The following is a 115,343-nucleotide window of genomic DNA, read 5'->3' as shown; positions in this document are numbered from 1 at the left end:
AAGAAAGGTGTCAGGTAAATGGATCTGTAAAAAATCCCGCGCGATCGCTTTTTGCGTCAGCAGTTGCCGAAATACCGCATCATGCGGCGTGGTTGAAAGTCGTTCCATGAACTGTCCGTCGTCATTGTGTCCCGACGCAGACTCTGACATTGACGGTGGGGACGCACCAGCTCCCTTTTAATCGCTTTGCGAGGCGTCTTCCGCGTTTTTTAGTTTGTTTTCATAATCACGCTTCACAATTTCCAGCGCGCGTAGCACGGTTTGCGCGGGCAGCTGATTCTCTTCAAGCAGGACGATCAGATCGACGGCCAGTTTGACGTCGTCCGGGGCATTCTCAAGCGACATATTTTCTCCAGTGGTTAACGGGTCAGGCGCGCCAGTACGCGCTCTATTTTTTCCAGCGCATGACGACAGCGCGCCAGACGGCCTTCAAACGCCTCGATTTCCCGGTGCAGCGCCTGCTGCTCGGTGAAGCCGGTGACCTGTGCCAGACGGGCCTTACGCTCCTCGGTCATTTCCAGCAGACGACGCTCAAACTCCTGATGTTTTACGCGTTTACGTTGCCAGCGCGCCAGCCCCGGGGAGGCGCTGTCCCACTCCCTGAGCGACCAGGTCGCGGTTTCCCGTGTTATCGCCTCAATCTGTGAAACCAGGCGCTCCGCCAGCCAGGCAATCTGCGGCAGCGTCTGTTGTTCAACCGCATGGCGCAACGCGTCAAGGTTGGTTCCGGCTTCATCCAGATACGCCTTCAATAGCGTGCTGCGGGTGCGAAAAAGATGCCTGTCAAAGCGTGCGCTGAGCGTCGCATGCTGTGCCAGCGGCGCGCTCTGCTGGCGCAGACTGGCGAGCTGGCTTTCCAGCCTGTGTAACAGCATGGCGGTTTTCAATGTAACACTCCGATGAAAATGATAACTGTTATGCTACAGTAGCAGCCTTGTGTGCTACGTACTGTCATTATGAAACGTACTATTTTAATCATCATTGGCTGGCTGGCGGTAGTGTTAGGGACGCTGGGCGTCGTGTTGCCGCTATTGCCTACTACGCCGTTTATTTTACTGGCGGCCTGGTGTTTTGCCCGTTCGTCGCCGCGCTTTCATGACTGGCTGCTTTACCGCTCCTGGTTTGGCGGCTATTTGCGTCACTGGCAAAAGCATCGCGCGATGCCGCCGGGGGCGAAACCGCGCGCTATTGCGTTGATATTGATTACATTCGGTATCTCGCTTTGGCTGGTGCATATGATGTGGGTACGAATACTGCTGCTGGCGATCCTGGCCTGCCTGTTGATTTTTATGTGGCGGATACCGGTGATTGATGAAAAGCAACAAAAGCACTGAAGCGCAATAATCGCTGTTGCAATTGTCTTACGCAGCCAGTAAATTCGACCGTTTTCGAGCACAGGCGCAGACGGTTAAAGGTTAAACAATCGTTACTTTGACCCCCTTAATTCGCGCCGTGAGTAACACCGTAATAGCAGGCATATATCCATGACCGCGACTGCACAGCAGCTTGAGTTTCTCAAAAATAGCATTAAAAGCATTCACGACTACCCGAAACCGGGCATTCTTTTCCGTGATGTCACCAGCTTGCTGGAAGACCCGAAAGCCTATGCGCTCAGCATTGAGTTGCTGGTTGAACGATACAAAAATGCAGGCATCACCAAAGTTGTCGGCACCGAAGCGCGTGGCTTCCTGTTTGGCGCGCCGGTCGCGCTGGGCCTGGGCGTCGGGTTTGTTCCGGTGCGTAAACCGCGCAAACTGCCGCGTGAAACGATCGCTGAAAGCTATGAGCTTGAGTACGGCACCGATCAGCTGGAAATCCACGTTGATGCCATCAAACCGGGCGATAAAGTGCTGGTGGTGGACGATCTCCTGGCGACCGGCGGCACAATCGAAGCGACTGTGAAGCTGATCCGTCGTCTGGGTGGGGAAGTGACCGATGCCGCTTTCATCATCAATCTGTTCGATCTGGGTGGTGAGCAGCGTCTGGCAAAACAGGGGATTACCTGTTATAGCCTGGTTCCCTTCCCGGGGCACTGATTCAGGCTAGCTTATTCGCCACTTTGGTTCCGGCCAGTGCCCGACAAAACGCATTTGCGTTTTGAACGCCGCTTGCGGCGGCTCAAAAGGGTGAGCGTCGCGAATAAAGCCTCACAACCTCGCTGTATTTGCGAGGTTGTGTTAGCATTCCCCCCATGAATCCACCTTCCAGCGTTTCAGAGCCAGCCAATGAGTTATCAGGTCTTAGCCCGAAAATGGCGCCCACAAACCTTTGCTGACGTCGTCGGCCAGGAACATGTGCTGACCGCACTGGCGAACGGCTTGTCGTTAGGGCGTATTCATCACGCATATCTTTTTTCCGGCACCCGTGGCGTCGGTAAAACCTCCATCGCCCGTCTGCTGGCGAAGGGACTGAACTGTGAAACCGGCATCACCGCCACGCCGTGCGGCGTATGTGACAACTGCCGGGAAATCGAGCAGGGGCGTTTCGTCGATCTGATTGAGATCGACGCCGCGTCGCGCACCAAAGTGGAAGATACCCGCGACCTGCTGGACAACGTCCAGTACGCGCCCGCGCGCGGCCGGTTTAAGGTCTATCTGATCGACGAAGTGCATATGCTCTCGCGGCACAGCTTCAACGCGTTGCTTAAAACGCTCGAAGAACCGCCCGCGCACGTCAAGTTTCTGCTGGCGACCACCGATCCGCAGAAGCTGCCGGTGACGATCTTGTCGCGCTGCCTGCAATTCCATCTCAAGGCGCTGGATGTCGAACAAATTCGCCATCAGCTTGAGCATATCCTTAACGAAGAACATATCGCGCATGAGCCGCGCGCGCTGCAACTGCTCTCCCGCGCAGCGGACGGCAGCCTGCGCGATGCGTTAAGCCTGACCGACCAGGCGATCGCCAGCGGTGACGGGCAGGTCTCCACCCAGGCGGTGAGCGTGATGCTCGGCACGCTGGATGATGACCAGGCGCTTTCGCTGGTCGAGGCGGTGGTTGCCGCCAATGGCGAGCGCGTGATGTCGCTGGTGAACGATGCCGCTGCGCGCGGTATTGAGTGGGAAGCGCTGCTGGTCGAAATGCTGGGGCTGTTGCACCGCATTGCGATGGTGCAGCTGTCGCCTGCCGCGCTGGGTAACGATATGGCGGCGATTGAGCAGCGCATGCGTGAACTGGCGCGAACCGTGCCGCCAGCGGACATACAGCTTTATTACCAGACGCTGTTGATTGGCCGCAAAGAGCTGCCTTACGCGCCGGACAGACGGATGGGCGTTGAAATGACGCTATTACGCGCGCTGGCATTCCACCCACGTATGCCGCTGCCGGAACCGGAAAGACCGCAGCAATCTTTTGCGCCGGCCGCGCCAACGGCGGTGATGACGCCGACGCAGGTGCCTTCGCAACAATCCGCTCCGGTACGCCAGGAGGTGCCGTTGCCAGATGCCACCAGCCAGGTGCTGGCGGCGCGCAACCAGCTTCAGCGTGCTCAGGGAGCAACCAAAACAAAAAAGAGTGAACCGGCAGCCGCTTCCCGCGCGCGGCCGGTAAATAACGCTGCGCTGGAAAGATTAGCCTCTGTCTCTGAACGCGTTCAGGCGCGTCCGGCGCCGTCTGCGCTGGAACAGACGCCGACGAAGAAAGAAGCCTACCGCTGGAAGGCGACCAATCCGGTGGTGGAAGTAAAAGAGGTTGTGGCCACGCCGAAAGCGCTGAAAAAGGCGCTGGAGCATGAAAAAACACCGGAACTGGCGACCAAACTGGCCGCGGAAGCGACTGAACGCGATCCGTGGGCGGCACAAATTAGCCAGCTCTCCCTGCCGAAGCTGGTGGAACAGGTGGCGTTAAACGCCTGGAAAGAGGAGAACGGCAATACCATTTGCCTGCATCTGCGCTCCACGCAGCGACACCTTAACTCCACTGGCGCGCAGCAAAAGCTGGCGGAAGCATTGAGCGCCCTGACGGGAACGACGGTTGAACTGACCATCGTTGAAGATGATAATCCGGCGGTGCGAACGCCGCTGGAGTGGCGTCAGGCGATTTATGAAGAGAAACTTGCGCAGGCGCGTGAGTCGATTATCGCGGATAACAACATTCAGACGCTGCGTCGATTCTTTGACGCGGATCTGGATGAAGAGAGTATTCGCCCCATTTGATCGTAAGCCCGGCTTGCGATTGTAAACCATCAAGAGAGAGAGCTTATGTTTGGAAAAGGCGGTCTGGGCAACCTGATGAAGCAAGCCCAGCAGATGCAAGAAAAAATGCAGCAGATGCAGGAAGAAATCGCCAAACTGGAAGTCACCGGCGAGTCTGGCGCAGGTCTGGTGAAAGTGACCATTAACGGTGCGCACAACTGCCGTCGCGTGGAAATCGACCCAAGCCTGCTGGAAGACGATAAAGAGATGCTGGAAGATCTGGTCGCTGCGGCGTTCAACGATGCGGCGCGTCGCATTGAAGAGACCCAGAAAGAGAAGATGGCGTCTGTCTCCTCCGGTATGCAACTGCCGCCTGGCTTTAAGATGCCGTTCTGATGCAAACCAGCCCGCTGTTAACTCAGCTTATGGAAGCACTGCGCTGTCTGCCGGGCGTTGGCCCGAAGTCAGCGCAGCGCATGGCGTTTACGCTGCTTCAGCGTGACCGCAGCGGCGGGATGCGTCTGGCGCAAGCGCTCACCCGGGCGATGTCGGAAATCGGCCACTGTGCCGATTGCCGCACCTTCACTGAGCAGGACGTGTGCAATATCTGTTCGAATCCGCGTCGTCAGGAAAACGGTCAAATCTGCGTGGTGGAGAGTCCGGCGGACATCTACGCCATTGAGCAGACCGGGCAATTCTCTGGCCGCTACTTCGTGCTGATGGGGCATCTGTCGCCGCTCGACGGCATCGGGCCGGACGATATCGGTCTCGATCGTCTGGAGCAGCGTCTGGCGTCAGAACAGCTCAGCGAAGTGATCCTCGCGACCAACCCGACGGTCGAAGGGGAGGCTACCGCGAACTATATTGCCGAACTTTGCGCGCAATATGGCGTTGAAGCCAGCCGTATCGCCCACGGCGTACCGGTGGGCGGCGAACTGGAAATGGTCGACGGCACCACGCTGTCCCACTCGCTTGCCGGGCGTCATAAGATTCGTTTTTAATCAATCGGGAGAACATTCGCGTTCTCCCGCTTGAAAACTCATTTCCCGTCCCCATCTCTCCCTCAACGCATTTTGACCTTGTAAATGGCATTGTTGAGGTATTTATCCAATGAAAGGACAAGAAACTCGTGGTTTTCAGTCAGAAGTAAAACAGCTTCTGCACCTGATGATCCATTCTCTGTACTCCAATAAAGAAATTTTCCTGCGTGAGCTTATCTCTAACGCCTCAGATGCGGCGGACAAGCTGCGTTTTCGCGCGCTGTCGAACCCGGATCTGTATGAAGGCGACGGCGAGCTGCGCGTGCGTGTCTCCTTCGATAAAGATAAGCGTACGCTGACCATCGCCGATAATGGCGTGGGGATGAACCGTGATGACGTTATCGATCATCTGGGGACCATTGCGAAATCCGGCACTAAATCTTTCCTTGAATCCATGGGTTCCGATCAGGCGAAAGACAGCCAGTTGATCGGCCAGTTTGGGGTCGGCTTCTACTCTGCGTTTATCGTCGCGGATAAAGTGACCGTGCGTACCCGCGCGGCGGGCGATAAGCCGGAAAACGGCGTGTTCTGGGAATCAGCGGGTGAAGGTGAGTACACCGTTGCGGATATCACTAAAGACGATCGCGGTACGGAAATCACCCTGCACCTGCGTGAAGGCGAAGATGAGTTCCTTGATGACTGGCGCGTACGCTCCATCATCAGCAAATATTCCGACCATATCGCATTGCCGGTAGAGATTGAAAAACAGGAAGAAAAAGACGGTGAAACGATCGTCTCCTGGGAGAAAATCAACAAGGCGCAGGCGCTGTGGACGCGTAACAAGTCAGAAATCAAAGACGACGAGTATAACGAGTTCTACAAGCACATTGCTCACGACTTCACCGACCCGCTGACCTGGAGCCACAACCGCGTGGAAGGTAAGCAGGAGTACACCAGCCTGCTGTACATCCCGTCTCAGGCGCCGTGGGATATGTGGAACCGCGATCACAAACATGGGCTGAAACTGTACGTACAGCGCGTCTTTATCATGGACGACGCCGAGCAGTTTATGCCGAACTATCTGCGCTTCGTGCGTGGTCTGATTGATTCCAACGATCTGCCGCTGAACGTTTCCCGCGAAATTCTTCAGGACAGCACCGTTACCCGCAACCTGCGCAGCGCGTTGACCAAACGTGTTCTGCAAATGCTGGAAAAACTGGCGAAAGACGATGCGGAAAAATACCAGACCTTCTGGAAACAGTTTGGTCTGGTGCTGAAAGAAGGCCCGGCGGAAGATCATGCCAACCAGGAAGCCATCGCGAAACTGATGCGCTTTGCTTCAACGCATACGGACTCTTCCGCACAAACCGTCTCTCTGGAAGATTATATCTCCCGCATGAAAGAAGGGCAGGAGAAGATCTACTACATCACGGCAGACAGCTACGCGGCGGCGAAGAGCAGCCCGCACCTGGAGCTGCTGCGTAAGAAAGGCATCGAAGTGCTGCTGCTTTCCGATCGCATTGATGAGTGGATGATGAATTACCTGACCGAGTTCGACGGTAAGGCGTTCCAGTCCGTATCTAAAGTTGACGAATCGCTGGAAAAACTGGCGGATGAAGTCGATGAAAGCGCAAAAGAAGCGGAAAAAGCGCTGACGCCGTTCGTTGAGCGCGTGAAAACCCTGCTGGGCGATCGTGTGAAAGAGGTGCGTCTGACGCATCGTCTGACCGATACTCCGGCCATTGTCACCACCGACGCTGACGAGATGAGTACCCAGATGGCGAAGCTGTTTGCCGCTGCTGGTCAGGCTGTGCCGGAAGTGAAATACATCTTTGAACTCAACCCGGATCACGTACTGGTGAAACGCACGGCGGATACCCAGGACGAAGCGCAGTTTAACGAGTGGGTAGAGCTGCTGTTGGATCAGGCGCTGTTTGCCGAACGCGGTACGCTGGAAGATCCGAACCAGTTTATCCGTCGTATGAACCAGTTGCTGGTGTCTTAATCGGCACCGCATCATGCCGGATGGCGCTAATGCTTATCCGGCCTACGAGCAGGTTGCTTATGTAGGCCCGATAAGCGCAGCGCCATCGGGCATTTTTTATTTTATCCTCTCTTTTTCTTCATTTTCCCTCCGTTAACCGTTTCAGCGCAGGGCGCCTTCCTTGAGCGAATTGCGTGATGGTGGTATCGTTTAGCGCTTTTTTAAAAAATATCGACAACCTTTAAGGGGATTTTCGTAATGCGTATCATTCTGCTTGGCGCTCCGGGCGCGGGTAAAGGAACTCAGGCTCAGTTCATCATGGAGAAATATGGTATTGTGCAAATCTCCACTGGCGACATGCTGCGTGCCGCCGTGAAATCTGGCTCCGAGCTGGGTAAACAAGCGAAAGACATCATGGACGCCGGCAAGCTGGTGACCGATGAGCTGGTGATTGCGCTGGTAAAAGAGCGTATCGCGCAGGACGATTGCCGCAACGGTTTCCTGCTGGACGGCTTCCCGCGTACAATTCCGCAGGCCGACGCCATGAAAGAAGCGGGCATTGCGGTTGACTATGTTCTCGAATTCGACGTACCGGACGAGCTGATCGTTGACCGTATCGTGGGCCGTCGCGTGCACGCGGCGTCTGGCCGTGTTTATCACATCAAATTCAATCCGCCGAAAGTGGAAGGCAAGGACGATGTGACCGGCGAAGAGCTGACCACCCGTAAAGACGATCAGGAAGAGACCGTTCGTAAGCGTCTGGTGGAATACCATCAGATGACTGCGCCGCTGATTGGTTACTACCAGAAAGAAGCGGAAGCGGGTAACACTAAATATGCGAAAGTGGACGGTACTCAGGCCGTTGCCGATGTGCGTGCCGACCTTGAAAAAATCCTCGGTTAATCCGTAAATTGCCCGATGGCGCTACGCTTATCGGGCCTACGGCCTACGATTTTCTTGTAGGCCTGATAAGCGCAGCGCCATCAGGCAAATTCTCATCTTACCTCTCACAGCAATTAGTTCTTCTTCCTCGCTTTTCCGCTACAATTATCAACAATTTGAATCAATAAGAGGCGGTAATGCGTCAGACGAAAACCGGTATCCTGCTGGCTAACCTCGGCACTCCCGATGCCCCAACTCCTGAAGCGGTTAAACGCTATCTGAAGCAATTTTTAAGCGATGAGCGCGTGGTGGATACTTCCCGCCTGCTGTGGTGGCCGCTTTTGCGTGGTGTAATTTTGCCGCTGCGCGCGCCGCGTGTCGCAAAACTGTACCAGTCTATCTGGCAGGAAGGCGGATCGCCGTTGCTGGTTTACAGCCGGGAGCAACAGCAGGCGCTGGCAGAGCGTCTCCCGGATACGCCCGTTGCGCTGGGGATGAGCTACGGTTCGCCGTCGCTGGAAAGCGCGGTCGATGAACTGCTGGCGAACCACGTCGATCACATCGTGGTGCTGCCGCTCTACCCACAATACTCCTGTTCGACGGTGGCGGCCGTCTGGGACGAACTGGCGCGTATTCTGGCGCGTAAACGCAGTATTCCAGGCGTCTCGTTTATTCGTGACTACGCTGATGACAATAGCTATATCACCGCCCTGGCAAATAGCGCCCGTGCCTCGTTTGCTCAACATGGCGAGCCGGACTTGCTGCTGCTCTCGTATCACGGCATCCCGCAGCGTTACGCTGACGAAGGCGACGACTACCCGCAACGCTGTCGCGATACTACCCGTGAACTGGTCTCCGCGCTTGGTCTGGCGCCAGAAAAAGTGATGATGACCTTCCAGTCTCGCTTTGGCCGCGAGCCGTGGCTGACGCCGTATACTGACGAAACGCTGAAAATGCTGGGCGAAAAAGGCATCGGGCATATTCAGGTGATGTGTCCTGGTTTTGCGGCGGATTGTCTGGAAACGCTGGAGGAGATCGCGTTGCAAAACCGGGAAATCTTCCTTGAGGCGGGCGGTAAAAAATACGAATACATTCCGGCGCTCAATGCCGCGCCGGAACACATCGATATGATGCTGAAGCTGACCGCGCCGTACCTCTGAGGCTATTTTAACTGCGCCATAAAGAAATGCGCGCCATCCTGTAGCGCATCGTCAGCGGTTTTCATCATGCGTGAATAATGCAGGAAGGCGTGCAGTGTGCCGGGGTACATCCGGTACTCACTGGGCTGATTATGCGCCTGGAGCGTCTGGTGCAGCAGACGGCTGTCATCAAGTAACGGATCGAACTCCGCACCGGCAATAAAGCAGGGCGGCACATTGCGGGTCAGATCGTTATTGAACAGGCAATACCAGGGGGATTCGCGATCCTGCTCGTCACGCAGATAGGCGTTTTCATACCTCTCCAGATCCTGACGGGTTAAGCCGTCCCATTCTCCGCCAAATAAACGGCGGCTGGGCGAATCCTGTAACCCGTAGAGACCATACCACAGCAGCGTGGCGACCACGTTCCCGCATACAATCTGCTTATCGCGCAGCCACAGCGTGCTGGCGAGCGCCAGCATAGCGCCTGCGGAATCCCCGGCAAAACCGATTTGCGCCATGTTCAATGCGTATTCATCGGCACGTTGATGAAAGAACCGACATGCCGCGACGGTCTCCTCAATCGCCTGTGGGAAACGCGCTTCGGGAGAGAGCGTATAGTCGATGCCGACGACTGTACACTGCGTATAGCTCGCCAGCAGCCGCATAATGCGGTCGTGGGTATCCAGATTGCCGAGAATAAATCCGCCGCCGTGCAGATAAAACAGCGTTGCTCTGCTGTTGTGCTGTGGATAATACAGACGCGTGGCGACCTCGCCGTAGGATGTGGGAACCGCCGCTGTCCGCGTTGCCATCTGCGGCGCTCCGGCGTTCCAGAACTGGCGTTCGCGGGTGTAGTGCTGGCGCTGCGCCGCAATGTCATCCGCAGGCCACGGCGGCAGCTCCGCCTGATGAACGTTGATGACGGCCCTCATCTGCGCAGAAATAAGATCGAGAACGGGAATTTTGTTTTCCGGCTTCATAACGCGCTCCTTGTGAAATGCCTCCATTGTAGAAAGCGATCGCCAATAAACTGCGATCTCACCGTCCGATATTGAAACTCCGCGCCTCGTCGCGCGGGCAGGGGGGAATGTGCTACCATGCACCGCTCAGTTATCCACCTGTAAACACAATCATGAAATTTCCCGGTAAACGTAAATCCAAACACTATTTCCCCGTTAATTCCCGTGACCCGCTGTTGCAACAAATTCAGGCTGAAAATGAAACCAGCGCGTCATGGGTGGTTGGTATCGATCAGACGCTGGTGGATATTGAAGCGAAAGTCGATGATGACTTTGTGAAACGTTATGGATTGAGCGCCGGGCATTCTCTGGTGATTGAGGATGATGTCGCAGAAGCGTTGTATCAGGAGCTGGTGCGTGAAAACCTGATCACCCACCAGTTTGCCGGTGGCACCATTGGTAACACCATGCACAACTACTCGGTGCTGGCGGACGATCGCTCCGTTCTGCTGGGCGTGATGTGCAGCAACATTGAGATTGGCAGCTACGCCTATCGCTATTTATGTAACACATCGAGCCGTACCGACCTCAACCACCTGCAAGGGGTTGATGGTCCCATTGGCCGCTGCTTTACGCTGATTGGCGAATCCGGCGAGCGTACCTTCGCCATCAGTCCCGGCCACATGAACCAGCTTCGGGCGGAGAGCATCCCGGAATCGGTGATTGCGGGCGCATCTGCGCTGGTGCTGACCTCCTATCTGGTGCGCTGTAAACCGGGCGAGCCGATGCCGGAAGCGACCATGAAAGCCATTGAGTACGCGAAAAAGCATAATGTGCCGGTGGTGCTGACCCTGGGGACGAAGTTTGTTATCGCCGATAATCCGCAGTGGTGGCAGGCGTTCCTCAAAGAGCATGTCTCCATTCTGGCGATGAATGAAGAAGAGGCGGAAGCGTTAACCGGCGAGAACGATCCGCTGCTGGCGTCTGATAAGGCGCTGGACTGGGTGGATTTGGTGCTGTGTACCGCCGGGCCGATTGGGTTGTATATGGCGGGCTTTACCGAAGATGAAGCGAAACGCAAAACCCAGCACCCGCTGCTGCCGGGGGCGATTGCCGAGTTTAATCAGTATGAGTTCAGCCGTGCGATGCGGCATAAAGATTGTCTCCATCCGCTGCGGGTCTACTCGCACATCGCCCCGTACATGGGCGGGCCGGAAAAAATCATGAACACCAATGGCGCGGGAGACGGCGCGCTGGCGGCGCTGTTACATGATATTACCGCCAATAATTATCACCGCACCAATGTGCCTAACTCCAGCAAGCATAAATTCACCTGGCTGACCTATTCGTCTTTGGCGCAGGTGTGTAAGTATGCGAACCGTGTGAGTTATCAGGTATTGAACCAGCATTCCCCGCGGTTGACGCGCGGTCTGCCGGAACGGGAAGACAGCCTCGAAGAGTCTTACTGGGATCGCTGAGTTATTGCCCGATGGCGCTGCGCTTATCGGGCCTACAAGAAAATCGTAGGCCGGATAAGGTGATTACACCGCCATCCGGCATCACACCGTTTAACCCGTCACCACTTCGCCTGCGGGCGGGGTTTCCAGTAGCTCCAGCATGGTGCGGGCAATTTCACGCTCGCCCATTACCACCTGATTCGCTCCGCGCTCGGTGATGTATTCCACCTCATCGTCATAATGCGCGCGTGCGATAATCTCAATGTGCGGGCATTTCTCGCGGGCGGAGGCCACGATTTCACCGGCTTCGTAGCCGTTCGGAATGGTCAGCAGCAGCCAGCGAGCGCAGTCCAGGTGCGCCAGGTTCATGATCTCTTCGTTAGCGGCATTCCCCAGTACGGCGCGAATACCGCGCTCACGCAGCTCATCCACGCGGGTACGTGAAGTTTCAATGACCACCAGCGGAATGCCTGCCGCCATCAGTTTTTCGCCCAGTAGGCTACCGACGCGGCCAAAACCGACCAGCAGCGCGTGGTTGCAGATATCCACCGGAATCTGCTTCTCTTCTTCGATCGCTTCTTCCAGCGTCTGCTCTTCCAGCGTTTCCGTTTTGGCGAGGTATTTCTCTAACAGCGCAAACAGCACCGGGTTGAGCATAATCGACAGAATCGCGCCCGCCAGCACCAGGTTCTGCCCTGCCTGCGGCAGCAGATCCAACGCCATGCCCAGACCTGCCAGAATAAAGGCAAATTCACCAATCTGCGCCAGGCTGGCGGCGATGGTCAGCGCGGTGCGCGGCGAGTGCCCGAACAGGCGAACCAGGAAGAAAGCGGCAACCGATTTACCGAAGATAATAATGGCCAGCGTAGCCAGTACCGCCATCGGCTGTTGAATCAGGATTAACGGGTCAAACAGCATCCCGACGGAGACAAAGAACAGGACCGCAAAGGCGTCGCGAAGCGGCAGCGTATCGTGCGCGGCGCGGTGGCTCAATTCTGATTCGTTTAACACCATCCCGGCAAAGAAAGCGCCCAGCGCAAAGGAGACATCGAACAGCTCGACGGCGCCAAAGGCGATGCCCAGCGCCAGCGCCAGCACGGAAAGGGTAAACAGTTCACGGGAGCCGGTAGCGGCGCTGCGCGCCATAATCCACGGCACCAGACGGCGCCCAACCAGCATCATAATGGCGATAAACGCCACCACTTTACCAATGGTGATTCCCATATCAACTGCCAGCGACGCGAAGCCGACATCGCCTTTTTCCAGCATTCCCGCCACGGCGGGCAGAAGAACCAGCGTCAGAACCATCACCAGATCTTCCACAATCAGCCAGCCGATGGCGATTTGCCCGCGCTGACTGTCAATAAGCTGTCTCTCTTCAAGCGCGCGCAGCAGCACCACGGTACTGGCGGTTGAAAGACATAACCCGAAGACGATACCGGTCATGAGCGACCAGCCCAACACCGCTGAAAGCGCCATACCCAGCAACGTCGCCACGGCTATCTGGGCGATCGCGCCGGGAATGGCGATGGCCTTTACCGCCATCAGATCCTTCAATGAAAAGTGCAACCCGACGCCGAACATCAGCAGGATTACGCCAAGCTCCGCCAGTTCAGGCGCAAGTTTGGTATCCGCGACAAAACCCGGAGTAAATGGCCCCGCAAGAACGCCCGCTAACAGATATCCCACCAGAGGAGAAATACGCAGTTTATTGGCAAGCATGCCGAGTATAAAAGCGAGCACGAGGCCGCCAACAATGGTGGTAATAAGCGGGGTGGCGTGATGCATTCCGTCTCCTTTGGTCGTTATGTTGATCCATTTTTGGTCGCCCTGGCGTCATCGCTCGCACAGCCTCACAAACGATGGCGCCAGAGAAACCAAAATTCCAGGTAATAGTTTATGACAATTTCGATGTTTATGTTTATGAATAATTGTTGAAATTTGATGAAAAGTGGAATTTAGAATAAAAAAGGCACGGATTGGAAAACTGGCGGGGTGTCTGTGAGCTAAAGGCTTACAGTGACTGGAAGAGAGTGCGACCAAAGTTTACCTTTGGCCGCAGGAAAATCAGGCTTTATGTCGGTTGTCAGGCAAGAATATGGTCAGTATCCCCAGAAGTGGCAGGAAAGCACATATTTTGTAGACCAAATCAATACTGGTGTGGTCGGCGAGCAGGCCTAATACCGCAGCGCCAAGGCCTCCCATACCGAACGCGAAACCGAAAAAGAGCCCAGAAACCATACCGATACGCCCCGGAAGCAGTTCCTGCGCATACACCAGGATGGCAGAAAAGGCCGATGCGAGGATAAAACCAATTATCACGGTTAAAATCCCCGTCCAGTGCAGGGTTGCATAGGGTAAAACGAGAGTAAACGGCGCTACACCCAGAATTGAGCCCCAAATAACATATTTTCGGCCTATTTTATCACCCAGAGGCCCGCCGATTACCGTTCCAGCCGCAACGGCAAACAGGAAGGCAAACAGGTGAAACTGTGCGTTTTGTACCGATAATCCGAATTTTTGCATCAGATAAAAGGTGTAATAGCTGCTGATGCTCGCCATATAGAAGTATTTGGAGAAAATCAGGACTAACAGCACGCTGACGGCAAGTATCACTTTATTGCGCGGCAGCGGATTGACAATGGTCGCCTTCGGTTTTCCTTTACTTATCCGGTGTTGCGCGGCATACCAGCGGCTGATCTGCGCCAGCACAATAATGGCCAGCAACGCGGCCAATACAAACCAGGCCACATTACCTTTGCCATATGGCGCGATGATGACAGCAGCCAGTAGCGGCCCCAGCGAACTGCCGAAGTTGCCGCCAACCTGGAAGATGGATTGCGCCAGCCCGTGGCGCCCGCCGGAGGCCATACGCGCCACGCGGGAAGATTCTGGATGAAATACCGAAGAACCGGTGCCGACCAGCGCCGCCGCCAGCAGCACGGCGCCAAAACTGCCCGCCAGCGCCAGCAGTACCAGACCGCTCAGCGTAAAGCACATCCCAATGGGGAGCGACCACGGCATGGGATATTTATCCGTCCAGTATCCGACGACCGGCTGGAGCAGGGAGGAGGCGAGCTGGAAGGTCAGGGTAATCATCCCTATCTGCATAAAGGTCAGGGAAAACTCTGATTGCAGCAGCGGGTAAATCGCTAAAATTAGCGACTGGATCATATCGTTCAACAAATGAGACAGGCTGATCGCGCCTAAGATGCCAAACGAGGTGCGTGCTTTAGTCGCCGCAGCAGAGGCGCCCGCTAACGGCTGGGTTGGTTCACTCATTGCCATAGAATGTCACTTCTGTTTTGTTTGCGATGTTGGGGATAATCGAATTTGTAATTATTACTCGACTAACATACCTGTGGACGGTGTTTGAAGGAAGTCTCAATTCTGAAAACATTTTCGACTATTATTTCAGATCATTGTAATTTCAGCGGTTGATATTAAGTCAGGGAGAGAAGCATGAAATTTTTGAAACGGGGTGTGGCGCTGGCATTGTTTGCCGCGTTTACGCTGGCAAGCCAGCCTGTTCAGGCTTATGAAAAAGATAAAACCTATAAAATCACCATCCTGCATACTAACGATCACCACGGTCACTTCTGGCGCAGCGAATACGGCGAGTACGGTTTATCGGCGCAAAAAACGCTGGTGGACGGCATTCGCAAAGAGGTTGCGGCTGAAGGCGGCAGCGTGCTGCTGCTTTCCGGCGGCGACATTAACACTGGCGTACCGGAATCCGACTTACAGGACGCGGAACCTGACTTTCGTGGTATGAACCTGATTGGCTACGATGCGATGGCCGTCGGTAATCATGAGTTTGATAATCCGCTCAGCGTGCTGCGTCAGCAGGAAAAGTGGGCCAAATTCCCCTTCCTTTCCGCCAATATCTACCAAAAGAGTACCGGAGAACGCCTGTTCAAGCCCTGGGCTATTTTTAAACGCCAGGATCTGAAAATCGCCGTCCTCGGATTGACGACGGACGACACGGCGAAGATCGGTAACCCGGAATTCTTCACCGATATCGAGTTCCGTAAACCGGCCGAAGAGGCGAAGGTGGTGATTCAGGAACTGCAAGTGAATGAAAAGCCGGACATCATTATCGCCACTACCCACATGGGGCACTATGACAACGGCGATCACGGTTCGAACGCGCCGGGCGATGTTGAAATGGCGCGTAGTCTGCCAAAAGGCTCGCTGGCGATGATTGTGGGTGGTCACTCACAGGACCCGGTGTGCATGGCGTCCGAAAACAAAAAGCAGGTTGATTATGTGCCGGGTACGCCTTGCGCGCCGGATAAGCAGAACGGCATCTGGATTGTGCAGGCGCATGAGTGGGGGAAATACGTTGGCCGCGCGGACTTTGAGTTCCGTAACGGCGAGATGAAAATGGTCAACTATCAGCTCATTCCGGTAAACCTGAAGAAGAAAGTCACCTGGGATAACGGGAAAAGTGAGCGCGTACTTTACACCCCGGAAATTTCAGAAAATCAGCAAATGCTCTCGCTTCTGACGCCATTCCAGAACAAAGGTAAAGCACAGCTGGACGTGAAGATTGGCAGCGTCAATGGTCGTCTTGAAGGGGATCGCAACAAAGTTCGCTTTGTGCAGACTAATATGGGCCATCTGATTCTGGCCGCGCAAATCGCGCGCACCAGCGCCGATTTCGGCGTGATGAGCGGCGGGGGGATTCGCGACTCCATTGAAGGCGGCAACATTACCTATAAAAGCGTGCTTAAGGTGCAGCCGTTTGGCAACGTAGTGGTCTATGTCGACATGAGCGGTAAAGAGGTGATTGATTACCTGACCGCCGTCGCACAGATGAAGCCGGATTCCGGGGCGTATCCGCAGTTTGCGAACGTCAGTTTTGTGGCGAAAGACGGCAAACTTCATGACCTGAAAATTAAAGGCGAGCCTGTTGATCCGGCGAAAACCTACCGTATGGCGACGCTGAGCTTCAATGCGACGGGCGGCGACGGGTATCCGCAAATTGATAATAAACCGGGATATGTGAATACCGGGTTTATTGATGCGGAAGTGCTGAAAGAATACGTGCAGAAGAACTCACCGCTGGATGCCAGCGCGTATGAGCCGAAGGGCGAAGTCAGCTGGCAGTAACAGGGCGTAGTGCCGGTACGGGTCAATGCGGTTTGTAGGCCTGATAAGCGTAGCGCCATCAGGCAATCATGCTAAAATCGCTTAATCCCGGCGAGCGATATCGGCGAATTTCGCATCCAGAATTTTTGCTAAATCGCCCGCCGCCAGCTCGATGTCCAGCCCGCGTTTGCCGCCGGAAACATAAATGGTGGCGAACGTTTGGGCCGGCGCGTCAATCAGCGTCGGCAGCCGTTTTTTCTGCCCCAGCGGGCTGATGCCGCCGACCAGATAACCTGTCGTCCGTTGGGCGACCATCGGATCGGCCATATCGACCTTTTTAGCCCCCAGCGCTTTCGCTACTTTTTTCAAATCCAGCTGTCCGGCAACGGGCGTTACCGCGACCGCCAGGTGCTTCATATCGCCGTTTACGGCAACCAGCAGCGTCTTGTAAACCTGATCAGGATTCAGGCCTAATTTGCGCACCACTTCATCGCCAAAATTGGTTTCTGACGGATCGTGATCGTAGGCGTGGATCTGAAAAGTAATGTTGTTTTTTTCGAGTAATTTTACGGCGGGTGTCATAGCAATTATTCCTGGCCCAGACAAAATACCCTTAAAGCATACGCCTGATGGTGGTCTAAAAAATAGTACCATCTTGCGCAATAGTATTGGCAGGATGGTGACTTTGAGCGACAATCGACATAACCAGGGCGCTACGTCCTGGCATAATAATAACGATGAAATTCCTCTTTGACGGGCCAATAGAAATATTGGCCATTTTTTTAACGCATTAGCGCAGGCAAATTGCCTTCCCCGTAAAGATGAAGCGCGCCGACCGCCACGACGTACCGACCCGGCGGCATGGCATGCAGACGCTCCCGCCAGGCGACATTTCGCTGATGCATCAGCACATCATACAGCGACTGACTGAAGGTATTCGGCAACGAAATAGCATTATTCTGCGGGGGCGATTTCAGCCACCAGCTCATCATCTGTTGCAGCAGTCTGGCGTTGGTATGCCAGTGCGTCAGGGTATCATCCAGTAGCGCCAGTCCGTTATCAGGGAGCTGGCACAGCAGATCGATCTGGCTGGAAGCGCCTTCCAGTTCGATGATCGGTTTTTGCGCCTGTTTTGCCGTTTTCAGCAACTGGTAATCAATACCGTATTCCGGTCGCAGCCCCAGTTGTTGCGCCTGAGTCGCCTGCAATATCATGGCGATTTGCCATAACGGCTGGGTCGAAAAGAGAGAAGGGGAAATGCCCAGTTCATGGGTGATTTTATGCAGGCGCTGACGTAACTCGTCGCTAATTCGCTCATCCAGGTCGGCAAAGGCAGGCAGGTCGGTAAAAGGCGAATCGTTGCCTGAAACATCGGCTTCAACAATCAGCGCGTCCGCCTGCCTGAGCTTTTTAAGCAGTTTTGCCGGAAGGGGGGCCATATCGCGCGTTCCCATGTGAATACTGCCCACAAGATGAAAACAGCGATCGCCGGGTAACATGATGTCGATGGCAGGCCAGGTATAATGGTTGCCGCGCAGTGCAGCCCATAACGCTTTTACCCAGTATAACAGATCCATACGCCCTCCCTTAGTGGAAAACCATGCTAGCGTGTGGCTCTGGAAGGTGCAATGCGTGAAATGCCGGATGGCGACGCAAAAGCGTCTTATCCGGCCTACGATGAGAGTGCTGCGTAGGCCGGATAAGCGTTAGCGCAGGCGCCTTACTCTTTTGGTTTAAAGCGCAACAACCGGTTGGCGTTGCTCACCACGGTAATTGAGGAAAGCGCCATTGCCGCGCCTGCCACAACCGGGTTAAGCAGCGTGCCGGTGAACGGCCACAGAATCCCGGCGGCAACGGGGATGCCGATGCTGTTATAGATAAACGCGCCGAGCAGGTTCTGCTTCATGTTTCGCAGAGTCGCCCGTGAGATGGCCAGAGCGTCCGCTACGCCCATCAGGCTATGGCGCATCAGGGTTATCGCCGCAGTTTCAATCGCCACGTCGCTGCCGCCGCCCATCGCGATGCCGACATCCGCCTGCGCCAGCGCCGGTGCGTCGTTGATGCCATCGCCGACCATTGCGACCTGACGTCCCTGACTTTGCAGACGCTTAATCGCATCGGCTTTACCGTCCGGCAGCACGCCCGCGATCACCTCATCAATCCCGGCTTCTTTGGCAATGGCGTTGGCGGTGGTCGGGTTATCCCCGGTTAACATCACCAGACGATACCCGGCACGGTGCAGGCGCTGAAGCGCTGCGACGCTGTCGTTACGCAGCGGATCGCGGATCGCCAGCAGCGCCGCGGCTTTTCCGTCAATCGCCAGCAATACGGGCGTTGCCCCTTGAGAAGCCTGTGCTGAAATTTCAGCGTCCATTGCGGTCGTGACAACCTGTTGTTCATTCAGCAGCGCCTGATTGCCTAACAGCAACGTATGCCCGTCCGCTTCGCCGCTAACGCCTAAGCCACGTAACGTCCGAAAGTTATTCACCTGAGGCAGGGTGGCGTCGGCGGCTTTTTCCAGGATAGCGTGCGCCAGCGGGTGGCTGGAGCCTTGTTCCAGCGCGGCCGCCAGACGTAAGGCGTTCGCCTCATCGGTATCGCCAAATGTCCTGATGGCGACGACCTGCGGTTTACCTTCCGTCAGCGTACCGGTTTTATCAAATATCACGGTGTCCAGCGTGCTGGCGCGTTGCAGCGCGTCGGCATCGCGTACCAGGACGCCAAATTCAGCGGCGCGTCCGACGCCAGAGATAATCGACATCGGTGTCGCCAGGCCCAGCGCACACGGACAGGCGATAATCAGGACGGTGGTGGCGATCACCAGCGTGTAAACAATTTGCGGCGCTGGCCCAAAGACATACCAGATACCTGCGCTCACCAGGGCAATTACCACCACGACTGGCACGAACACCGAGGAGATTTTATCGGCAAGCTGGCCGATTTCCGGTTTGCTGCTCTGTGCCTGGCGCACCATGCGAATAATGCGCGACAGGGTGGTATGGCTGCCGACTGCGCTTGCGCGAAACAGCACGCTGCCGTCCTGCACCACGGTTCCGGCGTGAACGCTGTCGCCTTCGCCTTTTTGCTGCGGGATCGGTTCGCCAGTGAGCATCGCTTCATCCAGCCAGGCTTCGCCCTGAGTGATTTCACCGTCTACCGGCACACGGTCGCCGGTGGTCAGACGCAGCAGCATGCCCGGCTGTACATCCGCCAGAGGTACGCTTTTTTCACCGTCATCAGTGACCACGCGCGCCGTCGGCGGGGTTAAGTCGAGCAATTTTTCCAGCGCTTTAGAAGAGCGCTGACGCGCGCGGGCTTCCAGCATGTGTCCGAGGTTGATCAGACCGATGATCATCGCACTGGCTTCATAATAGAGATGGCGCGCTTCCATCGGGAACCACTGCGGCCACAGGTTGACGCTCATCGAGTACAGCCAGGCCACCCCGGTGCCGAGCGCCACCAGCGTATCCATCGTGGCGGTGCCGTTCATCAGGCTTTTCCATGCGCTGCGGTAGAAGTGTCCGCCCGCAAAAAACATCACGGCAAGGGTCGCCAGGCCGATTGCCAGCCACAGGCTGCGGTTATCGGCGGTGACCATCATGTTGTCGCCGAGCATCCCCCAGACCATCACCGGCACGCCGACCAGCAGCGCGACAATCGCCTGCCAGCGGAAGCGTTTCATGGTAGCGAGTGCGGTTTCCTGCTGGCGTTCGCGGCGTTTAACGTCATCTTCGATCGCTTCTGCGCCGTAGCCTGCTTTCTCTACCGCCTGCACTAAATCTGCGGCGGACGCGCTGCCCATTACCAGCGCAGTGCGTTCCGCCAGGTTTACCCGTGCCTGTGTGACGCCCGGTACGCTTTGCAATGCGTTTTGCACCCGGGAAACACAGCTGGCGCAGCTCATGCCGCTTAACAGCAGCTGTTGGCTTTCATCATCGACCGTCGCTGCCGGAAGCTCAGGGGGAACCGCTGTCAGTGCTTCCGACGGGATTGATGACTCCGCCAGCGGTTTAGCCTTTGGGTGGCTTAACTCCGCGCCGTAACCGGCTTGTTTAATGGTTTCAATAAGCGCTTCGGCGCTGGCGCTGCCGGTAACGTGCGCTTCGGTTACCGTGACGTCCGCCTGTTCAACGTCAGGACGTTGTTCAAGACTTTCTTTCACGCGTTTGACGCAGTGACCACAGGACAGACCGTCCAGGGTCAGGTCGATAGTTTGAGACATAACACACTCCTTTATGACAGGATTAACTGACTGTGATAAAGGGTAAACCTTCCATCAAGGGGAAGGTCAAGAAGTTTGTTTTATACTCGTGTTTTTCAGTGTTCCAGCGCGATAGCGCAGACGTGTTCGAGCGTAGAAAGGTTGCTGTACAGTTCGGGCAGAGTTATTTTTTTTCTGATCACAACCTTAAGGTTGACCTCTATTTTTCCCTTTTTTACATCGCGGATAGTAATGGTCTCAATAATGCTTTTTTGCTGATTAATACTTTCTACCAGCGTTTGTAGCCCTGATTTTTCGTCAAGAATAATGCGGATTTTTACTTTGCCGGGGAGCTGGTTTTTTGTTTGTAAAAAGATCACAAAATAACTGAGCTTTATAGCCAGCAGAAATAACCCTGTGGCAAGCAGGGCATGAAGATAAAAACCGGCTCCGCTGGTAATTCCTATGCCAGCAGAAGCCCAGACGATGGCTGCGGTTGTTAGCCCGGATATCGCATCATCATGGCGATGGAGGATAACCCCGGCACCGAGAAAACCCACGCCACTGATGATTTGTGCGGCCAGGCGCATAGGATCGCTACGGATATTCATTGAAATCTCAGCGTAATACTCCGCTGATTGAATCGAAACAATGGTCAGGGCACAACTGGCTACTGAAATAATCACACATGTTTTAAACCCGACAGGCTTTCCCTTTGATTCTCTTTCAAGCCCGATGATTCCTCCCAGGAAAAAAGCGACGCAAATTTTGCATAATGTAATTAAAATTGGTTCTCCTTCACCAGAGAGGATGAGTGCTAACGTATTCATTTTTCCTCCAGAAAAACATAACCTTACACACTGCGCGACTATCTTCTTTTTCTGTGCAGCATCGCTATGCGCCGTAGCGATGGATGTAGTGTTCAATCAGCGAAAGAAGTTGATGGTTATCGATAGTCTGTAGAATTTTTATCATCGTGCCTTTGGGCTCGGGTATTCCCACGTCCAGGCGTAATGTGTCACGTCCATAACGACAGGTCATACCACGAGTAAGGCCTTCAAGCGAGACGTCCAGAAAGTCTTCTGTCGTTGCGGCGAGCGAGGGATCAAGCAACCAGGCGATCGTCAGAACATCGTGGATCCAGCAGCCAGGCAGATTGCGGGTCTGCATAGAGTAGGTGATCCACGGGCGAATGGTTTTCTCCAGATAGCGACCAAGAACGTTTTCTGCCGCAGCCAGACGATCCAAATCGGTATGAAGCATTTGGGTTTTTGTCGTGACATCCATCGGAACCAATGTGACCGGCGCACCGCTGGTGAGTACGGCATGAGCTGCTTCTGGATCAAGGCCAAAATTAGTGTCTTTCAGATAGCCAGGAACATTGAATACTCCGCCCATGATCACGATATTCTTCACCGCATGAACGAGCTGCGGATAGAGCTGTAGAGCAATGGCGACGTTGGTGAGTGGGCCTGTTGCAACCAGCGTTATCTCACCGGGGTTGTTGCATATCAGCTCACCTATCGCCTCAGGCGCAAGAGGCTTCGTGGCCTGGTATGCCTGCGGAACGGGGACATCAGCCCAGAGTTGGCGTAAGCCATATTGGTCTACACCATGATCAAGCTTTTCCCGCCAGGGCTGCGGATCTTCTCTGAGCGCGCGTGCGGCGCCACGGTAGACAGAAACGGGTACACCTAATTGTTGAACGAAATCTTTGGCTACTGCATATCCGATTTCTACCGGTGTATTACCAGCCACCGTTGTGATCATCTCCAGAGAGATTTGCGGCGCGGCAATGGCGAGTGCCAGCGCGAGGCCGTCATCGATATTGGCGCCGGGAATGCCATTACCCGGATCGCAGTCGATAATCACGCGCATAGATTTATTTTTATCTGGTTTCAGGTTGTACTTCATGTCCCTGGCAGCCACACGACTCTCCCACTCGTAAAAAAAACTCAAATTCAACGCGGCGAACTTCTCCATCCCAGTTTTTCAACATATCAATTGCCGCACGAGCCATTTTGTCGACAGGCTGTCGGACGGCGGTCAGGGAAGGTACGTTGTAAGCCGATTCTTGTGTTGCGTTAAAGCAGACCAGCGCCACATCCTGTGGAACGCGTAATCCTTGTTCTGCCAGAGCGCGTAAACAGCCAAGCGCCTGCTGTTCGTTGGTTGCGAACAGCGCGCGCGGTGGTTTACCTTGCAACATGCGTTTTGTCGCCTCGTAACCTCCGGCGCGGGTATAGTTAGTCGAAAAGATCCAGGAGGGGTTGATAATTAGCGATGACTCTTCCAGCGCTAGCTGCCATCCCCGGATACGATCCTGGGTGTTCAACATTTCACGCGGACCACAAATAATGCCAATATCGCGGTAACCGTGATCAATCAGATGCTTCGTCACCTGCCAGGCCGCCAGTTGTTCATCTACCTGAATAACACTGACATTCAACCCAGGGTCCACGCGATCCAGCATGACGCAGGGGGTTCCGCTCTCCTGAATCAGCTCAATATAGGGATGCCGGTCAACACTGGTATAGATAAGCCCGTCGACCTGACGGTTTAGCATATTGTTAATCAGTTCACGCTCACGTCCGCTGTTGTCGCCCGCATCGCCCAGCAGGAGCACTTTCCCATCAGAAAATGCTTCACGTTGCAGGGCATGCGCCATTGAGGCGATAAACGGGTTAGAGATGTCTGGCGCAATGAGTCCATAGGTTTGCGTGCTGCCTGAAGCCAGGGCGCGCGCTATACCATTAGGTCGATAACCGGTTTTTTTTATGGCCTGCAATACGCGCTGTCGGGTCGCTTCGGCGACGGGGCGCGGACCGTTATTAATAACGTAACTGACAACAGCGACAGATGTTCCCGCTTCTTTTGCAACATCAGAACGTGTTACGCGTTGTGAATGTGATTGGGTCACAAGGCACCTACCTGATTGAGTTCAGAGTGATCTTTTTTCCAGACAGCATAAGGCGTTATGACCCAAAAATCTTTGGTAAAGAACGCGCAACTCACGTTCTCTGGCCTCAAATTGCATCCTCGGGCAAGTTGAGATCCCGTCCACGAGTCTCTGGCGCGAAGAAAGTCGTCACCAGCCCAATTGCGGCCATCAGGGTGAAATAGACGGCGATAGGCCACCAGTGTCCGTAAAATGAGAGCAGCGCCGAGGCGACAAGTGGCGCCGTACCGCCAGACATAATGGACCCCAGCTCTTTTGCGAAAGCCATTTTAGTATAACGGTTGGTCACACCGAAAAGCTCAACGCCCCATGCAGCCTGAACACCGAAAATGCCCAGTGAAGCGAGCCCCATTCCGGTAATGATCGTCGGGATAACAATCCACGGTTCACGAGAATCCAGCAGCATGAATGCCGGAAATGCGTACAGAATCAGTAGCAGACAGAACCAACGGTAAGTGATACGTCTACCAAATCGGTCAGAAAGCCAACCCGCCAGCGGAATAATGGCAAATCCCAGAATAGAGGCGATAAATACCGCAACAGTGGGGACAGATTTATCAACCATCAGCACTTTGGCAACATAGCCAATGATGAATCCCTGGGCCAGATAGGAGGGGCCATTTTCGCCGATGCGTAATCCGACCATGGTCCAGAACGCTCTGGTGCGTTGCCAGAAGCTACGGGTGTCATACTGTTGCATCTCCTGACCCTGGCGAAGCGCGTTCTCTCGCTCGGCTTGCAGGAGTGCTTTTTGACGCTCAAAGACGGGCGTTTCACGCATATGGCGGCGAATAAACAGTGCGGCGGCGGCGATGAGGAAGCTGCAAAGAAAAGGGATGCGCCATCCCCAGCTAAGCAAGGCGTCTTTATCCATTTGCAGTACGATGAGCCAGACTAAAGAAGCCAGCAATGTTCCGCTATTTGAGCCCAGAGCGATAATCGAGGAAACCAGTCCGCGATGCTTAACTGGGGCATATTCACCGAGCATGACGGTGCCGCCTGAAAGCTCTGCCCCGGCGCCCAGTCCCTGGGAAAATCGTAAGATGACCAGGCATACCGGCGCCCAAACGCCAATCTGGGCGTAGCTGGGAATTAAACCGATCAACATGGTCGACATACCCATTAACCCGATAGTGATAACCATGACAGTCTTCCGGCCATGACGGTCGCCTATCCAGCCGAACAACAGCGCGCCGATGGGGCGTGCTATAAACCCGACGGAATAGGCGGCGAAGCTGGAAAGTAGCGCCATAACTGGTGTGGCTTCAGGAAAAAAGACGTCGCCAAAGATAATGCCTGCGGCGAGGCCATACAGCGCAAAATCGGCATATTCCATTGTCGTGCCTAACCAGCAGGAAAATGTCGCTCGCCAGAATTCGCGGCGCCCCTCGGGGGTTTCCAGTCGTTCCTGAGCTGCCTGTTGGCCGTCCGTCAGGGGAACAGAGGATGAATGCGTGTTCATAAGAACTCCTTGAAGTTAGCTGTCGACATAAGTCGCAGGTTTATACTCTTCGTGTTCTACTCGCGTAGATATTATATTTTTACCGCAGATTAATAAATCTACCCGCGTAGAATGACCAGTTGAAAGAGTCAGAATTGAGAAAGCGATCACTTATAACAGGCAATTGTTACAGAAAATGGAGCATCAGCATTCGATGCTCCGCAAGTTTTACCGATCGAGGACGATCAGCGGTGAGAGATTTGATGGATCGTTTAAAACCGTGATATCCGCGCCGTAAAGCGTTTTCAGCGCCTGTTGTTTCAGCACCTCCTGCGGTCTGCCGTTATCAATAAGGCGGCCGTTTGCCATCAGCACCACCCGGTCGGCATAGCGTGCGGCAAGATTGAGATCGTGCAGCACGCAGCAGACGTTGAACTGTCGTTCACGCACCAGTTGGCGCAGCAGACGGAAAAGATGCTGCTGGTGGTGAATATCCAGCGCGGAGGTGGGTTCATCCAGAAACAGCCATTTGGGCGAGGGCTCGGGTTCCCAGAGCTGAACCAGCAGGCGCGCCAGCTGTACCCGCTGCTGTTCGCCGCCCGACAACTGCCGGTAATCACGCGAGGCCAGCTGGCTGCAATCGCACAACGCCATGATGTGCTCGGTTTCATCGCGTGGATTATGCGTCCGATGAGGATGCCTGCCCATGCGAATGACTTCCCGAACGCTGAACGGGAACGCCATGTGGCTGTTCTGGCGCATTACCGCGCGGGTCTTCGCCAGTTCCGTTAGCGGCCATTCGGTCAGCGGCTTGCCCAGAAGTGTACAGCGACCAGAGTCGGGTTTCAGATACCCGGTAAGCTGGCGCAGCAGCGTGGATTTCCCGGCGCCATTCGGCCCTAAAATAGCGACGATTTCACCACCAGGCAGAGTCAGCGAAACATTGTCCGTTAAACGGCGTCCATGAATGCTGTAAACCAGATTTTGGGCATCAATCATACCACCCTCCGGCTGTTCAGAATGAGCCACAGGAACCAGGGGCCGCCAATCAGGCTGGTCAGAAGGCCGACCGGCATCTCCGCAGGCTGTACCAGCGTGCGTGCCAGCGTGTCGGCAACCAGGAGCAAACATGCCCCTGCAAGTGTAGAGCAGGGAATAAGCCAGCGATGGTCTGCGCCGATGATCATGCGAATTAAATGGGGAACCACCAGACCGATAAAGCCAATCACGCCGCTTACCGAAACGGCAGCGCCCACCAGCAGGGAGCTGAGCAACAACAGCTGCTGACGTTTACGCTTTACGTTTATCCCCAAATAGTGTGCCTCTTCATCCCCTAATTGCAGCAGGTTCAGCGTCCCGGAAAGACAGGCGGTGGCGGCGATGGCGGGCAGCGCGAACGAACTGGCCACCAGTAGCGTCGGCCACTGCGCCTGGCCGAGGCTGCCCATCATCCATAGCGTCAACTGACGTAATTGCTGTTCGTCGCCAACATAGCTCAGTATGCCGATAGCCGCCCCGCACAGCGCATTAATCGCAATCCCGGCCAGCAGCAGTTGCATCATGCCGCCGTGAGCGTGGCGCAGGCTGATCAGAAAAATAACCGCGCAGACCACCACGCTGCCGGCGACGGCAAAGATCATCTGTTCATAGAGCGCCAGAACGACGGGCAACGAAAGAGGGAAAACGATCGCGACGCCGACCATTAACGCAGAGCCGCTGCTGACGCCGAGCAACCCCGGATCGGCCATCGGGTTGCGAAAAAGTCCCTGCATGATCACGCCCGCCGTCGCCAGCGCGCCGCCAACCAGCACGGCCAACAGAACGCGGGGCAAACGGATGTTCAGCCAGATATCCCGGTACTCTTCGTTAAACAGCGCGCTGAAGCTGATGTTCAGCGCGCCCTGGCTGGCGCCGAACAGCACCAGTGCGATCAGCAAGAGTGAAAGCCCCGTCAATACACTGAGGGAAGAGAGTGAATCCTTGAACACTCGAATCTCCATAACGTCATTGCGGCGCGGATGTCCGCGCCGCGAGGGGATCACACCGGCTTTAGTTCAGGCTCAACCAGACTGTAGATCTGATTGTTAAGCGCAGGCGCGCAGGCCAGTTCATGAATATGGGCGGCGACATCCGCACGCATCACAAACCCGTGGCACTCCTGTCCCTGGTAGCGCTGCGCTTTACCTGTTGCATCGCCATTCAGTAAACCGCCAAGCCGCAGGATGGCATAATCCAGTTGACTGGTTTGCAGCCAACTTTCCGCCAGCGTTTTTTCCCGCACGGCCTGGCCGAATGCGGCTTTCGCGCGAGGGGATAAAAATGCCCAACTGTCGCCGCATCCCAGCGACGTCACCAGAATCATGCGTTTGATGCCCACTTTTTCCGCTTCATCAATAACGGTTCTGTGCGCCAGATAATCCTGGTTTCCCCCCATTGATGAAATGACAAGCGCCTCCGGCCCTGCGGCATGGCAGGCGCAGGACACGACGCTTGCGTCGCAGGCATCGCCAATAAATACCTGAACGCCTTTGCTTTGCAAAAGGGCTGCGGTTTCCGGGTGACGAATCACGGCAACGACCGGGCGCTGTTGCGTCAGCGCGAGTTCAAGCGTTCTGGCACCCACGCCCGTACCGCCGGCACCGAAAAGTAACCACGGCGTCATCAGGCGTTTTCCTTCAGAGAGGAGGCCAGGGTGCGGAAGGCGTCAACCTGTTCGCCCAGTAGCTGACGATGCTCGTCGCGACCGAGGAAGACTTTAAACATGGCGCTGCCCGCCTGGTTGAGGAACAGAATAGACGCGGTGTCCATGCCCATAAACTTGCGTTCCACTAAGGCGATGTGCGTGCAGTTTTCCGCTTTGATATGGCCGGTCATGCCTTTTTTACCGCGCAGATTGAAATAACCGTGACGATGGAAGCCGGAGGGCAGTTCACCGGTAAATTCGAGAATGACATCGGCGGTGTGCACCAGGGTTGTGACTTTGCCCCATTCGCTGACGGTGTCCCAGACGGTATCGAATTTATCGCCGCTGACCAGGGTATGAGAGGGCAGGTTTTTGACTACGTCTAAAAGCGTGGTGTTGTACTGTGCGGCGATCGCTTCCAGCGTTCCGTCCGGCTCAGTGCGCAAAAAATCCTGTAAAGAGACATGGCTCATAAGTTACTCCTTTTATGGTTTATCTACCGCGATGCGCGGTGCGTTAAGTTCCTGAATCAGCTCGTCAAGAGACTGCAAAATATTGCTTGCCCAGAAGCGTCCTTCGTTGGTCAGACGCAGGCAGGTTGACGCATCGCGGGTCAGCCCCGCGTTGTGCCATTGGGTCAGTAATGGAATCAGTTGCTCCGCGTGAGGCGTCAGCTCATCAAGCGGTACGCGCGCCGTTTCAATCCCCGCCTGTAACGTATGGCGCCACTGAAAGCCGCGTTCGGCGGTACGCATCATCATCATTAACGGCTTTTTCCCGGCGGCGATAGTTTCATGCCAGGTGGAAAGGTTTCTCTCCACCATCCAGGAGTAGCCGTTGACCGAACCGCCTGCGCCGGAGCCGAAGGCGAGGCAGTCAGCGCCTTGCTTGATCAGCAGATTGTACAGGTTGCGTTCTCGGGTGGTACGCGCCCAGTGGCTGTTGCTGATGCAGCGCCAGCCCGCGCTCTCCATAAAATCGCAGCCCTGAAGGTAGAGGTCGCGACGTGCTGAGGGGGAAGGAACGGTCGTCCGGCCACTTTCAACCGCTTTACCGAGCGGCGTATTGGGAAGCAAATTCAGCGCATACAGATCGATCCCATCCAGCCCGATATCGCGAGCTATCGCCAGATCTTCACCCCACAGGGCGGCATCCTGACCGGGCAGACCGAACAGCAGATCGCACACCACGGCGGCGCGATCCCGCCGCACCAGGCCGTTCATAAAGGCGATGGCGGTTGGGCCGTCCGAGGTGCGCGCCATTTTCTTGCGGATCTTGCTGTTGAAAGACTGAATACCGATAGAAAACCGATTGGCGCCCGCATCAAGACAGGCATCAACGCGGGCATCATCAAAGTTGAGCACCCGACCTTCGATAGTGATTTCGCAATCCGGCGCCAGCGGCAGTTTTTCACGCAGCGTGGTGATGATCCTGGCCAGATCCCTGGCCGACAGCGCAGATGGCGTTCCGCCGCCGAAATACACCGCATGAATGGGCGCTGACTGGTGCAGCGTGCTGTCGGCTTCCATCTCTATTTCACGTAGCAGGGCGTCGGTATAGCGTGCGCAATGATCCTCTTCAAAGCGGTTCTGATAAAAACCGCAGAAAGTACAGTGGGTTGCGCAAAAAGGGATATGTAAATACACCAGTCTTTTGCGCGGTGGAACGGTCTGGCTGATGACGTTCTGCCAGGTTTGCGACAATTGCTCTTTTGCAACAGGAATCGCACCACGCCACGGCATCGTGGCCCGACGATCCTTAAAGGGCTGGTTCCCCTCCAGCGCGAAATGTGGAGTGAGATCCAGCGTGTGTTGAGTATTCATAATTGTAATGCCAAATCCATTTAATGAGGCCAGAGTTGCTGGTGCAGAGTTTCAACGGCGTCAGCGACGCGGGGACCCATCCCCAGAATCAACGCCTGATCAATGGCGACGATCCGCTGATTTTTCCAGGCGGAGGTATGGGTGATACCGGCAATGGCGCGCAGGCGATTGATATCGCCCTCGACCATCTGTGATGTCACAACAATCACCTGCGGGTTTGCCGCAATCAGCGATTCCGCGCTGTAACTTTTATATTGCGCATGCTGGGCGACATTCTGCGCGCCTGCGAGGGTCAGAATCGCGTCAGCGACGCTGCCCTTACCGGCGATCTGGGGGGCGCTGCCCCCCGCAGAAAGAATAAACATCGCCTTAACCGGCGCGCCTTTCGCCTTCACGCTGTCCTGCACACGATCCAGCCGCTGGCGAATGTGGTTAACCAGCGCGTCGCCCTGCTCAGGAACCTGGAGCGTGTTCGCCAGGGCATGAATATTGGCATACATCTGGTCAACGGTGGCCGGAACGCGCGGCAGGGTGACAACGTTGACTTTTTGGGTGCGCAACTGCTCCAGCACAATATGCGGGCCCGCGTCCTGCCAGGTAATAAAGCTGTCCGGGCGCAGCGATAAAATGCCTTCACTGTTCAGTTGCTTCCAGTAGCCAATATGCGGCAGTGCAGCGGTTTCGGGGGGATAAGAGGTGGTTTCATCCACCCCGACAACGCGATCGCCGATGCCCATTGCAAAAATAAGCTCGCTGAGAGAACCGCCCGCCACCACCAGTCGTTCGGCCGCCTGCACGCTGAAGGCGCTAACCAGCGCCAGTAAGCCAATGACAAGTCTCTTCATCGTCAGAAATTCCACGCAAAACCAATCGCCGCGTTAAAGCCCGCCGCTGGAATGGATTCATGAGCGGTCTGGTAACGTTTATCGGTCAGGTTGTTCAGCGCCAGATTGACCTGATACTGATCCTGCGGACCAAACTCAGTATTAAAGGCGAGGTTAAGCGTCGCCCAGCCCGGGTAGCGAATTTCAGTCTCTCCCGTGTTGTCTTTGGCGCTGGATGCCGCACGGATGAAGAGATCGGAAGTGATATTCGCGGCATTGAGCAGCAGCGTGTGTTTCAGACCTGCGCGGCCTGTCAGCATCGGTTCGCCGGTATCCCAGGTTTTCTGCACGTCGCCTTCATACTGACGACGAATCAGGTTGCCGCTCAGATAAGGCGATACGGCCCAGGCGTTGTATTCCGCCGTCAGCTCCATCCCCCAGGTTTTGGCGCGGTCGATATTGTCGTAGTAGTAGGATGAGGTGCTGCTGCCATTACAAATTGCTTGCCCTGAACAGGCGAGACTGGCGATATAGTCTTTGGCTTCGGAGTAGTAAATCGCCCCGTCAATCAGCCACATATTGCCTTTGTAACGCGCACCCAGTTCATAGTTATTGGAGTGCTCAGCCTTCAGGTCAGGATTGCCATAGGTGATTCTGCCGCCCGCAGACGTTTGCATAAACAACTGAACCAGCGTCGGGAAGACATATCCCTGAGCATAGGCTGCGCGTAGCTCAAGATTATCAAAACCGGAGTAACGCAGGCTGGTTGAGGTGACTAACTCATCGTCATGCGCTGACTTTCCACCGGATGACTGCCAGGTTGTGCCGCTCAGACTGTCGCTACGGTTCAGTTTAGAAGAGAGCCAGTACTGACGTGCGCCGACGGTCCAGGTCCAGTCATCGGCAAAACGCCAGTCGTTTTGCGCAAATATTGAGGCGTTACCTTGTTCAGCCTCAATATGTGACAGGGTATTGGTCTGGATATCGAAGACGCCGGTTGCCGCTGTCTGACGCGTGCTGCTATTGGTGTCCTGCTTCACTTTGTCGTGCTGATACTGCGTCCCGATAACCAGTTCGTTGTTCGCTGGCAGTGAGAAGTTGCTCTGTAACGTCACACCCTGCGTGTACTGTTTATCATTGGTGTTGGTCTGATTGCTGACTGTCAGCGCCTGAATCATCGGGCTTGGGATGACCTGGGTGGTTTTTACCCGATTCTCAAATTTACGCTCAATGGTCTGGCTGTAAGCGTCGAGGTGGATTTTTTTCAGGTAATCGCCATCGGCATCATAGTCATAGAAAACGCCGACCTTTTCGCGTTCCAGTTTCGGAATTCGGACGCTGAATTCGTCATACTGGTTATCCGCATCGCTAATCCAGGTTTGGGTAGACGTTTTGTAGCGATCGAGTGATAGTCCAAATTTATGGCGATCGAGATTGTAGCCAAGCCAGACGCCCTGGCTGTTGTTGCGGAAATTGGTGTTGGGCAATCTGCCGTCAGGCGTGTCGCGGTTGCCCTGATCGGAATAACTGCCGTTAATGCGGTAGTCGAAGTTGCCGATGCTACCCCAGGCGGCGGCCGACTCCTCCCAGCCTGCGGTCGCGGAGTTGTAAACGGCTTTGACGCTTCCGCCGAGCGGCTTATCGCCGCCTTTTTTCGTAATAAAGTTCACCACGCCGCCAATGGCCTGCGAGCCATAGAGCACCGAGTAGGGGCCTTTAACGATTTCAATACGCTCAAGCGACGATTCATCAATGAGCAAGCCGGCGCCGTAGTTTTGCCCGGCGCGCTGATAGCTGACGACCTGGCCGTCAATCAAAATTAATACGCGTGAAGAGGCTTCGCCGCGAATGCGGATCTGTTTGCGTCCTGCCAGAGAGTTATCAGTAACCTCAACGCCGGGGATGTCCTGTAGGTCGTCCGCAATCGACACGCTGGTGGAATTCTGTATGGCCTGGCGGTCGATAACCTGAATCGTGGCCGGGCTTTCCCAAAGGCTACTTTCTGAGCGGTTAGCGGTGACGATTAACGTGTCGTCATCCGATACTTTATGATGTTGTGCTGTAGTTGTCGTGGCTGCTGAAACAGCACCTGAAACGCATAATGTCAGGGCCGAAAGAATAAATGGCCGTTGGCTAATCCGTGGCAACATGTGAGAACCTTTATGAGTATGTAAATGATCATCATTATCATTCGCGTTTATATAGAAGATGTATCCACAAGTTCAAGGTTGAAAGGTGTATAATTAATGCACCTTTGATCTGTATCAATATGTTGCAAGCAAGACAACCATAAGTGTGAGCGAGATCGCACATAACAGTAGGATTGCTAAGGATTTATTGCACAGGCGCCAGGGGCATTCCACCCCGTGATAGCATGGGGGCGATGTGGGTTATAATGAGCTTCGGCATCAACATGCTCTGCGGGGGGAGATGTGAATATTAGCGATGTTGCGAAAAAAACAGGCTTAACCAGCAAGGCTATTCGATTTTATGAAGAGAAAGGGCTGGTGACGCCGCCGCTGCGCAGTGAAAACGGATACCGCACTTACAGCCAGCAGCATTTAAACGAGTTAACGCTGTTGCGTCAGGCGCGTCAGGTCGGTTTTAACCTGGAAGAGTGCGGTGAACTGGTGAATTTGTTTAACGATCCGGGGCGCCATAGCGCAGATGTGAAAAAACGTACGCTGGAAAAGGTCGCTGAGATTGAACGCCACATCAGCGAATTGCAGGCTATGCGCACGCAATTACTGACCCTGGCGGAGTCATGCCCGGGTGATGACAGCGCCGATTGCCCGATCATTGATAATCTTTCCGGCTGCTGTCATCACAAAGGTAAAGCCCGCCGTTGATCACACGGCCTTAATGCGCAACGTTATCCCTTCGATGGCAATCACCTCCACCTGCGTTCCGGCGCTCAGATCCGCGTCGGCGCTGACGGGCCAGGAGCTGTCGCCGACGCGCATGTGGCCGCGTCCGTTGACCAGCGCGGTTTCCAGAATAAAGCGGTGGCCTACCAGTTGTTTCCCGCGTTGATTAAGGTGACTGTCAGCCGGTTTTTGCTCACGCACGCGCCGTGCCAGCCACTTCCACCACAGCCAGGCCGCCAGCAGCGTCAATACGGCGAACATAACGCCTTGCCACTCCCAGCCGAGCGGCACCAGCCAGACCACCAGGCCAGTAATCACGGCGGCGACACCGCTCCACAGCAGGTAGCCGTTCCCTCCCAGCATCTCGGCGGCCAGCAGTAGCCCACCAAGACTCAGCCAGAAAATATGCGGGTGAACCAGAATCATCGCTATCATGATTTGTTCCGTTCGCTGGTGCTGTCCTTGATAAGTTCGGTGATCCCGGCAATGGAGCCCATCAGACTGCTGGCGTCCAGCGGCATCATGACAACCTTACTGTTGCCCGACGAACCAATCTGCTGCAACGCTTCGGTGTATTTCTGCGCCACGAAGTAGTTCACCGCCTGAATATCCCCGGCGGCGATCGCTTCAGAGACCATCTGGGTGGCGCGGGCTTCCGCTTCGGCGGAACGTTCACGCGCTTCAGCCTGTAAGAAGGCAGACTGGCGTTCGCCTTCCGCTTTCAGGATCTGCGACTGTTTTTCACCCTCAGCTTTCAGAATTTCAGCCTGGCGCACCCCTTCCGCCTCCAGAATGTAGGCGCGTTTGGTACGTTCCGCTTTCATCTGGGCGTTCATGGATGAAATCAATTCCGCCGGTGGACGAACATCGCGGATCTCGATACGCGTAACCTTGACGCCCCAGGGATTGGTGGCCTCATCGACAATGTGCAGCAGGCGCGTGTTGATGCTGTCGCGCTGGGAAAGCATTTCATCCAGCTCCATTGACCCCAGTACGGTACGGATGTTGGTCATGGTGAGGTTGATAATGGCCAGCTCAAGATTGCTGACTTCATAGGCCGCGCGCGGAGCGTCGATAACCTGAATAAAGCACACTGCGTCAATGGTGACGTTGGCGTTATCTTTTGAGATAACCTCCTGCGACGGGATATCGAGTACCTGTTCCATCATATTGATCTTGCGACCAATTCTGTCCATAAACGGCACCACCAGGCTCAGGCCTGGTTGCAGGGTTTTGGTGTAACGGCCAAAACGCTCCACGGTCCACTGGTATCCCTGTGGGACAATTTTGACGCCTGCGCCGACTATCACCAACGCCACGAAAATGAGAATAGGGATAAAAATAAGCATTGATAAACCTCCTGTCGTGCTGTCCATGTAAAAAAACGGTCTTTGCGGTCTGTTTAATCAAATTATACCCGATTAATCAAAGTGAGTTCCCCTCTTATAAATTACAGGGATACACTGTTTACTTTAAAGATGTGAAAAATGGATGTGAGATGAAAGAGAGCAGCCCTTTGCTCCAGCTAAGAAAGGTGGGATACCAGGCTGGCGCCACGAAAATTCTCAATAACATCAGTTTCATGCTGAATGCCGGGGAATTTAAACTGATTACCGGCCCATCCGGGTGCGGTAAAAGCACATTGCTAAAGATTGTGGCGTCATTAATCAGCCCGGATACGGGGGATATCCTGTTCGAAGGCGAAGAGATTGCCACGCTTAAGCCCGAAACTTACCGCCAGCAGGTCTCTTATTGTGCCCAGACGCCAGTGCTGTTTGGCGATACGGTGTATGACAACCTGATTTTCCCCTGGCAGATCCGCAACAAAACGCCGGAACCGAAGGCTTTTCTCGCCGATCTGGCGCAGTTTGAGCTACCGGAAACCATTTTACAGAAAAACATTACGGCGCTTTCCGGCGGGGAAAAACAACGTATCTCATTGATCCGTAATTTGCAGTTTCTGCCGCAGGTTCTGCTGCTGGATGAGATCACCAGTGCGCTGGATGAGCGCAATAAAGAGAATGTGAATGACATTATTCATCGCTATGTTCGCGATAAAAATATTGCCGTGCTGTGGGTAACGCACGATAAAGATGAAATTAATCATGCGGATAATGTGATTACGCTTCAGCCTCATGCCGGAGAAATGCAGGAAGCTACCTATGAACGAGCATAATATAACGAATGAGTCGCTGGCGTTATCGATGATGCTGGTGGTTGTGGCTATTCTGATTAGCCACAAAGAGAAACTGGCGCTGGAAAAAGATATTCTCTGGAGCGTTGCCCGGGCGGTAATCCAGCTTGTTATCGTCGGCTATGTTCTGAAATACATTTTTGGCGTCAATCACGCCATCCTGACATTATTGATGGTGCTGTTTATCTGTTTTAACGCGGCGTATAACGCGCAAAAACGCAGTAAATATATTGATAAAGCGTTTACCTCGTCGTTTATTGCGATTACGACCGGAGCGGGGCTGACGCTGGCGGTACTGGTATTGTCAGGATCTATCGAGTTTACGCCGATGCAGGTGATCCCGATTTCCGGCATGATTGCGGGTAACGCGATGGTGGCGGTAGGGCTGTGCTACAACAATCTGGGCCAGCGATTCAGCAGCGAGCAGCAGCAAATTCAGGAGAAGCTCAGTCTGGGCGCAACGCCGAAAACGGCGTCTGCGGGGCTTATTCGCGACAGTATTCGCGCGTCGCTGATCCCGACCATTGATTCGGCAAAAACGGTTGGGCTGGTGAGCTTACCGGGGATGATGTCCGGGTTGATTTTTGCCGGTATCGATCCGGTAAAAGCGATTAAGTATCAGATAATGGTGACTTTTATGCTGCTATCCACAGCAAGCCTGTCGACCATTATCGCCTGCTATTTAACCTACCGGAAATTCTATAATTCGCGCCACCAACTGGTGGTTACGCATTTAAAGAAGATGTGATGCCAGGGGGATCGGTATTTTTAGCGTTTGTAGGCCCGATAAGCGTAGCGCCATCGGGCAAAATGCAGCGGATTAGTACAACAGCGCGTACAGCTGGCGGCGGAATTTCGACGCCAGCGCATCGCCGGTGCCTAACGCGGCGAGGATTTCCTGGAACGTTTTTCGTGCCTGACCGTCTGCGGCGGCGAGATCTTTCTTCAAATGGCTGAACAATAACTCCAGCGCCTCTTCGTTACGCCCGACCTGATGCAGTTGCAGCGCCAGTTGCGCCGCCAGCGCCGCATCTTCTGGATTGTCCGCAACCTGCTGTTGCAGTTGCTGGATTTCCGGGGTGTCGGCCGCCTGTTTCAGTAAATCAATCTGCGCGACCAGACCCTGATAGCGGGTGTCCTGATCCTGTAACGGAATGGTTTTCAGCACGGCTTCGGCGTCTTCCGTACGGTTGAGGGCAATCTGGGTTTCCGCCAGCAGCAGGCCGATCTCGCCGTTCTGATGAGAGAGCTGCCAGGCGTCTTTCAGCAGCGGCAGCGCTTCAATGTAGTTGCCCTCCTGCATCAGTTGCATCGCCTGCTGCGCTTTCAGCTCTTCTTCACGCGGCAGCACTTTGTCGAGCAGCGCGCGAATCGCTTCTTCCGGCTGCGGCCCCTGGAAGCCGTCGACCGGCTGACCGTTCTGGAACAGATACACGGTAGGAATAGCGCGCAAGCCAAACTGGGAGGCGATCATCTGCTCGGCGTCGCAGTCGAGTTTCGCGAGGATAAACTGGCCGTTGTACTGTGCGGCAAGGCTTTCCAGCACTGGCGTCAGTTGCAGACAATGCTGGCTGCGTTCAGACCAAAAATAGAACAGAACCGGGGTGGTCATCGACTGTTCGAGGGTCTGTTGCAGGTTAGATTCGTTAATATTGACAATATTTTGTACGGACATGGAGTCACTCTCTTTATGTCTGGTTCTCTTTTACATGGGGGCTGACGCGCACGCTTCAACTCAACCCTGCAAAATTTTGTCCATCGCGCGTCCCGGCAGCACGCGCTTCAGCAGCGTGATCGCCCACGTCACCATCGTAACCGGGTAGCGTAATTTCGGTTTGTCGCTCTCAAAAGCATGGCGGACTTTAGCGACAACGGCTTCTGGCCCGAGCGTAAAACGCGCGGCAATCCCCGGATTTTCTACCGGTTTGTCGCTCTGGGTCTGGTTGACGTTATCGGTAAACCGGGTACGAATCGGGCCGGGTTCGATCAGGCTGACCTTAATACCCGTGTGGCGCAGCTCCATGCGTAGCGCATCAGACCAGGCTTCCAGCGCATATTTGCTGGCGGCATAGGCGCCGCGCCCTGGCGTGGAGATCAGCCCCATCACGGATGAGGTCATCACAATGCGCCCTTCGCCGTACGGCAGCATAGCAGGGAGCAGGCGCATAGTGAGCTGGTGCGCGCCAAAGAAATTGGCGGAAAACTGCTGCTCCATCTGCGCGCGGCTGATAGTGGTAAGCGGGCCATACACGCCGTATCCGGCATTGTTAAAGATCCCATATAAACGATTATCGGTCAGGGCGATCACGTCGTCTGCGGCGCGATCCACGCTTTCCGGCGAGTCGAGGTCGATCAGCACGCCGGTGAATCCCATGCTGTTCATCCGCGTGACGTCATCGGGTTTACGGCAACCTGCCAGAATTTGAAAACCCTGACGTTTCAGTTCAAGAGCGCTTTCCAGACCGATTCCGCTGGAACATCCTGTAATTAAGACCGATTTTTGCATAACTTTACCTGTCAGGATCTCCGTTGATTTACGAGTCGTGGTTAACTAATGGGGTCAGTTGTTGCGCCATCCAGTCGGCAATAAACGGCTGGGCGTCGCGATTAGGATGAATACCGTCGTCCTGCATCCATTGTGGTTTCAGATAAACCTCTTCCATAAAAAAGGGCAGAAGCGGAATATCAAACTCTTTAGCAAGCCGTGGGTAGATGGCGCTAAAGGTTTCATTATAACGGCGACCATAGTTTGCGGGCAGACGAATTTGCATGAGCAACGGCTCGGCGTTTGCGGCCTTCACATCCAGCAGAATTTTACGCAGGGTTTGCTCGGTTTGCTGAGGTTGAAAACCGCGCAGGCCGTCATTGCCGCCAAGCTCGACCAGAACCCAGCGGGGCTGATGCTGCTTCAGCAGCGCAGGCAGACGCGCCAGGCCTTGCTGCGAGGTGTCGCCGCTAATGCTGGCATTGATGACCGGCGTTTTGTCCTGCCATTTGTCGTTAAGCAGCGCAGGCCAGGCCGCGCTGGCGGACATGCGGTATCCGGCGCTCAGGCTGTCACCCAGAATTAATAACGTGTCCGCTGCGGCGGCGCGGAACGTTAACAGGACCAGAAACAGGAAGGGCAAATGCCAGCGGAAAACATTGTTGAAGTTCATCGTCTTAAGAAGTCCGTCGGTCAGGGTGAGCATGAGCTTTCCATCCTTACCGGAGTTGAACTGGTTGTCAAACGCGCCGAGACCATTGCGCTGATCGGCGAGTCGGGATCGGGTAAATCGACGCTGCTGGCGATTCTGGCCGGGCTGGATGATGGCAGCAGCGGCGAGGTGAATCTGGTCAGGCAGTCTCTGCACACGATGGATGAAGAGGCGCGGGCGCAGCTGCGCGCGCAGCATGTCGGCTTTGTTTTCCAGTCTTTTATGTTGATTCCTACGCTGAATGCCCTGGAAAACGTTGAACTGCCCGCCTTGCTGCGGGGAGAGAACAGCGGGAAAAGCCGCGATGGCGCGAAAGCGTTGCTGGAACAGTTAGGTCTGGGGAAACGTCTTGATCATCTTCCGGCCCAGCTTTCCGGCGGCGAGCAGCAGCGTGTGGCGCTGGCGAGAGCGTTCAACGGGCGGCCAGACGTGCTGTTTGCCGATGAACCGACGGGAAACCTTGACCGGCAGACCGGGGATAAAATCGCCGACCTGCTGTTTTCACTTAATCGCGAACATGGCACCACCCTGATTCTGGTGACGCACGACCCGCAGCTGGCGGCGCGTTGCGACCGGCGATTACGCCTGGTGGATGGGCAGTTGCAGGAGGAGGCATGATTGCACGCTGGTTCTGGCGCGAATGGCGCTCACCTTCCTTACTGATTGTCTGGCTGGCGCTGAGTCTGGCGGTGGCCTGCGTGCTGGCGCTGGGCAATATCAGCGATCGCATGGAAAAGGGTTTAAGTCAGCAAAGCCGTGATTTTATGGCCGGAGACCGGGCGCTGCGCAGTTCGCGCGAGGTGCCGCTGGCGTGGATCGATGAGGCGCGCAAACGCGGTCTGAAAGTGGGCGAACAGATGACCTTCGCCACCATGACCTTCGCGGACGATACGCCGCAGTTGGCCAGCGTCAAAGCGGTGGATGACGTTTATCCGATGTACGGTGAGCTGCAAACGAATCCGCCGGGGTTAAAACCGCAGCCGGGTTCCGTGTTGCTGGCGCCAAGACTGATGGCGCTCCTCAACCTGAAAACGGGTGACAGCATTGACGTCGGCGACGCCACGCTGCGTATTGCTGGCGAGGTGGTGCAGGAGCCGGATTCCGGGTTTAACCCTTTCCAGATGGCGCCACGCCTGATGATGCACATTGCGGATGTTGAAAAAACGGGCGCAGTACAGCCGGGAAGTCGCGTGACGTGGCGTTATAAGTTTGGCGGTACGCCGCAGCAGCTGGACGGCTATGAAAAGTGGCTATTGCCGCAGCTTAAGCCTGAACATCGCTGGTACGGGCTGGAACAAGATGAAGGCGCGTTGGGCAAATCGCTTGAACGCTCGCAGCAGTTCCTGCTGCTGTCGGCGCTGTTAACGTTGCTGTTAGCAGTCGCGGCGGTGGCGGTGGCGATGAGCCACTACTGCCGCAGCCGCTACGATCTGATTGCGATCCTCAAAACGCTGGGGGCGGGCAGGGCGCAACTGCGCAAGCTGATCGTCGGGCAGTGGGGGATGCTGCTGGCTCTTTCCGCCGTGACGGGAGGCGCCATTGGGTTACTGTTCGAGAACGTGCTAATGGTGCTGCTTAAACCGGTGTTACCCGCCGTTCTGCCGCCAGCCAGCCTCTGGCCGTGGCTGTGGGCGCTGGGAACGATGATCATCATTTCTTTGCTGGTTGGACTGCGTCCGTATCATTTGCTGCTGGCGACGCAGCCGTTGCGTGTGCTGCGGCGTGATGTGGTTGCGCGTGTCTGGCCGCTGAAGATGTATCTTCCGGTGGTCACGGTTGTCGTCGTCGCACTGCTCGCGGGGTTGATGGGCGGCAGCATGTTGCTGTGGGCGGTGCTGGCCGGCGCGGTGGTGCTGGCGCTACTTTGCGGTGTGCTGGGCTGGATGCTGTTGAACGTGCTGCGCGGTATGACCTTGACATCGCTGCCTCTGCGCCTGGCCGTAAGCCGACTGCTGCGCCAGCCGTGGTCCACGTTAAGCCAGCTCTCGGCTTTTTCGCTCTCCTTTATGCTGCTGGCGCTTCTGCTGGTGCTGCGCGGCGATCTGCTGGATCGCTGGCAACAACAACTGCCGCCGGAAAGTCCGAACTATTTCCTCATCAATATCGCTTCTGAACAGGTGGTGCCGCTGAAAGCCTTCCTGTCTGAGCATCAGGTGATCCCGGAGGCATTCTTCCCGATCGTGCGGGCGCGACTGACGGAGATTAATGGTCTGCCGACCGAAGGAAATCAGGACGAAGCGCTTAACCGTGAGCTGAATCTGACGTGGCAGGATACGCGCCCGGATCATAACCCGATTACCGCCGGAAGCTGGCCGCCAAAAGCGGGAGAGGTCTCGATAGAGGAAGGGCTGGCGAAGCGGCTGAATATACAACTCGGCGATCGCGTGACCTTTATGGGCGATACCCAGGACTTTAGCGCGACGGTCAGCAGCCTGCGCAAAGTAGACTGGGAAAGTCTGCGGCCTAACTTCTTCTTTATCTTCCCCTCCGGCGCGCTGGACGGGCAGCCGCAGAGCTGGCTTACCAGCTTCCGTTGGGAAAATGGCAACGGCATGCTGACGCAGCTTAATCGCGAGTTCCCGACCATCAGCCTGCTGGATATCGGCGCGATCCTGAAACAGGTCGGTCAGGTGCTGGAGCAAGTCAGCCGGGCGCTGGAGGTGATGGTGGTGCTGGTCACGGCCTGCGGCATGCTGTTGTTACTGGCGCAGGTTCAGGTCGGAATGCGTCAACGTCATCAGGAACTGGTGGTCTGGCGCACTTTAGGCGCGGGCAAAAAACTGCTGCGCACCACGCTCTGGTGTGAATTTGCCATGCTGGGTATGGTCTCCGGGCTGGTGGCGGCGATCGGCGCGGAAACTGCGCTGGCGGTGCTGCAAAGCCAGGTGTTCGATTTTCCGTGGGAACCGGACTGGCGCGTGTGGATTATTTTGCCCGTCTGCGGCGCATTATTACTTTCATTATGCGGCGGATGGCTCGGCGCGCGTCTGTTAAAAGGCAAAGCGTTATTTCGCCAATTTAATAATTAATTTATAGATGTGATGATCACACACCGGTTTTTATACCGGTGTGTAGTTTTAATAATATAATTTATATACGTGATGATTACGCACCGGTGTTTATACTGGTGTGTACTCCCTATGTGGCACGAATTGTTAACCCCTCGATTTTTAGTAGCACAAAACATTAAAAACCCGCCAACACGACAGGATTAATACCAGTTAATATTTAATTGCTAAATAGTTAGCGGGCTATGCCCGTTGTTTTTTACGTTGCCGGTATTTTGCCAGCAGTGCGAATAATGACGGGTAAATCTACCAAGGAAAATATAATGACAATAAAAAAAACAGCGCTGGCGGCATCGATCGGCGCGGCAGTGGCATTAACGTCTTTCGCATCTCAGGCGGAAATCACTGTTCTGAAACAAGATCCACAGGCGGGTAATCCGCTGAGCCGTCTTAACTTCACCGTTGGCGGCAGTATTCGTCCTCAGTTCCAGAATATGGCTGGCGACGACGGTAAAAATGGTTACAAACGTAATGGCTTCGATGGCGGCACCCGTTTCCGTTTCGCGGCTGATTACTATCTGTTTGATGACATTAGCTGGGTCAGCTACTACGAGCTGGGCGTTAACTTCCCGGCGATGTTCAACTGGGATAACCACTACGCAGACGGCGCGAACGACACCACTCGTCGTATGCTGTACACCGGTCTGAAAAGCGATACCTGGGGTACGCTGACTTTCGGTCAACAGAACAGCGTTTATTATGATGTGGTTGGCGTGAAAACCGATATCTGGGACTATGACATGATTGGTCAGGCGCCAGGCAACGGTATCAACGGCGACTACGACGGTTCTTACCGTACCCGTAAATCCCTGAAGTATAAGAAAACAGTTGGCGACGTCGATCTCTACGCGTCTTATCTGTTCAGCGATGATTACAACCCGAACAACGGCCTGCGCTACAAGCGTAAAGGCGGCGGTTCTCTGGGTGCGGATTACCACATCACGGACGATCTGACCTGGGGTACGGCGTGGAACTATACGCGTGCGGAAATGCGCCCAGGTAACGGCGGCGACGGTAAAGACTACGATCAAAATATCGTTGGTACTGCGCTTAGCTGGACGCCGGATAACTGGACCTTCGCGCTGGGCGGCGGCTGGTATCAGAACTTCATGACCACCAAACGCGTAGACGCGCATGACTACTTTGCGGGCGACGCATGGGGTGTTGAATACTTTGCCGGTTATAAATTCCCGATCAACCAGTATGCGGTGAAATCTATTCAGCCGTACTTTATGGGTGACCGTATTGAATATGTGAACGGCCGTAACTACCAGCGTATTGATAATGGCGTCGGTATTAGCTTCCAGCTGGATTATGGTTTCCGCGTGGATTACGAACACGTATTCACCTCCAGCACCGACGATCTGGGCGATATGAACCTGGTTCGTCTGCGTTACGACTTCTAATCATTGACGCCTGCCAAACCGAATGCCCGATGGCGCTTGCGCTAATCGGGCCTACGAGTGCAGCGCAATAATAGAGCGTCCAGGCCGGATAAGGCATTTATGCCGCTATCCGGCTTTTTCATTTCTGCCCATCCCCTTCCAACGACATACTCTGCAACATCATGAAATAATTTCAAGGACAACAGGTTGTGAACTGTGTCATGTTAACAAATAGCCTTGTATTCAGGCCCAAATGAACAACGCCGCATCGCACGGCGTACCGCACTGCATCACAACATTTAAAAGGGAGAAGTTATGGGACTGCGTCAGAGTTTACGCGTTGCCGCCGGGGCGCTTTTGCTGGCCTGCGGCCTGCAATTTGCTCATGCTAATAGCGATCCACAGACTATTGTATTCGGCGTCGCGCCGGGTCCGTATGGCGATATGGTTAAACAGGCCATCGCGCCAACGCTGAAGGAGAAAGGCTACAAGGTCGTGGTGCGCGAATTTAGCGACTATGTTCAGCCAAACATGGCGTTATCCAACGGCAGCATTGACGCTAACCTGTTCCAGCATACGCTCTATTTTGAAAAATTCACTGCCGATAAAGGGCTGAAACTGACGAAGCTGATCGTCGTGCCGACGGCCGGAATGGGGTTCTATTCCCGTAAAATCAACAGCCTGGACGAGCTGAAGAAAGGGGACATTATTACCCTGTCGAATGACCCGACCAATCTGGCGCGCGGTCTGCGTTTCCTGCAATCAATCGGTCTTATCACCATTAAAGACAATATCGACCCGACGAAAGCCTCCGAGCGTGATATCGCCAGCAACCCGAAAGGGCTGGTGTTTAAACCGCTGGAAGCGGCGCAGCTGCCGCGCACGCTGGATGGCGTGACCGGCGCGCTGGTTAACGGTAATTTCGCCGTTGCGGCGGGGCTGGATCTTTCCAGCGCGCTAAAACAAGAGCAACTGGATGAAAACCTGAAAAATATCATTGCCGTACGCAGTGAAGATGCCGACAAGCCGTTCGCGAAAGATATTGTCGATGCGGTGAAATCTCCGGCCTACCGTGCGGTTATTGACGATCCGAAGAATATTTACAGCGCCTTCCAGAAACCGGAATGGATGACCGCAGACAAATAATCGCTGCGCAAGGGAATTAACGGGGCAGCGGCGACTGCCCTTTTCGCATTTCTGAGGTGAGCATGATTGAGATTGAAAAGGTCTGCGTGGATTTTACGGCAGGCCGTGGCGCATCGACCCGCGCGGTGGATGACGTCAGCCTGCGGATAGCGGCGGGCGAAATTTTTGGCATTGTCGGCACCAGCGGCGCGGGAAAAAGTACGCTGCTGCGTACCCTTAATGCCTTAACGCGCCCGAGTCAGGGAAGCGTGAAAGTGAACGGTGTGGCGATCTCTGCGCTGGAAGGGGCGAGTCTGCGTAAAGCCCGCCAGCGTATTGGGATGATTTTCCAGCACTTTAATCTGATGCATACCCGCACGGTGGCGCAAAACGTCGCTTTCAGCCTGAAATCCGCCGGATGGGAGCGCAGCAAGATCGCCCCGCGCGTCGCCGAAATTCTGGCGCTGGTCGGGCTGGCGGATAAGGCGAACCGCTTTCCGGTACAGCTTAGCGGCGGTCAAAAGCAGCGAGTGGGGATTGCCCGCGCGATCGCCAATCATCCAGATGTACTGCTCTGCGACGAACCGACTTCCGCGCTGGATCTGGAAACGTCAGCGACCATTCTGGCGCTGCTCAAACAGATTAACGAACAGCTGGGGATCACGATCGTGCTGATCACCCATGAGATGAATGTGATCAAGTCCATCTGCGATCGCGTGGCGGTGATGTCCGGCGGCAAAGTGGTGGAGTCGGGCGACGTGTTTGATGTTTTCGCTCATCCGCAGCACGCCTTCACACAGCAGCTGGTGTCGCACACTCTCAATCTGACGCTACCGGAACGTCTGCGCCAGCATCTGCCCGGTCAGTTACTGAAAATTCTGTTTATCGGTGATTCGGCGGAGCAGCCGGTGTTGTCTGATGTGGCGGTAAAGTTCGGCGTAGCGGTGAACATTCTGCACGGCAAAATTGAATATATCGGCGAACGCGCGCTGGGGATTTTAGTGGTGCAACTGACTGCGCCGCACAACCCGTCAGCGGTGGATGCCGCGGTAGCGCATATTCGGCAACGTACTGCGCAGGTGGAGGTGATTCGTGGATGATTTACTGCCGGATTTAACGCTGGCGTTCAATGAAACCTTTCAAATGCTGAGCATTTCAACGGTGCTGGCGGTTGTCGGCGGGCTGCCGCTCGGCTTCCTTATCTTTGTCACCGACCGGAATCTGTTCTGGCAGAATCGCTTCGTGTATCTGGTGAGTTCGGTTCTGGTGAACATTATTCGCTCGGTGCCGTTCGTGATTTTGCTGGTGCTGCTGCTGCCGCTTACGCAATTTTTGCTCGGCAATACCATCGGGCCGATTGCCGCCTCCGTCCCTCTCTCTGTTGCGGCGATAGCGTTCTATGCGCGTCTGGTTGATAGCGCGCTGCGTGAGGTGGATAAAGGGATTATCGAAGCGGCAGAAGCGTTCGGCGCCAGCCCGATGCGCATTATCTGCACCGTACTGCTGCCAGAGGCCAGCGCTGGTCTGCTACGCGGGCTGACCATCACGCTGGTGAGTCTGATTGGCTATTCCGCGATGGCCGGGATTGTCGGCGGCGGCGGGGTCGGCGACCTGGCGATTCGCTACGGTTATTACCGTTACGAAACCCAGGTGATGATTGTCACCGTGGTCGCGTTGATTATTCTGGTGCAGGTTGTACAGATGCTCGGCGACTGGCTGGCGAAACGCGCCGATAAACGCGACAGACATTAGGGCATAATATTTGTAGGCCGGATAAGGCGTTAGCCGCCATCCGGCAGAATGCCCGGTGGCGCAGTCGCTTACCGGGCCTACAATGTTCAAAATCATTGACTATAATTTAATTGCAAATCAATTGTAACCGCATGATTTACTATTGATTTAACAGTTATGAAATCCCCGGTACATTTAAAACCCACGATGGGTTTAAATTCATCATTCTGGACTGAACCAGTGAATAATTTTTCTCAAAAGCATCTGGAATCTATTTTCTCAATGCGAGATATAAGACGAACATTTAAATCATTATCTGGGATGCTTCATTTTACGGAGAATGAAAAAGATATAGTAAATCAACATGCTAATAAAAGTATCGGAAAGAAACACTATGGCCGATATGATTATATCATTGAGAAACGAGAAACTACATTGAAGTGAGGAAAAGCATTAACGATTCTACTAACAAATGATGATATTAATAAGATTAATCTCATTATTAAGGAAAAGGAATTACTTTAATTCATTTTCAACGAGAATATATAGACCGAAATACATATTCATTCTGGATTTAATTCATTTAAATTCGGGGTTCTTTTGTATTTATGAGAAGTGATGCACAAAAAAATGATACTAAATAATCTGTAATCAGACTTTTAGATATGAAGTGTATTTAAGGAAATGTATTGTTATCAGGAAGATTATGCTTCTAAAAGAATCTAATAAAATAGAAGATTGTATTTATGTAGCGACATGGAAAAATAATTTAAGTTTTTGCAATCCCAAAACTTAAATTTAATAAAGTGAGGTTTATATGGGAGTGGCATATTTTTTAATACTTGGGGATAAAACAACTTGCGGCGGAAGAATTATATCTGGTCGACATGATCATATAATTGATGGACAACCAACCGCATGTGAGGGTGATCAGTATATATGTGGTAAAGATAAACAGGTTTATCGCATAGCGGGAGGGCAACCGGATTATTTTATAGATGGTATACGGGCAGCCGGGACTGCGCACAGCACAGGGACATGTTCCTGCAAGTGTAGATTTATTAATTCAATTCAAAATGTGACGTATGGATATGAAAATGAGAGTCGGTATTCAGGACTGGCCAGGGCTGGCTCACGACAAACAGCCGTCAACAATGAACTATCTATAGCGCCGCAGAACACCTCAAAACCGCTTGTCTTTCCTCGGGGGCCATCTTCTACGACAGAGGAAGAAAAATCGCCCCGTGAACCTGTAGATGCGGGCTTTTGCGTACTGCCCTATGAGGCCACACCATCATCATATGAACCTTATATTTTCATTAATCCACCAGAAGGAACTCGCGAACTATATAAGAATTTAAATCCAGATATGAAGAAAAAACCAGGTTCAATTTTGGTTATTGCTGATCCAGAAAAAAAAGATGCAGAACAAATTAAACACATTGAAAATGCCAGAGATAAAATTGATAGCGCACTGGAACCATTAACTTTGGACGAAGCAAGATTCTTATATCAAAATAGAAATATAATAGATATGTTCACTTCATATGGTTCTGATTATGGTGGTATCCTTAGTGATATGTCAGAAAAATATTTTGGAGAAATTGAGCATACTCTAATGCAAATTCAGGAAGCATATAAAAATCAATATCTGACTCGTGGGACGTTAATCAGTGAGCAATTTTTCGTTGAACGGAGAAATCTATTCAAAAAACTGGACGGGATATTTTTAAAAATATTTAGAGAACGTATTGGCCTTGCTCAATATGATGATATAAAAAAAGCGTTGGGATTATCTTCATCTTCAATTGTCCATAAATGGAATCAAACAGGGGTTAACGACATTGAAGGTTACGCAACTTATATAGAAAAATCGGCAAAACTGGCAAAGTTAATGAAAACTTTCAATAAAGTTAGTATTGGTCTGTCAGCATTGAATGGTGCTAATTCTATTTATGATGCCTGTACAATTGGTAGAGATTGTGAAAAAACGGCTTATACTGAAATTGGTAAATTTTCAGGAGGCTTAATCGTTCCTGCTGCACTTGATTTTGCCGTCAAACCTGCGGCATCTGCAACATGTGCAGTGATATTGGGCATATTAAGTGCCCCAGAGGGAGGTATAGGAAGCATAGCTTGTGGAATTATTGTACAAGCTGGTGCGGCATTTGGTCTAAGTAAAGCTGGAGAAGAAGTAGGTGAAACGTCCGGTGAGATAATTTACAATGCAACAAAGTAAAACATAGCCATTAACAGTAATGATTGTTGTTAACTATGGGGCATAGAGGAAAAAATGATTACTAAATCATCAATTACTTTAAGTTTAATAGGCTTAGTGTTTTTTTGTGGCATAGTAATATACATTCTGATGTTTATTGCCAATAAGAATTTCTATACTATATGTGATTTATACAAAAAGAAATTTGGGAAGTTACCATTAGGTACAGAATTATTTTATACATCTTCACCATTTTTCTTGGTAGGATTTAGTATGAAACTAGATTTCATTTTATGGCCTATATTGTATAATAGAAAATCAAGATATAGTGATAATGTAAATGATGTGGAATTTATAAGATCACTTCCTAAGAAACTCACAAGAATCTACATGATTCACTTTTTTTTTAGTGTAATTACCGCCTTGTTTTTTTGTATGTTGGTGATAATGTTATATATAATAAAATAGACAATTATTTTGAGAAAAGGGACTCCAGTGGAGTCCCTTCTTTAATTTTATTTCAAGGCACTATATATATTGAGCAATAATCATACTATAGAAACCGAAATAACGTTAACATCACTTACCAGAACATTTAAATATTCATCATGAATATTTAGTTTGACATCATCACGGCCTGAAAAATCAGTAACAACAATATGAGTGATTTTTGAGTCTGTTGATCTCAAAACTATGCTTTCCAGATTCGATGTTGATGGATTATTTGGTACTTTTTTATGGAATAGAACACTATTCCCTAATGACATACAATAAACATTCAGTTTATTAAGTGACTGGTAGGTGACTTTAGTTGAACCAACCAAACGAACCCCCGTACCCATTAAAATATCATTATCTGAAACATTACTGTATTTATCATATTCTGTAGGATCAGCTAAATCTGCATCTATCAGATATGTTGTCTCTACAGTTTGATTATGTGGGTTTTCAATTGTTATGATATCAATAAGAATATCCTCTTTAGAGATTATATTCCGACGAAATAAAACATCTTTATATGCTTCATTATCCCATTCAATGCGAATCTTACTATCTGGCAATACAGGGGGATTTTTCCAGTCAGCTTCTGCGATAATTTGCACGCAGCTACTATCATCTTTATAATATTTGATAACTGGATTTACTGGAGGTTGATTTCTCCCGTTAATACAAACCGTATTATGTGAAAATGAATTTTTATAATAATCATAATGCAATGGCGCTCCATATCCAGTAGTACCCAGATCCGGGAAAATAGCCTTACCATTATCAAATACGATCAGGCTTAAACAACAATAATGGTCATGCTCTCCACCGTAGGGAGTATAATTAAAGCAAATGGCTCTCCCTGACTTATTTCTGATAATTGTCAGGCCATTTTCTGGAGAATGAGAGTTTTGCAATGGTGGAATAAGCTGTGTTTCAGGTAGTTCTCTCCCATAAAATAAAGCATCAATATGGTCTTTTGAATCATTCCTGTAAATACGGGAAAGTAATTCTCCATAACTTAATTTCCCATAGTACCACCATGCAAATTCATAAATATCTGTATGATTGAATCTTTCCTGTCCTTTAACACAGTCATTTATATTTGGAAGCGAAAGATCCGGCAGAAGAAGTTCAAAGGGTATATCCAGCATTTTTTGATAGTGTGGCAATTCCAGTAGACTATAACCGGAACCTCTTGCTACTTTTTCAAATGCCATAAAACCAGATAAAGCATAAAAATGATAATGTAACGAACCTTCAAACCATAAACCACCAGGCATTAAGGCATGTTCAAGCTGATAGCGAAGCCCATATTTGCTGTTGACAGCAAATTCAAGATAGCTCTTTTCATCAAGTACAGCGCCAATAATACCAATTGCTGAGTTAATTTTAACTTCATGATTATGGATTTGATTACTGCGATGTTTCATCAAAAAATCAGCACCGACACGCAAAAGGCGTTCAGCGATATACGCCTCATCGTCTGCGGTTAGCTTTGTACGTATAATGTCAAAGCCTCTGGCAAAATCTATATGGCAGTTGGCCTCGCATAATGTCTGTGCGTTAGCTTTACCTGGGCCGTTGTACGGGATACCACCATGTTCCTGATAATCAGGGTAATAACGGGCATAACTTAACAGTATATCCCGTACTTTATTCAAGTAGCTCTCCTCGCCCGTTAATAACCAGAGTACCGCCACTTCATAACAGGCTTTCGCATTAAGCCCGTTCAGCCAGCGCCACCATGCACCATCATAAGGCTCACCAGAAAAGGGCATATTATCAATGGGACAATGATGCCGTTTTGGTGAACGGCGATCCCAGACCAAACGCACACTATGCTGCGGGCAGAAAAAGTAGTGATTCCAGGTGGCACATCCTGTTTCAGGCACCAGAACAGGGTTATAAATAACGTCGTTATTATTGGCAATGAGCGCCTGAATAATTTCCGGCGTAACACGTTGTCGGGCCTGTGCTATCTGCAAAGCTGTAAACTGCCTCATGGTTCTCTCCACTATTTCACCAGCGACGAACCGGGGATGAGGATATTGATATCCCTGGTATACGTTTTTGTCAGTACGTCCGCATTCTGAATAAAGTCGCTATCCTGCCAGGCTCTGGCTGCCGCCAGCACTGGCCCTGTTGCTTCAGAGGGCGTGTAATGGATATCCTCATGTAACCAGCTTGTCTGCGGCTTACCAGTTTGCGCACTCACCACGGCAAATGCTTTTTTCATCGAGCGGTTATCCAGGGAGAATCCCCACACATCATCTTTCAGCGTTTCGCCATAGCGCCCCATGCGCACATAAGCCGCCAGAGTAAAATTGGTGTAATGGAATGAACGGGTACGCTCGATTTCCGAAGTGATTTCACCATTTGCATCAACCTGAGATGCCAAATGACGCAATTTGAATATCTCCACCTGCCTTTGTGCCTGTTGCTGTTGTCCTGTGAACAAAGAGAAAGCTGTAACTTGTGCGTCGTACCATGCACCGTGATTGTTGTACCAGTTTGATTCTTCAAAACCGTTGCGACTGGTGAGAAGCCATTGAGTATAATCTGTATACCACTTTTTATACCCCGCCAGCGTCTGAGGCGTTATATGACCGGATGGCTCCAGTAAAACAATACTGTCGGCAATATCGATCAATACACGAGTGTCAATAATCCCAATCCCGCGACCATCAACAGAACCAGGAATGGCCTGTGCATAATTCAGGTTGGGATTCATACGCGTATTTTTATTGAGAAACCAGACCTGAAGCATCTGCTGGGCTTTCTCCGCATATTTATCTTCTCCACTGTAAAACCAGGCCAGCGCCAAAGCACGAACATCATCAGAAAACTGCACCATGCGTTTACTGTCTGTGGCGCTTGTTTTCGAATCGGGATTAATTTGCCCATCTTTACGTATGTAAGGCATTCCATCCTGAGTATCAGGATTCGGCCACCAATATGGGCCGAAGCTGTAGTAATCATGTTTATTGCCTGATGCGGGAGTCAGTGTTTTATCCATAACGGAATAAACAGGATGATTCAGTGCTGCATCGGCCTGCTCCAGTAATGCCGACCATGCAGGAATATAGCGAGGATCTTTTTCGCTGATGCTCTTTTTGATATTGAGCATTTGTGCGCAGTCGTAGGTCAGGCAAGGGTCACGCTGTTCTGCAAAAACGGATGATGAAGCATAGATAACGCTGAAAATTGTTAACATCAGATAAGTTGTTTTACGGTTCATTTTATGTCACCTGTTTAACCAAAGTTAATCGAAACACCGACACGGAAACGGTTTTCTGTCAGCCCGGATTCTCCGTTATATTTTCCCTGTTGCTCCAGATAATCCCATTCAATATATGGCTGCCATGTTTTGTTAAGTTTGTATCTAATTACCAAATCATTTTCATAACCATTCTTCTTACCGTTGTTATAATGAAAGTCATTAACATAGCGGTAAAAAACAGGGTTATCCTGAATATCCCAGTATTTATTCTTCCATCCGAAATACAGATCAACGCGTTCTACACTACCTTTGTTCTTATTTCCAGAAAGATCCGTCGAATCATATTGGTTCCAGTCATAACGAAAACGTATTGCAGAATATAACGATTCGGTCATGGCCCAGTTAAATTTAACATAAGGGCGGATTTGAGCGCCTTCGCTGCCCCAGTGATAAACCATACCCGGTTGAACAGAAAATAATTCATTCAAGGCATATTTGTAATTGCCTTCAATCTCATTATAGTCTGTTGCTGACTGATCAAAATTATCGTTTCCCTGCTTATTATCCGTTTCCATACTTAACCAGTATCCTGATTTAAAACTCTGGCTCATTTTAAATCGAGACTCATAAGTATGGCTGGCTTGCTTATATCCTCCGCGCATATCAAAAGTCATTGCATGACTGGCTAACGGTAAAAAGCAAACAGAAAGTAATAAGATAGTTTTTTTCATAAAAGGTATCCTTGCCTGAAAGTATAAATTTATACAGCTATTGGTTGATTAATTTTTTTTGGCGATTTTATTAATACCCACAAGAATAAAGCACCAATTAGATCAAAGATCCCCAACCCTACAAAAAACGCGTTGTAACCAATAACAGTTACTGATGCACCGAGGAAAAGACCAAAAAGGAAATTACCCATACTTCCAGTAAACGCAGCAAACCCTGTTGCTGTAGCAACTTGCTTTTTAGGGAATAAATCTGACGACATACTGATAACAGTGATAGATAAACATTGGTGTGCAAAACCCGCAATACAAAATAATGTAAGTGCAACATAAACGTTAGTGACATACCCAACGCCAGCCATTGATAACATCAATATAGCGGCAAAGGTAAACGTTATACGCTTGGCATTCAGTACACAAAAACCACGGTTTACCAGAATGCGGGAAACATACCCGGCAAATATACAGCCAAAATCTGCTGTCAGGAATGGAAGCCAGGCATAAAGAGCAATATGTGCCATATCCATATGCCGAACAGTAACCAGGTATAAAGGCATCCAGTAATGAAGTGTACCCCATGCAGGATCAGCCATAAATCGGGGAAGTGAAATGGCCCATAAATTGCGATCTTTGATAATAGATCGAAGGCTGGCTTTTTCCGTTACCACTTCAATCTGATCATTCAAAACAGCATCATGCTCTGATTTTATTAATGCCGGATGTTTTTCTGGAGACCGATAAAATATGTACCAGATAACAGCCCAGACAATACCAATAGCACCTGTAACTACAAACGACATCTCCCAATTATAGTTGACTATTGCCCATACCACTAATGGAGGGGCCAGCATCGCACCGACCGAAGTTCCCAGACTATAAATACCACATGCAAGTCCTCTTTCTTTCGCCGGGAACCATTCAGCGGTGACTTTCATCCCTGCCGGATTAAACGCAGCTTCCGTTAAGCCCAGGCCGCCACGCAGCCAGGCCATAGGCAACCATGTACTGCATAATCCGGTAAGCATATTGAAGATAGACCACAATGCCGCGAGCAGAGCAAAACTTAAACGCAACCCGAATTTATCAATGATGAACCCACAAGCAATCCCGCCTATAGCGTATGTGAACGGGAAAACAGAAACTATCCAGGAATATTGCTCATTAGATAAACCCAGCGTTTTCATCATTTCGGGAGCCGCAACTCCTAGTGTACTTCTCGCAAGATAGTTTGTAATCGTACCTAGCATAACGAGTATGATGATGTACCAGCGTAGATTCTTAATTTTCATTGTTAGTCTCATGTGTTTGTAAAATTAAAACGATAAACCCATTAAAATAAAACATCGTTTCAGTGTGTGTTTACATGAGACTCAAGATTTTATATTAAATCCGTGAAGCCATTCACAATTATATAAAGCGAAAAAAAATATCAAATTTTTTTTGTTTAAAAAAAACAAGCCATCACAATGGGAAGTCTATGTTTTTCAGTGTGTTACATTATAATTAATCAATAACTTATAATACATTCATTAAAAATAAATAATATAAATATTATTCTCGTAAAGAATATATCACATGGTAAATATTATAAATACATACTAATTATTCGCGTAGTATTCAAAACATAAATCTCTTTTTTTGGTGAAAAAGATCTTACTTTGATTGCGCAAGGAACGCCCCCGGAAAACTGGCAGGTGCATCATAAAATCCCTTTGGATAATGGTAGCGATAATCGTTATGAAAATTTTATTTTCATTGTTGAGGACGGATTGTTTGTATACCTGTATAGTTTTAGAAGTTCTAAATTATAAATGAGAGATAAAACAGAAATAGATAGAATTATTTATGTGGATGAAAATACTGGCTCATTTTTAAAAGAAATTTCTGAGACCGTAAAATAATTTATAAATTTTTCTCCGGTATATGGGAAAATCCGAATCCTTTATCCATACAAATGATAAGGATTAACCATGAGTAGATCCCTGAAAGCATCTTGTGTGCTCTGGCTACGCCTGAAGCCACTGCGCAACGTCCTGCCATATGCCGCGAAAGACGATTTTCGCGGCTTTCTTTTCCAGTTGATAGCGATACATCGGATCGTAGTATTCGTTGAGGAGCGGCACCAGCCAGGCCAGATGCCCGTCGGTACTGCCGCTGGCCTGCTGCATGGCCAGCGCAGCGTCTAGTTTTACCGTCAGCTCTTTAAAACGCTGCAAACCAAGGCGGCGCTGAATGGCGGAAAGCCCATGATGCAGATAGTCGCTGTACGCCTGCCAGCCGTCTTCTTCCCCACAGGCATGGGTGAAGTCGCGATGCATGCGGATAAAATACTCATCGCGCAGCCGCTCCAGACGCAGCTCGAACGGATCGTCCACAACCGCAATGGATGCCTGCGCCATGCGTTCGCGCAGACATTCGGGCAGATGATTTGCGCCAATCATCCGGCCTTCGTCTTCCAGCACCCACATCTGCAACTCCTGACGGGCGTCGGTTTTCAACATCTCCACGGCGAGATGATTTTCAAAACTGGCCTGACTCAGCTGCGGCTTCAGCGTGCGGCCGAATGACGAACCGCGATGATGCGCCAGCCCTTCCAGATCTACGCCGTTCGGCTGCTGTCGAACCAGCTGTGTTTTTCCACTGCCGGTACAGCCGCCAATTAAGATCATGGGTTTTTGTACCAGCGTGTTGGTGATGTGCATGGCCGCCTGGCGGAGCGCTTTGTAGCCGCCCTGGATCAGCGGATAATCCACGCCGGACTCATGTAGCCATTGTTGTACGATATGCGAACGCTGACCGCCGCGCGCGCAGCAGAGATAACCCCGGGGATGTTGAATACAGGCTTTTCGCCAGGCCTCCAGCCGCCGTTGACGCTCGTCGCCGGCAACGAGTTTATGGCCCAACGCCAGTGCCGCTTCCGGCCCCTGGCGTTTGTAACAGGTGCCGACTGCCGCGCGTTCTTCATCATTCATTAAGGGCAGGTTAATCGCGGCGGGCATGGCGCCCTGCGTAAATTCTATCGGCGCGCGAACGTCGATTAAAGGCGTATCGGCCGCCAGAATGGCGCGATAGTCCGTCCCATCGTTCATTGTGGAATCCTGAAAAAAAACAAACGGCAATGATGGGGATTTTACGCGCTGAAGGAGGAGCCGGAAAAGGATAAGATTCCTTTCCCGGCATTTTATGTATTACTTAAGCTTACTTTGCGCCCAGATGATGCCGCTGGCGTATTCCGGCGGCAGCAAGGGAACTAAGGCTTCCAGCGTTGCGCTTAAGCGATCGGTATCGCTGTCGGTCAGGTTCAGGTGGCCCACTTTACGCCCCTCGCGAACCTCTTTGTCGTACCAGTGCAGATGTACCAGCGGCAGTTTCAGCCAGTCGTAATTCAGAGCGCTGCCAATCAGGTTCACCATCACGGACGGGCTGTCCACGACCGGTGACGGTAACGGCAGGCCGGTAATCGCGCGCAGATGCAGCTCAAACTGGCTGATGCTGGCGCCGTTTTGCGTCCAGTGCCCGCTGTTGTGTACCCGCGGCGCCAGTTCGTTGATGAGCAACCCTTCCGGCGTGATAAAACACTCCATCGCCATGACGCCGACATAACCCAGTTCATGCATGATGGCGGAGAGCATGGCTTCCGCCTGTTCCTGCTGTTTCGCGTTGGCCTGCGGGAACGCTACGCTGGTGCGCAGAATCCCATCCTGGTGCAGGTTGTGCGTCAGCGGGTAGAATACGGTGCTGCCGTCATGGGCGCGTGCGCCGACTAACGACACTTCGCCAGAGAAGTTAATGCCCTGTTCAACAATGCACTCGCCGTAACCGTCGTCCGGGAACTGAGCGGTTTCATCCGCGCGTAAACGCCACTGCCCACGGCCGTCGTAACCGCCGACGCGCCGTTTGACGATAGCCAGTTCGCCCAGACGCGCAAATACGGCAGGCCACTCGTCCCGGCTTGCCAGCAACTGCCAGGGCGCCGTCGCCAGCGAGAGTTTGTCAAAAAGCTGCTTTTGCGTCAGGCGGTCGGCAATAATCGGGAAAACGTCGCGGTTGACGAAAGCCGGGTGGCGCGCCAGTTCGCGGGTCAGCGCGGTTTCCGGCCAGCGTTCGATTTCCGCTGTGATCACGCTTTGTTGAACCGGGACGGCGGTAGGTTCCGCGTCCAGCCCGACAGGCCAGACGGTGATGCCCAACGGTTCGCCCGCCTGACGCAGCATCCGTCCTAACTGGCCGTTACCCAGTACGCAGACCTGCTTCATGCCGCACCTCGTGGGTCGGGATTCTCAAGCACCTCATCGGTCTGGGCTTTACGCCAGTCCGCCAGACGTTGGCGCAGGTCTTTATCGTGTGTCGCCAGAATTTGCGCTGCCAGCAGCGCCGCGTTCGCCGCGCCCGCTTTGCCGATCGCCAGCGTGCCGACCGGAATGCCGCGCGGCATCTGGACGATAGAGTAGAGGCTGTCCACGCCGCTCAGCGCAGCGCTTTGCACCGGCACGCCCAGTACCGGCACCAGCGTTTTTGCCGCAATCATTCCCGGCAGATGCGCCGCGCCGCCAGCACCGGCAATAATCACCTGATAACCCTTATCTTCGGCGCTTTCGGCGAAGCTGAACAGCTTATCGGGGGTGCGGTGTGCGGAAACCACTTCAACGTGGTGTGGAACGTTCAGGATATCGAAGATTTCGGCGGCAAACTGCATGGTAGCCCAGTCGCTTTTGGACCCCATCACGATGGCGACACGCGCCGGATTATTGCGGGAAGACATGCGTCTTAAAACTCCTGTGGTGCACAACTCTCGGCTTTTGAGGGCACAGAGAATAGCACGGAAATACGCCAAGGAAAACGGTTGCGTACCTTATGACGTCGTCAATTCACGGGCGAGGTTAAAACGGGAAATGGAGAAGCTCAACGTCATCCGGCATGACTTTTACCATCGACCCTTCGCTGTGCCAGGCGCCTAAAACAACGCGGAACGCGGGTTTGCCGTTAGCGCTCAGTTCGTGAACGTCCGGGCGATGAGTATGACCATGAATCAGCCATTGCACATGGTGTTTTTCCATTTCGGCCACCACGGCATGTGGATTAACGTCCATGATCTCCAGTGACTTGCTGCTGTTGGCGGCTTTGCTGCCTGCGCGCATTCTGGCGGCAATACGATTGCGGATAAACAGCGGCAGGGCGAGGAACAGCGTCTGTAGCCAGGGTTTGTGAACTTTGGCGCGAAACGCCTGGTAACCGGCATCGTCGGTGCAGAGCGTGTCGCCGTGCATAATCAATACGCGACGGCCATAGAGGTCGAGCACCTTTTCCTGCGGCAATAGCGTCATTCCACTTTCACGGGCAAAGCGTTTGCCGATCAAAAAATCACGGTTACCGTGAATAAAGAAGCAGGGAACGCCGGAATCTACAACGGCTTTAATGGCTGCGGCCATTTCGCGGTGCAGCGGGTTGGGATCGTCGTCGCCTATCCAGGCTTCGAAAAGGTCGCCAAGAATGTACAGCGCATCGGCCTGGCGCGCGTCACCGGCTAAAAAACGCAGAAAACCGGCGGTGATCGCCGGTTCTTCCGTGCAGAGGTGAAGGTCTGCAATAAACAGTGTCGCCACGATTACTCGCTGACGGTCACGTTTTCGATGATAACGTCTTCTTTCGGCACGTCCTGATGCATACCGCTGCGGCCTGTTGATACGCCTTTGATTTTATCAACCACGTCCATGCCTTCCACGACTTCAGCGAATACGCAGTAGCCCCAGCCCTGCATGCTTTCGCCAGAGAAGTTCAGGAAGTCGTTGTCGGCCACGTTGATAAAGAACTGCGCCGTTGCGGAGTGTGGAGCCTGAGTACGCGCCATTGCCAGCGTGCCACGGGTGTTTTTCAGACCGTTGTTGGCTTCGTTTTTGATCGCTTCTTTGGTCGCTTTCTGCTTCATGCCAGGTTCAAAACCGCCGCCCTGAATCATGAAACCGTTAATAACACGGTGGAAAATGGTGTTGTTGTAAAAACCTTCGCGGCAGTAGTCCAGGAAGTTTTTAACTGTTTCAGGCGCTTTGTCATCAAACGTTTTGATTACGATATCGCCGTGATTAGTGTGGAAAGTAACCATTTTTGCATCCTGTTCCGATATAGTGGTGCTTCGACCCCGGTAAGGGTCACATATAGGGGGGTGTTATAGCATAACCGCACGCTGCGATCACCTCGCAAAGTGTGCTGCTTCGATTACGAATAATATGTATCATACGGATATTATTACCCACACACGTCTATACGGAATCTTCGATGTTAAAAATCTTTAATACACTGACGCGCCAAAAAGAGGAATTCAAACCTATTCATGCCGGGGAAGTCGGCATGTACGTGTGTGGTATTACCGTTTACGACCTCTGTCATATCGGTCACGGGCGTACGTTTGTCGCCTTCGACGTCGTCGCGCGCTATTTGCGTTTCCTCGGTTATACGCTGAAGTACGTGCGTAACATTACCGATATCGACGACAAGATCATTAAACGGGCGAACGAAAACGGTGAAAGCTTTGTCGCGCTGGTCGATCGTATGATTGCGGAGATGCACAAAGATTTTGATGCGCTGAATATTCTGCGCCCGGATCTGGAGCCGCGTGCAACGCACCATATCGCCGAAATTATTGAGATCACCGAACAGCTGATCGCCAAAGGTCACGCTTATGTGGCGGACAATGGCGACGTGATGTTCGACGTGCCGACCGACCCGAACTACGGTCAGCTGTCGCGCCAGGATCTGGAACAGCTACAGGCGGGCGCCCGCGTTGACGTCGTTGACGTAAAACACAACCCGATGGACTTCGTGCTGTGGAAGATGTCCAAAGAGGGCGAACCGAGCTGGCCGTCGCCGTGGGGCGCGGGTCGTCCAGGCTGGCACATTGAATGTTCCGCCATGAACTGCAAACAGCTGGGCAACCATTTTGATATTCATGGCGGCGGTTCCGACCTGATGTTCCCGCACCATGAGAACGAAATCGCCCAGTCTACCTGCGCGCACGACGGCGAGTATGTGAATTACTGGATGCACTCCGGCATGGTGATGGTGGATCGTGAGAAGATGTCGAAATCACTGGGCAACTTCTTTACCGTGCGTGATGTGCTGAAATACTACGACGCGGAAACCGTTCGCTACTTCCTGATGTCCGGCCACTATCGTAGCCAGCTCAACTACAGCGAAGAGAACCTCAAGCAGGCGCGTTCCGCCCTGGAGCGTCTGTACACCGCGCTGCGCGGAACGGACAAAACCGTTGCGCCTGCGGGCGGTGAAGCGTTTGAAGCGCGTTTTGTGGAGGCGATGAACGACGATTTCAACACACCGGAAGCCTACTCCGTGCTGTTTGATATGGCGCGTGAGGTGAACCGTCTGAAGAGTGAGGATATGGCTGCCGCGAATGCGATGGCGTCACATCTGCGTAAAATTTCCGGCGTACTGGGGCTGCTGGAGCAGGAGCCGGAAGCGTTCCTGCAAAGCGGAGCGCAGGCGGATGACGGCGAAGTGGCTGAAATCGAAGCGTTAATTCAACAGCGTCTGGATGCGCGTAAAGCCAAAGACTGGGCGGCGGCGGATGCGGCGCGTGACCGTCTGAATGAGATGGGCATCGTGCTGGAAGATGGTCCGCAAGGGACAACCTGGCGCCGTAAATAACGTCATTGCCGGATGGCGGCTAACGCCTTATCCGGCCTACACTGGCATAACCAGTAGGCCGGATAAGACGCGATAGCGTCGCCATCCGGCACTCTGAATCAGGCGACGACGTTAACGCTTTGCCCTGCGAAGCTGACGGTTTGTCCGGCAACAATTTTGCAGCGTTTGCGGGTTTCAACCGCGCCATCAACCTTCACTAAACCTTCTGCAATGGCAATTTTCGCCTGGGCGCCGCTTTCGCTCCAGCCTTCCAGTTTGAGCAGGTCGCACAACTCAACGTGCGGGTGCTTGCCTAAAGAGAATGTTGCCATGTTATTTACCTTGTGGATCGTGATATTCAACGCACGCCTGTAGCGTGTTTTCGATAAGTGTTGCGACCGTCATCGGACCGACGCCGCCCGGCACCGGGGTGATATAGGATGCGCGCGCGGCAGCGTCTTCAAAGACCACATCGCCGACCACTTTACCATTTTCCAGTCGGTTGATTCCGACATCAATCACGATGGCGCCTTCTTTAATCCACTCGCCGGGAATAAATCCGGGTTTGCCGACGGCGACAATCAGCAGATCGGCGTGTTCAACATGGCGACGCAGATCTTTGGTGAAGCGGTGAGTCACGGTCGTTGTGCAGCCTGCCAGCAGCAGTTCCATGCTCATCGGGCGACCGACGATATTCGAGGCGCCGATGACGACGGCATTCAGTCCGAAGGTATCGATGTTGTAACGCTCCAGCAGCGTGACGATGCCGCGCGGCGTACAGGGGCGCAGACGCGGCGCGCGCTGGCACAGACGGCCTACGTTATAGGGATGGAAACCGTCTACGTCTTTGTCCGGCGCAATGCGTTCCAGCACTTTGACGTTATCGATGCCCGCCGGTAACGGCAACTGCACCAGAATACCGTCGATAGTGTTGTCGGCGTTAAGCGTATCAATCAGCTCCAGCAGTTCTGCTTCGCTGGTGGTTTCGGGCAGGTCATAGGAGCGGGAGACGAATCCCACCTCTTCACAGGCTTTGCGCTTACTCGCCACATAAATCTGCGAAGCCGGGTTGCTGCCTACCAATACAACGGCCAACCCTGGGGCGCGAAGTCCGGCCGCGACACGCGCCTGAACTTTTTGAGCAACCTCAGAGCGCACCTGCTGCGCAATCGTTTTACCGTCAATAATCTTTGCTGCCATCAGAGAGAGGATTCCGTCTGTTACATTAAGTCGAAGGGGATGTGGCTATTTTGTCAGAAGCGGGGCGCGCTGTCAGTTATCGTTTGCGTCTTTACGTGTGATCGGTGCAGTGACCGCTGCGATACGGGCTGCGGCGAGGGGCAAAATCCTGTGGGCAATTAATGAGCAACCTAATCAAAATTAACCTAAAAGAAACAATTCATCACCCTGCTAAAATTAGGGGGAATGCCGCGAAAAACGTGGCGTTAAGTGTGATATTGAACACTTTTATATAAAAAAGGCTTAGACCTGTCCTATATCCCAATAAGAATTTACCTGGGCTAATTAAAGAGATTGAAGGTATTTTTCACTTATTGAAATGTTTAATTTATCCCTGTGACGAATTGTCATATTCGTAAAGATTAATTAGTGAATCTAATGCTCAGGAGAGTTGGGGTAAAAAGGTTAGCTAATTCTCTTTCGATATATATCTTTACAGGATGCAGAGATAATTAGCCTGACATTATTATGTCGATAGTGATTCAAACGGTTCCCGCAGGAAACTGGAGCCGAATGTGCGTAATTCAAGGGAAATCCATGAAACTTAAATTAATGACCTCTTCCGTTATTGCTGGCCTGATGTTTGCTGCTGGTGCGGCTCATGCCGATCCGGTAAGCGTTAGCGGCGGTACGGTTCACTTCGAAGGTGAGCTGGTCAATGCAGCGTGTGCCGTTAGCACGAAATCTGCCGATCAGACCGTGACCCTGGGCCAGTATCGTACCGCCAGCTTTACCGCTGTTGGCGATACCAGCGCACAGATTCCGTTCACCATTGTACTGAATGACTGCGATCCGAGCGTAGCAGCGACCGCTGCCGTTGCGTTCTCTGGTCAGGCTGACGGTACAAACGACAGCCTGCTGGCAGTCGTGTCTGGTGACAATGGCACCACGGCAGGCGGCGTAGGGATCGAAATTCTTGATAACACCTCTTCTCCGCTGAAGCCAGACGGCGCGACCTTCTCTACGGCTCAGGCGCTGGTAGAAGGTAGCAACACGCTGCGTTTCACCGCGCGTTATAAAGCGACTGCTGCGGACACCACGCCGGGTCAGGCTAACGCCGACGCAACCTTCATCATGAAGTACGAATAAACCCACCAGGGATTCAGGGATGTGGCAAGCCTCAATGGATGAGGCGCTATCCGGGGACGATAAGTGATACAGCAGATGATTAGCAAAGGCGTGGCGCTGGTGGGGCTGATTTGCGCGATGCCCGCATTCGCGCATACGGTGATACTGGAGAGCGGTAATCTTCACCTGCGAGGCCAGCTGGTAAACGGCGCCTGCGCGGTGAATTCCGAAAGCCAGGATCTCCGTGTACAGATGGGGCAATACCGCACCAATGTCTTTTCTGGCACCGGGAGTTTCGCCCCGACCAGCATTCCTTTCGTGCTGCGATTAACCGATTGTAGTTCAGAGGTTTATAGCCATGTTGGGATCGCTTTTTCCGGTGTGACTCCCGCAGAAGATCCGCAGGTATTCCTGGCGCGCAGCGACACGGCGGCGACCTCCGGTATTGGTCTGGCATTATTTGATGAAGAACAACGGCAAATCATACCCAATTCCTTGCCGCTTCATTATGCCCCTATTTTAACGCAAGAAATGACATTTCATTTCACGGCTCGCTATCGGGCAATCTCGGAAAATATGACGCCGGGAAGTATTCATTCAGATGTGTGGTTTACGCTGGTTTACCCCTGATTTGTTTTCCGGGCGTTGATAAAACGCAAAAGGTATTTTTTGCCATGCTTAATTATATAAAATCAGGCCTTATTATTTTTATTGCCTTATGGACTTCAATGAGTGCGCAGGCGGCCGGGGGAATTGCATTAGGCGCCACCCGCGTTATTTATCCGGCAGACGCCAAACAGACCTCGCTGGCAATTAGCAACAGCGCATCGAAAGAGCGTTATCTGGTTAATTCATGGATTGAGAACAGCGCTGGCGTCAAAGAAAAATCGTTCGTTGTTACACCGCCGCTGTTTGTCAGCGAACCCAAAAGTGAAAACACGCTGCGTATTATTTATGCCGGACAACCCCTGCCTGCCGATCGGGAGTCTTTGTTCTGGATGAATGTGAAAGCGATACCGTCGGTGGATAAAAACAGCCTTGAAGGCAAAAACGTCCTGCAACTGGCGATCCTGTCGCGCATTAAGCTGTTTGTTCGCCCTGCCAATCTGCCGCAGGTGCAGGAAGACGCGCCAGGAATGCTGCAATTCTCCCGTTCCGGGAACCACCTGAAAATCACCAATCCGTCTGCTTACTATCTCACGCTGGTCAATCTCAAAGTGGGAAGTCAGAAGGTTGATAACGTCATGGTCGCGCCGAAGAACAATACCCGGATTCTGCTTCCGGCAGGCGCGCAGGGAAGTGTGACGTTCCAGACGGTAAATGATTACGGTGCGCTGACACCGGCGAAAACGGTTAGCTTGCGCTGATCGGAACGTGTGAAGCCACACTGAGAAAACGATGAAGAAGATAACGTATCTTCCCGGTTCACTGCCGGGGTATACGCCACATCTGACGGGGGTGGCGTTGTCCATATTGGCGGCGCTTTATCCGGCGATAAGTCATGGCGAAAGTTACTTTAACCCGGCTTTTTTGTCGGCAGATGCTGCGTCCGTGGCAGATTTGTCACGTTTTGAGAAAGGCAATCACCAGCCCCCGGGCATCTATCGGGTGGATATCTGGCGCAACGATGAGTTCGTCGCGACCCAGGATATTCGCTTTGAAACCTCGTCGACGAAAACCGGTGAAAAATCAGGCGGATTAATGCCCTGTTTTGATCTGGCGTGGATCAAAAGGCTGGGGGTAAATACCACCGCCTTTCCTGCGCTTGGGCAAAGCCAGGAGGAGACCTGCATCAATTTGCCAGAGGCGATTCCCGGCGCTGAAATCGCTTTTGATTTTTCCTCAATGCGTTTAAATATCAGTCTTCCACAGGCGTCAATGCTGAACAGCGCGCGCGGGTATATTCCGCCGGAAGAGTGGGATGAAGGGATTCCCGCCGCGCTTATCAACTACAGTTTTACCGGCAGTCGCGGGACAAACAGCGACAGCTATTTTTTAAGCCTGATGAGCGGCCTGAACTATGGCCCGTGGCGGTTGCGTAACAACGGCGCGTGGAGCTATTCCAAAGGCGACGGATACCACTCGCAAAGCTGGAAAAACATCGGCACCTGGGTACAACGCGCCATCATCCCGTTGAAAAGCGAACTGGTGATGGGGGACAGCAACACCGGCAACGACGTGTTTGACAGCGTGGGCTTTCGCGGGGCGCGGCTCTACTCTTCCGATAATATGTACCCTGATAGCCTGCAAGGCTATGCGCCGACCGTGCGTGGGATCGCCCGTACCGCCGCAAAACTGACTATCCGCCAGAACGGCTATGTGATCTATCAGAGCTATGTCTCACCGGGCGCTTTCGCGATCACCGACCTCAACCCAACGTCTTCAAGCGGCGACCTGGACGTGACGGTTGATGAGAAAGACGGCAGTCAGCAGCGCTATACGGTGCCGTACTCCACCGTTCCGCTGTTGCAGCGCGAAGGACGTATGAAGTTCGACCTGGTGGCGGGGGATTTTCGCAGCGGCAATAGCCAGCAATCTTCGCCATTCTTCTTCCAGGGAACGCTGATCGCCGGTCTGCCTGAAGGGTATACCGCTTATGGCGGCACGCAGCTGGCTTCGCGCTACAGCTCGGTGGTGCTGGGGGCCGGACGGAACCTGGGCGACTGGGGCGCGGTTTCGGTAGACGTCACCCACGCCCGCAGCCAACTGGCGGATGACAGCACCCACCAGGGGCAGTCGCTGCGTTTCCTGTACGCCAAGTCGTTGAACAACTACGGCACTAATTTCCAGTTACTGGGCTATCGCTATTCCACGCGCGGATTCTACACGCTTGACGATGTGGCGTACCGCAGTATGGAAGGGTACGAGTATGAATATGACAGCGAAGGTAAGCGTCATAAAGTGCCGGTAGTGCAGAGCTATCACAACCTGAACTACAGCAAAAAAGGCCGATTCCAGGTCAACATTTCGCAGAATCTGGGGGATTACGGCTCGCTGTATATCTCCGGCAGTCAGCAAACATACTGGAACACGTCGGATGCCAATACCTGGTATCAACTGGGGTATGCCAGCGGCTGGCAAGGGATCAGCTACTCCCTTTCCTGGTCGTGGAATGAATCCGTAGGGATTTCCGGCACCGATCGCATTCTGGCATTCAACATGTCGGTTCCGTTCAGCGTGCTCACCGGGCGGCGCTACTCGCGCGACAATGCCCTGGATCGCACCTATGCCACTTTTAACGCGAACCGGAACAGCAATGGGCAGAACAGCTGGCAGACCGGCATCGGCGGGACATTGTTAGACGGGCGTAACCTGAGCTACAGCGTGAACCAGGGACACAGCAGCACCAATGGCTACAGCGGCAGCGCCAGCGCGAACTGGCAGGCGGCTTACGGGACGCTCGGCGTGGGGTACAACTACGATCGAGACCAGCATGACTACAACTGGCAGCTGTCTGGCGGCGTGGTCGGTCATGCGGACGGCATCACGCTCAGTCAGCCTTTAGGCGATACCAACGTCCTGATTAAAGCGCCAGGCGCCGAAGGGGTGCATATAGAAAACCAGACCGGGGTGCAAACCGACTGGCGCGGATATGCGGTCATGCCTTATGCCACCGTATATCGCTATAACCGTGTCGCGCTGGATACCAACTCAATGGATAACCACACCGATGTGGAAAATAACGTCAGCAGCGTGGTGCCGACGCAAGGGGCGCTGGTACGCGCTGCCTTTGACACGCGAATCGGCGTGCGCGCAATTGTCACCGCAAAACAGGGCGATCGCCCGGTGCCGTTTGGCTCAATTGTGCGCGAAACCGCCAGCGGCGTCACCAGTATGGCGGGCGATGACGGGCAAATTTATCTGAGCGGACTGCCGCTGAAAGGGGAACTGCTGATTCAGTGGGGAGAGGGAGCGAACGCCCGCTGCGTGGCGCATTATTCCCTGCCTGAAGAGAGCCTGAAGCAGGCGGTGACGCTGCTTAATGCGACCTGTAAACGTCCGTCGTCATGAAAGGTAAGAAAAGATGAAAATGAAATCAGGGTTGTTGCCGGGCGCCATCGCATTATTGCTGGCGAATCCGGCATGGGCGACGGTTTGCCATAACTCGAACGGTACGCCGACCGATGTGTTTTACGATCTGTCGAATGTTTTTACCAGCAGCAATAATCAGGTAGGACAGGTGGTGACGCTGCCGGAGAAATCGGGCTGGGTTGGCGTACAGGCGACGTGTCCTGCTGGTACGAATGTGGATTATACCTTTCGAAGCTATGTGACTGAACTTCCCGTGCAAAGTACGGAAGGGGGATTCCAGTATCTCAAACTCAATGACTACCTGCTGGGGGCGATGAGCATCACCGACAGCTATGCCGGATTATTTTATCCGCCCCGTAATTATATTCGCATGGGGACGCACCCCAATGTACCGAAACAAAAGCCCTTCGGCGTGATGGACTCTAAGCTGATCTTTAAACTCAAAGTGATACGGCCTTTTATCAACATGGTGCCGATTCCCCGGCAGACCATGTTCTCGGTGTATGTCACCACCAGCACCGGCGATGCCCTGAGTACGCCGGTTTATACCATCAGCTACAGCGGTAAAGTCGAGGTCCCGCAAAGCTGTGAAGTGAATGCCGGGCAGGTTGTGGAATTTGATTTTGGCGATATCGGCGCCGCGCTGTTCAGCAAAGCCGGGGCGGGGAATCGCCCGGAAGGGGTGACGCCGCAGACAAAAACGGTCGCCATAAAATGTACGAACGTCGCGGCGCAGGCCTATTTATCGATGCGTCTGGAGGCGGAGAAAATCTCCGGGCAGGCGATGGTCTCTGATAATCCCGACTTAGGCTTTATCGTTTCCGACAGCGGCGGCGTGCCGCTGACGCCTAACAATCTGGCCAGCAAAATTCCATTCCGTCTGGATGACAGCGCCGCCGCCAGCGTAGGGATCCGCGCATGGCCGGTAAGCATCACGGGGAGTAAACCGACGGAAGGGCCTTTTACCGCTCGTGGGTATCTGCGTGTGGATTACGACTAAGGGGAGCGCACAGCCATGAGACTTTTGCTGGCTATTTTTTGCAGCGTGTTGCTGAGCCCGCTTTGCCGGGCTGACACCGCTCTGGGCGAGATTAATATTGAACTGCGCGGTAATGTTGTGGACTTCACCTGCACCGCAGTGACCGGTGACAGTAACAAAACGGTCGAGCTGGGCACCTGGCCCACGAAGCAGTTGAAAACCAGCGGCGATACTACCCAGCCCGTGCCTTTCAGCATCAAACTTGAGGGCTGCCCGCCGGGCGCGGCGTCGATGACCTTTTCAGGAACGCCAGCGGCGGGGACGTCGCTGCTGGCGTTGGATGATGCGGTCATGGCGCAAAAAGTGGCCATTGAGATCCGCGACAGCGATCGCAGCAGATTACCGCTTGAGCAAGCCAGCCAGGCGGTAAGCGTTGATGAAAACGGTAATGCTACGCTGACGTTTTATGCGAATTACATTGCATTGGCCGATGGCGTTCAGCCGGGAGTCGCAAAGGCGGATGCGACTTTTATGATCAATTACAACTGAAGTCCGATCCCGATAACGTACTCCCGAACGATCTCTCGTCGGGAGTCAGCCACGATCACAGCAAGTCGTGTACCTTCGCGTAATCAATAAGCTCAACAATGGTATGCAGGCCGAGTTTCGAAAATATGTTCGCTTTATGCGCGCTGATGGTTTTGTTACTCAGCAAGAGCTGCTCTGCGATTTCTTTATTCGATAAACCGTTGGCGAGATAGCGCAGTACCGTAACCTCCCTGTTTGAGAGCGGCATATCATTGTGCTCACCTTTTCGTGAACTGGTATTACTGATAAAATTTAGCGTCTCTGAAGGAAAAAAAGAATATCCTGATAAGATCATTTTCACTGCGTTATAAATATCATTGAGATCCTTTCTTTTACTGACAAATCCGTTTGCGCCTGCCCGGATAGCTCTCCCGGCATAAAAAGATTCAGATTTAGACGACAAGAAAAGAATTTTGGTATTTTCTTGTATTGATTTGATTCGTTTAAGCAGTGTAAATCCATCTGTACCCGGCAGCTCTATATCCAGGATGACCAGATCCACAGGATATGTGCGCAGATAATCTACCGCGGTACGATTGTCATCGGTTTTCAGGACAACCTGGATATTACTATTCTTTTCGAGAAGCACTTCTATCGACATTCTGACAATAGGGTGTTCGTCCATAATGATAACGGATGCAGGTTTCATTGTTGTATGCCTCAGACTGTTTGCGCGTCTTCCGTTTGCGGATAAGCGTCAGACACTATTAATTATCAAATAGCCAGAATATACCTCACGAACCTGGGAAGTGGTGAAGGTAATACCATCCTTGTTAACTGACTATTTTGCGTAAGAGCAATAAGCGTGGGGAATATCCATTTCGCACCAACAAAAAAGAAAATTCTGATTAACTAAGAATAGGGAGATTATACCTGGTCTATTTTTTCGGAAAAGGCTTACGGTACACAAATCGGTGCTGGCTGTTAGGATGTTCTGCATGTTTTAGACTGTTTAATAGCGTTTGGTTTTATTCTCTGTTGAATCAATGTTACGTGGCTAAAAGTATTTTTTTTAAATATAAAAACAACACAAAAAACCAATTGTTTAGTTTCTGTTATGTGATTTTTGGGCAAATTTTCAACGATGAGGCCGTGAGAGCCCGTCAATTGAAGGATTATAGAGAAAGAGGGATTTTCCTATGATACTAGGAATAGTTGTAAATATTAATTTTATGTAAAAAATTTACATTTAGTCAGGCGTTAAAATAAGTAATTTCTTAAAAAATCTTATAGCTTAAGAGGTTAGCGTGTTAAATTAAGTGAAGAGAAGTGACGCTAAGGCGATGTATCAGATACAGCAAACTGTGTCGATGCGGCAGATCCAACTGAGTAATAAGTTGATTGAGTCGGTAGATCACCCGGTGATAAGGCGTATTGAGTAAAAGCGCGATTTCCTTTAAAGACATACCCTGAGATAACGCGGAAATGATCTTCCAGTCAGTATGGCTAAAGGTGCCATCAGTATTTTTAACGGAGGGGGGAGATAATAAGGCGTTACGTAATGATGAGAGATTCTGGCGACGTTGCAGAATATAAAACTTACCGGCTTTTTGCATAAAACGCGTCAGACTAACATCCTTATCCGGCACCAGTAAGTAAACCTGGATATCGCTTCGCTCTCGGATAAGCAGGCGTAACCGCTCAAGCGTTTCGTAGCAGGAGACCGCCAGTCCAGCCATATCAACAATCAATTGTCTGATGCCCGTCTCTTCCAGCCTGCGTGAGGGTGATTCCAGAGAGCTGAACACCGCCGTGCGTTTTCCAGAAAATAAATAGCGATTCAGTGTATATCCGAGATAGTTATCCGTCGTGATAATAACCTGAGAGATTGTATTGTCCGGTAGGGCATAATTGAGACGTTGGGTCAGATATTCCAGACGATCAAATACCTGTGGTTCAAGGTGATGGTAGTGGTGAGTGCAATCAGTATTTCTTAAACGGCGATGTCTTTCTTTGCGAAGTGCGCTGCGCATCCTTTCCCTTTCCGTTTTTCTACTCTTTGTTTTGCAAAAGCGCGGGCCATAAGTATCCCTGGCCTAATTGGGCGCCAGAATGAAAAGCAATTTCTTTTTGCGCATGATTTTCAATACCTTCAATGAGTATGACATCTGCAATGTTATACCCCATAAAAATCACCTGGCGCAGTTTCTGAGGATGCAGAATTAGATCCCAGAACGCATTTTTATCCAGTTTCAGACCACTAAAATGCCAGCGGGCGGCAGCCACTTCTTTGATCAAATTTTCATCGACATCATCCAGCCAGACGGGAATTCCGATAGACTCAACCTGTTTTATTTTTTCATAGAGTTGGGAACGCTGGCGGCTATTAAGTGAAAAAAGCGTTTCTGGGTCCTGGATTTCAAGGATCAGATTGGATGGGCAGGGGGTTACTCCTGAATTAAAAAAATCCAGGTGTAAAAATACCTTTAGCGGTAAATTAAGAAAATAATGTACGCCTTTGGGATAATGCGTAATAGTGGCGACTTGTTGATAAAAATTCGCCACTATTTTTTCTGGCGGAAGGTGGTGAAAAAAATGCTCAGTATTGACATGAAAAGGAACCTGAGTCAGAACTTCATAGCCAAAGGTGCGGGCAGAAGATAAATGGACTATCGGCTCAAGTTTTAAAGGATATTCCCAACAAAAAGGACGTTCCTTTTGAGTGCGCAATGTTGCAGAGTCAAGAATATTTCCCTGTAATACCGGGTGAGTTGCCACAAAAACACTCCTGTAGGCATAAAAAATGCCGCCGAATATTTTCGGTTCCTGACGGTTGTGCAATCAGGAAATATGATAAGTGTCATTGTGGCAGTATGCGAAAAATCGCTGTAGATGACGTTACTTAATCATCTGTGAGATATTTCTCAACATGATGGATGGAAAATTGAGAATATGTCTATTCTTGCAGAAAACCCAGGTTAACTCTGATGTAATTTAAGAACTGCTGTTCATTTTTTACGTGCAGTTTCTTCATGATGCTGCGGCGAATTGATTTGGTTTGTTCTTCGCTCAGCGAAAGGAGTACGGCAATTTCGCTTAACCGGTGCCCGCGGGCGACCATCTTTAAAAACTGGCGTTCCAGAATGGAGAAATGGCGAGTCGTACAGTAATGGCAAACAGAAGGGGGAACGCTGCGGCGAAGTGCCCGTTTATGCAGGATAAGCACCATCTTTTTGGTTATCTCATCAACATCGTCCTCCCGATAAATATGCGGCAGCATATAGAGACACGGCCTGAACATAAGTTTGTCTTTATCGTATTCATTACAAATAATGACTCTCTGCTGGTGCCGGGTATGTACCGGTATCTGATAACATCCGGCACTAAACCAGTCTTCATCCAGCGATAAAAATGCGATATCCGCTTTGTCTATATCATCAGCAGGTAGAAATTGAATTTTCTGATGCCACTGATGAGTCAGACGAGTCATGATGATTTTAAGACCGTGTTCGAAATGGCTATTTTGTTCTTTTATGGCGACACTCAGCATAAAAAATATCCTGAACAGCTGGGAAGTGGGGAGGAAATAGTAAGTAAACGCATTAATTTTCTAAATACATTTATCCTTAAAATGCCACTTTATGCAGGCCGAGTTCTTACCAGGTGATTTCCTGGATACTTGCGTAGCGCCAGAAAAAAAGATATTCGTACACTTCCTCAGCAACCAGAACAAAAGCCATTGACTCAGCAGGCGCTCACCGTATAATTCACGCGTTTCATCCGCATGAAGCCATCGCTTCACACAGTGCGCCCTTAGCTCAGTTGGATAGAGCAACGGCCTTCTAAGCCGTGGGTCGCAGGTTCGAATCCTGCAGGGCGCGCCAGTCTTTATTCTCGCCTTTCTGTCAGACTTCATTTCGCAGCGTCGTTATCACTGCATTTCAATCGCCATGTTTCGGCAATGTCAGAATAAAGCGCGTTGCGCGCAGATCGGACGTTACGGACACGGTTCCCTGATGGGCGATGACGATTGATTTCACAATCGCCAGCCCAATTCCGCTGCCTTCGCCCTTACGCTGTCGGGAAGGGTCAACCCGGTAGAAGCGGTCAAACAGGCGCGGTAAATGTTCTGGCGCAATGGGGGCGCCGGGGTTTTCAACGGTAATCTGCGCCTGTCTGTCCATTTCTTTGAGCCGCACGGTGACGGCTTCGCCTTTCGGGGTGTAGCGCATGGCGTTAGACAGCAAGTTGCTGAGCGCTCTGCGTAACATGATGGGATCGCCGGATACCCAACACGCGCGTCCTTCAAAATGCAAACGCACTTCGCGTTCTTCCGCCCAGGCTTCAAAAAAGTCGAACACCTTGTGGACTTCATCCGCCAGGTCGAGCGCCTTTTTCTCCGGGATGAGCTGGTTATTGTCGGCCTGAGCCAGAAACAGCATGTCGCTTACCATCTTCGACATACGGCCAAACTCTTCGAGGTTGGAGTAGAGTACGTCTTCCAGCTCTTTTTGGCTGCGGGTCTGGCTTAGCGCAATCTCTGTTTGCGTCACCAGATTCGTAATCGGGGTGCGAATTTCATGGGCGATATCCGCAGAGAAATTCGACTGGCGGGTAAAAACATCCTCAATGCGTTCAAGCATATGGTTAAACGAGAGCACCAGCCGCTCCAGCTCAATCGGAACGGCCTGCGGGTCAAGACGCACATCGAGGTCTTTCGACGTAATATTTTGAATCCGGCGGCTGACGCTGCGAATCGGTTCATGGCCTTTGTAGACGGCGAACAGCACAATAAAAATGATCATCATGCTAATCAGCGAAGCCGTCATAATCAGCTTATTTTTCAGATCGTTAATATAGTGAAGATGGAAGTCTATCGATAACGCCATATAGAGCGTGTAGGCCGGTTGCCCGTCCGCGAGTTGCCCGACCGGCAGGCGAATCATGCGCCATGCGGAATGGGTACCGTGCCCGTTAGCGTGCCTCTTGCTTTGTAAGTCCGGGCTGGATAACAAAAAGACATCGCCGTTACGTGCGCTGCTATCCGGCGTGGCTTTGGCGATAAACTGGCGAAGATCAGGTGAACCGGGAGAGTGAAAAATCGCCCGCTGGTTGGCATCTTCCAGCGAAATAATGACGTTCGAGTAACCGGCGGCAACGTTTTTTAGGATTTCCAGCCGACGCGCTTCCGGTTCGTCGGGATGCGTGAGGATTCGCTCCAGCGTCGCGCTGATCTCTTTCAGGTCATTGATATCCTGCTCGGCAAAATGCACTTTCACGGAGTGAATCATGATCCAGGCAAACGCGAAAAAAGAGGCAATGGTGGCGAGGCTGATGAAAAATGTCAGGCGCGTCGCCAGCGAGAAAGGGCGCTGAAAGCGTTTAGTCACCATCCGGTACCTCAAGCACATAGCCCACGCCGCGCACGGTCTGGATGAGTTTCGGTTCGAACTCGTTATCGATTTTCGCGCGCAGACGTTTAACGGCAACGTCAATCGCGTTGGTATCGCTGTCAAAGTTCATATCCCAGACCTGGGAAGCGATCAGCGAGCGGGGCAAGACTTCTCCCTGGTGGCGGACGAAAAACTCCAGTAGCGTAAACTCTTTACTGGTGAGCGTGATGCGCATGCCGTTGCGGGTCACTTTTCTGCTGACCAGATCGAGCGTCAAATCCGCGACCTGAAACTGACTTTCGACCATCACCGCCGCGCCGCGACGCAGCAGCGTTCTGACGCGAGCCAGTAATTCAGCGAAAGCGAACGGTTTAACCAGATAGTCGTCAGCCCCCAGCTCCAGACCTTTTACCCGGTGTTCAATGGTGCCCAGCGCGGTAAGAAGAAGGATTGGCATGCCTTTGTTGGCGGTGCGCAGCATACGGACAATATCCCAGCCATTCACATCCGGCAGCATGATGTCGAGGATCAGCAGATCGTAATCTCCCGTCATCGCCAGGTGATACCCGTTAAGCCCGTTATCCGCCAGGTCCACCACGAAGCCCGCTTCCGTCAGACCTTTGGTCAGGTATTCACCGGTTTTTTTCTCGTCTTCGACTATCAGAATCTTCATCACGTCTTCCTTCACGCAAAGGTTGGGCGGGTTTTCAATTCTAGAGGAGCAGGATCGGATAGCAATCGGTTATTGGGAAAATGACAACTTTGTCATTTTCCTGTCACGGGCCGAACAGAGTCACTTCGTTAAGGTACAGGGCATAAATTCACATTCACTATATGGTTATCAGTCCCGTTGGGACGAGAAACGCTATGCGCAAATTTAAGCTTCTTACCCTCAGCGTGATGCTTGTTCTGACGGGCTGTTCGCTGGCGCCGGACTATCAGCGGCCCGCGTTGCCGGTGCCGCAACAATTCTCCCTGAGCCAGAATGCGCTGGTTTCTGCGCCTGTGGGGTATCAGGAGACCGGCTGGCGAACCTTTTTTGTTGATGAGCAAGTAAAGTCGCTGATCGGCGAGGCGTTACGCAATAACCGTGACTTGCGCATGGCGACGCTGAAAGTGCAGGAAGCCAGAGCGCAATACCGGGTGACGGATGCCGATCGTTATCCGCAGCTTAATTCCGATGCCAGCGGAAGCTGGGAAGGAAAATTAAAGGGTGACAGCAGCAGTACCCGCGAATATGAAGCCGGGCTGAATCTGAGTTTTGATCTGGACTTTTTTGGCCGGCTGAAAAACATGAGTGAGGCTGACCGACAGAACTATTTTGCCAGCGAAGAAGCGCGCCGGGCAGTGCATATATTATTAATCTCAAACGTGGCGCAAAGTTATTTTAATCAACGGCTGGCGTACGCGCAGTTGCAAATCGCACAAGAAACGCTGGAAAACTATACACGCTCTTACGCATTTGTAGAAAAGCAGTTGCTGACCGGCAGCACGACCGTGCTGGCGCTGGAACAGGCGCGGGGCGTGATTGAAAGCACCCGCAGCGATATTGCGAAACGACAGGGCGAGCTGGCGCAGGCCAATAATGCGCTGCAATTGCTGTTGGGCACTTATTCTGTGCTACCGGATGACAGGGCGCGCGATAGCGGAGATATTAAAAACGTGACGCTCCCGCCGTCGCTTTCCTCGCAAATCTTGTTGCAGCGCCCGGATATTATGGAAGCTGAACATACGTTGATGGCGGCGAATGCCAATATTGGCGCGGCGCGCGCGGCCTTTTTTCCCTCCATTACCCTGACCAGCGGGGTGTCCGGCAGCAGCAGCGATCTCTCCCGTTTATTTAATGCCGCGAGCGGGATGTGGAATTTTATCCCGAAAGTGGAACTGCCGATTTTTAACGCCGGACGTAATCAGGCCAACCTCGATCTGGCGGAAATTCGCCAGCAGCAATCGGTTGTGAATTATGAACAGAAGATCCAGACCGCGTTTAAAGAGGTGGCGGATGCGCTGGCTTTGCGTCAGAGCCTGAACGACCAGATAACCGCGCAACAGCGTTATCTGAGCTCGCTGCGTATTACGCTGCAACGCGCCAGAGCGCTCTATCAGCATGGCGCGGTCAGCTATATCGAAGTGCTGGATGCGGAGCGCTCTCTGTTTTCAACCCAGCAAACGTTACTCGATCTGAATTACGCCCGACAGGCTAATGAAATTACGCTGTTCACCGCGCTGGGCGGCGGTTGGGTGGAATAAAAATTTATCGTTATTTTCAGGAGAAAGCATGATGAACAATACAGTAAAAGCGGCGATTTTGGGTCTGTTCTCCGCCGTGGTATTTAACGTTCAGGCGAATGAACATCACCACGGCGAGATGATGAATAACGCATCAGCGGCGCAGCAGGAGCAGGTGATTCATTCAACCGGCGTGGTTAAAGCCATCGACAAAGACACGAAAAAAGTGACTATCGATCATGAACCTATTCCGGCGGTCAACTGGCCTGCGATGACGATGCGCTTTACCCTGACCCCGGAAACCCGTTCCGGTGACATTAAACCCGGCGACAAAGTGGCGTTTACTTTCGTTCAGCAGGGCAATCTCTCTTTATTACGCGATATTCAGGTCAGCCAGTAAAGCGTATTCGCTGTCTCTTTGTTCTTGCCCGGGTTTACAGAAGCGCGGGCATATCTCCCGCGTAACTGATCCAGAAAATGGATCGAATGGAAGTCACTATGGCGTCTTTAAAAATAAAAACTACCGCGCTTATTCTCGGCAGTATGATCGTCGGAGGGATTATCTCGGTCGGCGTTTACGCTTATTTTGCGTCTGCGCATCAGCCTGTCGATACTGCGCCTGCCTCCGAAAAAGAGGCCCGTAAGGTTCTGTTCTGGTATGACCCCATGTATCCGAATACGCGCTTTGATAAGCCCGGTAAATCGCCGTTTATGGATATGGATCTGGTGGCGAAATACGCTGACGAAGAGTCAGACACGACCTCTGCGCCAGGCGTGCGTATCGATCCGGTACAGACGCAGAATTTAGGGTTAAAGACGGAGGCTGTCCGCCGTGGGCCGCTGCGCTACGCGCAAACTTTTCCGGCTAACGTCAGTTTCAATGAATACCAGTTTGTGATTATGCAGGCGCGTTCCGCTGGCTTTATCGATAAAGTCTGGCCGCTGACGGTGGGGGATAAAATTAAGAAAGGAACGCCGCTGATCGACCTGACCATTCCTGACTGGGTTGAAGCCCAGAGTGAATATTTACTGCTGCGGGAAACGGGCGGTACGGCAACGCAGGTGGAAGGCATTCTTGAACGACTGCGTCTGGCCGGGATGCCGGAAGAGGATATCCGCCGCTTAGTCTCGACCCGTAAAATTCAAACCCGCTTTACCCTGAAATCGCCTATTGATGGGGTGATCACCGCGTTCGATCTGCGCGCCGGGATGAATATCGCCAAAGATAACGTGGTGGCGAAAATCCAGGGGATGGACCCGGTGTGGATCAGCGCGGCCGTTCCTGAATCCATCGCATGGCTGATTAAAGATGCCTCGCAGTTCGATATTACCGTGCCCGCGTGGCCGGATAAACGCTTCACCATCAGTAAATGGACGATTCTGCCAAGCGTGGACGCCACCACCCGTACCCTCCAGTTGCGCTTACAGGTTGATAACCCTGATGAAGCGCTCAAGCCTGGAATGAATGCGTACCTGAAGCTGAAAACGCAAAGCGAACCGATGCTGCTAATCCCGTCTAAGGCATTGATTGATAATGGAACGGAACAGCGGGTGATCGCCGTTGACAACGACGGTCGCTTTGTACCGAAACAGGTCTCGGTGTTCCATGAATCACAAGGCGTGACGGCGATTCGCGCCGGGCTTGCCGAAGGTGAAAAAGTGGTCTCCAGCGGACTGTTCCTGATTGACTCCGAAGCCAATATCTCCGGCGCGCTGGATCGTATGCGGGCGCAATCTTCCTCTGCTGCGCCCGATCATGCGGCCCATTCACATTGAGGGAATGACAAATGATTGAATGGATTATCCGCCGCTCCGTAGCGAACCGTTTTCTGGTTGTGATGGGGGCGCTGTTCCTCAGCATCTGGGGAACCTGGACCATCATTAACACGCCGGTTGATGCGCTGCCTGACCTGTCTGACGTACAGGTGATTGTGAAAACCAGCTATCCGGGACAGGCGCCGCAGATTGTTGAAAATCAGGTGACCTATCCACTGACGACCACCATGCTGTCGGTGCCAGGTGCGAAGACGGTGCGCGGTTTCTCGCAGTTTGGCGATTCTTACGTGTACGTCATTTTTGAAGATGGCACCGATCCCTACTGGGCGCGTTCCCGCGTGCTGGAGTACCTCAATCAGGTGCAGGGGAAACTGCCTGCGGGCGTCAGCGCGGAAATGGGGCCAGACGCCACCGGCGTCGGCTGGATATTTGAATATGCGCTGGTGGATCGCAGCGGTAAACACGATCTGGCGGAACTGCGCTCTTTACAGGACTGGTTTTTAAAGTATGAGCTGAAAACCATTCCGAATGTGGCGGAAGTGGCCTCGGTCGGCGGCGTGGTGAAAGAGTACCAGGTCGTTATCGACCCGATGAAACTCACGCAGTATGGCATTAGCCTTGCGCAGGTGAAGTCGGCTCTGGACATGTCCAACCAGGAGGCGGGGGGCTCCTCCGTCGAACTGTCAGAAGCGGAATACATGGTGCGCGCCAGCGGCTATTTGCAGACCCTCGATGACTTCAACAACATTGTGCTGAAGTCTGGTGAGAACGGCGTTCCGGTGTACCTTCGCGATGTCGCCCGCGTACAGATTGGCCCGGAAATGCGCCGGGGCATTGCTGAGCTGAACGGCGAAGGCGAAGTAGCGGGCGGGGTGGTGATCCTGCGTTCCGGTAAAAACGCCCGGGACGTTATTTCCGCCGTGAAGACGAAGCTGGAAACGCTGAAAAGCAGCCTGCCGGAAGGCGTTGACGTCGTGACAACCTACGATCGCAGCCAGCTGATTGACCGCGCTATTGATAACCTCAGCTACAAATTGCTCGAAGAATTTATTGTGGTTGCGCTGGTCTGCGCGCTGTTCCTGTGGCATGTCCGCTCTGCGCTGGTGGCGATCATTTCGTTGCCGCTGGGCCTCTGTATTGCCTTTATCGTGATGCATTTTCAGGGGCTGAACGCCAATATTATGTCGCTTGGCGGGATCGCCATTGCGGTAGGGGCAATGGTGGATGCCGCGATTGTGATGATCGAAAACGCGCATAAACGGCTGGAGGAGTGGGGGCACCAGCATCCCGGCGACCCGCTGGATAACGAAACGCGCTGGAAAGTTATCACGAACGCCTCGGTGGAAGTGGGCCCGGCGCTGTTTATCAGCCTGCTGATTATTACCCTGTCGTTCATCCCGATTTTTACCCTCGAAGGGCAGGAAGGACGCTTGTTCGGCCCGCTGGCATTCACTAAAACCTATGCGATGGCAGGGGCGGCCTTCCTGGCGATCGTGGTGATCCCGATCCTGATGGGCTACTGGATTCGCGGCAAGATCCCGGCAGAGAGCAGTAATCCGCTTAACCGCTTTTTGATCCGCATTTATCACCCGCTGCTGTTGAAAGTGCTGCACTGGCCGAAGACCACGCTGCTGGTGGCGGTACTTTCGATCCTGACGGTCATCTGGCCGCTTAATAAAGTGGGCGGGGAGTTCTTACCGCAAATTAACGAGGGCGATCTGCTGTATATGCCTTCCACGCTACCGGGGATTTCGGCGGCGCAGGCGGCGGATATGCTGCAAAAAACCGATAAGCTGATCATGACGGTGCCGGAAGTGGCGCGCGTGTTCGGCAAAACCGGCAAGGCGGAAACGGCCACCGACTCTGCGCCGCTGGAGATGGTGGAAACGACGATCCAACTGAAACCGCAGGATCAGTGGCGACCGGGAATGACGATGGACAAAATCATCGAAGAACTGGATAAAACGGTGCGCTTACCGGGGCTGGCGAATCTGTGGGTGCCGCCAATCCGTAACCGAATCGACATGTTGTCTACCGGGATAAAAAGTCCGATTGGCATTAAAGTGTCCGGCACCGTGCTGGCTGATATTGATGCCACGGCGGAGCAGATCGAAGAGGTTGCCAGAACCGTACCGGGCGTTGCCTCGGCGCTGGCGGAACGGCTGGAAGGAGGCCGTTACCTCAATATCGACATTCATCGTGAAAAAGCCGCCCGTTACGGGATGACCGTCGGTGATGTACAACTGTTTATTACTTCCGCAGTCGGTGGGGCGATGGTAAGCGAAACCGTGGAAGGGATTGCGCGTTATCCCATTAATCTGCGCTACCCGCAACGCTATCGCGACAGCCCGGAAACCTTACGTCAACTGCCGATTCTGACGCCAATGCAGCAGCAAATTACCCTGGCGGATGTGGCGGACGTGAAGATCGCGCCAGGACCGTCGATGTTGAAAACCGAAAATGCCCGACCTGCAAGCTGGATCTATATTGATGCGCGCGATCGTGACATGGTGTCGGTAGTTAACGATCTGAAAAAAGCGATCGCGGAAAAGGTGCAGTTGAAACCGGGAACCAGCGTGGCGTTTTCCGGGCAGTTTGAGCTGCTTGAACGCGCCAGCCATAAGCTGAAGCTGATGGTGCCGATGACGCTGATGATTATTTTCATTCTGCTGTATCTGGCGTTTCGTCGGGTGGGGGAAGCGCTGCTGATCATTACCAGCGTTCCTTTCGCCCTGGTCGGCGGGATCTGGTTCCTGTACTGGATGGGCTTTCATTTGTCCGTTGCCACCGGAACAGGATTCATCGCGCTGGCAGGCGTCGCCGCAGAGTTTGGCGTGGTCATGCTGATGTACTTGCGTCATGCGATTGAAGCGGAGCCGTCTCTGGATAATCCACAAACCTTTACGGCAGAGAAACTTGATGAGGCGCTGTACCACGGTGCGGTTCTCCGCGTGCGGCCAAAGGCCATGACCGTGGCGGTGATTATCGCCGGTCTGTTACCTATTTTATGGGGAACCGGGGCGGGTTCAGAAGTGATGAGCCGTATTGCCGCGCCGATGATTGGCGGTATGATCACCGCGCCGCTGCTGTCGCTATTTATCATTCCGGCGGCGTATAAACTGATGTGGTTGCGCACACATCAACATAAGCGCTCATAACGTTATACCTGCTGCGCCAGTCGTCCGGCCCGTGGAGTACGCTTCATGGGCCGGATGAGATGCCATAGCGTATTGAACGGTGAATTATGTTTATCTTTTAAAATCAAGTTATTACTGTTGCGTGGCGAATATTTTGTCTTTATCGCCGCAAAGAAAGTAAGCCTTAACAGGTTAATTTATTTTAAGTGTTTCTGCTCAGGTTCATTATTATTTTTTCCCTCCTGACGTTACATTTTTGTTCTCCAGATCTTCTTCAATATTAAAGACGATGCCGCAGTGTAAATTCCACGCATAATGAAAAAATCCGACAGTCTACTCCTTTAGTTTATATTGCAATCCCTCTTTTTTTATTTCAGAATCGCGGCGCGAGCAGCGATGTTATTCCAAATTGTTATAATTTTGAGTTAAATTTGTATTGTGTAGCACATAAGTTACGCTAACTTTAATCATTTATGAATGTTTTTATGTATCAATAAAACGGCAAAAATAGTTAAAAACTTAATTTCTCACGAATTATTTGATCTGGAATCCATTATGGTAATCAAAAGCCAGGGATGGGGGACGATTTTGCGTTTTTCACATAAACGAGAATGAGATGTATCTCGAATAAAAAATAAGGACTTGCTGATGAGTTTTGGATTGATGAAGGATAACAAGTTTGAAATTATCGCTGTTTTCCGTGAAGAGCTACTAAAGAAGACTAAACTAGAGCTTAAATATGCCAACACTAGTGTGGTCACGCAGCTGGAAAAAGTTGATTTTGAACATTTTGTTATCCCTCACCATAAGGATATTGTCACCAAAAAGATCCAAACGTTTATTCTCCATAGTGAAAATGGAATTATAAAATTTAACGCCAGAATTGATCAGGAAATGTCAGACGGCATGGAGAATGCGCTGGCGTATTTCATTCCCGAGATGGTCTTCCTTATACAACGACGCCAGCATCAGCGCTTCTCCTTCCTGAAGGGACACAGTTTCAACTGCTTTGGACGATATAAAAATGGAGAGAATTATTCTTTCAAAATTAAAAATATGTCCAGGGGGGGATGTGCATTAATTGCGCAGGATGCGAATACGCGTTTTCTCTATAAAGATGCCGTCATAAAAGGCGCGTCTCTGGATTTTGAGCAATTCGGCTATTTGCAACTCGACTTAAAAGTGGTGGATGTGGTGATGGTCAATGAATTTGATGCAGAGAATCAGCTGTATTCCTGTTATCAGGTCTCCTGTCGTTTTGATTTTAAAAATTCGCGTGAAGAAGCAGAGATCGAAAGAATCATCATTAGTTTTTTAATGGGCAATAAAGTTCGACGGCTATAAAGGGTAAAGGGTGGTCATGATGATGTTGTGAGCAGCCTCCCTGACGCTCCGCCTTACCCGGCGAGGATCTCTTGTTCCGCATGTTTTACCTGAACTTCCAGCGTATCGCGAATTTCCGCTAATGCGCGCTCCTGCTCGGCAAAGTACGCTTCTTTGTCGGTTACGGATGTGGCAAGACGCCAGGCGTTCTCCGTTTCCAGCTCGCTTATCTCTTTGAGCAGGGCGTTAATTTGCGTTCTGAGTTGCTCTATCTTACTGCGCAGATGGGCAAGATTGTTCAGCCTGTCGCTCGCCAGCATCGGCTCCAGACCGCTTTGCAACTGGGTAAGTAGCGAACGGATCGTGGCCAGGTCGGCATTCTGCCGGGCCTGGTTAAGTTGAACCATCATCTGGTGCGCTTTTTCTTTCAGCTCATCGGCGACCACGTCCGGGTGGCAGAGTCGGCTGGCCTGGCGCCACAGGCGTTTAAGCTCATTACGTTCATCAGCAGAGAGGCGCTGATCGCGCGCATAGCGGTGCTGCGCATCCTGATGCTGCTCCTGATATTCCTCATATTCGTGATCGGCCTCTTCACGCGCCTGTCGGGTTGCGCTGTCATCCTGACGCGAGAAATCATTCTCCAGCTCGCGAATTTCCGCCAGCAGGGAGGTGATAAGTTCCGTCTGCTGCTGAATACGCTCTCTGGTTTCCACCGCTTCCCGGGAGGTTGAGCTAAGGCTTACCCAGTGCTGTTTAAGCTTCACTAACTGATCGATAGCCTGAGAAATATACTGCTGGCAGGACTGATAGTCCTTTTCACGTCGTCTGAGTTCGGCCTCTTGCCTACGCTGCGCGCTGGCGGCCAGCTGTTTGCGCAGCTCCAGAATACGGCCCATGAGCGGGCCAAGGCGCAAGTGATACAAATCGTTGAAGTCGTCGAGGATCTGGATGCGGGCATTGCGTTTGTCGATCAGCTCGCGTAGCTGCGTTTCGAGCGCCTTCAGTTCCAGCTTGCTGGCGGCGATGCCGGGGTCCTGCCACGTCGAGACGGCGCGCTGGGACTGTAACCAGGCGGCAATTTCACGCATCGCGTCGCCGAAACGTCGCTCCTCGATCGCCAGGGCAATGGTGCCGATGGCCGCATCCAGAGAGGCGTCTTTCAGGTGCGCAAGTTGCTGATGGATGATCTCCTCATCCTCAAGTTCGATGGCGCTTTTGACGATCTCTAACCGTTTAATGATTTTATTCATGACAGCCGATGCCCGACGTGACTCAAAAACGAGTGACAGATAGTAGATCCGACTCACGCGTTTGAAAATATAGAAAAAAAATTAAAACATATTCTGTGGTGTGTGAAGCCTTTTCGTCCAGAACAATTCATGAAAATTATACGACGTGCCCTGGTATGCCCATCTGGCTTGTACTTCAAACCACCGTTTTGAAATTTCGTCTTTCGGGTGAATTATTCTTGCTTCGCTAAAGAGAATAAGTATAGTTCTCATTCTCTTTATTATTTAATGGCCTGGCGGCGAATGCGCTTACGGTTCGTAAGACTTTCCCTCTCTACACGGATGGTTCATCACGTCACTGCCGCGTGCAAAGGACGTTATCAGGCTTTTTTCACATGGTTCACATTACCCAGGTAAGGATTTCCAAAATGAAAAAGACAACATCCGCGTTGGCTCTGCTGATTGCCGTTGCATTAAGTGGTTGTGCGGCCACTTCCGGTTCTTCAACCCCCGTTGCGCCGCAGGCAACGCCGACTGCGCCAGCCGTTGCGACCGATGTTCAGAAACGTGATTTAGCCGATGGACTGTATGAAATGGCGTTAAGCCCGTCAGGCGATGCGCTTTACGTTGCCAGCGCCGAAGGTTTTAAAGATGTGCAGGGCGGGGTGGTCTACAAACTGGACCCGAAGACGCTGAAAACCATTGGCGCCAGCCACACTGACCTGAAAAACTTCGGTATGGCGATTTCGCCGGACGGTAAAACCGTCTATGTCACCAATTCGCTGGATGGCGGCGTGAGCGCGCTGAATACCGCCGACGGCAAAGTGAAAAACCGTGTGCTCTTCCCGGAACGTAACCCGGAAGGATTCCCGTACGGCGCGCGTCAGGTTCTGCTGCATAACGGCCTGCTGTATATCGGCGCCGTTGCCGATCCGGCGGTGATCTGGGTCGTCGATGCCGACACCCTGAAACTGAAAACCCGCATCAAAAATACCGGTAAATGGATGACCGGTCTGCACTACTCTGACAGCACGCAGCGTATCTATGCCGCGAATGGCGGCGGTGAAATTCTGGTTATCAATCCTCGCACGCAGCGCGTAGAAAAACGCTGGAAACCGCTGGGTGATAAACCGGCGCTGCTGCTGAATATGGCGGAAGATACGCAAACCGGTCGCCTGTTTGTTACCGACAACTCCAAAGCGAAAACCACGCTGGTGCTGGATATCCATACGGGCAAACTCATCAAACAGCTGGATGTGGGTGATTCCTTATCGGTGAAATTCAACCCGAAACGCAATGAGCTTTATATTTCTCAGCGTGAGTCCGGGAAGTTGCTCAGCCTCAACGCGACGGATTACAGCGTGAAGAAATCCTGGGATCTGCCGCCGAATCCAAACAGCCTGCTGCTGTCCGCCGATGGCCAGACGCTGTATGTCACGGTGAAACAGAAATTCAATAAAGATCACTCGACTGATGCGCCAGACAGCGTGGTGCGTATTGATCTGAACAAATAATAAATAGCGTCGCCTCGGGGCGTCAGGCAGGGATGCCTGGCGCATCCCTGAGGATTGTGCCTTGCGGCAACTATAGCGAAATGTTAAAAGGTGCCCCTTCAATAAAAACGATACAGGGGTAGGGCGTGAAAAACGCGTCAACTGCATCTGGCAACAGTTTGCCTGATGCTGCGTCGAACGGAGAGCCGACGCTTCAACGGGGGTTGCAAAACCGCCATATTCAATTGATTGCGCTGGGCGGCGCAATTGGTACAGGTCTGTTTCTGGGGATTGGCCCCGCCATTCAAATGGCTGGCCCGGCGGTTCTGCTGGGTTACGGCGTCGCCGGAATTATCGCTTTCCTCATCATGCGCCAGCTGGGTGAAATGGTGGTTGAAGAACCCGTTTCCGGCTCTTTCGCGCATTTTGCATACAAATACTGGGGCCCCTTCGCCGGCTTTCTTTCCGGCTGGAACTACTGGGTTATGTTCGTACTGGTTGGGATGGCGGAGCTGACCGCCGCCGGTATCTATATGCAATACTGGCTTCCCGATGTTCCAACCTGGATCTGGGCCGCCGCGTTCTTCATTATCATCAACGCCGTTAACCTCGTGAACGTGCGCCTGTACGGTGAAACGGAGTTCTGGTTTGCGCTAATCAAAGTGCTGGCGATTATCGGCATGATCGGCTTTGGCCTGTGGATGCTCTTTTCTGGTAACGGGGGAGAACATGCCAGTATCGAGAACCTCTGGCGCTACAACGGCTTTTTCGCTACCGGCTGGAACGGGCTGATCCTCTCTCTGGCGGTGATCATGTTCTCTTTCGGCGGGCTTGAGCTTATTGGGATCACCGCCGCTGAAGCACGCGATCCGCATAAAAGCATTCCAAAAGCGGTGAATCAGGTGGTTTACCGTATTCTGCTGTTTTATATCGGCTCGCTGGTGGTGCTGTTAGCGCTTTATCCGTGGGTGGAAGTGCAATCCAACAGCAGCCCGTTCGTGATGATTTTCCATAATCTCGACAGTAACGTGGTGGCTTCTGCGCTGAACTTTGTCATTCTGGTGGCCTCGCTGTCGGTTTATAACAGCGGCGTCTATTCCAACAGCCGTATGCTGTTCGGTCTTTCCGTTCAGGGAAATGCGCCGAAGTTTTTAACCCGCGTCAGTCGCCGTGGCGTACCGGTGAACTCGTTGGTGCTCTCTGGCGCTATCACCTCGCTGGTGGTACTCATCAACTATCTGCTGCCGCAGAAAGCCTTTGGCTTACTGATGGCGCTGGTGGTCGCCACGCTGCTGCTGAACTGGATTATGATCTGCCTGGCGCACCTGCGTTTTCGCGCGGCGATGCGGCGCAAAGGTCGCGACACGCAGTTCAGGGCGTTGCTGTACCCTGCCGGGAACTACCTGTGCATTGCTTTTCTGGCGATGATTCTGGTTCTGATGTGTACCATTGACGATATGCGCATGTCGGCGATATTGCTGCCGGTATGGATACTGTTCCTGTTCGTTGCCTTTAAATTACTGCGCCGTAAAACCCGTTAATCCTGCTGCCCGGTGGCGTTGCGCTTACCGGGCCTGCACAGCCGCCACCCGCAACATCGCGCGCCGCGCCACACTTCACCTTTATCGTGACTCTCCTCGCAATTCTTATTTGATCCGCAGGATCTTTGTTTTGTAATCGATTACTTTTCATTTTGAGTTTATTTGTAATCGATTACTTTTTAAAGGTGAGGCAAAAAAATGGTGTCGACAACCGAAAGTAGTGGAAAACAGACCGTACAGTACCGGCTGCTGGTGCCGAGACTGTCGTTAATGATGTTCTTACAGTTCTTCATCTGGGGGAGCTGGTCGGTGACGCTGGGGCTGGTGATGACCCAGTACAACATGTCGCTGCTGATTGGCGATGCGTTTTCCGCCGGGCCGATCGCCTCCATCCTGTCGCCGTTTGTACTGGGGATGCTGGTGGATCGCTTCTTTGCGTCGCAAAAAGTGATGGCGGTGATGCATGTGGCGGGGGCGGCGATTCTGTGGTTTGTGCCGCAGGCGCTGGTGGCGCAAAACGGGGCATTGCTCATCGGGCTGCTGTTTGGCTATACGCTGTGCTACATGCCAACGCTGGCGCTGACCAACAACATCGCCTTTCATAGCCTGTCAGATAAAGATAAAACCTTCCCGGTTGTACGCGTGTTCGGCACGATTGGCTGGATTGTGGCCGGTATTTTTATCGGCGTGACGGGGATTTCCGACACCACCGGGATCTTCACGCTTGCCGCGCTCTGCTCTGTGATTCTGGCGCTCTACAGCCTGACGCTGCCGCACACCCCTGCGCCAGCGAAGGGGTTGCCGGTGAAGATACGCGATCTTTTTTGCGCTGATGCGTTTGCATTACTCAAGACCCGCCACTTCTTTGTGTTCTCGCTTTGCGCGACGTTAATCTCCGTGCCGCTGGGAACTTACTACGCCTATACCGCCTCGTTCCTGGCGGATGCTGGCGTGGGCGATGTCAGCACCGCGATGTCATTCGGCCAGATGTCCGAAATTGTCTTTATGCTGGTGATCCCCTTCCTGTTCCGCCGCCTGGGGGTGAAATACATGCTGCTGATCGGGATGTGCGCCTGGTTTGTCCGTTATGCCTTCTTTGCGCTCGGCATCAGCGAAGAGGGGCGCTTCCTGCTCTATCTCGGTATTTTGCTTCATGGCGTGTGCTATGACTTTTTCTTTGTCGTGGGTTTTATCTATACCGACCGCATTGCCGGAGAAAAGGTGAAAGGGCAGGCGCAAAGTATGATCGTCATGTTTACCTATGGCATCGGTATGCTGCTCGGCTCGCAGATCTCCGGCGCGCTGTACAACCGCCTGGTGGCGGGGCAGGCGGTTCCTCAGGCCTGGGTAACGTTCTGGTGGCTCCCGGCAGTGGCCGCTGCGGTGATTGCCGCGATTTTCCTTTTCGCTTTCAAGTATGACGAGAAAGAGCAGGCGTAATTTTCAGGAGGGGTTATGAGAACCATTAAGGGACCGGGTATTTTTCTGGCGCAGTTTATCGGGGGGCAACCCCCGTTTAATACGCTGGAAGGGCTGGCCGGTTGGGCGGCAGGGCTGGGTTATAAGGCCTTGCAGATCCCCTGCAATCATAAAGCGTTGTTTGATGTTGAACAGGCCGCCGTGAGCCAGACCTACTGTGATGATATTCGCGGGATGCTGGCGGATCACGGCCTGGTCATCAGTGAATTATCGACCCATTTTGAAGGTCAACTGATTGCGGTACACCCGGCCTATGATGAGGCGTTTGCCGGTTTTGCGCCGCCGTCGGTGCGCGGAAACCCGCAGGCGCGACAGGCATGGGCGACGCAGACGTTGCAACAGGCTGCCGCCGCTTCGCAAAAACTGGGGCTGACCGCACATGCCACCTTCTCCGGTTCGCTCGCCTGGCCCTATTTTTACCCCTGGCCGCCGCATAATCGTCAGCGTTTTGACGAGGCGTTCAGCGAACTGGCGCGCCGCTGGCGACCGATTCTCGACTGCTTTGATGAGCATGGCGTGGACGTGTGTTATGAGATTCACCCCAGCGAAGATTTGCACGATGGCGTCACGTTCGAGCGTTTTTTAGCGCTGGTCGACGATCATCCGCGTTGCCATATTCTGTACGATCCCAGCCACCTGCTGCTGCAACAGATGGATTATCTGGGTTTTGTGGATGTGTACCACTCGCGCATTAAAGCGTTTCATGTGAAAGATGCCGAGTATCGCGCCAGTAGTCGTAGCGGCGTATACGGCGGGTATCAACCCTGGATTGAACGGGCCGGGCGGTTTCGTTCGCCGGGCGACGGACAGGTGGATTTCAAAACGCTGTTCAGCAAGTTCGCCCAATATGATTACCCCGGCTGGGCGGTACTGGAGTGGGAGTGCTGCCTGAAAGAAGCCGCCACCGGCGCGCGTGAGGGCAGTGAATTTATTCGCCGTCATATTATTCCGGTTTCTGAGCATGCGTTTGATGATTTCGCTGCGGGTGATGAGGTACGTAAATGATTCAGGTTGGCATTATCGGAACCGGGTTTATTGGCCCTGCGCATATTGAAGCCTTGCGCCGACCGGGAAACGTATCGGTGGTTGCGCTTTGCGACAGTTCGCTGGAGAAGGCGCAGGAGAAAGCCCGGGCGTTAAACGTTCCGCACGCTTACGGCAGCGTGGAGGCATTACTGGCGCATCCGGGATTGCAGGTGGTACACAATTGCACGCCGAACTATCTTCATGCCGACATTAATCGCCAGGCGTTGCGGGCGGGGTTGTCTGTGTTCTCCGAAAAACCGCTCTGCATGACGCCGGATGAAGCGCGTGAACTGGCCGCGCTGGCGGAGCAGGCGGGGGTGGTGCATGGCGTGAGTTTTGTCTACCGGCAGTTTGCGATGGTGCAGCAGGCTGCCAGCATGGTACGCGCCGGGAGCATTGGGCGGCAGTTTTCTGTGCAGGGCAGTTATTTGCAGGACTGGATGCTGCTGGAAACCGACTATAACTGGCGCGTAGACCCCGCGCTTGGCGGGGGCTCACGCGCGGTGGCGGATATCGGTTCACACTGGTGCGACACGGTGCAGTTTGTTACCGGAAAGCGGATTGTGGAGGTGATGGCGGATCTTGCCACGGTCTGGCCAACGCGTAAGGCCAGCGTGGAAGGGGGCTCGACGTTTACTCAGCCGCTCACGGAGCGCCAGTGGGTAGATAAACCGGTCAGCACGGAAGACAGAGGCGCGGTGCTGGTGCGTTTTGATGACGGCAGCAAAGGCTGTTTCAGCGTTTCACAGGTGAGCGCCGGGCGGAAAAACCAGCTGACATTTGAGATTAACGGCAGTCACTGTTCGCTGGCCTGGGATCAGGAAGTGCCGCAGCAGTTGTGGATCGGCCACCGGCAGCAGGCGAATCAGATCCTGACGGACGACCCCGGATTAATGAACGCGGATGTGGCTGGCAGCGCGCACTTTCCCGGTGGGCATATTGAGGGCTGGCCGGATGCCTTTAAAAACATGATGCAGCAGTTTTATCTTGCGGTGCAGGCAGGAAAAATGCCCGCGCCGGAGGTGCGTCGTTTTGCCTCGTTCGCGGACGGTGCTGACGTGATGTATATCATTGACGCCATTGTGAAAAGCCATCAACACCAGCGGTGGGTGAGCGTGATGCGGTAAACCTTCGCCCGGTTCGCCGGAGGGCGATTTTATGGTAGCCTCAACACAAAGCGCAAACCGCAGGATGTGTCGCCGTTATGTCTATTCAAAAAATCGCCCAGCTCGCCGGTGTGTCGGTGGCGACGGTATCACGCGTGCTCAATAACAGTGATACCGTCAAAGCCAAAAACCGCGAGCGCGTGCTGCAAGCCATCAAGGAAAGTAACTATCAGCCCAACCTGCTGGCGCGCCAGCTTCGCACCGCGCGCAGCTCAATGATTCTGGTGATGGTTTCAAATATTGCGAACCCTTTTTGCGCAGAAGTGGTGAAGGGCATTGAAGAAGAGGCAGAGAAAAACGGATATCGCATTCTGCTGTGTAATTCAGGCTCGGATATGGCGCGTTCAAAATCGGCGCTGAAACTGCTCTCGGGGAAAATTGTCGATGGCATTATCACTATGGACGCGTTTTCAAAATTACCGGAGCTGACCACCATGATCGGCGATGCGCCGTGGGTGCAGTGCGCGGAATACGCCGATAAAGGCGCGGTCTCCTGTGTGGGGATTAATGACGTTGATGCCGCACAGTCGGTCATCTCCCATCTGGTCGAAAAGGGGTATCAGCGGATTGCGCTGATCAACCATGACTTAAGCTATAAATATGCGCGTCTGAGGGAGCGGGGGTATAAGGCGGCGCTTCATGCCTGGTCTCTGGATTATCAGGCGGTAGAGTATGCCAGCGAACTGAGTTCCAGCGCCGGAATGGCGGCGATGGACGTTTTGCTGGCGGCAGAAACGCGCCCGGATGCGGTTTTTGCGGTATCGGATACCCTGGCGGCAGGCGCCATGCGCGCCATTGCCAACGCTGGATTGCGCATCCCGCAGGATATCGCCGTCGTGGGTTTTGACGGTACGGAGCTGGCGGAGATGGTCTCCCCGCAGCTGACCACTATCGAGCAGCCTTCCCGCGATATTGGCCGTAAAGCGGTCGGGCTGCTGCTGAACCGGATTGAACACCCGGATGCGTCAACCGAAAGGGTGATGATGGACTGGCGCTATATTTCCCGCGCCAGTACCTGATATTAGCGCTGAAACGCCCCGGACAGCGCGCGAATATCGTTTCCTGTAGGGGACTGGTGAATCCGTAAGCCAAACTCTTCGACCACGGCAAAAATGTGGTCGAAAATATCGGCCTGAATACTTTCATATTCCAGCCACACCACGGTATTGGTAAACGCGTAAATCTCAATGGGTAAACCCTGATCGTCCGGCGCAAGCTGGCGTACCATCATGGTCATATCTTTGCGGATACGCGGATGGTGGCGTAAATATTCATTCAGGTAGGCGCGGAAAGTGCCAATATTGGTCATCCGACGATGATTGAGTACGGATTCCGGCGCAGTCTGCTGTTGGTTCCATTCCTGGATTTCCTGATGACGGGTGGTTAAATAGGGCTTTAACAAATGCGCTTTATATAAACGCTGCTGCTCATCCTCATCAAGAAAATGAATGCTGGTGGCGTCGATACTGATGCTGCGTTTAATTCGGCGACCGCCAGAGGCGGACATGCCGCTCCAGTTTTTGAAAGAGTCCGAAACCAGGGACCAGGTGGGGATGGTGGTAATGGTATTATCCCAGTTACGCACTTTCACGGTGGTTAAGCCGATATCGATCACCGCGCCGTCCGCGCCGTATTTCGGCATTTCCAGCCAGTCGCCCAGCTTCAGCATATCGTTCGCTGAAAGCTGTATACCCGCGACCAGACCGAGAATGGGGTCTTTAAACACCAGCATTAAGACGGCGGCCATCGCGCCGAGACCGCTAATGAGAATGGCCGGAGACTGACCTATCAGCAGGGAGATCATCAAAATACCGATGATAATGGCGCCGATGAGTTTGATGCCCTGGAATATCCCTTTCAGCGGAAGCTGAGAGGCCGCCGGGAATTTTTGCGACAGGTTGAGAATAACATCCAGTAACGAAAAGACGGACAACAGGGCATACATCATGATCCACAGTTGTGCGCAGGTGGTTAATATCTCAGCCGCCTCAGTCCCCTTTTGTAGCCAGAGCACAGCCTGAATATTGACGATAATCCCCTGGAGCGTAAACGCCAGGCGGTGAAATAATTTATTCTGGGTAATGATTTGCAGCCACAGGCGTGAACTGGCGCTGGCGCGCTTTTCAAAGGCTCGCAGCACCACCCAATGCAAAATAATATGCACAATGATGGCAGTGAGAAAAATAATGCCAAAAATCATCACCAGCGAAGTGGTGTGATTCATTTCGATCCCGAGTTCTTCTACCTGAGATATTAATTCCTGCATAACGTCTCCTTTATAAACAGCGGTCTATGATGACCGCTGTGCGGATATTATGCAAATTGCGCGGCGCAGGTTTGCTATTTTGACGCCATACAGGGGCGGGTTGCATTGATATTCAATGCTCGGCGAAACCATAATGTCGCCAGAACCAGACTGAGCATCATGGCGGCTTCGACGGCCAGAAAACCGATCACCGACTGCGTATAATCGCCGTGACTATTGTGTTGCAGATGCAAAAATAACGCCCCCAGCACCGCCGGGCCAAGCCCCAATGTGGCTTGCTGCAACGTGCTTAAAATGGCGCTTCCGGCTCCGGCATCCTGTGTGCTGATATCGCGCATGCCGATACGATAAAAGCTGTTCACGATCAGCGCCTGTCCATAACCTATCAGGGCCGTTGCCGGCGCCAGCGCGAAGGTGGATGTTTGCATACCCGAATGCCAGAAGGTCATCATTAACCCGGCTAAGCCGACTATCTGAATCGCCAGACCCATCAACAGAATACGCCCCATGCTGTAGCGCGCAATCAATCGCGGTGCGTAGCAGGCCGAGATGAAATAGGCCGCGCCGAGGGCGATAAAGCTGTTGCCGGATTCCCACGGCGCCATCCCCAGACCCATTTGCAGAGTCAGCGCCATACAGAACATAAAACCTGACCATGCGCTAAAAAACAGCAATGCGATCAGAATGCCGAAGCGGATGCTGGTCAGCCGTAACAGGCGCGGCGGCAGAAGCGGGTGCTGGTGGCGCAGTTCCTGCCGGAGCGCATTTTTACGCATCCACCATCCCAGCGGGAGAATGGCAAATAGCGCCGCCTGAGTCTGCCAGGGCCAGCCGGTTTCTGGCCCCAGCGCCATAGGAAAAAGCAGGCAGCAGAGGATGGCGGCCAGACAGACGGTGCCCAACCAGTCGATGTCGGCGCGGGTTTCGCTGGCCGTTTCGGGAACGTAGCGGCGGCTGAATGCCAGTACCAGAAGGCAGACCGGGACATTAATAAAAAATGCGTTGCGCCAGCCAAGCCCGGCGATATCCGCCGAGACCAGCCAGCCGCCGCCCATTTGACCGACGATAAAGGCAATGCCGCCAATACCGCCATACAAACTGATGGCCTTTGCGTGCGCGCTTCCTTTTAGCGTGACGTGAAGCGTGGCGAGAATTTGCGGCACGATCAACGCCGTGCCAGCCCCCTGCAAAATACGGGCGCCCAGCAGCATGTGAATAGAGTTCGCCAGACCGCAGAGCAGGGAGGCGACGCCAAAGAATGCGACTCCCCACATAAACAGGCGGCGGCGACCGTAGTTATCGCCGAGCTTGCTCCCCAGCGCCAGACAGACCGCGAACGTTATCCCATAGAGGGCGACAATTAACTCCAGTTGCGTCGTCGTCGCCTGCAAAGACCGGGTGATGGACTCCAGGGCGACGTTGGTAATCGATGTATCAATAAGCGGCAGCATTTGGCCTGTCAGCAAGAGCGATAGCCCGGTGCGACTGAGTGAAACGGCTGACGTATTCATGGTAACTCCATTGCGTCATTCAACAGATGGACGTAGCATTACTGAAGAATTAAACGGGTACCAGTTCCTGGTTATACTGGTATTGGTACTACCATGCTGGAGATAATATGACGGTGATGACGCGACGTGAGCCCACGGTGATGCAACCCGCAGACAACCGGAAGCAGCTCGGCGCATTTTTACGCGCCCGGCGGGAAAGCCTCGATCCGCAACGTATGGGGCTGCCGCGCGTCGGTCGGCGGCGAACGCCCGGTCTGCGCCGCGAAGAGGTGGCGATGCTGGCGGAAGTTGGCGTGACCTGGTACACCTGGCTGGAACAGGGGCGGGAGGTGAATCCCTCTGAGTCGGTACTGGTTGGCGTTGCGAATGCGCTGCAATGCAGCCCGCTGGAAACCCGACACCTGTTTGTACTGGCCGGGCTGACGCCGCCGGAATCGACGCAGATCACCGTGTGCGAGGGGATCAGTGCGGGAACCCGCCGTATGCTTGACAGCCTGATGCCGCAGCCAGCCAGCATTCAGAAACCCAATTTTGATATTGTGGCGTGGAATGAGAGTTTTTGTCGGCTGATGGGCGTGGATTTTGCCACGATCCCGGATGACGATCGCAACTGTATTTACCTCTACCTCACCAACGAAACCTGGCGCAGTCGCATAGAAAACCGCGACGTGCTGCCGACGTTTGTCTCTTATTTTCGTGCGGCAATGGCGGAACACCGTGGCGATCCGGGGTGGGAAAATAAACTGGCGCGCTTTTTCGCCGCATCTTCCGAGTTTGAAGCGTTATGGCATCAGCGTTATGAGGTGCGTGGCGTGGAAAACCAGGTGAAGAATTTTCTCCATCCCCGGTTAGGGCGTTTTAGTTTGCAGCAGATGTACTGGTATTCCGCCCCGCGTAACGGCTCCCGGTTGTTGGTGTATTTACCGATGGATGAGGCCGGAGAACAGGCGCTGGCGTGGCTGGATAAGCAGTAAAATGCCCGGTGGCGCTATGCTTACCGGGCCTACAATAGCGTATGCTCCGTAGGCCGGATAAGGCGCAGCCGCCATCCGGCATTGCGCCCGGTGGCGCTACGCTTACCGGGCCTACAATAACGTGTGCACCGTAGGCCGGATAAGGCGCAGCCGCCATCCGGCATAATGCCCGGTGGCGCTGCGCTTACCGGGCCTACAATAATGTGTGCTCTGTAGGCCGGATAAGGCGCAGCCGCCATCCGGCATAACAAGAAATCAGACTTCCGTCAGGGTGGTTTCCTGCGGCAGGCGGGATTTCGGCAGCGCAGCGTTAAAATCTTCTACGCTGTGATGGCCGACAGGCACCACGACCAGGCTGGTATAACCTTTTTCTTTCAGGCCAAATTCAGCGTCAAGAACCGCGGCGTCGAAGCCTTCAATCGGTACGGCGTCCAGACCCATCGCGGCGACGCCCAGCAGGAAGTTGCCAACGTTCAGGTATACCTGTTTCGCCATCCACTGATCGTCATCTTTCAGGTCGCGGCGGTGCAGATCCGCGAAAAAGCGACGGCCTTTGTTATTTGCCGCTTTGGCTTCCGGCGTGGCAAAACGGCCATCGGCATCTTCCTGATCGACAACGCGATCCAGCCAGGCGTCGTCCATTGCGGTTTTTGCGCAAAACACGACGACATGGGAAGCATCCAGCATTTTGCGCTCGTTAAATACGAAATTACCGGCGGCGGATTTCGCAACGCGCGCTTTCCCTTCTTCGGTACTGGCGACGATGAAATGCCACGGCTGAGAGTTGGTGCTGGAAGGGCTATATTGCAGCAATGTTTTGAGTTTTTCCGCTTCGTCTGCGGTCAGTTGTTTGCTGGGATCGAACGCCTTAGTGGAGTAGCGTTTTAAGGCGACAGAAACGATATCCATAAATACTCCTGATGTTTTTTAATACCCTGCGGGTGCGTTTTCGTGCCAGCAGGGTACAGGGTTAGCGCATAAAAGATAAGAGAGAAAAGTGCGAAAACACTTATCGATATCAACGATAAATCAGGTGGGGCGCAGACGTTTTTGATCTTTTTTAGCCAGACCATCCACCACCAGATTCCAGGAGTCGCCGATCAGGTCGGCAAGCAGCGACGGCGTGATATCGTCTCCTGCGTAAACGGAAATCCAGTGTTTTTTGTTCATGTGGTAACCGGGTTCAATACTGCGATAAATCTGCTGATTTAACAGGGATTTCTGTGGATCGGACTTCAGGTTCACAAACCGACGGCCGCGTTGTTCTGAAACGATCATGAATATCTTGCCGCCGACTTTAAAGACATCAAACTCCGGGCCGAACGGCCAGCAGTGTTCGGTGAAAGGCAGTTCGAGCGCGATGCGTTTCGCACAACGATGCAGCGTCTGGCCGTCCATTATTTTTCCTCGCGGGTGAGGGCGCGCCACATCGCTTCAAAACCCAGCGAGATGTACTCATTTGCGTGGGCCGGATCGCGGGCGGCAAATTCCATCGTGGTTTCCGCCAGGGTGAGGAACAGGGCATCGCCAAAGGCGCGGTATTCGTCAGACATGAAAATGGGCAGAACCGAACGATGGCAGAGATCGCGCAGTTCCGGGAACATATCGTCTGCCAGTTGCTCGGTTTCTTTCGTGATTTTCTCACTAACCGCAAGCTGGCGGATGGTGCGGTGCCCGTTAGTGTTGTTCAGACCCCAGTTGATGTAGCTGTTCCAGATAAAGTGCGTCATGGTCCTGGTGTCGGTGATTGAGCGGTCCAGATTCGCCATCATCGACTGGCAGAGATCCTGCTTCAAATGCAGATAAAGCTCGTTGATTAAGTCATCTTTTGTCGCGAAATAGCGAAACAATGTTCCCTCAGCAACACCTGCGTTGCGAGCAATGACGGCGGTGGAGGCGGCAATGCCGGATTGCGCGATCGCTTTTGTTGCGGCTTCCAGTAACGCCAGTTTTTTGTCTTCACTCTTCGGACGAGCCACTACACTTTACCCTTAATGATGTAAAAAACATGATTGAAACACGCTCTTTGCAGCGCCGCAACGGTGAATGTCAAAGATTGAAAATCATCTTGACGAGATTCCTTCTCTTTCTATAATGAGTGCTTACTCACTCATAATCAAGTGACAGTCGCGCAAACCAGCGGAAAGGGGCGCGTTTTCGGATCAGGATATGAAGCGTCTCACAATTTGTGTGGTTGTTATTATGCTTATTGCTTCTACAGCGAGTCTGCCGTTTGTCCTTAACGCCGGGTTTGGTCAGGTGCCGCAGGGCGCTCAACTGAGCCTGGTGGAACAGTCTCCACACTATCGTGATGGACAGTTTCATAATCAATTACCCACTCCCGGTTACACCGGGGATAAGGGGATGCTCGCCGCATGGTGGGAGTTTCTGGTCGCTAAACGTGAAAACGCGCGGCCTGCCCAACCGTTGCCGCTGGTAAACACCGATCTCGCCAGCGTACCGCGCGATCGGGACACGCTCATCTGGCTGGGCCATTCCTCCTGGTATCTGCAACTGGCGGGAAAACGCATTCTGATCGACCCGGTATTCAGCAGCTATGCCGCGCCGTTTTCGTTTCTGAATAAAGCCTTTGCCGGAGACTACCCCTGGACGGCGCAAAATATGCCGGAGATCGACCTGCTGATCATCTCGCACGATCACTATGACCATCTGGACTACGCCACCATCAAAGCGCTGATGCCGAAGATTAAGCGAGTCATTACGCCGCTGGGTGTGGGATCGCATTTGCGCTACTGGGGCATGAATGGCGGGATTATCGACGAGCGCGACTGGAACCAGTCCGTCAGGATCGATGACGCGCTGCTGATCCACGTCCTGCCCGCGCGCCATTTTTCTGGTCGGGGGCTCAAACGTAACCAGACGCTGTGGGCGAGTTTTATGTTTGAGACGCCTGAACAGAAGGTTTATTACAGCGGGGACTCCGGTTACGGGCCGCATTTTAAGGCGATTGGAGAACAGTTCGGCTCAGTCGATCTGGCCATCATGGAAAACGGTCAGTACGACCGGGACTGGCGATACATTCACATGATGCCGGAAGAGACCGCGCAGGCGGCGCAGGACCTGCGCGCAAAAGCGATTTTACCCGGTCATGCCGGGCGTTTTGTCCTGGCGAAACACAGCTGGGACGATCCGTATAAACGTCTGGCGCTGGCGAGTCGTCATAAACGCTACCGTCTGCTGACGCCGACGCTGGGAGAACCGGTGATGTTGGCCGATCCGACCCAGCAGTTTACGGCCTGGTGGGAATAAGCGACCATTTTTCGGAGGGGGAGAGCACGATGACCATTTCCGCTCAGGTAATCGACACTATTGTCGAGTGGATTGATGATAATTTAAATCAACCGTTGCGCATTGATGATATTGCCCGCCACGCCGGGTACTCCAAATGGCATCTGCAACGCCTGTTTATGCAGTACAAAGGGGAGAGTCTGGGGCGCTATATCCGGGAGCGTAAGCTGCGGCTGGCGGCGCGTGATTTACGCGATACCGACCAAAGGGTGTATGACATCTGCCTGAAGTACGGTTTTGATTCGCAGCAGACCTTTACGCGGATCTTCACCCGAACCTTTAATCAGCCGCCGGGCGCCTACCGTAAAGAGAATCACAGCCGTACGCACTGAGTTTCCCCGGCAGCGCCTGGCTGCCGGGAATCTTTCTTACCAGGAATAGCTCACTGTTGCCGTAACCGTACGACCTACGCCATAGAAGCAGGCGGTGTCGCTGGCGCAAGAGGCCACGTATTTCGTATCGGCGATATTATTGACATTAAACTGTACGGCTGCGCCTTTCAGGCTGCTGTTCAGTTCTCCCAGTTCGTAGCTCACCATCGCGTCATACAGATCCACCGCCGGCACTTTAAAGGTGTTTTTCGCATCGCCGTAGCTGGTGCCGATGTAGCGTACGCCCACGCCGGTCGTCAGGCTTTTCAGCGGGCCGCCGGGGAAGGTATAACTGGCGAAGGCGGAAGCCATGTGGGCAGGAATACGGGCAGGCGTTTTCCCTTCCGTACCCGCTACCGTGGTGTTGACGGTTTCCGCATCCGTGTAGGTATACGAGCCAATCAGGTTGACGCTATCCCACAGTGAAGAGTGAATTTCCGCTTCCACGCCTTTGGAACGCACTTCCCCTGCGTTTTCGAACCAGCCCAGCGTGCTGTTATAAGTGGACACATTGCTCTGTTTGAGATCGTATAACGCCAGCGACATCAGCGTGTTATCCACCGGCTGATACTTCACGCCCACTTCGGTTTGTTTACCGGTAGTGGGTTTAAACGGCGCGCTGCCCGGCGCGCGGTTGGTTTGCAGATTAGGTTCATACGAGGTGCTGTAGCTGATGTACGGCGAGAGGCCGAAATCAAAGGCATACAGCAAGCCGGTACGCCAGGTGAACTTGTTGTCGTTCTGCTGCGTTTTCTCACTGTTGATGTAATCGGTGGTGCGAACTTCCGTCCAGTCATAGCGCCCGGAGAGCAGCAGCTCCCAGTTGTTCCAGCTCATCTGATCCTGCAAATAGAGGCCCATCTGATCGAGGTTCTGCTGTTCGTGGCTGGCGGGGCTGAAGGTGCTTTCATCGACGTTTACGCCATAAACCGGGTGCGTCCAGTCCATATCGTACTGCGAGCCGGAACCGCGCATTAACAGTTGCTTGTCGTTGCTGGACTTGTAATCCAGCCCGCCGAGCAGCGTATGGTTCATCTGCGCGGTCGCAAACTGTGCTTCCAGTTGGTTATCAATGCCAAACTCATTGGTCGTGCGCTCCTCATGCTGGGCGCGACGGCTGAGCAGCGTGCTTTCCGGTTTGCTGTTGAAGTAAACCAGATAGCGGTATTTTTGCTTGATGCTGGCATAGCGGGCATTCTGGCGGAAGGTCATCATGTCATTGAACTGATGTTCAAACTCATAACCCACCATCGTCTGCTCACGCCATGACTGATCGTAATCAGGATCGCTGACGTTAAAATCGAGCGGAATATATTTTCCGTTAGCGCTGGTGACGGTGCCGTAAGCAGGCAGGAAGTTACGGTAGCCCGCATCGGGATCTTTCTGGTAGCTGGTCAGCAGCGTGAAACGGGTCTGATCGTTTGGATACCAGGTGATAGCCGGAGCAATTGCGACGCGCGAATCTTTATAGTCTTCAACCTGGTTATGCTGAGTGCGGGCGATCCCGTTCAGGCGATACAGTACCCGGCCGTCATCGCTCAGCGGGCCGCCGAAATCAAATGCGCCTTCCGCCAGATCGCGATTACCGGTGCTGAACTGAACCTTATGAATCGGTTCGCTGGTAGGGCGTTTGCTGGTCATGCTGATAAGCCCGCCGGGGTTCACCTGGCCAAACAGAACCGAAGCCGGGCCGCGTACCAGCTCTACCCGCTCCAGCAGCCACGGATCAACGGTGCCGGTTTGCGATGACGCCGTTGCGCCAAAGCTCAGACCATCAAGGAATTTAGGAACGTAGCTGAAGCCGCGTACAAACACTTCATCGTTACGGTTGGATGAGCCGCGATACTCCGTAAATGCCCCGGCGGTGTAGCGCAACGCCTGGGAGACGGAGGTGGCGTCCAGCGCGTCCATCTGGTCACGGGTAACGACGGAGACGGACTGCGGCGTTTTCACCAGCTCCGCGGAGGTTTTGGTTGCCGACAGGGTTTTGGTCGCCACCATTCCCTTCACCGGCGCAGTGGGTTCCTGGCTGACGCCTTGCGTCACCAGAATGGTCTCCTCCTGCGTTTTGGCAAACGTCGTCGTACTGACGGTCGCCAGGCTGAGAACCCAGAGCTGCATTATCTTGTTATTTTTAAATATCATTTAGCATCCTTTTCTATGCCATACCTGAAATTGTCCGGTCGTCCTGTCAGACAAATGCCGGACTGCCATCCTCATTAAACGCGACAGATGTTATTGCAAATCATTACCATTTGCATTAGCGTTGTTAACAAATTTCATCAGGAAAGCACCGTTAATGAAGATGGCATGGAGTGGTTTGGTGATTGGGCTGGGGACGATGTCGGCTCAGGCGATGCCGTGTTCGACGCCCTCCGTTCAGGGAGAGCAGCAGGGGAAATTTGATGCCAGCGGCGAGATCTGCTTTGTGCTTCCCGCGCTGAGTGAAAATTATGTTTCGGCCACCCTGTCGGGGATTACCGATGCTCGTTTGCTGGACGGCCAGAACCGCCGCATCCGTACTTTACTGGAAGGCGGCCCGGCCGATGGCGAGCATCAACTGTTGTTTTCTTTGCCGGTACAACAGGCCACCTCGCTGGTGTTGCACGGTAATGAGGGCGCTCGCTGGCGGTTTACATGGCAGATGAAAGAGACCACGCCGCTGCCGAAAATACAGCGCGTCGCTCCCGTCAGCCCAACCTTGCAGCAACTGGAAAAAGCGCTGGCGGCAGGCGCCGGAACCGCCCATTTCTGGCAGGATCTACAGCGCAACGGCACGCCGCTGGTGGAGCCGGTTGACGACAGCCATAAGCGGGTTACGTTTCTGTGGCGCGGTGCGAAGCAGAACGTTTTTATTCTCGGTTCTCCGGCAGGCGATCACGATCCTCTGTTCCGCCTGGGCGATTCCGACGTCTGGTTCCGCAGCTATGTGGTGCCTGCGGATACGGTAATGCAGTACAAACTGGCGCCGGATGTTCCGTTGGTGAACGGTTCGCCGCGCGATCAGCGGCGGGCGATTCTGGTCAGCGCGCAGAGAGATCCGCTTAACCCGCTGACGCTTGGCGAGAAGTATGCCGATCGCTGGAATCAGTTTTCCCTTCTCGATCTGAGTCCCGTGCGCTTTTGCTCTGCGCAAGCTACCGCGCAGCCTGTTCGTTACGGTTCGCTTACGCGCAAAACATTGTTCAGCGAACGTCTGGGCAACAGTCGTGAAATTGCGATTTATCGCCCACACAGCGCGCAACCGGCACGCTGGACGCTGATGCTGTTTGACGGCAAAACGTATCTTGATGATTACCATATCGATCGCGTGCTGGATGGGCTGATCGCGCGCCATCAACTGCCGCCGATAAACGTGGTGTTTATTGATACGCTCGATCACGCCAGACGGGCGAAAGAGCTGCCGCCGAACCCTGATTTTGCCGACTTCATGGCGCATGAATTATTGCCCTGGCTGCGTCAGCAGGGGATAACAACGCAGCGACAAAAAACGGTGCTGGCGGGCTCCAGCTATGGCGGGCTGGCGTCATCCTGGGTCGCGTTGCGCTATCCGCGTCTGTTCGGTAACGTGCTGAGTTTATCCGGTTCGTACTGGTGGGCGCCAAAAGACGAGGAGGCCAGCTGGCTGACGCGTCAGTACCAGAATTCGCCGCGTTATCCTGTCCGCTTCTGGTTGCAGGCTGGCCGCTTTGAAACCAAAGGCCCGGACGGCGGTATTTATCGCAACACGCTGGAATTTGCGCAGGTACTACGTGAAAAAGGCTATCCGGTGAGTTTTCATCCGTGGTCAAGCGGGCACGATTACGCCGCGTGGTGTGAAGCGCTGGTTCACGGTATGCGGGATTTCACCGGCTTAGTCAGCCAGCGAAAACCAGCGACGCCAGATAAAGCGGATCACGAAATATTCGAGAGCGCCAAGCGTTAAAAACCACAGGCAAAACAGCAGGGTGTAAAGCTGGTTGAGATCCATTAAATGGAAGGTCGCAACCAGCTTTTGCGCCAGTACCATGCCAGGCGAGGGCACAGGCAGCAGCAGGCAGGAGAGAAAAGCCATCAGCAGGATGCCGGCAGCGGTCATCAACGATTCAAGCGGGTGTTTCATGGCATTGTTAAACTTGAGTTAAAAAGCCATTGTCCGGGATATCGCCGGGTAACGCAAATCGTCGCCTACTGACCCGCCCAGATCTCGCAATGTTTTTTCACCAGCCCAATCAGCGAACCGCCATCCGTCACAAACTCCCGCATCTGCCGCGCTTCATTCAGCCCATTTTTCACCTGTAGGCGCAGAGCGTTAATGGCGCTGGCGGCGCCGACTTTATCTGCGGAGGAGGCGACATTCTCCAGCAGGCGTAGCGTGTCATCAGACAGCAGGTGATGGTCGCCGGTGTGGACATCGGTCAATGTTCCCTCCAGACCATACCGACAGGCCTGAAAGTGGTTGAATTTGTACAGCAGATAATCCCGCTCCTGATGCCTGAACGGGCGCTCGGTCAGCAGCCAGTGGGCCGTCGCCTGAATCAGCCCCGCGATATTGACCGCATGAGCAAGGGTCAGAGGCGTATCCATTACCCGAACTTCTACCGTGCCGAAGTGAGGGCTGGGACGGATATCCCAGTGCAGATCTTTGATGCTGTCGATCATGCTGGTGTACGCGAGGCGGCGGAACAGCCCTTCACATTCCTGCCAGTTGCTGGCCCACGGCATCGGGCCGTTATCAGGAAAGCTTGAGAAGATATTCAGCCGGGCGCTGGAAAAACGGGTATCTGACCCTTGCATATACGGCGATGCCGCCGCCAGCGCAATAAAGTGAGGAACAAAGCGCGACAGACCATGCAGGAGGTAGATAGCGTCATCACCGTTCGCGCATCCAATATGGACGTGCTGACCAAATACCGTCGCCTGCTGAATCAGATAACCGAAGTTTTCCAGCGTACGCTGGTAGCGCGCATTGTCGCACACCTCCTGGCGCTGCCACTTTTGAAAAGGGTGCGTGCCCCCGCCGCAGATTTCAAGATGATGGTCTGCGGCAGCCTGCAAAATCACCTGCTGCATGGCGGAGAACTGCGCCGCCGCCTGGTCAATGTTGCGGCAGACTCCCGTCGCCATCTCAAGCATGCTTTCGGTGATATCGTGCTTCACTTCTCCGGCGGTGAGTTGGGATTTGACGGCGTCAATCAGGGTGGAAGAGTCCTGGCTTAAATCGTAACCCGGCGGATTGACCACCTGCATTTCCAGTTCAATTCCCAGCGTAAACGGTTCGGAAACGTGAAAATCGGGTAGCGGCATAACGTTCTCTTTTGTCAGGGCGTTGCGTTGAGTATAGATGTCAGGGAGGAGGGGGCGTGGTCTTTTCCCGCTCAGCAGCAGAGCGGGAAAAAGAGGCGGGATTAACGCAGCGGCGGCTGACGCACGGGCGCATCACCTGCGACGTAATAGCTTGCGGTGCTCTTTGCCAGCGGTTCGCGGCCACGAATCGCATCGGCCATCTTCTCGCCGATCATAATGGTGGTGGCGTTCAGGTTGCCGGTGATAATTTGCGGCATAATGGAGGCGTCCACCACGCGCAGATTTTCCACGCCGTGAACCCGGCCTTCGCCGTCGACTACCGCCATTTCGTCGTAACCCATTTTGCAGGTGCCGCAAGGATGAAACGCGGTCTCCGCGTGGTCGCGCACAAACGCATCCAGCTGTTCGTCGGTCTGGCACGTAATGCCAGGGCTGATTTCGCGTCCACGGTATTTGTCCAGCGCAGGCTGGTTGATGATTTCACGCGTGATGCGTATGGCATCGCGGAACTCCTGCCAGTCCTGCCCGGTAGACATATAGTTAAACAGAATGGCCGGATGCTCGCGCGGATCGCGCGATTTAATGTGCACATGCCCACGGCTGGGTGAGCGCATCGAACCGACATGACACTGAAAACCGTGTTCTTTCACCGCATTCGAGCCGTTGTAATTAATCGCCACCGGCAGGAAGTGATACTGAATATTCGGCCAGCTAAACGCTTCGCTGCTGCGGATAAATCCACCTGCCTCAAAATGGTTGCTGGCGCCCACGCCGGTGCCGCCAAATAACCACTCAGCGCCAATTTTCGGCTGGTTCCACCATTGCAATGCCGGGTAGAGAGAGACGGGTTCTTTGCACTCATACTGTAGATACATCTCCAGATGGTCCTGCAAGTTTTCACCCACGCCCGGCAGGTGGTGCACCAGCGGAATATCAAACGCTTTCAGCAGCGATGCGTCACCCACGCCGGAGCGTTGCAGGATTTGCGGCGACGCAATGGCGCCCGCGCACAGCAACACCTCTTTACGCGCCATCGCCCGGGTCGGGATGGTGCTGTCGCCTTCCAGCCACTCAACGCCTGACGCTTTTTTACCTTCGAATAGAATATGGTCGGTCAGCGCATGGGTGATGATGGTCAGATTCGGCCGACCTTTGGCCTGATCGAGATACCCGCGTGCCGTACTGGCGCGTCGTCCTTGTGGCGTCACGGTTCTGTCCATCGGCCCAAACCCCTCCTGCTGATAGCCGTTGAGGTCGTCGGTACGTGGATATCCCGCCTGGACGCCCGCTTCTATCATCGCATGGAACAGTGGGTTGTTATTGTGCTTTGGCGTGGCGACGCTTACCGGGCCGTCGCCGCCGTGGTAGTCGTTGGGGCCGATATCACGGGTTTCCGCCTTGCGGTAATAGGGCAGGCAGTTGAGGTAACTCCAGTGTTCGAGGCCTGGCTCCTGCGCCCAGTTGTCGAGATCCATCGCGTTGCCGCGAATGTAGCACATGCCGTTAATCAGCGATGAGCCGCCCAGCCCTTTACCACGGCCGCACTCCATGCGGCGGTAGTTCATATGCGGCTCCGGTTCGGTCTCATACGCCCAGTTATAACGTTTACCCTGTAGCGGAAACGCCAGCGCGGCAGGCATCTGGGTGCGGAAATCCGCACGGTAGTCCGGGCCGCCCGCTTCCAGCAGCAACACGGTGGTGTCGCTGTCTTCGGTCAGCCGTGTTGCCAGTACGTTGCCCGCCGAACCGGCGCCAATAATGATGTAGTCAAAATGCAAACAAACCTCCTGGTTAAAATATGGATTGAAACTGACCCATCTCAACCTGGATGGACTTCACCTGGGTGTAGCTTTGCAGCGTCATAACGCCGTTCTCGCGACCAATACCGGAATGCTTGTAGCCGCCGACCGGCATTTCAGCAGGAGATTCCCCCCAGGTATTGATCCAGCAGATCCCCGCTTCAAGCTGGTGGATTGCGCGATGAGCGCGGTTGAGATCGGCTGTCACTACCCCGGCGGCCAGTCCGTAATCGGTGTTATTGGCGCGGCGGATCGCCTCTTCTTCGTTTTCGTAGGTCAGAATGGACATCACCGGGCCGAAAATTTCTTCGCGTACGATGGTCATCTCATCCCGGCAGTCGGTGAATACGGTGGGGGCGACCCAGGCGCCGTTATCAAACGCTTCGCCTTTTAATACGTCGCCGCCGCAAAGCAGCGTTGCGCCTTCCGCTTTTCCGCTGGCGATATAGCGCAGAACGTTGTCGCGATGAGGGAAGCTCACCAGTGGGCCAAAATTGGTTGCCGGGTCAGACAGATCGCCTGCGCGAATGCGGCTTACGCGCGCCAGAATTTTTTGCTCGAAGGCGCTTTTCATGTGCGCCGGAATGAATACGCGCGTGCCGTTGGTGCAGACCTGGCCGGAGCTGAAGAAGTTCGCCATCATGGCGATATCCGCCGCGAGGTCGGGGTCCGCGTCGTCAAAGATAATCAGCGGTGATTTGCCGCCCAGCTCCATCGTCACCTCTTTCAGCGATGAAGCCGCTGAATTGGCCATCACTTTCTTGCCGCTGGCGACGCCGCCGGTGAAGGAGATTTTGGCGATATCAGGATGTTCCGTCAGGAACTGCCCTGTTTCCGCGCCGGTGCCTGGCAGCACGTTGAATACGCCGTCCGGGAGACCGGCTTCGCTGTAGATTTCTGCCAGTTTTAACGCGGTTAGCGGCGTGACTTCACTGGGTTTGAAGATCATGGCATTGCCTGCCGCCAGCGCCGGAGCGGATTTCCACAGGGCGATTTGAATGGGGTAGTTCCATGCGCCGATCCCGGCCACCACGCCCAGCGGCTCGCGACGGGTGTAGACGAATGACGTCTCGCGTAGCGGGATCTGGCTGCCTTCCAGGGCTGGGATCAGCCCGGCGTAATACTCAAGCACGTCTGCGCCGGTGACGATGTCCACGCTGGCGGTTTCGCTCAGTGGTTTACCGGTATCGAGCGTTTCCAGTTGCGCCAGCTCGTCATTGCGTTCACGCAGAATATCAACTGCCCGACGCAGGATTCGCGAGCGCGCCATTGCGCTCATCGCGGCCCACATTTTTTGCCCGCGCTGCGCGCTTTTCACGGCGCGATCGACATCGTCGCGGCCTGCGGCCTGTACGGTAGCCAGTACCTCGCCGTTAGCGGGATTGATCGTCTCAAAGGTGCGACCGCTGGTGGCGGCAGTATATGCGCCGTCAATATAAAGCTGTTGTTCTGCCATTCGGGGCATGAGTTCTCCTCGGTTAGTCAGTGGCGTTCGGCAAATGCTGACTGATGAAATGGGTGGTCAGCGCCTGAGCGAGACTGAGATTAAACGGTTTTCCGCTCAGCGCGGCGCGTAGCCACAGTCCATCGATAAGCGCCGCCAGGCCATAACCGGCCTGTTGAGCCTGCTGGCGCGGAAGTTCGCGCCTGAATTCATACACAATGTTCGACAGCAGCCGCTTGCTGGCGACCTGTTGCAGGCGGTAGAGCATCGGCTGATGCATGCTGCTTGCCCAGAATGCGAGCCAGGCTTTCATCGCGGCCTGGCTTATCTGACTGTCGTCAAAGTTGCCCGCTACGATGGCGCGCAAACGCAATTCTGCGCTGGCCTCTGGAAGGGCATGCAACCGACGCAGGACGGCATAGCGAAGCTGGCTGGTGATGTCGCGCATCGTCGCTTCCAGCAATCCATTTTTATCCTTGAAATAGTGACTGATGATGCCGGTCGACACGCCTGCTCGTCGGGCTATTTGCGCAATGGTCGCGTCATGCATCCCGACTTCATTAATGGCCTCCAGGGTGGCGTCAATCAGTTGCCTGCGACGAAGGGTTTGCATCCCCACTTTGGGCATTTTTATCGCTCCAGTCATCAGTTATGGTTATGTATTAAACCGTTTTTTGATTGGACGTTCAATATAAAATGTGTCTTAATTGTTATCAATTTAGCGGTTAACAGGTAAGGGGAATGTAATGGGATATTAGATAAAATTAATAAAAACAATAGATTGAAAATATCATCATTTCTGTTAATAAGGCTATTTTTGCAAATCTGTTAAAAATTCCATCGCCTTACAGAATCTCAAAAAGTTAGCTGCTCGACAGAGTAGTCACCGTTACTTAATCAGAGGTAATCGATGACGAACCTTGCTCAGAACAGAGAAAAGGACAAAATCAATCCCGTTGTGTTTTATACGTCTGCCGGACTGATTTTGTTGTTTTCCCTGACGACCATTTTTTTTAGTGATTTCTCCGCAGTCTGGATCGGCCGCACGCTGAACTGGGTCTCCAGAACGTTTGGCTGGTACTATCTGCTGGCCGCCACGCTCTATATCGTTTTTGTCATATTCATTGCCTGCTCGCGTTTCGGTTCCGTCAAACTCGGGCCTGAGCAGTCAAAGCCGGAATTTAGTCTGCTAAGCTGGGCGGCAATGCTTTTCGCCGCCGGGATTGGCATCGACCTGATGTTCTTCTCGGTGGCGGAGCCCGTCACCCAATATATGCAGCCGCCGGAAGGAGCAGGGCAGACCATTGAAGCCGCCCGCCAGTCGATGGTCTGGACGCTGTTTCACTACGGCCTGACCGGTTGGTCGATGTATGCGTTAATGGGGATGGCGCTTGGCTACTTTAGCTATCGCTATAACCTGCCGCTGACCATTCGCTCGGCGCTCTATCCGATCTTCGGTAAGCGCATCAACGGGCCGATTGGGCATAGCGTGGATATTGCCGCAGTTATCGGCACCATCTTTGGTATCGCCACGACGCTGGGGATTGGTGTGGTGCAGCTCAATTACGGTCTGAGCGTGCTGTTTGATATCCCGGATTCAATGGCGGCCAAAGCGGCGCTGATTGTGCTGTCGGTGGTGATCGCCACGATCTCGGTGACTTCTGGCGTGGACAAAGGCATTCGGGTTCTGTCGGAGCTGAATGTGCTGCTGGCACTGGGGTTGATCCTCTTTGTGCTGTTTATGGGGGACACCTCATTCCTGCTCAATGCGCTGGTGCTGAATGTGGGCGACTACGTTAACCGCTTTATGGGGATGACGTTGAACAGCTTTGCGTTCGACAGGCCGGTTGAGTGGATGAACAACTGGACGCTCTTTTTCTGGGCGTGGTGGGTTGCGTGGTCGCCGTTTGTCGGGCTGTTCCTGGCGCGTATTTCGCGTGGCCGCACCATTCGCCAGTTTGTCTTCGGTACGTTGATTATCCCGTTCACTTTCACCCTGCTGTGGCTGTCGGTGTTTGGCAATAGTGCGCTGTATGAAATCATTCATGGCGATGCCGGTTTTGCCGAAGAAGCGATGGCGCACCCTGAGCGCGGCTTTTATAGCCTGCTGGCGCAGTATCCGGCCTTCACCTTCAGCGCGTCTGTCGCCACAATCACCGGTCTGTTGTTCTATGTGACATCGGCGGACTCCGGTGCGTTGGTGCTGGGCAATTTCACCTCAAAACTGAAAGACATCAACAGCGATGCGCCAGCCTGGCTGCGTGTTTTCTGGTCGGTAGCGATTGGCCTGCTGACGCTGGGGATGCTGATGACCAATGGGATTTCAGCGCTGCAAAACACGACGGTGATCATGGGGCTGCCGTTTAGTTTTGTGATCTTCTTCATTATGGCGGGATTGTATAAATCATTGAAAGTTGAAGATTATCGTCGGGAAAGCGCCAGTCGTCATACCGCGCCGCGTCCGATGGGCGTGCAGGACCGGCTGAGCTGGAAAAAACGACTGTCGCGCCTGATGAACTACCCGGGAACGCGCTATACCCGCGAAATGATGGAGAAGGTATGTTTCCCGGCAATGGAAGAGGTCGCCCATGAGCTGCAACTGCGCGGCGCATCGGTGGAGCTGAAAAGTATGCCGCCGCAGGAAGGGGAAAACCTTGGTCATCTGGATCTGCGGGTTCATATGGGCGATGAGCGCAACTTTATCTATCAGATCTGGCCGCAGCAGTACGCAATCCCCGGCTTTACCTACCGGGCGCGTAGCGGCAAATCGAGCTATTACCGGCTGGAAACGTTCCTGCTGGAAGGAAGCCAGGGAAATGACCTGATGGACTACAGCAAAGAGCAGGTGATTACGGACATTCTCGATCAGTATGAACGTCATCTGAACTTTATTCATCTGGATCGTGAAGCGCCTGGCAACGGGGTGTTGTTCCCGGGAATGTAAGCGGATCTCACGTTTTCTGAAAATAGTTCCGTCAACCTTGAGGCTAACAACCCGAACACGACAATTCGGCTTGTTAGTCTCTTCTTCGCATGGAGGCGATATATGCTGACGAAATACGCTTTTATGGCAATTCTTGTGCTCCGCAGTCAGCAATGGCTGCGGGCAAATTCTACAGGGCGGACGCGCAGAGCGTAATGACCTGACCGTCGTACTCACGCCACGAAATATCCACTGTGCAATCAGCAAGCTGCGGCGAAAACGCCGACGTCATTTGCATGGTTAGATGTGTTTTCGTCACTGAAACGATCCTGGCGCTGGCAAAACCCGGTAACGTTGCCGCGCGATCGGAGAACGCTTTATAGACGCTCTCTTTGGCGGAAAACGCCAGGGTTAACGCGAGCGGAAAAGGGAGAGAACTGCGCTGTAAAACGCGTTGTTCATCGTCATCGACGATACTGCTGGTGAGTTCTGCTGCCGTTTGAGGCGTGAAGATTGCTTCGATATCAACCCCTACCGGAGTGAGGGAGACGACTGCCAGCGCCGTGGCGGCGCTGTGGCTGATACTGCCGAACAGGCCTTCCGGCCACAAGGGCTGCCGTTTATCGCCGATAGCGGGTACGGTTTTGTGTCCATATTCAGTCAGAGCATGAAACGCGGCGAGACGTCCCGCTAAATGTTCAGCCTGACGTTTTCGCCCGGCGGGAAGCAGCTGCGCGTGATGCGGCAACCAGAGCAGATCGTGTTCGTGGAAGCTATCGATATCGAACCCGATAAGATGAAGTTTGTGGCGGGAAAAAGAGAGGGGGGTGTAAGTGGTTCGCATGGTTTCTCATAAAAACCCTCTCCCCGTTCAGGGAGAGGGCGGTCGTTATCAGAAGCGTGTGTTAACGCCCATGTACCATGTACGACCCGGTTCGTTGTAGGTGTAAGCACCTGCACCGTACATATAAGCGCCGGTCGCGTCGTTACCCGTGGTCTGGGCATTCCCCGCACGCCATTGACGCTTGTCGAAGACGTTATCCACGCCGCCGGTCAGGCTGACGTTTTTGGTTACGTCCCAGGTCGCGCTCAGGCCGACAATGCTGTACGGGCTGACTTCATCTTTCTCAGAGCCGGTAGCAGGCTGGCCCTTATAGTTGTATTTCTTCGGCTGCTGCTTGCCGTACCAGGTGAAGGTTGACTGCACTGACACATCCTGATGTACCTGCCAGCTCAGGGTTGAGTTCAGCGTGTACTCCGGGATGATCGACAGACGATCGCCGGTTGTTTTGTTCTTGCTCTGTAGCATGTAGGTAATGTTGTTGGTCCAGTTTATCGCATCGCTGACCGGAATATTCAACGATCCTTCCAGACCTTCTACCACGGCCTTCGGCACGTTTTCCCACTGGTAGATATCGGTTTGCACTTTACCTGAAGAGGTATGGCCGACTGGCGCATAGCCCGCTTCAATCTTATCGCGGTAGTCGTTACGGAACCAGGTCACACCGGCCTGCCAGCCGTCGTGTTTCCACTCAAGACCAATCTCTTTGTTGACGCTGGTTTCCGCTTTCAGGTCATCGTTACCCATCATGTAGCAACCGACGCCATCGGAGCTTGCATAGCAACCCTGGCCTTTGCTGTACAGCAGGTAGTTCGGGTTGGTCTGATAGAGGCTCGGTGCTTTATAGGCACGGGCGATACCCATCTTCAGGGTGAAATCATCGCCCAGCGCCTGCGACAGGTTCAGGGACGGGCTCCAGTTGTTGCCGACGATAGTGTGGTGATCAAAGCGCAGCGCCGGGGTCAGCATGGTGCTGTCAGTTATCTCCATGTTGTTCTCGGCAAACAGGGAGAAGATTTCTGCGGATGAGTACGGACTGCGGTCGTCGCTCATGCCTGGGATGGCTCCGCCCTGTTGAGCCTGAGTATTCGAGGCGGAATCTTTCATACGCTGCTGGTTCCACTCAGTACCCAGCGTCAGGTTTTGATTAACGATGAAATCAAGCGGCAGGTTAATTTCACTGTGCAACATCACGTCGGCCAGGTCGGTGTCGGTGAATTCGTCGCTGTTGAACAACCCTTCGAGACCGCCCGCCAGCCCTTCGCCCAGACGCGAGTTGCGGGTGTGCTCATACTGTGCCCAGTTGCTGGTGGTGATACCGTTATCCCAGCCGCCGTTCCAGGTCACTGCGAAGTTCTGGCGATAAATACGGTTAGTCTCTTTACCGTAGTTTTTCTTCACCAGGGCATTGTCGTTATTGGTGTTTTGGGTGTCACCCGCGTAAAGGTTGTTCTGGCGGCTGTAGCCTGCTTCAAACTCCAGCGCCTGCATTGGCGCGAAATCCCAACGTACGACACCATTAATATCTTTGTTTTCAACCCCTTCGCGACCTGCTGGCAGGGTGTTGGCGTAGGCGCCGGTACGCTCAGACTGGTGGCCCTGGTTGATGTCCCAGGCGTCGGCCTGAGTTTTATCCAGGTTGCCGTACATGCGGAAGCTGAATTCGCCGCCCAGCGGGCCGCTCAGGCTAAAGTTGGTGCGCTTGGTGGAACCTTCGTCTTTGTGTTCCGGTGCATTCAGATAAGTGTTCCACGAACCATGCCACTGATCGTCGAATTTCTTGGTGATGATGTTTACCACGCCGCCCGCTGCGCCGTTGCCGTAACGTGCCGCCGCAGGGCCACGAATCACATCAATGCGTTCGATCATCTCTGGCGGCACCCAACCGGTATCGCCACGGGTGTCACGCTCGCCGCGCCAGCCCAGACGGATGGAGTTGCGGCTGGTCACCGGTTTGCCGTCGATCAGAATCAGGGTGTTTTCCGGGCCCATGCCGCGAATGTCGATCTGGCGGTTGTTGCCGCGCTGGCCGCTGGTTGAGTTACCGGTCAGGTTCACGCCCGGCATGGTGCGGATGATTTCGGCAACGTCGCGAGCGGGAGGATTTTTACGGATTTCGTCGGCGGTGATGGTCGATACGCCCGGTGCCTGGAGGTTCTGCTGGGCGGCGGTGACCACGATGGTGTCTTCATGAAGCGCTGCGCTATCAGTGGTCTCCTCCGCCATAACAGGCAGTGCGACCCCATAAATTCCCAGATTGACCAGTAAGGCCAGGGAATGAATCTTATTGTTCATTGTATTTCCTGCTTATCTTTATTTAGCCACATGCGCCAAACTCTCGTGGTGAGGTGTTTAGCCTGATGTCGCCCACATCTGCGAAAGCCATACATTCCAGAAAAAGCACGCAGTGCAGGTTTCAGGTTGTGTTTCTCATTTGAACGTGGCGTCAATGCACGAATGAGAGACCCAGCCTGGGTGGTGAAATAATGTTCGCGCTTCCCACGGCGCGACAATACTCTATTGCAAATGAAAATAGTTATCAATAATATTATCAATATATTTCATCATTAAATAAAAAATTACACAATAAACATGAGGTTATGACGGTGACGGCGTTAACGACAGGAAGTGAGACCTGGTGGCAGTCAAAACACGGTCCCGAATGGGAGCGTGAAACAGACGAAAAATATCGGGTGACTTTCTGGTGGCGCGATCCGCAGGGAACGGAAAACCGCTCTTCAATTCGCCGCGTATGGGTCTACATTACGGGCGTCACCGACCATCACCAGAATGCGGTTCCGCAATCCATGCAGCGTATTGCGGGCACGGATGTCTGGCGATGGAGCACGACATTAAGCGCCGACTGGCGTGGCAGTTACTGTTTCATCCCTTCTGAACGCGATGATATTTTTGCTTCTCTGGCAGTAGATGAAACGCCTGACAGAACCACGCTGCGTGAAGGCTGGCGTCAGTTATTGCCGCAGGCGATTGCCGATCCTCTTAACCCGGTGAGCTGGAAGGGGGGGCGGGGTCATGCAGTTTCCGCGCTGGAAATGCCTGGCGCGCCAGCACAACCCGGCTGGGATAAGCCTGAAAATCCGTCAGCTCCCCCGGTATGTTTGCAATGGCGCAGCGAGCGGTTGGGCAATACGCGTCGCGTGTGGGTGTTCACGACCGGCGACGCCCGGCCTGAACGTCCGCTAGCGATTCTGCTCGACGGGCAGTTTTGGGCGGAAAGCATGCCCGTCTGGCCCGCGCTCACCTCACTGACCCGGCGGCGTCAGCTCCCTCCTGCGGTCTACCTGCTGATTGATGCCATTGATACCCCCCACCGTAGCCGTGAACTGCCCTGCAATGCCGATTTCTGGCTGGCGGTACAACAAGAACTCCTGCCGCTGGTGAAAACCGTTGCGCCATTCAGCGATTGTGCAAAAAGGACGATCGTCGCCGGGCAGAGTTTTGGCGGGCTCTCCTCGCTGTATGCCGGTCTGAACTGGCCTGAGCGCTTTGGCTGCGTACTGAGCCAGTCGGGATCGTTCTGGTGGCCGCAGCGCGGCGCAGATCGGGAAGGCGAGATTATTGAACAGCTGAAGGCGGGCACATTGACCGCCAGAGGATTGCGCATCGTGCTGGAGGCCGGTATCAGAGAGCCGCTTATTTTCCGGGCGAATCAGGCGCTTTACAGCCAACTACACACTACGCAGCAGTCGGTTTTCTGGCGTCAGGTTGACGGCGGACATGATGCGCTTTGCTGGCGTGGCGGATTAATGCAGGGGTTGATGACCCTCTGGCAACCGTTAACCGACACGCTGTAGCTGGCGATTTTCCACGACAGGAGTTGAGTATGGAATTCAGTAATCCCTTCGATAACCCGCAGGGACAATTTTACATTCTGCAAAACCCGCAGCGTCAATTTAGTCTCTGGCCACAGCAGTGTTCTCTCCCTGCGGGCTGGCAGGTGGTGTGCGAACCGCAATCGCAGGCGCTTTGCCAGCAGTGGCTGGATGCGCACTGGACCACGCTAACTCCCGCCCATTACGCCGCTGCGCAGGAGGCTCAATGACCACGCGTTTACCGTTAGTGGCCGCCCAGCCAGGGATCTGGATGGCGGAAAAACTCTCTACGCTGCCTTCCGCCTGGAGCGTGGCGCACTATGTGGAATTACACGGCACGCTGAATGCCCCTCTGCTGGCGCAGGCGGTTGTAACCGGTATGGCGCAAGCGGATACCCTCCGCATGCGATTTACTGAAGATAACGGCGAGGTCTGGCAGTGGGTGGACCCGACATTCACGTTTGCACAACCCGAGCTTATCGATCTGCGTGACGAGCTCGATCCGCATGCGGCGGCGCTGGCGCGGATGCAGGCCGATCTGCGACAAAATCTACGCGTTGATGGCGGCAAACCGCTGGCGTTCCACCAGTTGATTCAGGTCGATGATACCCGTTGGTACTGGTATCAGCGTTATCACCATCTACTGGTGGATGGCTTCAGTTTCCCGGCGATAACCCGTCAGATCGCGGCGATTTACCGCGCCTGGCAGTGTAACGCCCCGACGCCCGA

General features: G+C 53.3%; 102 protein-coding genes, 1 tRNA gene and 1 other annotated feature (2 of these 104 only partly in view). Of the genes, 47 read left to right on the top strand and 56 right to left on the bottom strand.

All coding sequences use genetic code 11. From position 1 onward, the window contains the following. The 3 genes from OGW17_RS15790 to priC all read right to left on the bottom strand — a co-directional run. Positions 1-108, bottom strand: the 5' end (the start) of a protein-coding gene (locus OGW17_RS15790) for an Rpn family recombination-promoting nuclease/putative transposase (protein WP_071259882.1). Its footprint begins 816 nt before the window's first position; the window shows 108 of its 924 coding nt (coding positions 1-108); the start codon lies at positions 106-108; its stop codon lies beyond the left edge, outside the window. Positions 109-177: 69 nt separating this feature from the next. Beyond that, positions 178-345, bottom strand: a complete 168-nt coding sequence (gene rsmS, locus OGW17_RS15785; protein ID WP_012133507.1) for a pleiotropic regulatory protein RsmS — start codon at positions 343-345, stop codon at positions 178-180. A gap of 14 nt (positions 346-359) precedes the next feature. Then, complete coding sequence (priC, locus tag OGW17_RS15780) at positions 360-887, bottom strand: primosomal replication protein N'' (protein WP_024130585.1); 528 nt, start codon at positions 885-887, stop codon at positions 360-362. A 69-nt stretch (positions 888-956) separates the two neighbouring features. Between priC and OGW17_RS15775 the strand changes: the two genes are divergently transcribed. The 8 genes from OGW17_RS15775 (at position 957) to hemH (ending at position 9,136) form a co-directional block, all read left to right on the top strand. Further along, positions 957-1,334: a DUF454 family protein gene (locus OGW17_RS15775; RefSeq protein WP_012133505.1), complete on the top strand. Its 378-nt coding sequence runs from the start codon at positions 957-959 to the stop codon at positions 1,332-1,334. 150 nt (positions 1,335-1,484) lie between these two features. Continuing rightward, the gene (apt, locus tag OGW17_RS15770) at positions 1,485-2,036 is read left to right on the top strand and encodes an adenine phosphoribosyltransferase (RefSeq protein WP_012133504.1); all 552 of its coding nucleotides are present in this window, start codon (positions 1,485-1,487) and stop codon (positions 2,034-2,036) included. A gap of 189 nt (positions 2,037-2,225) precedes the next feature. Beyond that, on the top strand, positions 2,226-4,151 hold the full coding sequence (gene dnaX, locus OGW17_RS15765; RefSeq protein ID WP_071259880.1) for a DNA polymerase III subunit gamma/tau: 1,926 nt from the start codon (positions 2,226-2,228) through the stop codon (positions 4,149-4,151). Beyond that, positions 3,484-3,548, top strand: a sequence feature (DnaX frameshifting element). It overlaps the preceding gene by 65 nt. 45 nt (positions 4,152-4,196) lie before the next feature. Further along, the gene (locus tag OGW17_RS15760; RefSeq protein WP_001515903.1) at positions 4,197-4,526 is read left to right on the top strand and encodes a YbaB/EbfC family nucleoid-associated protein; all 330 of its coding nucleotides are present in this window, start codon (positions 4,197-4,199) and stop codon (positions 4,524-4,526) included. Next, positions 4,526-5,131: a recombination mediator RecR gene (gene recR, locus OGW17_RS15755; RefSeq protein ID WP_012133502.1), complete on the top strand. Its 606-nt coding sequence runs from the start codon at positions 4,526-4,528 to the stop codon at positions 5,129-5,131. The genes OGW17_RS15760 and recR overlap by 1 nt, the downstream gene beginning before the upstream one ends. Before the next feature lie 109 nt (positions 5,132-5,240). Beyond that, positions 5,241-7,115 (top strand): molecular chaperone HtpG, encoded by a 1,875-nt coding sequence (htpG, locus tag OGW17_RS15750; protein ID WP_012133501.1) that lies wholly within the window; start codon positions 5,241-5,243, stop codon positions 7,113-7,115. Between the two features lie 237 nt (positions 7,116-7,352). Continuing rightward, the gene (gene adk, locus OGW17_RS15745; RefSeq protein WP_012133500.1) at positions 7,353-7,997 is read left to right on the top strand and encodes an adenylate kinase; all 645 of its coding nucleotides are present in this window, start codon (positions 7,353-7,355) and stop codon (positions 7,995-7,997) included. 176 nt (positions 7,998-8,173) lie between these two features. After that, positions 8,174-9,136 carry a ferrochelatase gene (gene hemH / locus OGW17_RS15740; RefSeq protein ID WP_048902402.1) on the top strand — a complete coding sequence of 321 codons (963 nt, stop codon included), beginning with the start codon at positions 8,174-8,176 and terminating at the stop codon, positions 9,134-9,136. A 2-nt stretch (positions 9,137-9,138) separates the two neighbouring features. Here the strand turns inward: hemH and aes are convergent, their stop codons facing one another. Next, positions 9,139-10,098 (bottom strand): acetyl esterase, encoded by a 960-nt coding sequence (gene aes / locus OGW17_RS15735; RefSeq protein WP_071259878.1) that lies wholly within the window; start codon positions 10,096-10,098, stop codon positions 9,139-9,141. A gap of 152 nt (positions 10,099-10,250) precedes the next feature. On the opposite strand from aes, the gene gsk reads away from it, so the two are divergent. Continuing rightward, positions 10,251-11,555 carry an inosine/guanosine kinase gene (gsk, locus tag OGW17_RS15730; RefSeq protein ID WP_071260127.1) on the top strand — a complete coding sequence of 435 codons (1,305 nt, stop codon included), beginning with the start codon at positions 10,251-10,253 and terminating at the stop codon, positions 11,553-11,555. A gap of 90 nt (positions 11,556-11,645) precedes the next feature. On the opposite strand, the gene ybaL is transcribed toward gsk, so the two are convergent. Continuing rightward, the gene (gene ybaL / locus OGW17_RS15725) at positions 11,646-13,322 is read right to left on the bottom strand and encodes a YbaL family putative K(+) efflux transporter (protein WP_012133496.1); all 1,677 of its coding nucleotides are present in this window, start codon (positions 13,320-13,322) and stop codon (positions 11,646-11,648) included. 279 nt (positions 13,323-13,601) lie between these two features. Further along, positions 13,602-14,822 carry a fosmidomycin MFS transporter gene (gene fsr, locus OGW17_RS15720; protein ID WP_012133495.1) on the bottom strand — a complete coding sequence of 407 codons (1,221 nt, stop codon included), beginning with the start codon at positions 14,820-14,822 and terminating at the stop codon, positions 13,602-13,604. Positions 14,823-14,996: 174 nt separating this feature from the next. Here fsr and ushA point away from each other — a divergent pair, with 174 nt between their 5' ends. Beyond that, complete coding sequence (ushA, locus tag OGW17_RS15715) at positions 14,997-16,649, top strand: bifunctional UDP-sugar hydrolase/5'-nucleotidase UshA (protein ID WP_049008802.1); 1,653 nt, start codon at positions 14,997-14,999, stop codon at positions 16,647-16,649. Positions 16,650-16,730: 81 nt separating this feature from the next. Here ushA and ybaK read toward each other — a convergent pair whose 3' ends face one another. The 14 genes from ybaK to OGW17_RS15645 form a co-directional block, all read right to left on the bottom strand. Continuing rightward, the gene (ybaK, locus tag OGW17_RS15710) at positions 16,731-17,210 is read right to left on the bottom strand and encodes a Cys-tRNA(Pro)/Cys-tRNA(Cys) deacylase YbaK (RefSeq protein ID WP_012133493.1); all 480 of its coding nucleotides are present in this window, start codon (positions 17,208-17,210) and stop codon (positions 16,731-16,733) included. 200 nt (positions 17,211-17,410) lie between these two features. Next, positions 17,411-18,205 carry a TraB/GumN family protein gene (locus OGW17_RS15705; RefSeq protein ID WP_071259876.1) on the bottom strand — a complete coding sequence of 265 codons (795 nt, stop codon included), beginning with the start codon at positions 18,203-18,205 and terminating at the stop codon, positions 17,411-17,413. A 143-nt stretch (positions 18,206-18,348) separates the two neighbouring features. Further along, complete coding sequence (gene copA, locus OGW17_RS15700) at positions 18,349-20,850, bottom strand: copper-exporting P-type ATPase CopA (RefSeq protein ID WP_071259874.1); 2,502 nt, start codon at positions 20,848-20,850, stop codon at positions 18,349-18,351. 95 nt (positions 20,851-20,945) lie between these two features. Continuing rightward, positions 20,946-21,659 (bottom strand): MgtC/SapB family protein, encoded by a 714-nt coding sequence (locus OGW17_RS15695; protein WP_047458375.1) that lies wholly within the window; start codon positions 21,657-21,659, stop codon positions 20,946-20,948. A gap of 64 nt (positions 21,660-21,723) precedes the next feature. Then, positions 21,724-22,707 (bottom strand): nucleoside hydrolase, encoded by a 984-nt coding sequence (locus tag OGW17_RS15690; RefSeq protein ID WP_111925761.1) that lies wholly within the window; start codon positions 22,705-22,707, stop codon positions 21,724-21,726. Between the two features lie 10 nt (positions 22,708-22,717). Further along, complete coding sequence (locus tag OGW17_RS15685) at positions 22,718-23,749, bottom strand: LacI family DNA-binding transcriptional regulator (RefSeq protein WP_071259872.1); 1,032 nt, start codon at positions 23,747-23,749, stop codon at positions 22,718-22,720. Positions 23,750-23,855: 106 nt separating this feature from the next. Beyond that, on the bottom strand, positions 23,856-25,250 hold the full coding sequence (locus OGW17_RS15680; RefSeq protein ID WP_024130581.1) for an MFS transporter: 1,395 nt from the start codon (positions 25,248-25,250) through the stop codon (positions 23,856-23,858). A gap of 207 nt (positions 25,251-25,457) precedes the next feature. Continuing rightward, on the bottom strand, positions 25,458-26,228 hold the full coding sequence (locus OGW17_RS15675) for a heme ABC transporter ATP-binding protein (protein ID WP_012133486.1): 771 nt from the start codon (positions 26,226-26,228) through the stop codon (positions 25,458-25,460). Beyond that, on the bottom strand, positions 26,225-27,217 hold the full coding sequence (locus tag OGW17_RS15670) for a FecCD family ABC transporter permease (RefSeq protein ID WP_071259870.1): 993 nt from the start codon (positions 27,215-27,217) through the stop codon (positions 26,225-26,227). The genes OGW17_RS15675 and OGW17_RS15670 overlap by 4 nt, the downstream gene beginning before the upstream one ends. A 50-nt stretch (positions 27,218-27,267) precedes the next feature. Beyond that, positions 27,268-27,891, bottom strand: coding sequence for an anaerobilin reductase (chuY, locus tag OGW17_RS15665; RefSeq protein ID WP_071259868.1), 624 nt, complete (start codon positions 27,889-27,891; stop codon positions 27,268-27,270). Next, complete coding sequence (hutX, locus tag OGW17_RS15660; RefSeq protein WP_012133483.1) at positions 27,891-28,385, bottom strand: heme utilization cystosolic carrier protein HutX; 495 nt, start codon at positions 28,383-28,385, stop codon at positions 27,891-27,893. The genes chuY and hutX overlap by 1 nt, the downstream gene beginning before the upstream one ends. 12 nt (positions 28,386-28,397) lie before the next feature. Further along, positions 28,398-29,735 carry a heme anaerobic degradation radical SAM methyltransferase ChuW/HutW gene (hutW, locus tag OGW17_RS15655; RefSeq protein ID WP_049010050.1) on the bottom strand — a complete coding sequence of 446 codons (1,338 nt, stop codon included), beginning with the start codon at positions 29,733-29,735 and terminating at the stop codon, positions 28,398-28,400. Positions 29,736-29,755: 20 nt separating this feature from the next. Continuing rightward, a complete protein-coding gene (locus OGW17_RS15650) occupies positions 29,756-30,580 on the bottom strand; it encodes a heme/hemin ABC transporter substrate-binding protein (protein ID WP_049010046.1) in 825 nt (274 codons plus the stop codon). 2 nt (positions 30,581-30,582) lie between these two features. After that, positions 30,583-32,709 carry a TonB-dependent receptor gene (locus OGW17_RS15645; RefSeq protein ID WP_012133480.1) on the bottom strand — a complete coding sequence of 709 codons (2,127 nt, stop codon included), beginning with the start codon at positions 32,707-32,709 and terminating at the stop codon, positions 30,583-30,585. A gap of 282 nt (positions 32,710-32,991) precedes the next feature. Here OGW17_RS15645 and cueR point away from each other — a divergent pair, with 282 nt between their 5' ends. Next, positions 32,992-33,408, top strand: a complete 417-nt coding sequence (gene cueR / locus OGW17_RS15640) for a Cu(I)-responsive transcriptional regulator (protein WP_012133479.1) — start codon at positions 32,992-32,994, stop codon at positions 33,406-33,408. Here the strand turns inward: cueR and OGW17_RS15635 are convergent, their stop codons facing one another. Both OGW17_RS15635 and OGW17_RS15630 read right to left on the bottom strand, forming a co-directional pair. Further along, positions 33,409-33,861 (bottom strand): NfeD family protein, encoded by a 453-nt coding sequence (locus OGW17_RS15635; RefSeq protein ID WP_047458358.1) that lies wholly within the window; start codon positions 33,859-33,861, stop codon positions 33,409-33,411. Next, a complete protein-coding gene (locus OGW17_RS15630) occupies positions 33,858-34,775 on the bottom strand; it encodes an SPFH domain-containing protein (protein WP_012133477.1) in 918 nt (305 codons plus the stop codon). Before OGW17_RS15630 ends, OGW17_RS15635 begins: the two co-directional genes overlap by 4 nt. 149 nt (positions 34,776-34,924) lie before the next feature. Here OGW17_RS15630 and fetA point away from each other — a divergent pair, with 149 nt between their 5' ends. Further along, positions 34,925-35,602, top strand: coding sequence for an iron efflux ABC transporter ATP-binding subunit FetA (fetA, locus tag OGW17_RS15625; protein ID WP_047458355.1), 678 nt, complete (start codon positions 34,925-34,927; stop codon positions 35,600-35,602). Further along, on the top strand, positions 35,589-36,368 hold the full coding sequence (fetB, locus tag OGW17_RS15620; protein WP_047458353.1) for an iron efflux ABC transporter permease subunit FetB: 780 nt from the start codon (positions 35,589-35,591) through the stop codon (positions 36,366-36,368). Before fetA ends, fetB begins: the two co-directional genes overlap by 14 nt. A gap of 72 nt (positions 36,369-36,440) precedes the next feature. Here fetB and OGW17_RS15615 read toward each other — a convergent pair whose 3' ends face one another. Genes OGW17_RS15615 through tesA form a run of 3 tightly spaced genes read right to left on the bottom strand, consistent with a single transcriptional unit; the run spans position 36,441 to position 38,778 of the window. Then, entirely contained in the window at positions 36,441-37,295 is an 855-nt protein-coding gene (locus OGW17_RS15615) for a co-chaperone YbbN (RefSeq protein WP_058668720.1), read from the bottom strand. Between the two features lie 60 nt (positions 37,296-37,355). Beyond that, positions 37,356-38,126 (bottom strand): SDR family oxidoreductase, encoded by a 771-nt coding sequence (locus OGW17_RS15610; protein ID WP_071259866.1) that lies wholly within the window; start codon positions 38,124-38,126, stop codon positions 37,356-37,358. A gap of 28 nt (positions 38,127-38,154) precedes the next feature. Continuing rightward, positions 38,155-38,778 (bottom strand): multifunctional acyl-CoA thioesterase I/protease I/lysophospholipase L1, encoded by a 624-nt coding sequence (tesA, locus tag OGW17_RS15605; protein ID WP_024130579.1) that lies wholly within the window; start codon positions 38,776-38,778, stop codon positions 38,155-38,157. Between tesA and ybbA the strand changes: the two genes are divergently transcribed. The 7 genes from ybbA to OGW17_RS15570 all read left to right on the top strand — a co-directional run bounded on the left by ybbA (position 38,749) and on the right by OGW17_RS15570 (position 48,365). After that, entirely contained in the window at positions 38,749-39,435 is a 687-nt protein-coding gene (gene ybbA, locus OGW17_RS15600; protein ID WP_071259864.1) for a putative ABC transporter ATP-binding protein YbbA, read from the top strand. The genes tesA and ybbA overlap by 30 nt on opposite strands. After that, a complete protein-coding gene (ybbP, locus tag OGW17_RS15595; protein WP_114647506.1) occupies positions 39,432-41,846 on the top strand; it encodes a putative ABC transporter permease subunit YbbP in 2,415 nt (804 codons plus the stop codon). The genes ybbA and ybbP overlap by 4 nt, the downstream gene beginning before the upstream one ends. A 302-nt stretch (positions 41,847-42,148) precedes the next feature. Further along, positions 42,149-43,291, top strand: a complete 1,143-nt coding sequence (locus OGW17_RS15590) for a porin (protein ID WP_071259860.1) — start codon at positions 42,149-42,151, stop codon at positions 43,289-43,291. A 294-nt stretch (positions 43,292-43,585) separates the two neighbouring features. Further along, the gene (locus OGW17_RS15585; protein ID WP_012133466.1) at positions 43,586-44,416 is read left to right on the top strand and encodes a MetQ/NlpA family ABC transporter substrate-binding protein; all 831 of its coding nucleotides are present in this window, start codon (positions 43,586-43,588) and stop codon (positions 44,414-44,416) included. Positions 44,417-44,478: 62 nt separating this feature from the next. Continuing rightward, positions 44,479-45,495, top strand: coding sequence for a virulence-associated ABC transporter ATP-binding protein SfbB (gene sfbB / locus OGW17_RS15580; protein WP_071259857.1), 1,017 nt, complete (start codon positions 44,479-44,481; stop codon positions 45,493-45,495). Then, a complete protein-coding gene (locus tag OGW17_RS15575; RefSeq protein ID WP_012133464.1) occupies positions 45,488-46,147 on the top strand; it encodes a methionine ABC transporter permease in 660 nt (219 codons plus the stop codon). The genes sfbB and OGW17_RS15575 overlap by 8 nt, the downstream gene beginning before the upstream one ends. A gap of 796 nt (positions 46,148-46,943) precedes the next feature. Further along, positions 46,944-48,365 (top strand): PAAR domain-containing protein, encoded by a 1,422-nt coding sequence (locus OGW17_RS15570; RefSeq protein ID WP_071259854.1) that lies wholly within the window; start codon positions 46,944-46,946, stop codon positions 48,363-48,365. 527 nt (positions 48,366-48,892) lie between these two features. Here OGW17_RS15570 and OGW17_RS15565 read toward each other — a convergent pair. The 9 genes from OGW17_RS15565 to ppiB all read right to left on the bottom strand — a co-directional run bounded on the left by OGW17_RS15565 (position 48,893) and on the right by ppiB (position 58,881). Next, complete coding sequence (locus tag OGW17_RS15565) at positions 48,893-50,836, bottom strand: heparinase II/III domain-containing protein (protein WP_071259849.1); 1,944 nt, start codon at positions 50,834-50,836, stop codon at positions 48,893-48,895. Between the two features lie 11 nt (positions 50,837-50,847). Continuing rightward, positions 50,848-52,071: an alginate lyase family protein gene (locus OGW17_RS15560; protein ID WP_071259846.1), complete on the bottom strand. Its 1,224-nt coding sequence runs from the start codon at positions 52,069-52,071 to the stop codon at positions 50,848-50,850. Between the two features lie 14 nt (positions 52,072-52,085). Continuing rightward, on the bottom strand, positions 52,086-52,784 hold the full coding sequence (locus OGW17_RS15555) for an oligogalacturonate-specific porin KdgM family protein (RefSeq protein ID WP_071259844.1): 699 nt from the start codon (positions 52,782-52,784) through the stop codon (positions 52,086-52,088). Positions 52,785-52,813: 29 nt separating this feature from the next. After that, the gene (locus tag OGW17_RS15550) at positions 52,814-54,070 is read right to left on the bottom strand and encodes an MFS transporter (protein WP_071259841.1); all 1,257 of its coding nucleotides are present in this window, start codon (positions 54,068-54,070) and stop codon (positions 52,814-52,816) included. 717 nt (positions 54,071-54,787) lie between these two features. Further along, positions 54,788-55,870, bottom strand: a complete 1,083-nt coding sequence (mnmH, locus tag OGW17_RS15545) for a tRNA 2-selenouridine(34) synthase MnmH (RefSeq protein WP_071259839.1) — start codon at positions 55,868-55,870, stop codon at positions 54,788-54,790. A 99-nt stretch (positions 55,871-55,969) separates the two neighbouring features. Beyond that, positions 55,970-57,037, bottom strand: a complete 1,068-nt coding sequence (gene purK / locus OGW17_RS15540) for a 5-(carboxyamino)imidazole ribonucleotide synthase (RefSeq protein ID WP_012133462.1) — start codon at positions 57,035-57,037, stop codon at positions 55,970-55,972. After that, positions 57,034-57,543: a 5-(carboxyamino)imidazole ribonucleotide mutase gene (gene purE, locus OGW17_RS15535; protein ID WP_114647505.1), complete on the bottom strand. Its 510-nt coding sequence runs from the start codon at positions 57,541-57,543 to the stop codon at positions 57,034-57,036. The genes purK and purE overlap by 4 nt, the downstream gene beginning before the upstream one ends. Before the next feature lie 118 nt (positions 57,544-57,661). After that, the gene (gene lpxH / locus OGW17_RS15530) at positions 57,662-58,384 is read right to left on the bottom strand and encodes a UDP-2,3-diacylglucosamine diphosphatase (protein ID WP_071259833.1); all 723 of its coding nucleotides are present in this window, start codon (positions 58,382-58,384) and stop codon (positions 57,662-57,664) included. A 2-nt stretch (positions 58,385-58,386) separates the two neighbouring features. Next, the gene (gene ppiB / locus OGW17_RS15525; RefSeq protein ID WP_003021875.1) at positions 58,387-58,881 is read right to left on the bottom strand and encodes a peptidylprolyl isomerase B; all 495 of its coding nucleotides are present in this window, start codon (positions 58,879-58,881) and stop codon (positions 58,387-58,389) included. Positions 58,882-59,054: 173 nt separating this feature from the next. Here ppiB and cysS point away from each other — a divergent pair, with 173 nt between their 5' ends. Continuing rightward, on the top strand, positions 59,055-60,440 hold the full coding sequence (gene cysS / locus OGW17_RS15520; RefSeq protein WP_049011837.1) for a cysteine--tRNA ligase: 1,386 nt from the start codon (positions 59,055-59,057) through the stop codon (positions 60,438-60,440). A gap of 98 nt (positions 60,441-60,538) precedes the next feature. Here the strand turns inward: cysS and ybcJ are convergent, their stop codons facing one another. Then, positions 60,539-60,751, bottom strand: a complete 213-nt coding sequence (gene ybcJ / locus OGW17_RS15515; protein WP_047458327.1) for a ribosome-associated protein YbcJ — start codon at positions 60,749-60,751, stop codon at positions 60,539-60,541. A 1-nt stretch (position 60,752) separates the two neighbouring features. Beyond that, complete coding sequence (gene folD / locus OGW17_RS15510; protein WP_012133456.1) at positions 60,753-61,619, bottom strand: bifunctional methylenetetrahydrofolate dehydrogenase/methenyltetrahydrofolate cyclohydrolase FolD; 867 nt, start codon at positions 61,617-61,619, stop codon at positions 60,753-60,755. 576 nt (positions 61,620-62,195) lie between these two features. On the opposite strand from folD, the gene fimA reads away from it, so the two are divergent. From fimA to sfmF, 6 genes are all read left to right on the top strand, one after another. Then, a complete protein-coding gene (fimA, locus tag OGW17_RS15505; protein WP_024130577.1) occupies positions 62,196-62,747 on the top strand; it encodes a type 1 fimbrial major subunit FimA in 552 nt (183 codons plus the stop codon). 75 nt (positions 62,748-62,822) lie between these two features. Next, on the top strand, positions 62,823-63,356 hold the full coding sequence (fimI, locus tag OGW17_RS15500; protein WP_071260125.1) for a type 1 fimbrial protein subunit FimI: 534 nt from the start codon (positions 62,823-62,825) through the stop codon (positions 63,354-63,356). Positions 63,357-63,400: 44 nt separating this feature from the next. Continuing rightward, on the top strand, positions 63,401-64,093 hold the full coding sequence (gene fimC, locus OGW17_RS15495; protein ID WP_071259830.1) for a type 1 fimbria chaperone FimC: 693 nt from the start codon (positions 63,401-63,403) through the stop codon (positions 64,091-64,093). 31 nt (positions 64,094-64,124) lie between these two features. Further along, positions 64,125-66,737, top strand: coding sequence for a fimbrial biogenesis usher protein (locus OGW17_RS15490; RefSeq protein WP_049011839.1), 2,613 nt, complete (start codon positions 64,125-64,127; stop codon positions 66,735-66,737). 13 nt (positions 66,738-66,750) lie between these two features. Next, entirely contained in the window at positions 66,751-67,758 is a 1,008-nt protein-coding gene (gene fimH / locus OGW17_RS15485) for a type 1 fimbria D-mannose specific adhesin FimH (RefSeq protein WP_049011840.1), read from the top strand. Between the two features lie 15 nt (positions 67,759-67,773). Continuing rightward, positions 67,774-68,286 (top strand): fimbria assembly protein, encoded by a 513-nt coding sequence (gene sfmF, locus OGW17_RS15480; RefSeq protein ID WP_047458317.1) that lies wholly within the window; start codon positions 67,774-67,776, stop codon positions 68,284-68,286. A gap of 55 nt (positions 68,287-68,341) precedes the next feature. On the opposite strand, the gene fimZ is transcribed toward sfmF, so the two are convergent. The 4 genes from fimZ to fimW all read right to left on the bottom strand — a co-directional run bounded on the left by fimZ (position 68,342) and on the right by fimW (position 71,815). Continuing rightward, positions 68,342-68,974 carry a fimbria biosynthesis transcriptional regulator FimZ gene (gene fimZ / locus OGW17_RS15475; RefSeq protein WP_012133449.1) on the bottom strand — a complete coding sequence of 211 codons (633 nt, stop codon included), beginning with the start codon at positions 68,972-68,974 and terminating at the stop codon, positions 68,342-68,344. Positions 68,975-69,575: 601 nt separating this feature from the next. Continuing rightward, positions 69,576-70,298 carry a fimbria biosynthesis regulator FimY gene (fimY, locus tag OGW17_RS15470; RefSeq protein WP_049011841.1) on the bottom strand — a complete coding sequence of 241 codons (723 nt, stop codon included), beginning with the start codon at positions 70,296-70,298 and terminating at the stop codon, positions 69,576-69,578. A 19-nt stretch (positions 70,299-70,317) separates the two neighbouring features. After that, entirely contained in the window at positions 70,318-71,043 is a 726-nt protein-coding gene (locus tag OGW17_RS15465) for an EAL domain-containing protein (protein WP_225622039.1), read from the bottom strand. A 178-nt stretch (positions 71,044-71,221) separates the two neighbouring features. Beyond that, positions 71,222-71,815 carry a fimbria biosynthesis transcriptional regulator FimW gene (gene fimW, locus OGW17_RS15460; protein WP_047458307.1) on the bottom strand — a complete coding sequence of 198 codons (594 nt, stop codon included), beginning with the start codon at positions 71,813-71,815 and terminating at the stop codon, positions 71,222-71,224. Positions 71,816-72,072: 257 nt separating this feature from the next. Here fimW and OGW17_RS15455 point away from each other — a divergent pair. Next, positions 72,073-72,149 (top strand) — tRNA-Arg (locus OGW17_RS15455). 57 nt (positions 72,150-72,206) lie between these two features. On the opposite strand, the gene OGW17_RS15450 is transcribed toward OGW17_RS15455, so the two are convergent. Together OGW17_RS15450 and cusR are read right to left on the bottom strand one after the other, a co-directional pair. Beyond that, on the bottom strand, positions 72,207-73,658 hold the full coding sequence (locus OGW17_RS15450; protein WP_012133444.1) for a Cu(+)/Ag(+) sensor histidine kinase: 1,452 nt from the start codon (positions 73,656-73,658) through the stop codon (positions 72,207-72,209). Next, entirely contained in the window at positions 73,648-74,331 is a 684-nt protein-coding gene (cusR, locus tag OGW17_RS15445; protein ID WP_024130574.1) for a copper response regulator transcription factor CusR, read from the bottom strand. The genes OGW17_RS15450 and cusR overlap by 11 nt, the downstream gene beginning before the upstream one ends. A gap of 194 nt (positions 74,332-74,525) precedes the next feature. Here cusR and OGW17_RS15440 point away from each other — a divergent pair, with 194 nt between their 5' ends. The 5 genes from OGW17_RS15440 to OGW17_RS15420 all read left to right on the top strand — a co-directional run bounded on the left by OGW17_RS15440 (position 74,526) and on the right by OGW17_RS15420 (position 82,144). Next, on the top strand, positions 74,526-75,908 hold the full coding sequence (locus tag OGW17_RS15440) for an efflux transporter outer membrane subunit (RefSeq protein ID WP_071259825.1): 1,383 nt from the start codon (positions 74,526-74,528) through the stop codon (positions 75,906-75,908). Positions 75,909-75,939: 31 nt separating this feature from the next. Then, the gene (gene cusF, locus OGW17_RS15435; protein WP_024130571.1) at positions 75,940-76,287 is read left to right on the top strand and encodes a cation efflux system protein CusF; all 348 of its coding nucleotides are present in this window, start codon (positions 75,940-75,942) and stop codon (positions 76,285-76,287) included. Positions 76,288-76,385: 98 nt separating this feature from the next. Beyond that, complete coding sequence (locus tag OGW17_RS15430) at positions 76,386-77,663, top strand: efflux RND transporter periplasmic adaptor subunit (protein ID WP_071259823.1); 1,278 nt, start codon at positions 76,386-76,388, stop codon at positions 77,661-77,663. A gap of 11 nt (positions 77,664-77,674) precedes the next feature. Beyond that, entirely contained in the window at positions 77,675-80,821 is a 3,147-nt protein-coding gene (locus tag OGW17_RS15425; RefSeq protein ID WP_071259821.1) for a CusA/CzcA family heavy metal efflux RND transporter, read from the top strand. A 627-nt stretch (positions 80,822-81,448) separates the two neighbouring features. Further along, entirely contained in the window at positions 81,449-82,144 is a 696-nt protein-coding gene (locus OGW17_RS15420; protein WP_012133436.1) for a flagellar brake protein, read from the top strand. Between the two features lie 53 nt (positions 82,145-82,197). Here OGW17_RS15420 and OGW17_RS15415 read toward each other — a convergent pair whose 3' ends face one another. Continuing rightward, the gene (locus tag OGW17_RS15415; RefSeq protein ID WP_012133435.1) at positions 82,198-83,373 is read right to left on the bottom strand and encodes a coiled-coil domain-containing protein; all 1,176 of its coding nucleotides are present in this window, start codon (positions 83,371-83,373) and stop codon (positions 82,198-82,200) included. A 407-nt stretch (positions 83,374-83,780) separates the two neighbouring features. Here OGW17_RS15415 and OGW17_RS15410 point away from each other — a divergent pair, with 407 nt between their 5' ends. From OGW17_RS15410 to OGW17_RS15385, 6 genes are all read left to right on the top strand, one after another. Next, positions 83,781-84,866: a YncE family protein gene (locus OGW17_RS15410; protein ID WP_024130569.1), complete on the top strand. Its 1,086-nt coding sequence runs from the start codon at positions 83,781-83,783 to the stop codon at positions 84,864-84,866. A 125-nt stretch (positions 84,867-84,991) separates the two neighbouring features. Further along, positions 84,992-86,386 (top strand): phenylalanine transporter, encoded by a 1,395-nt coding sequence (gene pheP, locus OGW17_RS15405; RefSeq protein WP_049010305.1) that lies wholly within the window; start codon positions 84,992-84,994, stop codon positions 86,384-86,386. 198 nt (positions 86,387-86,584) lie between these two features. Then, the gene (locus OGW17_RS15400) at positions 86,585-87,826 is read left to right on the top strand and encodes an MFS transporter (protein WP_049010302.1); all 1,242 of its coding nucleotides are present in this window, start codon (positions 86,585-86,587) and stop codon (positions 87,824-87,826) included. Positions 87,827-87,841: 15 nt separating this feature from the next. Further along, on the top strand, positions 87,842-88,870 hold the full coding sequence (locus OGW17_RS15395; RefSeq protein WP_071259819.1) for a sugar phosphate isomerase/epimerase family protein: 1,029 nt from the start codon (positions 87,842-87,844) through the stop codon (positions 88,868-88,870). Next, positions 88,867-90,018, top strand: a complete 1,152-nt coding sequence (locus OGW17_RS15390) for a Gfo/Idh/MocA family protein (protein WP_071259817.1) — start codon at positions 88,867-88,869, stop codon at positions 90,016-90,018. The genes OGW17_RS15395 and OGW17_RS15390 overlap by 4 nt, the downstream gene beginning before the upstream one ends. A gap of 77 nt (positions 90,019-90,095) precedes the next feature. After that, positions 90,096-91,076: a LacI family DNA-binding transcriptional regulator gene (locus OGW17_RS15385; RefSeq protein WP_071259815.1), complete on the top strand. Its 981-nt coding sequence runs from the start codon at positions 90,096-90,098 to the stop codon at positions 91,074-91,076. A gap of 2 nt (positions 91,077-91,078) precedes the next feature. On the opposite strand, the gene OGW17_RS15380 is transcribed toward OGW17_RS15385, so the two are convergent. Next, positions 91,079-92,323 carry a mechanosensitive ion channel family protein gene (locus OGW17_RS15380; RefSeq protein WP_012133427.1) on the bottom strand — a complete coding sequence of 415 codons (1,245 nt, stop codon included), beginning with the start codon at positions 92,321-92,323 and terminating at the stop codon, positions 91,079-91,081. Positions 92,324-92,397: 74 nt separating this feature from the next. Beyond that, positions 92,398-93,834 (bottom strand): MFS transporter, encoded by a 1,437-nt coding sequence (locus tag OGW17_RS15375; protein ID WP_071259813.1) that lies wholly within the window; start codon positions 93,832-93,834, stop codon positions 92,398-92,400. Positions 93,835-93,941: 107 nt separating this feature from the next. On the opposite strand from OGW17_RS15375, the gene OGW17_RS15370 reads away from it, so the two are divergent. After that, the gene (locus OGW17_RS15370; RefSeq protein ID WP_049010291.1) at positions 93,942-94,808 is read left to right on the top strand and encodes a helix-turn-helix transcriptional regulator; all 867 of its coding nucleotides are present in this window, start codon (positions 93,942-93,944) and stop codon (positions 94,806-94,808) included. A 255-nt stretch (positions 94,809-95,063) separates the two neighbouring features. Here OGW17_RS15370 and nfsB read toward each other — a convergent pair whose 3' ends face one another. From nfsB to OGW17_RS15355, 3 genes are all read right to left on the bottom strand, one after another. Next, a complete protein-coding gene (gene nfsB / locus OGW17_RS15365) occupies positions 95,064-95,717 on the bottom strand; it encodes an oxygen-insensitive NAD(P)H nitroreductase (protein WP_047458272.1) in 654 nt (217 codons plus the stop codon). Positions 95,718-95,837: 120 nt separating this feature from the next. Further along, a complete protein-coding gene (locus tag OGW17_RS15360; protein ID WP_058668738.1) occupies positions 95,838-96,206 on the bottom strand; it encodes an MmcQ/YjbR family DNA-binding protein in 369 nt (122 codons plus the stop codon). Continuing rightward, positions 96,206-96,787 (bottom strand): TetR/AcrR family transcriptional regulator, encoded by a 582-nt coding sequence (locus OGW17_RS15355; RefSeq protein WP_012133421.1) that lies wholly within the window; start codon positions 96,785-96,787, stop codon positions 96,206-96,208. Before OGW17_RS15355 ends, OGW17_RS15360 begins: the two co-directional genes overlap by 1 nt. Positions 96,788-96,977: 190 nt before the next feature. Here OGW17_RS15355 and OGW17_RS15350 point away from each other — a divergent pair, with 190 nt between their 5' ends. Together OGW17_RS15350 and OGW17_RS15345 are read left to right on the top strand one after the other, a co-directional pair. Next, positions 96,978-98,078 carry an MBL fold metallo-hydrolase gene (locus OGW17_RS15350; protein WP_012133420.1) on the top strand — a complete coding sequence of 367 codons (1,101 nt, stop codon included), beginning with the start codon at positions 96,978-96,980 and terminating at the stop codon, positions 98,076-98,078. A 29-nt stretch (positions 98,079-98,107) separates the two neighbouring features. Continuing rightward, a complete protein-coding gene (locus OGW17_RS15345) occupies positions 98,108-98,449 on the top strand; it encodes a RamA family antibiotic efflux transcriptional regulator (protein WP_024130566.1) in 342 nt (113 codons plus the stop codon). A 36-nt stretch (positions 98,450-98,485) separates the two neighbouring features. On the opposite strand, the gene OGW17_RS15340 is transcribed toward OGW17_RS15345, so the two are convergent. Then, positions 98,486-100,630: a TonB-dependent siderophore receptor gene (locus tag OGW17_RS15340; protein WP_060815872.1), complete on the bottom strand. Its 2,145-nt coding sequence runs from the start codon at positions 100,628-100,630 to the stop codon at positions 98,486-98,488. A 157-nt stretch (positions 100,631-100,787) separates the two neighbouring features. On the opposite strand from OGW17_RS15340, the gene OGW17_RS15335 reads away from it, so the two are divergent. Then, a complete protein-coding gene (locus tag OGW17_RS15335) occupies positions 100,788-102,413 on the top strand; it encodes an alpha/beta hydrolase-fold protein (RefSeq protein WP_071259811.1) in 1,626 nt (541 codons plus the stop codon). Here OGW17_RS15335 and OGW17_RS15330 read toward each other — a convergent pair. The 5 genes from OGW17_RS15330 to betI form a co-directional block, all read right to left on the bottom strand. Further along, complete coding sequence (locus OGW17_RS15330) at positions 102,342-102,590, bottom strand: DUF1158 domain-containing protein (protein ID WP_012133415.1); 249 nt, start codon at positions 102,588-102,590, stop codon at positions 102,342-102,344. The two genes, OGW17_RS15335 and OGW17_RS15330, sit on opposite strands and share 72 nt — an antisense overlap. Positions 102,591-102,655: 65 nt before the next feature. Beyond that, positions 102,656-103,774 carry a YbdK family carboxylate-amine ligase gene (locus OGW17_RS15325; RefSeq protein WP_071259809.1) on the bottom strand — a complete coding sequence of 373 codons (1,119 nt, stop codon included), beginning with the start codon at positions 103,772-103,774 and terminating at the stop codon, positions 102,656-102,658. 101 nt (positions 103,775-103,875) lie between these two features. Next, positions 103,876-105,552: a choline dehydrogenase gene (gene betA, locus OGW17_RS15320; protein ID WP_012133412.1), complete on the bottom strand. Its 1,677-nt coding sequence runs from the start codon at positions 105,550-105,552 to the stop codon at positions 103,876-103,878. 13 nt (positions 105,553-105,565) lie between these two features. Then, positions 105,566-107,038, bottom strand: a complete 1,473-nt coding sequence (gene betB, locus OGW17_RS15315) for a betaine-aldehyde dehydrogenase (protein ID WP_071259806.1) — start codon at positions 107,036-107,038, stop codon at positions 105,566-105,568. A gap of 13 nt (positions 107,039-107,051) precedes the next feature. Beyond that, positions 107,052-107,645: a transcriptional regulator BetI gene (gene betI, locus OGW17_RS15310; RefSeq protein WP_024130562.1), complete on the bottom strand. Its 594-nt coding sequence runs from the start codon at positions 107,643-107,645 to the stop codon at positions 107,052-107,054. A 282-nt stretch (positions 107,646-107,927) separates the two neighbouring features. On the opposite strand from betI, the gene OGW17_RS15305 reads away from it, so the two are divergent. Continuing rightward, positions 107,928-109,961: a choline transporter gene (locus OGW17_RS15305; protein ID WP_047458253.1), complete on the top strand. Its 2,034-nt coding sequence runs from the start codon at positions 107,928-107,930 to the stop codon at positions 109,959-109,961. Between the two features lie 169 nt (positions 109,962-110,130). On the opposite strand, the gene entD is transcribed toward OGW17_RS15305, so the two are convergent. Beyond that, positions 110,131-110,784 carry an enterobactin synthase subunit EntD gene (gene entD, locus OGW17_RS15300; RefSeq protein WP_071259803.1) on the bottom strand — a complete coding sequence of 218 codons (654 nt, stop codon included), beginning with the start codon at positions 110,782-110,784 and terminating at the stop codon, positions 110,131-110,133. A gap of 48 nt (positions 110,785-110,832) precedes the next feature. After that, entirely contained in the window at positions 110,833-113,076 is a 2,244-nt protein-coding gene (locus OGW17_RS15295; RefSeq protein WP_012133407.1) for a TonB-dependent siderophore receptor, read from the bottom strand. A 305-nt stretch (positions 113,077-113,381) separates the two neighbouring features. On the opposite strand from OGW17_RS15295, the gene fes reads away from it, so the two are divergent. The 3 genes in view from fes to entF are tightly spaced (at most 29 nt apart) and all read left to right on the top strand, a layout consistent with a single transcriptional unit that may run on beyond the window. Continuing rightward, positions 113,382-114,596, top strand: a complete 1,215-nt coding sequence (gene fes, locus OGW17_RS15290; protein ID WP_071259800.1) for an enterochelin esterase — start codon at positions 113,382-113,384, stop codon at positions 114,594-114,596. A 29-nt stretch (positions 114,597-114,625) separates the two neighbouring features. Then, entirely contained in the window at positions 114,626-114,844 is a 219-nt protein-coding gene (locus OGW17_RS15285) for an MbtH family protein (RefSeq protein WP_058668745.1), read from the top strand. Beyond that, positions 114,841-115,343, top strand: partial view of an enterobactin non-ribosomal peptide synthetase EntF gene (entF, locus tag OGW17_RS15280; RefSeq protein WP_071259797.1) — the start only. 3,382 nt of this gene lie beyond the right edge of the window; the window shows 503 of its 3,885 coding nt (coding positions 1-503); it begins with the start codon at positions 114,841-114,843; the stop codon falls past the right edge of the window. Before OGW17_RS15285 ends, entF begins: the two co-directional genes overlap by 4 nt.

The sequence above is a fragment of the Citrobacter sp. CK181 genome (genome assembly GCF_030333595.1).
In the GTDB taxonomy this organism is placed as follows: domain Bacteria; phylum Pseudomonadota; class Gammaproteobacteria; order Enterobacterales; family Enterobacteriaceae; genus Citrobacter_B; species Citrobacter_B koseri.
This window is presented reverse-complemented; position numbering and strand designations above follow the sequence as displayed.

What these genes read in the sequence shown, in the direction of transcription:
- rsmS (WP_012133507.1), bottom strand. Translation starts at nt 345, where the DNA reads ATGTCGCTTGAGAATGCCCCGGACGACGTCAAACTGGCCGTCGATCTG.
- OGW17_RS15775 (WP_012133505.1), top strand. Translation starts at nt 957, where the DNA reads ATGAAACGTACTATTTTAATCATCATTGGCTGGCTGGCGGTAGTGTTA.
- apt (WP_012133504.1), top strand. Translation starts at nt 1,485, where the DNA reads ATGACCGCGACTGCACAGCAGCTTGAGTTTCTCAAAAATAGCATTAAA.
- dnaX (WP_071259880.1), top strand. Translation starts at nt 2,226, where the DNA reads ATGAGTTATCAGGTCTTAGCCCGAAAATGGCGCCCACAAACCTTTGCT.
- OGW17_RS15760 (WP_001515903.1), top strand. Translation starts at nt 4,197, where the DNA reads ATGTTTGGAAAAGGCGGTCTGGGCAACCTGATGAAGCAAGCCCAGCAG.
- recR (WP_012133502.1), top strand. Translation starts at nt 4,526, where the DNA reads ATGCAAACCAGCCCGCTGTTAACTCAGCTTATGGAAGCACTGCGCTGT.
- htpG (WP_012133501.1), top strand. Translation starts at nt 5,241, where the DNA reads ATGAAAGGACAAGAAACTCGTGGTTTTCAGTCAGAAGTAAAACAGCTT.
- adk (WP_012133500.1), top strand. Translation starts at nt 7,353, where the DNA reads ATGCGTATCATTCTGCTTGGCGCTCCGGGCGCGGGTAAAGGAACTCAG.
- hemH (WP_048902402.1), top strand. Translation starts at nt 8,174, where the DNA reads ATGCGTCAGACGAAAACCGGTATCCTGCTGGCTAACCTCGGCACTCCC.
- aes (WP_071259878.1), bottom strand. Translation starts at nt 10,098, where the DNA reads ATGAAGCCGGAAAACAAAATTCCCGTTCTCGATCTTATTTCTGCGCAG.
- gsk (WP_071260127.1), top strand. Translation starts at nt 10,251, where the DNA reads ATGAAATTTCCCGGTAAACGTAAATCCAAACACTATTTCCCCGTTAAT.
- ybaL (WP_012133496.1), bottom strand. Translation starts at nt 13,322, where the DNA reads ATGCATCACGCCACCCCGCTTATTACCACCATTGTTGGCGGCCTCGTG.
- fsr (WP_012133495.1), bottom strand. Translation starts at nt 14,822, where the DNA reads ATGGCAATGAGTGAACCAACCCAGCCGTTAGCGGGCGCCTCTGCTGCG.
- ushA (WP_049008802.1), top strand. Translation starts at nt 14,997, where the DNA reads ATGAAATTTTTGAAACGGGGTGTGGCGCTGGCATTGTTTGCCGCGTTT.
- ybaK (WP_012133493.1), bottom strand. Translation starts at nt 17,210, where the DNA reads ATGACACCCGCCGTAAAATTACTCGAAAAAAACAACATTACTTTTCAG.
- OGW17_RS15705 (WP_071259876.1), bottom strand. Translation starts at nt 18,205, where the DNA reads ATGGATCTGTTATACTGGGTAAAAGCGTTATGGGCTGCACTGCGCGGC.
- copA (WP_071259874.1), bottom strand. Translation starts at nt 20,850, where the DNA reads ATGTCTCAAACTATCGACCTGACCCTGGACGGTCTGTCCTGTGGTCAC.
- OGW17_RS15695 (WP_047458375.1), bottom strand. Translation starts at nt 21,659, where the DNA reads ATGAATACGTTAGCACTCATCCTCTCTGGTGAAGGAGAACCAATTTTA.
- OGW17_RS15690 (WP_111925761.1), bottom strand. Translation starts at nt 22,707, where the DNA reads ATGCGCGTGATTATCGACTGCGATCCGGGTAATGGCATTCCCGGCGCC.
- OGW17_RS15680 (WP_024130581.1), bottom strand. Translation starts at nt 25,250, where the DNA reads ATGAACACGCATTCATCCTCTGTTCCCCTGACGGACGGCCAACAGGCA.
- OGW17_RS15675 (WP_012133486.1), bottom strand. Translation starts at nt 26,228, where the DNA reads ATGATTGATGCCCAAAATCTGGTTTACAGCATTCATGGACGCCGTTTA.
- chuY (WP_071259868.1), bottom strand. Translation starts at nt 27,891, where the DNA reads ATGACGCCGTGGTTACTTTTCGGTGCCGGCGGTACGGGCGTGGGTGCC.
- hutX (WP_012133483.1), bottom strand. Translation starts at nt 28,385, where the DNA reads ATGAGCCATGTCTCTTTACAGGATTTTTTGCGCACTGAGCCGGACGGA.
- hutW (WP_049010050.1), bottom strand. Translation starts at nt 29,735, where the DNA reads ATGAATACTCAACACACGCTGGATCTCACTCCACATTTCGCGCTGGAG.
- OGW17_RS15650 (WP_049010046.1), bottom strand. Translation starts at nt 30,580, where the DNA reads ATGAAGAGACTTGTCATTGGCTTACTGGCGCTGGTTAGCGCCTTCAGC.
- OGW17_RS15645 (WP_012133480.1), bottom strand. Translation starts at nt 32,709, where the DNA reads ATGTTGCCACGGATTAGCCAACGGCCATTTATTCTTTCGGCCCTGACA.
- OGW17_RS15635 (WP_047458358.1), bottom strand. Translation starts at nt 33,861, where the DNA reads ATGATAGCGATGATTCTGGTTCACCCGCATATTTTCTGGCTGAGTCTT.
- OGW17_RS15630 (WP_012133477.1), bottom strand. Translation starts at nt 34,775, where the DNA reads ATGCTTATTTTTATCCCTATTCTCATTTTCGTGGCGTTGGTGATAGTC.
- fetA (WP_047458355.1), top strand. Translation starts at nt 34,925, where the DNA reads ATGAAAGAGAGCAGCCCTTTGCTCCAGCTAAGAAAGGTGGGATACCAG.
- fetB (WP_047458353.1), top strand. Translation starts at nt 35,589, where the DNA reads ATGAACGAGCATAATATAACGAATGAGTCGCTGGCGTTATCGATGATG.
- OGW17_RS15615 (WP_058668720.1), bottom strand. Translation starts at nt 37,295, where the DNA reads ATGTCCGTACAAAATATTGTCAATATTAACGAATCTAACCTGCAACAG.
- OGW17_RS15610 (WP_071259866.1), bottom strand. Translation starts at nt 38,126, where the DNA reads ATGCAAAAATCGGTCTTAATTACAGGATGTTCCAGCGGAATCGGTCTG.
- ybbA (WP_071259864.1), top strand. Translation starts at nt 38,749, where the DNA reads ATGCCAGCGGAAAACATTGTTGAAGTTCATCGTCTTAAGAAGTCCGTC.
- tesA (WP_024130579.1), bottom strand. Translation starts at nt 38,778, where the DNA reads ATGAACTTCAACAATGTTTTCCGCTGGCATTTGCCCTTCCTGTTTCTG.
- ybbP (WP_114647506.1), top strand. Translation starts at nt 39,432, where the DNA reads ATGATTGCACGCTGGTTCTGGCGCGAATGGCGCTCACCTTCCTTACTG.
- OGW17_RS15590 (WP_071259860.1), top strand. Translation starts at nt 42,149, where the DNA reads ATGACAATAAAAAAAACAGCGCTGGCGGCATCGATCGGCGCGGCAGTG.
- OGW17_RS15585 (WP_012133466.1), top strand. Translation starts at nt 43,586, where the DNA reads ATGGGACTGCGTCAGAGTTTACGCGTTGCCGCCGGGGCGCTTTTGCTG.
- sfbB (WP_071259857.1), top strand. Translation starts at nt 44,479, where the DNA reads ATGATTGAGATTGAAAAGGTCTGCGTGGATTTTACGGCAGGCCGTGGC.
- OGW17_RS15570 (WP_071259854.1), top strand. Translation starts at nt 46,944, where the DNA reads ATGGGAGTGGCATATTTTTTAATACTTGGGGATAAAACAACTTGCGGC.
- OGW17_RS15565 (WP_071259849.1), bottom strand. Translation starts at nt 50,836, where the DNA reads ATGAGGCAGTTTACAGCTTTGCAGATAGCACAGGCCCGACAACGTGTT.
- OGW17_RS15560 (WP_071259846.1), bottom strand. Translation starts at nt 52,071, where the DNA reads ATGAACCGTAAAACAACTTATCTGATGTTAACAATTTTCAGCGTTATC.
- OGW17_RS15555 (WP_071259844.1), bottom strand. Translation starts at nt 52,784, where the DNA reads ATGAAAAAAACTATCTTATTACTTTCTGTTTGCTTTTTACCGTTAGCC.
- OGW17_RS15550 (WP_071259841.1), bottom strand. Translation starts at nt 54,070, where the DNA reads ATGAAAATTAAGAATCTACGCTGGTACATCATCATACTCGTTATGCTA.
- mnmH (WP_071259839.1), bottom strand. Translation starts at nt 55,870, where the DNA reads ATGAACGATGGGACGGACTATCGCGCCATTCTGGCGGCCGATACGCCT.
- purK (WP_012133462.1), bottom strand. Translation starts at nt 57,037, where the DNA reads ATGAAGCAGGTCTGCGTACTGGGTAACGGCCAGTTAGGACGGATGCTG.
- purE (WP_114647505.1), bottom strand. Translation starts at nt 57,543, where the DNA reads ATGTCTTCCCGCAATAATCCGGCGCGTGTCGCCATCGTGATGGGGTCC.
- ppiB (WP_003021875.1), bottom strand. Translation starts at nt 58,881, where the DNA reads ATGGTTACTTTCCACACTAATCACGGCGATATCGTAATCAAAACGTTT.
- cysS (WP_049011837.1), top strand. Translation starts at nt 59,055, where the DNA reads ATGTTAAAAATCTTTAATACACTGACGCGCCAAAAAGAGGAATTCAAA.
- ybcJ (WP_047458327.1), bottom strand. Translation starts at nt 60,751, where the DNA reads ATGGCAACATTCTCTTTAGGCAAGCACCCGCACGTTGAGTTGTGCGAC.
- folD (WP_012133456.1), bottom strand. Translation starts at nt 61,619, where the DNA reads ATGGCAGCAAAGATTATTGACGGTAAAACGATTGCGCAGCAGGTGCGC.
- fimA (WP_024130577.1), top strand. Translation starts at nt 62,196, where the DNA reads ATGAAACTTAAATTAATGACCTCTTCCGTTATTGCTGGCCTGATGTTT.
- fimI (WP_071260125.1), top strand. Translation starts at nt 62,823, where the DNA reads ATGATTAGCAAAGGCGTGGCGCTGGTGGGGCTGATTTGCGCGATGCCC.
- fimC (WP_071259830.1), top strand. Translation starts at nt 63,401, where the DNA reads ATGCTTAATTATATAAAATCAGGCCTTATTATTTTTATTGCCTTATGG.
- OGW17_RS15490 (WP_049011839.1), top strand. Translation starts at nt 64,125, where the DNA reads ATGAAGAAGATAACGTATCTTCCCGGTTCACTGCCGGGGTATACGCCA.
- fimH (WP_049011840.1), top strand. Translation starts at nt 66,751, where the DNA reads ATGAAAATGAAATCAGGGTTGTTGCCGGGCGCCATCGCATTATTGCTG.
- sfmF (WP_047458317.1), top strand. Translation starts at nt 67,774, where the DNA reads ATGAGACTTTTGCTGGCTATTTTTTGCAGCGTGTTGCTGAGCCCGCTT.
- fimZ (WP_012133449.1), bottom strand. Translation starts at nt 68,974, where the DNA reads ATGAAACCTGCATCCGTTATCATTATGGACGAACACCCTATTGTCAGA.
- fimY (WP_049011841.1), bottom strand. Translation starts at nt 70,298, where the DNA reads ATGCGCAGCGCACTTCGCAAAGAAAGACATCGCCGTTTAAGAAATACT.
- fimW (WP_047458307.1), bottom strand. Translation starts at nt 71,815, where the DNA reads ATGCTGAGTGTCGCCATAAAAGAACAAAATAGCCATTTCGAACACGGT.
- OGW17_RS15450 (WP_012133444.1), bottom strand. Translation starts at nt 73,658, where the DNA reads ATGGTGACTAAACGCTTTCAGCGCCCTTTCTCGCTGGCGACGCGCCTG.
- cusR (WP_024130574.1), bottom strand. Translation starts at nt 74,331, where the DNA reads ATGAAGATTCTGATAGTCGAAGACGAGAAAAAAACCGGTGAATACCTG.
- OGW17_RS15440 (WP_071259825.1), top strand. Translation starts at nt 74,526, where the DNA reads ATGCGCAAATTTAAGCTTCTTACCCTCAGCGTGATGCTTGTTCTGACG.
- cusF (WP_024130571.1), top strand. Translation starts at nt 75,940, where the DNA reads ATGAACAATACAGTAAAAGCGGCGATTTTGGGTCTGTTCTCCGCCGTG.
- OGW17_RS15430 (WP_071259823.1), top strand. Translation starts at nt 76,386, where the DNA reads ATGGCGTCTTTAAAAATAAAAACTACCGCGCTTATTCTCGGCAGTATG.
- OGW17_RS15425 (WP_071259821.1), top strand. Translation starts at nt 77,675, where the DNA reads ATGATTGAATGGATTATCCGCCGCTCCGTAGCGAACCGTTTTCTGGTT.
- OGW17_RS15420 (WP_012133436.1), top strand. Translation starts at nt 81,449, where the DNA reads ATGAGTTTTGGATTGATGAAGGATAACAAGTTTGAAATTATCGCTGTT.
- OGW17_RS15415 (WP_012133435.1), bottom strand. Translation starts at nt 83,373, where the DNA reads ATGAATAAAATCATTAAACGGTTAGAGATCGTCAAAAGCGCCATCGAA.
- OGW17_RS15410 (WP_024130569.1), top strand. Translation starts at nt 83,781, where the DNA reads ATGAAAAAGACAACATCCGCGTTGGCTCTGCTGATTGCCGTTGCATTA.
- OGW17_RS15400 (WP_049010302.1), top strand. Translation starts at nt 86,585, where the DNA reads ATGGTGTCGACAACCGAAAGTAGTGGAAAACAGACCGTACAGTACCGG.
- OGW17_RS15395 (WP_071259819.1), top strand. Translation starts at nt 87,842, where the DNA reads ATGAGAACCATTAAGGGACCGGGTATTTTTCTGGCGCAGTTTATCGGG.
- OGW17_RS15390 (WP_071259817.1), top strand. Translation starts at nt 88,867, where the DNA reads ATGATTCAGGTTGGCATTATCGGAACCGGGTTTATTGGCCCTGCGCAT.
- OGW17_RS15385 (WP_071259815.1), top strand. Translation starts at nt 90,096, where the DNA reads ATGTCTATTCAAAAAATCGCCCAGCTCGCCGGTGTGTCGGTGGCGACG.
- OGW17_RS15380 (WP_012133427.1), bottom strand. Translation starts at nt 92,323, where the DNA reads ATGCAGGAATTAATATCTCAGGTAGAAGAACTCGGGATCGAAATGAAT.
- OGW17_RS15375 (WP_071259813.1), bottom strand. Translation starts at nt 93,834, where the DNA reads ATGAATACGTCAGCCGTTTCACTCAGTCGCACCGGGCTATCGCTCTTG.
- OGW17_RS15370 (WP_049010291.1), top strand. Translation starts at nt 93,942, where the DNA reads ATGACGGTGATGACGCGACGTGAGCCCACGGTGATGCAACCCGCAGAC.
- nfsB (WP_047458272.1), bottom strand. Translation starts at nt 95,717, where the DNA reads ATGGATATCGTTTCTGTCGCCTTAAAACGCTACTCCACTAAGGCGTTC.
- OGW17_RS15360 (WP_058668738.1), bottom strand. Translation starts at nt 96,206, where the DNA reads ATGGACGGCCAGACGCTGCATCGTTGTGCGAAACGCATCGCGCTCGAA.
- OGW17_RS15350 (WP_012133420.1), top strand. Translation starts at nt 96,978, where the DNA reads ATGAAGCGTCTCACAATTTGTGTGGTTGTTATTATGCTTATTGCTTCT.
- OGW17_RS15345 (WP_024130566.1), top strand. Translation starts at nt 98,108, where the DNA reads ATGACCATTTCCGCTCAGGTAATCGACACTATTGTCGAGTGGATTGAT.
- OGW17_RS15335 (WP_071259811.1), top strand. Translation starts at nt 100,788, where the DNA reads ATGAAGATGGCATGGAGTGGTTTGGTGATTGGGCTGGGGACGATGTCG.
- OGW17_RS15330 (WP_012133415.1), bottom strand. Translation starts at nt 102,590, where the DNA reads ATGAAACACCCGCTTGAATCGTTGATGACCGCTGCCGGCATCCTGCTG.
- OGW17_RS15325 (WP_071259809.1), bottom strand. Translation starts at nt 103,774, where the DNA reads ATGCCGCTACCCGATTTTCACGTTTCCGAACCGTTTACGCTGGGAATT.
- betB (WP_071259806.1), bottom strand. Translation starts at nt 107,038, where the DNA reads ATGCCCCGAATGGCAGAACAACAGCTTTATATTGACGGCGCATATACT.
- betI (WP_024130562.1), bottom strand. Translation starts at nt 107,645, where the DNA reads ATGCCCAAAGTGGGGATGCAAACCCTTCGTCGCAGGCAACTGATTGAC.
- OGW17_RS15305 (WP_047458253.1), top strand. Translation starts at nt 107,928, where the DNA reads ATGACGAACCTTGCTCAGAACAGAGAAAAGGACAAAATCAATCCCGTT.
- entD (WP_071259803.1), bottom strand. Translation starts at nt 110,784, where the DNA reads ATGCGAACCACTTACACCCCCCTCTCTTTTTCCCGCCACAAACTTCAT.
- OGW17_RS15295 (WP_012133407.1), bottom strand. Translation starts at nt 113,076, where the DNA reads ATGAACAATAAGATTCATTCCCTGGCCTTACTGGTCAATCTGGGAATT.
- fes (WP_071259800.1), top strand. Translation starts at nt 113,382, where the DNA reads ATGACGGTGACGGCGTTAACGACAGGAAGTGAGACCTGGTGGCAGTCA.
- OGW17_RS15285 (WP_058668745.1), top strand. Translation starts at nt 114,626, where the DNA reads ATGGAATTCAGTAATCCCTTCGATAACCCGCAGGGACAATTTTACATT.